The sequence below is a fragment of the Janthinobacterium sp. C22 genome (assembly GCF_057919405.1).
In genome coordinates, this window is record NZ_CP193659.1 from 2,296,250 (window position 1) to 2,411,592 (window position 115,343).

Annotated in this window: 94 protein-coding genes and 4 pseudogenes (2 of these 98 running past the window's edge); 63 read left to right on the forward strand and 35 right to left on the reverse strand. The window is 64.2% G+C overall.

The genetic code is table 11. The annotated features are described in order from the left end of the window. Nucleotides 1–22: the final stretch of a hypothetical protein gene (locus tag ACRHIG_RS10635; RefSeq protein ID WP_489630144.1), read on the forward strand. It extends 440 nt beyond the left edge of the window; the window shows 22 of its 462 coding nt (coding positions 441–462); its start codon lies beyond the left edge, outside the window; its stop codon occupies nt 20–22. A 28-nt stretch (nt 23–50) separates the two neighbouring features. Beyond that, a complete protein-coding gene (locus ACRHIG_RS10640) occupies nt 51–314 on the forward strand; it encodes a PAAR domain-containing protein (RefSeq protein ID WP_133989897.1) in 264 nt (87 codons plus the stop codon). Here the strand turns inward: ACRHIG_RS10640 and ACRHIG_RS10645 are convergent. From ACRHIG_RS10645 to ACRHIG_RS10680, 8 genes and pseudogenes are all read right to left on the reverse strand, one after another. After that, on the reverse strand, nt 311–1,633 hold the full coding sequence (locus tag ACRHIG_RS10645) for an aspartate aminotransferase family protein (protein WP_489630145.1): 1,323 nt from the start codon (nt 1,631–1,633) through the stop codon (nt 311–313). The two genes, ACRHIG_RS10640 and ACRHIG_RS10645, sit on opposite strands and share 4 nt — an antisense overlap. Before the next feature lie 83 nt (nt 1,634–1,716). Beyond that, nucleotides 1,717–2,612, reverse strand: a pseudogene (locus ACRHIG_RS10650) (MurR/RpiR family transcriptional regulator). Nucleotides 2,613–2,656: 44 nt separating this feature from the next. Further along, a complete protein-coding gene (locus ACRHIG_RS10655) occupies nt 2,657–2,941 on the reverse strand; it encodes a hypothetical protein (RefSeq protein WP_489630146.1) in 285 nt (94 codons plus the stop codon). A 167-nt stretch (nt 2,942–3,108) separates the two neighbouring features. After that, nucleotides 3,109–5,766, reverse strand: coding sequence for a TonB-dependent receptor (locus ACRHIG_RS10660; RefSeq protein WP_489630147.1), 2,658 nt, complete (start codon nt 5,764–5,766; stop codon nt 3,109–3,111). 228 nt (nt 5,767–5,994) lie between these two features. Further along, on the reverse strand, nt 5,995–6,726 hold the full coding sequence (locus ACRHIG_RS10665) for a putative bifunctional diguanylate cyclase/phosphodiesterase (RefSeq protein WP_489630148.1): 732 nt from the start codon (nt 6,724–6,726) through the stop codon (nt 5,995–5,997). Continuing rightward, nucleotides 6,681–9,140: a diguanylate cyclase domain-containing protein gene (locus tag ACRHIG_RS10670; protein ID WP_489630149.1), complete on the reverse strand. Its 2,460-nt coding sequence runs from the start codon at nt 9,138–9,140 to the stop codon at nt 6,681–6,683. The genes ACRHIG_RS10665 and ACRHIG_RS10670 overlap by 46 nt, the downstream gene beginning before the upstream one ends. Nucleotides 9,141–9,317: 177 nt before the next feature. Then, complete coding sequence (gene cphA / locus ACRHIG_RS10675; protein WP_489630150.1) at nt 9,318–11,888, reverse strand: cyanophycin synthetase; 2,571 nt, start codon at nt 11,886–11,888, stop codon at nt 9,318–9,320. 57 nt (nt 11,889–11,945) lie between these two features. After that, on the reverse strand, nt 11,946–14,123 hold the full coding sequence (locus tag ACRHIG_RS10680) for a cyanophycin synthetase (RefSeq protein ID WP_475415616.1): 2,178 nt from the start codon (nt 14,121–14,123) through the stop codon (nt 11,946–11,948). Nucleotides 14,124–14,590: 467 nt separating this feature from the next. On the opposite strand from ACRHIG_RS10680, the gene ACRHIG_RS10685 reads away from it, so the two are divergent. Next, nucleotides 14,591–16,873, forward strand: coding sequence for a cyanophycin metabolism-associated ABC transporter (locus ACRHIG_RS10685; RefSeq protein WP_489630151.1), 2,283 nt, complete (start codon nt 14,591–14,593; stop codon nt 16,871–16,873). A 2-nt stretch (nt 16,874–16,875) separates the two neighbouring features. Next, nucleotides 16,876–17,346, forward strand: coding sequence for a cyanophycin metabolism-associated DUF1854 family protein (locus tag ACRHIG_RS10690; RefSeq protein ID WP_475415614.1), 471 nt, complete (start codon nt 16,876–16,878; stop codon nt 17,344–17,346). A 134-nt stretch (nt 17,347–17,480) separates the two neighbouring features. On the opposite strand, the gene ACRHIG_RS10695 is transcribed toward ACRHIG_RS10690, so the two are convergent. After that, complete coding sequence (locus ACRHIG_RS10695; protein ID WP_489630152.1) at nt 17,481–20,003, reverse strand: TonB-dependent receptor; 2,523 nt, start codon at nt 20,001–20,003, stop codon at nt 17,481–17,483. A gap of 430 nt (nt 20,004–20,433) precedes the next feature. Beyond that, nucleotides 20,434–21,981: an AMP nucleosidase gene (locus ACRHIG_RS10700; RefSeq protein WP_489630153.1), complete on the reverse strand. Its 1,548-nt coding sequence runs from the start codon at nt 21,979–21,981 to the stop codon at nt 20,434–20,436. A 79-nt stretch (nt 21,982–22,060) separates the two neighbouring features. On the opposite strand from ACRHIG_RS10700, the gene ACRHIG_RS10705 reads away from it, so the two are divergent. From ACRHIG_RS10705 to ACRHIG_RS10720, 4 genes are read left to right on the forward strand one after another with little or no spacing between them, the layout of a single operon-like run. Next, nucleotides 22,061–22,660 carry a TetR/AcrR family transcriptional regulator gene (locus ACRHIG_RS10705; RefSeq protein WP_489630154.1) on the forward strand — a complete coding sequence of 200 codons (600 nt, stop codon included), beginning with the start codon at nt 22,061–22,063 and terminating at the stop codon, nt 22,658–22,660. 17 nt (nt 22,661–22,677) lie between these two features. Then, complete coding sequence (gene map, locus ACRHIG_RS10710; RefSeq protein ID WP_100874007.1) at nt 22,678–23,481, forward strand: type I methionyl aminopeptidase; 804 nt, start codon at nt 22,678–22,680, stop codon at nt 23,479–23,481. Nucleotides 23,482–23,483: 2 nt separating this feature from the next. Beyond that, complete coding sequence (locus ACRHIG_RS10715; RefSeq protein ID WP_489630155.1) at nt 23,484–24,008, forward strand: hypothetical protein; 525 nt, start codon at nt 23,484–23,486, stop codon at nt 24,006–24,008. Between the two features lie 59 nt (nt 24,009–24,067). Continuing rightward, on the forward strand, nt 24,068–24,715 hold the full coding sequence (locus ACRHIG_RS10720) for an FABP family protein (RefSeq protein ID WP_070221060.1): 648 nt from the start codon (nt 24,068–24,070) through the stop codon (nt 24,713–24,715). On the opposite strand, the gene ACRHIG_RS10725 is transcribed toward ACRHIG_RS10720, so the two are convergent. Both ACRHIG_RS10725 and ACRHIG_RS10730 read right to left on the reverse strand, forming a co-directional pair. Continuing rightward, entirely contained in the window at nt 24,712–27,174 is a 2,463-nt protein-coding gene (locus tag ACRHIG_RS10725; RefSeq protein ID WP_489630156.1) for a tetratricopeptide repeat protein, read from the reverse strand. The genes ACRHIG_RS10720 and ACRHIG_RS10725 overlap by 4 nt on opposite strands. 81 nt (nt 27,175–27,255) lie before the next feature. Beyond that, on the reverse strand, nt 27,256–28,035 hold the full coding sequence (locus tag ACRHIG_RS10730; protein WP_475415609.1) for an AraC family transcriptional regulator: 780 nt from the start codon (nt 28,033–28,035) through the stop codon (nt 27,256–27,258). A gap of 107 nt (nt 28,036–28,142) precedes the next feature. Between ACRHIG_RS10730 and ACRHIG_RS10735 the strand changes: the two genes are divergently transcribed. Both ACRHIG_RS10735 and ACRHIG_RS10740 read left to right on the forward strand, forming a co-directional pair. Next, nucleotides 28,143–29,033: a DMT family transporter gene (locus ACRHIG_RS10735; RefSeq protein ID WP_489630157.1), complete on the forward strand. Its 891-nt coding sequence runs from the start codon at nt 28,143–28,145 to the stop codon at nt 29,031–29,033. Nucleotides 29,034–29,071: 38 nt separating this feature from the next. Continuing rightward, entirely contained in the window at nt 29,072–29,659 is a 588-nt protein-coding gene (locus ACRHIG_RS10740; protein ID WP_475415607.1) for an O-methyltransferase, read from the forward strand. Here ACRHIG_RS10740 and ACRHIG_RS10745 read toward each other — a convergent pair whose 3' ends face one another. Together ACRHIG_RS10745 and ACRHIG_RS10750 are read right to left on the reverse strand one after the other, a co-directional pair. Then, nucleotides 29,660–30,169: a GAF domain-containing protein gene (locus tag ACRHIG_RS10745; RefSeq protein ID WP_475415606.1), complete on the reverse strand. Its 510-nt coding sequence runs from the start codon at nt 30,167–30,169 to the stop codon at nt 29,660–29,662. A 67-nt stretch (nt 30,170–30,236) separates the two neighbouring features. Continuing rightward, the gene (locus tag ACRHIG_RS10750) at nt 30,237–31,127 is read right to left on the reverse strand and encodes a LysR family transcriptional regulator (protein WP_489630158.1); all 891 of its coding nucleotides are present in this window, start codon (nt 31,125–31,127) and stop codon (nt 30,237–30,239) included. 89 nt (nt 31,128–31,216) lie between these two features. Here ACRHIG_RS10750 and ACRHIG_RS10755 point away from each other — a divergent pair, with 89 nt between their 5' ends. The 13 genes and pseudogenes from ACRHIG_RS10755 (at nt 31,217) to ACRHIG_RS10815 (ending at nt 47,591) form a co-directional block, all read left to right on the forward strand. Then, nucleotides 31,217–32,203: an aldo/keto reductase gene (locus tag ACRHIG_RS10755; RefSeq protein ID WP_489630159.1), complete on the forward strand. Its 987-nt coding sequence runs from the start codon at nt 31,217–31,219 to the stop codon at nt 32,201–32,203. A gap of 124 nt (nt 32,204–32,327) precedes the next feature. Then, nucleotides 32,328–33,152, forward strand: coding sequence for a CheR family methyltransferase (locus tag ACRHIG_RS10760; RefSeq protein ID WP_475415603.1), 825 nt, complete (start codon nt 32,328–32,330; stop codon nt 33,150–33,152). A gap of 1 nt (nt 33,153) precedes the next feature. After that, on the forward strand, nt 33,154–33,762 hold the full coding sequence (locus ACRHIG_RS10765) for a chemotaxis protein CheB (RefSeq protein WP_489630789.1): 609 nt from the start codon (nt 33,154–33,156) through the stop codon (nt 33,760–33,762). A 105-nt stretch (nt 33,763–33,867) separates the two neighbouring features. After that, complete coding sequence (locus ACRHIG_RS10770; protein WP_489630160.1) at nt 33,868–34,992, forward strand: hybrid sensor histidine kinase/response regulator; 1,125 nt, start codon at nt 33,868–33,870, stop codon at nt 34,990–34,992. Continuing rightward, entirely contained in the window at nt 34,989–38,387 is a 3,399-nt protein-coding gene (locus tag ACRHIG_RS10775) for a hybrid sensor histidine kinase/response regulator (RefSeq protein WP_489630161.1), read from the forward strand. The genes ACRHIG_RS10770 and ACRHIG_RS10775 overlap by 4 nt, the downstream gene beginning before the upstream one ends. Nucleotides 38,388–38,435: 48 nt before the next feature. After that, a complete protein-coding gene (locus tag ACRHIG_RS10780) occupies nt 38,436–38,834 on the forward strand; it encodes an MAPEG family protein (RefSeq protein WP_489630162.1) in 399 nt (132 codons plus the stop codon). 106 nt (nt 38,835–38,940) lie between these two features. Next, nucleotides 38,941–40,620 (forward strand): RecQ family ATP-dependent DNA helicase, encoded by a 1,680-nt coding sequence (locus tag ACRHIG_RS10785; protein ID WP_489630163.1) that lies wholly within the window; start codon nt 38,941–38,943, stop codon nt 40,618–40,620. Between the two features lie 86 nt (nt 40,621–40,706). Then, on the forward strand, nt 40,707–41,747 hold the full coding sequence (locus tag ACRHIG_RS10790; protein WP_489630164.1) for a ligase-associated DNA damage response exonuclease: 1,041 nt from the start codon (nt 40,707–40,709) through the stop codon (nt 41,745–41,747). After that, a pseudogene (locus ACRHIG_RS10795) lies at nt 41,740–43,378 on the forward strand (ATP-dependent DNA ligase). The gene ACRHIG_RS10790 and the pseudogene ACRHIG_RS10795 overlap by 8 nt, the downstream one beginning before the upstream one ends. 7 nt (nt 43,379–43,385) lie before the next feature. Then, the gene (locus ACRHIG_RS10800) at nt 43,386–45,845 is read left to right on the forward strand and encodes a ligase-associated DNA damage response DEXH box helicase (RefSeq protein WP_489630165.1); all 2,460 of its coding nucleotides are present in this window, start codon (nt 43,386–43,388) and stop codon (nt 45,843–45,845) included. Next, nucleotides 45,842–46,516 carry a ligase-associated DNA damage response endonuclease PdeM gene (gene pdeM, locus ACRHIG_RS10805; protein WP_489630166.1) on the forward strand — a complete coding sequence of 225 codons (675 nt, stop codon included), beginning with the start codon at nt 45,842–45,844 and terminating at the stop codon, nt 46,514–46,516. The genes ACRHIG_RS10800 and pdeM overlap by 4 nt, the downstream gene beginning before the upstream one ends. Before the next feature lie 193 nt (nt 46,517–46,709). Beyond that, nucleotides 46,710–47,102 (forward strand): KGG domain-containing protein, encoded by a 393-nt coding sequence (locus ACRHIG_RS10810; RefSeq protein ID WP_489630167.1) that lies wholly within the window; start codon nt 46,710–46,712, stop codon nt 47,100–47,102. A gap of 222 nt (nt 47,103–47,324) precedes the next feature. Then, nucleotides 47,325–47,591, forward strand: a complete 267-nt coding sequence (locus ACRHIG_RS10815) for a hypothetical protein (RefSeq protein ID WP_489630168.1) — start codon at nt 47,325–47,327, stop codon at nt 47,589–47,591. A 9-nt stretch (nt 47,592–47,600) separates the two neighbouring features. Here ACRHIG_RS10815 and ACRHIG_RS10820 read toward each other — a convergent pair whose 3' ends face one another. Together ACRHIG_RS10820 and ACRHIG_RS10825 are read right to left on the reverse strand one after the other, a co-directional pair. Next, nucleotides 47,601–48,200, reverse strand: a complete 600-nt coding sequence (locus tag ACRHIG_RS10820) for a DUF2239 family protein (RefSeq protein WP_489630169.1) — start codon at nt 48,198–48,200, stop codon at nt 47,601–47,603. 85 nt (nt 48,201–48,285) lie between these two features. Then, nucleotides 48,286–48,783 (reverse strand): pyridoxamine 5'-phosphate oxidase family protein, encoded by a 498-nt coding sequence (locus ACRHIG_RS10825; protein WP_475415592.1) that lies wholly within the window; start codon nt 48,781–48,783, stop codon nt 48,286–48,288. Between the two features lie 218 nt (nt 48,784–49,001). On the opposite strand from ACRHIG_RS10825, the gene ACRHIG_RS10830 reads away from it, so the two are divergent. From ACRHIG_RS10830 to ACRHIG_RS10850, 5 genes are read left to right on the forward strand one after another with little or no spacing between them, the layout of a single operon-like run. Beyond that, a complete protein-coding gene (locus ACRHIG_RS10830; protein ID WP_489630790.1) occupies nt 49,002–49,700 on the forward strand; it encodes a PepSY-associated TM helix domain-containing protein in 699 nt (232 codons plus the stop codon). A gap of 32 nt (nt 49,701–49,732) precedes the next feature. After that, on the forward strand, nt 49,733–50,248 hold the full coding sequence (locus ACRHIG_RS10835) for a DUF2271 domain-containing protein (protein WP_475415591.1): 516 nt from the start codon (nt 49,733–49,735) through the stop codon (nt 50,246–50,248). Nucleotides 50,249–50,258: 10 nt separating this feature from the next. Then, entirely contained in the window at nt 50,259–51,083 is an 825-nt protein-coding gene (locus tag ACRHIG_RS10840) for a DUF4198 domain-containing protein (RefSeq protein ID WP_489630170.1), read from the forward strand. Between the two features lie 26 nt (nt 51,084–51,109). Then, the gene (locus tag ACRHIG_RS10845) at nt 51,110–52,150 is read left to right on the forward strand and encodes an FAD:protein FMN transferase (RefSeq protein WP_489630171.1); all 1,041 of its coding nucleotides are present in this window, start codon (nt 51,110–51,112) and stop codon (nt 52,148–52,150) included. Between the two features lie 12 nt (nt 52,151–52,162). After that, nucleotides 52,163–53,527, forward strand: a complete 1,365-nt coding sequence (locus ACRHIG_RS10850; RefSeq protein WP_489630172.1) for a sulfite reductase subunit alpha — start codon at nt 52,163–52,165, stop codon at nt 53,525–53,527. A 12-nt stretch (nt 53,528–53,539) separates the two neighbouring features. Here the strand turns inward: ACRHIG_RS10850 and ACRHIG_RS10855 are convergent, their stop codons facing one another. The 6 genes from ACRHIG_RS10855 to ACRHIG_RS10880 all read right to left on the reverse strand — a co-directional run bounded on the left by ACRHIG_RS10855 (nt 53,540) and on the right by ACRHIG_RS10880 (nt 58,063). Then, on the reverse strand, nt 53,540–54,769 hold the full coding sequence (locus tag ACRHIG_RS10855) for a DUF2325 domain-containing protein (protein ID WP_489630173.1): 1,230 nt from the start codon (nt 54,767–54,769) through the stop codon (nt 53,540–53,542). A 48-nt stretch (nt 54,770–54,817) separates the two neighbouring features. Beyond that, nucleotides 54,818–55,144, reverse strand: a complete 327-nt coding sequence (locus ACRHIG_RS10860) for a hypothetical protein (protein ID WP_489630174.1) — start codon at nt 55,142–55,144, stop codon at nt 54,818–54,820. Nucleotides 55,145–55,229: 85 nt separating this feature from the next. After that, a complete protein-coding gene (gene hemP / locus ACRHIG_RS10865) occupies nt 55,230–55,427 on the reverse strand; it encodes a hemin uptake protein HemP (protein ID WP_489630175.1) in 198 nt (65 codons plus the stop codon). A 238-nt stretch (nt 55,428–55,665) separates the two neighbouring features. After that, nucleotides 55,666–56,472: a Crp/Fnr family transcriptional regulator gene (locus ACRHIG_RS10870; RefSeq protein ID WP_475415638.1), complete on the reverse strand. Its 807-nt coding sequence runs from the start codon at nt 56,470–56,472 to the stop codon at nt 55,666–55,668. Nucleotides 56,473–56,809: 337 nt separating this feature from the next. Further along, on the reverse strand, nt 56,810–57,454 hold the full coding sequence (locus tag ACRHIG_RS10875; RefSeq protein WP_034750556.1) for a response regulator: 645 nt from the start codon (nt 57,452–57,454) through the stop codon (nt 56,810–56,812). A gap of 141 nt (nt 57,455–57,595) precedes the next feature. Beyond that, nucleotides 57,596–58,063 (reverse strand): universal stress protein, encoded by a 468-nt coding sequence (locus ACRHIG_RS10880; protein WP_326457199.1) that lies wholly within the window; start codon nt 58,061–58,063, stop codon nt 57,596–57,598. Nucleotides 58,064–58,529: 466 nt separating this feature from the next. Between ACRHIG_RS10880 and ACRHIG_RS10885 the strand changes: the two genes are divergently transcribed. Both ACRHIG_RS10885 and ACRHIG_RS10890 read left to right on the forward strand, forming a co-directional pair. After that, nucleotides 58,530–59,390 (forward strand): protein phosphatase CheZ, encoded by an 861-nt coding sequence (locus ACRHIG_RS10885; RefSeq protein ID WP_489630176.1) that lies wholly within the window; start codon nt 58,530–58,532, stop codon nt 59,388–59,390. Next, entirely contained in the window at nt 59,390–61,270 is a 1,881-nt protein-coding gene (locus tag ACRHIG_RS10890) for a chemotaxis protein CheA (RefSeq protein ID WP_489630177.1), read from the forward strand. Before ACRHIG_RS10885 ends, ACRHIG_RS10890 begins: the two co-directional genes overlap by 1 nt. A gap of 51 nt (nt 61,271–61,321) precedes the next feature. Here the strand turns inward: ACRHIG_RS10890 and ACRHIG_RS10895 are convergent, their stop codons facing one another. Continuing rightward, the gene (locus tag ACRHIG_RS10895; RefSeq protein WP_489630178.1) at nt 61,322–62,419 is read right to left on the reverse strand and encodes a S41 family peptidase; all 1,098 of its coding nucleotides are present in this window, start codon (nt 62,417–62,419) and stop codon (nt 61,322–61,324) included. Nucleotides 62,420–62,770: 351 nt separating this feature from the next. Between ACRHIG_RS10895 and leuC the strand changes: the two genes are divergently transcribed. From leuC to ACRHIG_RS10975, 16 genes and pseudogenes are all read left to right on the forward strand, one after another. After that, entirely contained in the window at nt 62,771–64,174 is a 1,404-nt protein-coding gene (leuC, locus tag ACRHIG_RS10900; protein ID WP_475415581.1) for a 3-isopropylmalate dehydratase large subunit, read from the forward strand. A gap of 163 nt (nt 64,175–64,337) precedes the next feature. After that, nucleotides 64,338–64,460, forward strand: a complete 123-nt coding sequence (locus ACRHIG_RS10905) for an entericidin A/B family lipoprotein (RefSeq protein WP_010400408.1) — start codon at nt 64,338–64,340, stop codon at nt 64,458–64,460. A gap of 51 nt (nt 64,461–64,511) precedes the next feature. Next, entirely contained in the window at nt 64,512–65,159 is a 648-nt protein-coding gene (leuD, locus tag ACRHIG_RS10910; RefSeq protein WP_489630179.1) for a 3-isopropylmalate dehydratase small subunit, read from the forward strand. A 10-nt stretch (nt 65,160–65,169) separates the two neighbouring features. Next, the gene (leuB, locus tag ACRHIG_RS10915; protein WP_489630180.1) at nt 65,170–66,240 is read left to right on the forward strand and encodes a 3-isopropylmalate dehydrogenase; all 1,071 of its coding nucleotides are present in this window, start codon (nt 65,170–65,172) and stop codon (nt 66,238–66,240) included. 45 nt (nt 66,241–66,285) lie between these two features. Next, the gene (asd, locus tag ACRHIG_RS10920) at nt 66,286–67,413 is read left to right on the forward strand and encodes an aspartate-semialdehyde dehydrogenase (protein WP_475415579.1); all 1,128 of its coding nucleotides are present in this window, start codon (nt 66,286–66,288) and stop codon (nt 67,411–67,413) included. 253 nt (nt 67,414–67,666) lie between these two features. After that, on the forward strand, nt 67,667–70,150 hold the full coding sequence (locus ACRHIG_RS10925) for a motility hub landmark protein FimV (RefSeq protein ID WP_489630181.1): 2,484 nt from the start codon (nt 67,667–67,669) through the stop codon (nt 70,148–70,150). 146 nt (nt 70,151–70,296) lie between these two features. After that, nucleotides 70,297–71,127: a tRNA pseudouridine(38-40) synthase TruA gene (truA, locus tag ACRHIG_RS10930; protein WP_071076099.1), complete on the forward strand. Its 831-nt coding sequence runs from the start codon at nt 70,297–70,299 to the stop codon at nt 71,125–71,127. Nucleotides 71,128–71,149: 22 nt separating this feature from the next. Beyond that, complete coding sequence (locus ACRHIG_RS10935; RefSeq protein ID WP_475415576.1) at nt 71,150–71,833, forward strand: phosphoribosylanthranilate isomerase; 684 nt, start codon at nt 71,150–71,152, stop codon at nt 71,831–71,833. Next, the gene (gene trpB, locus ACRHIG_RS10940) at nt 71,826–73,076 is read left to right on the forward strand and encodes a tryptophan synthase subunit beta (RefSeq protein WP_475415575.1); all 1,251 of its coding nucleotides are present in this window, start codon (nt 71,826–71,828) and stop codon (nt 73,074–73,076) included. Before ACRHIG_RS10935 ends, trpB begins: the two co-directional genes overlap by 8 nt. Before the next feature lie 86 nt (nt 73,077–73,162). After that, nucleotides 73,163–73,959: pseudogene (trpA, locus tag ACRHIG_RS10945) on the forward strand (tryptophan synthase subunit alpha). Nucleotides 73,960–74,156: 197 nt separating this feature from the next. After that, on the forward strand, nt 74,157–75,029 hold the full coding sequence (gene accD / locus ACRHIG_RS10950) for an acetyl-CoA carboxylase, carboxyltransferase subunit beta (RefSeq protein ID WP_010400390.1): 873 nt from the start codon (nt 74,157–74,159) through the stop codon (nt 75,027–75,029). Between the two features lie 101 nt (nt 75,030–75,130). Next, on the forward strand, nt 75,131–76,429 hold the full coding sequence (gene folC, locus ACRHIG_RS10955; protein ID WP_489630182.1) for a bifunctional tetrahydrofolate synthase/dihydrofolate synthase: 1,299 nt from the start codon (nt 75,131–75,133) through the stop codon (nt 76,427–76,429). A 248-nt stretch (nt 76,430–76,677) separates the two neighbouring features. Continuing rightward, a complete protein-coding gene (locus ACRHIG_RS10960; RefSeq protein ID WP_489630183.1) occupies nt 76,678–77,445 on the forward strand; it encodes an SPOR domain-containing protein in 768 nt (255 codons plus the stop codon). Between the two features lie 20 nt (nt 77,446–77,465). Then, the gene (locus ACRHIG_RS10965) at nt 77,466–77,954 is read left to right on the forward strand and encodes a CvpA family protein (protein WP_077407525.1); all 489 of its coding nucleotides are present in this window, start codon (nt 77,466–77,468) and stop codon (nt 77,952–77,954) included. Between the two features lie 38 nt (nt 77,955–77,992). Continuing rightward, the gene (purF, locus tag ACRHIG_RS10970) at nt 77,993–79,516 is read left to right on the forward strand and encodes an amidophosphoribosyltransferase (RefSeq protein WP_475415570.1); all 1,524 of its coding nucleotides are present in this window, start codon (nt 77,993–77,995) and stop codon (nt 79,514–79,516) included. A 42-nt stretch (nt 79,517–79,558) separates the two neighbouring features. Beyond that, on the forward strand, nt 79,559–80,800 hold the full coding sequence (locus ACRHIG_RS10975) for a cystathionine gamma-synthase family protein (protein ID WP_489630184.1): 1,242 nt from the start codon (nt 79,559–79,561) through the stop codon (nt 80,798–80,800). 64 nt (nt 80,801–80,864) lie between these two features. On the opposite strand, the gene lexA is transcribed toward ACRHIG_RS10975, so the two are convergent. Then, nucleotides 80,865–81,500 (reverse strand): transcriptional repressor LexA, encoded by a 636-nt coding sequence (gene lexA, locus ACRHIG_RS10980; RefSeq protein ID WP_475415637.1) that lies wholly within the window; start codon nt 81,498–81,500, stop codon nt 80,865–80,867. A gap of 275 nt (nt 81,501–81,775) precedes the next feature. Here lexA and rpsF point away from each other — a divergent pair, with 275 nt between their 5' ends. From rpsF to ACRHIG_RS11015, 7 genes are all read left to right on the forward strand, one after another. Continuing rightward, nucleotides 81,776–82,162, forward strand: a complete 387-nt coding sequence (gene rpsF, locus ACRHIG_RS10985) for a 30S ribosomal protein S6 (protein WP_010400028.1) — start codon at nt 81,776–81,778, stop codon at nt 82,160–82,162. Between the two features lie 20 nt (nt 82,163–82,182). Then, nucleotides 82,183–82,482 (forward strand): primosomal replication protein N, encoded by a 300-nt coding sequence (gene priB, locus ACRHIG_RS10990; RefSeq protein WP_086144118.1) that lies wholly within the window; start codon nt 82,183–82,185, stop codon nt 82,480–82,482. A 25-nt stretch (nt 82,483–82,507) separates the two neighbouring features. Next, nucleotides 82,508–82,798 carry a 30S ribosomal protein S18 gene (gene rpsR / locus ACRHIG_RS10995; protein WP_010400024.1) on the forward strand — a complete coding sequence of 97 codons (291 nt, stop codon included), beginning with the start codon at nt 82,508–82,510 and terminating at the stop codon, nt 82,796–82,798. A gap of 27 nt (nt 82,799–82,825) precedes the next feature. Next, nucleotides 82,826–83,281 carry a 50S ribosomal protein L9 gene (gene rplI / locus ACRHIG_RS11000; protein WP_034783456.1) on the forward strand — a complete coding sequence of 152 codons (456 nt, stop codon included), beginning with the start codon at nt 82,826–82,828 and terminating at the stop codon, nt 83,279–83,281. A gap of 134 nt (nt 83,282–83,415) precedes the next feature. Further along, complete coding sequence (locus tag ACRHIG_RS11005) at nt 83,416–84,801, forward strand: replicative DNA helicase (RefSeq protein WP_071322553.1); 1,386 nt, start codon at nt 83,416–83,418, stop codon at nt 84,799–84,801. Between the two features lie 94 nt (nt 84,802–84,895). Further along, the gene (locus ACRHIG_RS11010) at nt 84,896–85,522 is read left to right on the forward strand and encodes a DUF47 domain-containing protein (protein WP_010400015.1); all 627 of its coding nucleotides are present in this window, start codon (nt 84,896–84,898) and stop codon (nt 85,520–85,522) included. Between the two features lie 39 nt (nt 85,523–85,561). Next, nucleotides 85,562–86,575 (forward strand): inorganic phosphate transporter, encoded by a 1,014-nt coding sequence (locus tag ACRHIG_RS11015; RefSeq protein ID WP_072452470.1) that lies wholly within the window; start codon nt 85,562–85,564, stop codon nt 86,573–86,575. Between the two features lie 167 nt (nt 86,576–86,742). Here the strand turns inward: ACRHIG_RS11015 and ACRHIG_RS11020 are convergent, their stop codons facing one another. Further along, a complete protein-coding gene (locus tag ACRHIG_RS11020; protein ID WP_475415568.1) occupies nt 86,743–87,639 on the reverse strand; it encodes an MBL fold metallo-hydrolase in 897 nt (298 codons plus the stop codon). A gap of 197 nt (nt 87,640–87,836) precedes the next feature. Here ACRHIG_RS11020 and ACRHIG_RS11025 point away from each other — a divergent pair, with 197 nt between their 5' ends. The 10 genes and pseudogenes from ACRHIG_RS11025 (at nt 87,837) to ACRHIG_RS11070 (ending at nt 106,078) form a co-directional block, all read left to right on the forward strand. Then, nucleotides 87,837–89,459, forward strand: a complete 1,623-nt coding sequence (locus ACRHIG_RS11025) for a GAF and HD-GYP domain-containing protein (RefSeq protein WP_475415567.1) — start codon at nt 87,837–87,839, stop codon at nt 89,457–89,459. 8 nt (nt 89,460–89,467) lie between these two features. Continuing rightward, nucleotides 89,468–91,710, forward strand: a pseudogene (locus ACRHIG_RS11030) (CHASE2 domain-containing protein). Nucleotides 91,711–91,920: 210 nt separating this feature from the next. Then, complete coding sequence (locus ACRHIG_RS11035) at nt 91,921–93,531, forward strand: ShlB/FhaC/HecB family hemolysin secretion/activation protein (protein WP_489630185.1); 1,611 nt, start codon at nt 91,921–91,923, stop codon at nt 93,529–93,531. 16 nt (nt 93,532–93,547) lie between these two features. Further along, the gene (locus ACRHIG_RS11040; protein ID WP_489630186.1) at nt 93,548–96,058 is read left to right on the forward strand and encodes a two-partner secretion domain-containing protein; all 2,511 of its coding nucleotides are present in this window, start codon (nt 93,548–93,550) and stop codon (nt 96,056–96,058) included. Then, the gene (locus ACRHIG_RS11045; protein WP_489630187.1) at nt 96,055–101,655 is read left to right on the forward strand and encodes a beta strand repeat-containing protein; all 5,601 of its coding nucleotides are present in this window, start codon (nt 96,055–96,057) and stop codon (nt 101,653–101,655) included. The genes ACRHIG_RS11040 and ACRHIG_RS11045 overlap by 4 nt, the downstream gene beginning before the upstream one ends. 7 nt (nt 101,656–101,662) lie before the next feature. Beyond that, the gene (locus ACRHIG_RS11050) at nt 101,663–102,025 is read left to right on the forward strand and encodes a FecR family protein (protein WP_489630188.1); all 363 of its coding nucleotides are present in this window, start codon (nt 101,663–101,665) and stop codon (nt 102,023–102,025) included. Next, the gene (locus tag ACRHIG_RS11055) at nt 101,971–102,381 is read left to right on the forward strand and encodes a FecR family protein (RefSeq protein ID WP_489630189.1); all 411 of its coding nucleotides are present in this window, start codon (nt 101,971–101,973) and stop codon (nt 102,379–102,381) included. Before ACRHIG_RS11050 ends, ACRHIG_RS11055 begins: the two co-directional genes overlap by 55 nt. A 91-nt stretch (nt 102,382–102,472) precedes the next feature. Next, nucleotides 102,473–104,908 (forward strand): heavy metal translocating P-type ATPase, encoded by a 2,436-nt coding sequence (locus ACRHIG_RS11060; protein ID WP_475415562.1) that lies wholly within the window; start codon nt 102,473–102,475, stop codon nt 104,906–104,908. A gap of 1 nt (nt 104,909) precedes the next feature. Then, complete coding sequence (gene cueR, locus ACRHIG_RS11065) at nt 104,910–105,329, forward strand: Cu(I)-responsive transcriptional regulator (protein WP_475415561.1); 420 nt, start codon at nt 104,910–104,912, stop codon at nt 105,327–105,329. Nucleotides 105,330–105,349: 20 nt separating this feature from the next. Then, on the forward strand, nt 105,350–106,078 hold the full coding sequence (locus ACRHIG_RS11070) for a glutathione S-transferase (protein WP_489630190.1): 729 nt from the start codon (nt 105,350–105,352) through the stop codon (nt 106,076–106,078). 52 nt (nt 106,079–106,130) lie between these two features. Here the strand turns inward: ACRHIG_RS11070 and ACRHIG_RS11075 are convergent, their stop codons facing one another. The 10 genes from ACRHIG_RS11075 to ACRHIG_RS11120 all read right to left on the reverse strand — a co-directional run. Continuing rightward, nucleotides 106,131–106,331: a heavy-metal-associated domain-containing protein gene (locus tag ACRHIG_RS11075; protein ID WP_070219128.1), complete on the reverse strand. Its 201-nt coding sequence runs from the start codon at nt 106,329–106,331 to the stop codon at nt 106,131–106,133. Nucleotides 106,332–106,414: 83 nt separating this feature from the next. After that, nucleotides 106,415–107,356 carry a bestrophin family protein gene (locus ACRHIG_RS11080; RefSeq protein ID WP_489630191.1) on the reverse strand — a complete coding sequence of 314 codons (942 nt, stop codon included), beginning with the start codon at nt 107,354–107,356 and terminating at the stop codon, nt 106,415–106,417. A 255-nt stretch (nt 107,357–107,611) separates the two neighbouring features. Beyond that, nucleotides 107,612–108,118: a membrane protein insertion efficiency factor YidD gene (yidD, locus tag ACRHIG_RS11085; RefSeq protein WP_489630192.1), complete on the reverse strand. Its 507-nt coding sequence runs from the start codon at nt 108,116–108,118 to the stop codon at nt 107,612–107,614. Between the two features lie 60 nt (nt 108,119–108,178). Next, nucleotides 108,179–108,841: a site-2 protease family protein gene (locus tag ACRHIG_RS11090; RefSeq protein ID WP_489630193.1), complete on the reverse strand. Its 663-nt coding sequence runs from the start codon at nt 108,839–108,841 to the stop codon at nt 108,179–108,181. Between the two features lie 151 nt (nt 108,842–108,992). Beyond that, a complete protein-coding gene (locus ACRHIG_RS11095; RefSeq protein ID WP_489630194.1) occupies nt 108,993–110,804 on the reverse strand; it encodes a PhoH family protein in 1,812 nt (603 codons plus the stop codon). 289 nt (nt 110,805–111,093) lie between these two features. Beyond that, nucleotides 111,094–111,537: a peroxiredoxin gene (locus ACRHIG_RS11100; protein ID WP_489630791.1), complete on the reverse strand. Its 444-nt coding sequence runs from the start codon at nt 111,535–111,537 to the stop codon at nt 111,094–111,096. 102 nt (nt 111,538–111,639) lie between these two features. Next, complete coding sequence (locus tag ACRHIG_RS11105) at nt 111,640–112,599, reverse strand: polysaccharide deacetylase family protein (RefSeq protein WP_489630195.1); 960 nt, start codon at nt 112,597–112,599, stop codon at nt 111,640–111,642. Next, complete coding sequence (locus ACRHIG_RS11110; RefSeq protein WP_070290550.1) at nt 112,599–113,651, reverse strand: bifunctional UDP-4-keto-pentose/UDP-xylose synthase; 1,053 nt, start codon at nt 113,649–113,651, stop codon at nt 112,599–112,601. The genes ACRHIG_RS11105 and ACRHIG_RS11110 overlap by 1 nt, the downstream gene beginning before the upstream one ends. A gap of 21 nt (nt 113,652–113,672) precedes the next feature. Further along, nucleotides 113,673–114,551 carry a formyltransferase gene (locus ACRHIG_RS11115; RefSeq protein WP_489630196.1) on the reverse strand — a complete coding sequence of 293 codons (879 nt, stop codon included), beginning with the start codon at nt 114,549–114,551 and terminating at the stop codon, nt 113,673–113,675. Between the two features lie 37 nt (nt 114,552–114,588). Further along, nucleotides 114,589–115,343, reverse strand: the 3' portion of a protein-coding gene (locus ACRHIG_RS11120; RefSeq protein ID WP_326456826.1) for a glycosyltransferase. The gene runs 241 nt beyond the window's last position; 755 of the gene's 996 nt are visible here — the last part of the coding sequence; its start codon lies beyond the right edge, outside the window — the gene reads right to left on this strand; it ends in the stop codon at nt 114,589–114,591.

Genomic DNA, 115,343 nt, shown 5'->3' on the forward strand with positions numbered 1-115,343 from the left:
TTACCAAGGGTTTTCGCAATGAAGCGTTTTACCTATTCAAGGAGAAGAGCATGCGTGGCGTGATCCGCTTGAACGATCCCACCAGCCATGGCGGCAAGGTGGTGGGCGCGGCACCGAACAGTACCGTGCTGGGCGTGGCCGTGGCGCGCAAGGGCGACCCTTGCGTGTGTCCGATCAAGGGCCACGTGCGCTGCGTGATCGCCGAGGGCGATCCGCAGGTGCTGATCGACGGCGTGCCCGTGGCCTTCGATGGCCACAAGACCAGCTGCGGCGCCAGCCTGATGTCTACCGTGGGCAACAGCGGGCGCGCTTAGGCCAGGCTCGTGTCGATGGCCGCGCCCAGCTTGTCGACGAGCTCATCGACGTGGCTGGCGTCGATGATGTAGGGCGGCGCCAGCAGGATGTGGTCGCCGTGCAGGCCGTCGATGGTGCCGCCCATGGGGTAGCACATCAGTCCATTCTGCATGGCTTGCGCCTTGATGCGCGCGTGCAGGCGGCGGGCCGGGTCGAACGGCTGCTTGCCGGCGCGCTCCTGCACCAGTTCCAGGCCCAGGAACAGGCCGCGGCCGCGGATGTCGCCCACGTGCGGGTGCCCGCCGAAACGCTGGCGCAGCCGCTCCTGCAGCAAGCCGCCCATGGCGCGCACGTTGGCCAATAAATCGCGCTCCTCGATCTGCCGCTGCACGGCCAGGGCGGCGGCGCACGCCGTGGCGTGGCCGATATACGTGTGGCCGTGCTGGAAGAAGCCCGTGCCGGCGCGGATGGTCTCGCGGACGTCCTGCGACACCATCACGGCGCCGATGGGCTGGTAGCCGGCGCCCAGGCCCTTGGCGATGCAGATCAGGTCGGCCGTGATGGCTTCCTGCTCGCAGGCGAACAGGCTGCCCGTGCGCCCCATGCCGCACATGACTTCGTCGAGGATCAGGAGGATGCCGTGGCGCTGGCAGATGGCGCGCATGCGCGCAAAATAGCCGTTTACTGCGGGCAGGGCACCGGCCGTGGCGCCGACGACGGGTTCGGCGATGAAGGCCATGACGTTCTCCGCGCCCAGTGCGGCGATATGGTCTTCCAGCTCCTGGCCCAGGCGCGCCACGTAGGCGGCATCCGTTTCATGCGCCTGCTGGTCGCGCCAGGCATAGCAGGGCGACACATGGGTCACGCCAATCAGCAATGGCTCGAACTGCTGGCGGCGCCAGGCGTTGCCGCCCGTGGCCAGCGCGCCCAGGGTATTGCCGTGATAGCTCTGGCGGCGGGCGATGACGTGGCGGCGCTGCGGCTGGCCCCGCTCGACGAAATACTGGCGCGCCAGCTTGAGCGCGCTTTCCACCGCTTCCGAGCCGCCGGAGACGAAATACACGCTGTCGATGCCGGCTGGTGCCCTGGCGACGAGGAAATCGGCCAGCTGCTCCATCGGCTCGCTGGTGAAAAACGAGCTGTGTGCATACGCCATCGTCGCAATCTGCCGCTGCACGGCGGAAATCACGGCCGTATCCGAATGGCCGAGGCAAGAGACGGCCGCGCCGCCGCAGGCGTCCAGGTAGCGCTTGCCGTCCGCGTCGATCAGGTAAGGGCCGTCGCCGCCTGTGGCGACAGGGTAGGTGGCGGTCAGGCTGCGGTGGAAGACATGGCTCATGGCATCGCTTTCTTATCGGCAAAGGGGGAATGGCCGATTATAGGAGGCGTTGCGCCGCATTGCAACGATTGATGTATTTGTTTTTAATTTACATCATTCGATGTTTTTGCGTAGGCGCCCAGCGCCCGCAGCTGGCTTTCCGCCGCGCCGATGGCCGTGACGGCATCCGGTCCCGCGCGTGCCACCAGCAATTCCACCAGGCTTTCCACGGCCGCGACGCCGGCCACGATGGAAGGGAAGAACGAGGGGCTGTCGACGGCGATGACGATGCTGGCGTCGGCCTGCAGGGCCAGCGGCGACATGGCGCTGTCGCTGATGGCGACCACCTGGCAGCCGGCCTGGCGCGCCGTTTGCGCCACCAGCAGCGCTTCGCTCGAATACGGCGCGAAGCTGACGACGACGACGGCTTCGCCCGCCTGCAGGGCGCGCAAGTCCATTTCCAGGGTGCCGCCCTGACCGCTCAGCAGCTGCACGCTGGGCGCAGCAGCCGGTACAGGTAGTGCAGGGTGTAGGCGATCGGGTGGGCGGCGCGAAAGCCGGCCACGTGCACGCGGGGCGCCGCCTGCAGCAGGCTGGCGGCCGCGTCCAGGGCGGCGTGGTTGGCGCTTTCCGTAGCGGCCAGGTTGCGCTGCTGCACAGTGAACACTTCGGTGACCAGGTCGCGCTCTGTCCCCTCCTTGCCGGCCAGCGCGCCCGCCTTGGCCGCGTAGCCGGCAGGTCCCGCGCGCAGGCGTTCGACGAAGATGGCTTTCAGTTCGGGCCAGCCGGCAAAGCCCAGCTGCTGCGCCAGGCGCACCAGGGCGGCCGACTGGACTTGCGCGCGCGCAGCGATGCTGCGCATCGAGGACACGGCAACTTCGTCCGGATGGTCGGCCAGGTAGCGGGCGCCGGCCTGGAATTGCGGGCTCAGTTCCGCATGGCGCGCCTTGATCAGGTCCATCAGTGCCGCATAGGTGTCGTGGGGTGTCGCTGCCTGCATCGCCGTGCCTCATGTAGTAGGTTGCGGCGATGGTACAGGATTCGTCAGCGCACCGGTAGCGGCGTGCCTTGCGCACGGGCGGCCGTGCGCGGACGCAGGCGGGCAAACAGGTGCGGCCCGGCCGGTTTGCGGCGCGGTCCCGTCGTCAGCACGCGCAAGGCGGTGGGCAGCGGCACGTCGTGGCAATGCAAAAACAGGGCGGCGGCGCCCGTGCCGGCCATTTCCTGCAAGGCCAGCGCATGTTCGACCAGCGCCGCCGTGCGCATGTCGAGCCGTACGGGGATGTCGGGCTGGAATAACTGTGTATCGATGGGCCGTGCATTGCGCATGCTGTCCCCCGCCGGGTTCGCTAGTCAAGCTGCCAGCATAAAAGCGCCCCGGCGCCATCGCTTTGCGCCACATCAATTCCTATGTCGGATAGATTCCACAAGGCAAAAAAACGCCAACCGTTGCCGGCTGGCGCTGAAAACCCTCGAAGGAAGAAAGGGGGAATGAGTTAGTAGCTCCAGCGTATCGATAAACCGACGACCTTGTCATAGCGCCGCACATCGCGCACATACTCCGGCGTGTCGTGGTAGTCGCGGTAGGTCGAGTCGAGCAGGTTGTTCGCGTCCAGCGTCACCGTGGTGTGCGGGTTGAGCTTGTACGAGACCGACGCGTCCAGGGTCTTGGTCGGCGCCACGGTCAGGTGGATGCCCTTGCCGCGGTAGTTGTAGTCGTCGACGTACTTGTCGCGCCAGCTGTAGGCCAGGCGCGCCGACCACGGTCCCTGTTCGTACAGGCCGACGATATTGGCCGACCACTTCGACATGCCCGTGAACGGGTGCGCGCTGCCATTGAGTTCTTCCAGCTCGCCCGTCATGTAGGTGGCGTTGGCCTGCAGGCCCAGGCCGCCAAGCCAGCCGGGCAGCTTGTCGTAGAACTGCTGGTAGGCCATCTCCATGCCCTGCAGATGGCCCTTCGAGGTGTTGCGCGGACGCGTGATGTCGTACTCGATGCCGTTGTACGTTTCCTTGGCCGAACCGGACAGGATGTAATTCTTGAAGTTGTGGCGGAACACGGTGGCCGTGACGGAACCCGTCTGGGCGAAATACCATTCCAGCGCCAGGTCCAGGTTCTTGCCTTCCACGGGCTTGAGGTCGGGATTGCCGCCGCCGCCCGTCGGGCGCACCATTTCCAGGCTCTGGCCCAGGCTTACGCCCGGGTTGAAGTCGGCGAAGTTGGGGCGCTGCACGGCCTTGCCGGCCGTCAGACGGGCGATCAGGTCCTGGCGCAGCATGGCTTTCAGGGTCAGGCTGGGCAGCACGTCCGTATCCGACGTCTTCACGCGCACGGGCGTGACGATGCCGTTTTGCGAGGAATTGCCTTGCAAGTCCTGCTTCGTCTGCACCACGCGCACGCCCAAGGTGCCATCGACCGGTACCTGCGCCAGGTCAAAGCCGATGCGCGCCTTGCCGTACACGGCGTTGGTTTTTTCCACATCCTTGTAATGGGTCATCGGATCGTCCGGGCTGCGTTCGCTGCTGCCCGTAAACAGCTGGCGCAGCACGGCCGTGTTGTTGAGCATGAAGTCGCGACATGGCGTGAGCCAGCTTTGCAGGCCGAAGTTGCCCGTGTTGTCGTGCGAGGCGCACGCCAGGCCGGGAATCGCGTCCGCATACATGGTCGAAGACAAGCCTCCCTGGCCATTTTTTTCGCGGATCGATTCGGCCTTGCGCTTGGCCAGGCGCACGCCGCCCGAAAATTCGCGGAAGAAGCCCGTGCTGTCCATGTCGTAGGTAAGGTCGCCGCGCCAGTCGGTGGAGCTGCCTTCGTCGTGGCTATGATTGTCGTAGAAACCGAGCAGCGTGTAGTTCTTCGGATCGGTCATGTTGTAGCCGGGGTAGCTGATCTGCGCGCCGCCGTTGACGTTCGTGCTGCCGATCACGCTGGTCGGATGGGCGAGGAAGTCGAGGATGGGGAATTCGCGTTCGAAGTTGCTGACCGTGCGCGCCAGTTCCGTCGTGGCGCGCAGCTGCGGCGTGATGTCCCAGCGCGCGCCGATGGCGCCTTGCGAACCGATCGAGCGGTCGCGCCGCGCCTGGGTCGAACCGAGGGTGAACGGCGACCACGGGCCGTCGATCTTGCCCACCGTGGCCGCCTGGCTGGTGCCGGGGATCAGCGTGATGTCCGGGTTCTGGCCCCAGGGCAGCGAACCGACGAAGAATTGGCTGTCGAACGCATGCTTGATCAGGGTCGACATGCCTTCCGCATACACTTCCACCTGCGAGTTCGGCCGCCACTGGAAGGCGGCATTTGCCGCGTAGCGCTTGCGGTCGCCCACGGTCGGGATCATGCCGACGGAGTCGGGACCCGTGATATTGCCCGCTTCGGAGCGCTTGACGGGTTCGGCGTTCCAGATCGTCTCGTCATAGTATTTGCTGCGCTGGTAGGACAGGCCGAGCAGGGCGCCGAATTCGCCGTATGGGGTCTTCCAGCGGTTCGAGAGCATGCCGCTGACGTTCGGGTCCGTCGAGCCGGACTTGTCGCGGTGCTCGGCGCGCACGTTGCCCGATGCCGTAAAGCCCTTGAAATCGAAGGGGCGGTTGGTGCGCACGTCGACCACGCCGGCCGTGCCGCCTTCGACCATGTCGGCCCCCTGCGACTTATATACGTCCACGCGCTGCAGCATGGCCGTCGGAATGTCGGCCAGGTACAGGCTGCGGCCCACCGAGGTAAACATCTCGCGGCCGTTCAGCAGGGTCACCACGCCGGGCAAGCCGCGGATGATGACGGAGCCGGCCTCGCCGCCTTCGCGGCGGATCTGCACGCCCGTCACGCGGCCGAGGATTTCGGCCACGTTCTTGTCGGGGAATTTGCCGATTTCATCGGCGACGATGGAATCGACCACCTGGTCGTTGTTCTTCTTGATCGTCTGCGCGCTTTGCGCTGCCCGGCGCACGCCCGTGACGGCGACGACGGCGATGCCGCTGTCGGCTGGCGTTGCCGCTGGTGCCGTTTCTTCCACTGGTGTTTCCGCGGCGGGCGCCTGTTGCGCCCAGACGGAAGCGCTGCTCAGCAGGCCTGCGCCGGCCAGCGCGGCCACCGTGGCCTTCAAGGTCAGCCGTGTGTTGTGCCGGGACGTGCGGGTGCCCGTTGCCATCGATTGCATCATCTTGTCTCCACCTGTATTTTAGTTATGTTGAGAACGCTGCGGCAGTCGCCGCCAGAGCTGGAACATGCTCAAGAAACATGGTAGGTGGGAATGACTTTGCCCCACAAATGACTTCTTTTGCGATGTCCATATCAATTCCGGTATCCCTGCTGCATTCATGCGCCCTGGCGGCGCACCGCGCGTTGTCGAAGCTGGCGCATGCGCGTTGCGGGCGCTCCACAGCAGGCGTCAGGCGGCGCAGGGCGCGGCGCTTTGCGCCAGCCAGGCCATGAAGTGCGCCTGCGGCATGGGGCGGGCGAAGTAAAAGCCCTGCAATTCATCGCAGCCGGCGTGGCGCAGCACGTCGGCATCGGCCGCGCTTTCCACGCCCTCGGCGGTGACCGTCAAGCCCAGGGTATGGCCAAGGCCGATGATGGTTTTCGTCACGGCCAGGTTTTGCGGCGAACCGTGGATGTCCTGCACGAAGCTCATGTCGATCTTCAGCTTGTCGAGCGGGAAGCGGCACAGGTAGTTCAGGCTCGAATAGCCGGTGCCGAAGTCGTCGATCGACAGCGCAAATCCCAGCGCCTTGATGGCGTGCAGGGTGGCGATGGTGTCGTCCACGTTGTCCATCAGGATCGATTCGGTCAGTTCGAATTCGATCCGTCCGGGCGTGACGGGAAACTCGCGCAGCACCTCGCGCAAGGTGGCCACCAGGCCGCCGCTTTTCAGCTGGATGGCCGACAGGTTGATCGACACGGCGATGTCGCCCGCGCCCGCTTCGCGCCAGGCCACCTGCTGGCGGCACGCTTCGCGGATGACCCACGCGCCGATGGGAACGATCAGGCCCGATTCCTCGGCGGCGGGAATGAAGCTGTCGGGCGCGATCAGGCCATGCTGCGGATGCTGCCAGCGGATCAGGCTTTCCACGCCATTCAGGCGGCTGCTCCTGGCATCGATGCGCGGCTGGTAGTACAGCACCAGTTCCTGCCGCTCGATGGCGTGCCGCAGATCGCTTTCCGGTGCAGCTGCTGCAACTGCTGCTCCTGCATCTGCGGCGTGAACATGCGCGCATGATCGCGTCCGCCGCTCTTGGCCTGGTACATGGCCGCATCGGCGTGGCGCATCAGGGTATCCATGTCGTCGCCGTGGTCCGGATAGATGGCCACGCCCACGCTGCACGAGACATACAGCTCGTTGCCTGCCACCTGGTGCGGCTCGCGCATGGCCGGTATCAATCGCGTGTCGAGCAGGGCGCCGATGGCATCTGCGTCGCCGGCGCCGTTGAGGATGACGACGAATTCATCGCCGCCCAGGCGGCTGACGGTATCACCTTCGCGCACCAGCTGCAGCAGGCGCTTAGAGACCGATTGCAGCAGGGCGTCGCCCACGTGGTGGCCCAGCGCGTCGTTGACGTGCTTGAAGCGGTCCAGGTCGATGAACAGCACCCCCACCTTTTCGCCGCTGCGGCGCGCCTGCGCGATGGCGGCCGCCAGGCGCAGTTTCGACACGTGGCGGTTGGCCAGTCCCGTGAGCGCGTCGTGGTGGGCCATGTGCTCGATCTGCCGCTCGCTGGCCTTGCGTTCGCTGATGTCGAGCGAACTGGCGATGAAATGCGTGGTGACGCCATCGAGGCCGCGCACGGCGTTCATCACCAGCCAGGCCGGATAGCTTTCCATCGACTTGCGCTGCACCGAGATTTCGCCCTGCCAGTAGCCGCGCCGCGCCAGGGTCCGGCGCAGGCTGTCGAGCTGCCCGGGAGGGTTGTCGGGCGCGAGCAGGAAGGCGGGGCGCTTGCCGATCAGCTCCACCATGTCGTACAGCGAATGGCGGCGGAAGGCCTGGTTGACGGTGATGATGCGCATGCCGGCGTCCATCACGATCAGGCTTTCGGCCGAGGCCTCGAAGACCTTGGCCCACAGTTCCAGGCGCGACTCCATCAGCTTCATCTTGTTGATCGGCGTGAAGGTCGACAGCACGGCGCGCTGGCCCTGGTAGTCGATCAGGCGCGCGGAAATCAGGGCCCAGGTGGGCGTGCCGCCGCCGCTCCAGCACACCTCGAATTCGTCGACGGCGCCCAGGTCGCTCAAGCGCTGGAAGAAGCGCGAACGGGCTTGCGGGTGCATGCCGCCCACCCACGGATCGAGTTCCAGGCCTCCCTGCCACGCGTGCGCGGCCTGGTTCGCGTGCAGCACCTGGTGATGGGGGATCGAGGTGACCATCAGCGGGATGGGAATGGCGTCGACCAGCTGGCGCTGCGCATCGGCCGCGCTGGCGCGCGCCACCAGGTCCTGCTGCGCCATGCGCTGGAAGTCGAGCTGCTGCAGCATGGTGTTGAAGGCGCGCACCAGGCGCCCCGTTTCATCCTCGCTGTCCCAGACGGCGCGCAGGCTATGGTCGCCCGTTTCGCGCACTTCCTGCGCCACGCGCGCCAGGCGCCGGATGGGCAGGGCGATCTGGCGCGCGACGAAAAACACCAGGCCCAGTATCATCGCCAGCAGCAGCACGGCCGTGCCCAGGTGCAGCCACATGCGCGTGAAAAAGCCATCCACGCGCAGCTGGATCAGGCGCTGCAATTCGTTGCCGGCATCGCGCCATGCCAGGCGCAGCGCGGCGAGGACCACCGTGTCGCGGCGCAGCAGTTCCCGCGCGCCGGCGGGGCTGGCTTGCACGCCTGCCAGCGCCTGGCTACTGGCGCGCAACTGCGCCACGGCGTGCTGCAGGCCCGCGCGAGAACCGTCGAGATGCTGGCGCAGCAGCGGCGTGCTGGCCGCGAACGCCTCCGTGTAGTCGCTGCCGATGCCGCCCATGGTGGCATCCATGCGCCCTTCGAGGATCAGGAACTGGGTCTGCAGGCGCTGGCGCTGCGCGCCTTCGGCCGTCGCCAGTTGCAGGGCCAGGGCGCGCGTGCTGTTGATCAATTCCAACAGTTCGGGAAAGCGCAGGATCACCAGCGACATCGTGTAGTAGCTGTCCAGGTCCGGGTCGAGGATCAGGTTCGACTGGTTGCCCACGCGCGTGAGCAGCGCGCGCCCGGCCACAAAGGCGGGCGAGGGCGCGATGCCGGCGTCCGGCGCGGCGGAAGTATGGCCGGCCTGGCGCAGCAGGGCGGCAAATTGCGCATTCAGTTCGGCGCTGTGCATGCCTGCGCCGAAGCGGCGTTCGGCCTGTTCCACGGCCGCGGCTTGCGCGCCCGGCGGCAGCAGGGCATCGCGGATGGCGGCGATGTAGTCATTGCCTGCCATCTCCTTGCGCGAGAAATCGATGGCGAGGTATTTTTCGTTGATGAGGATGCCGGAAATGAAGATGACGGCGGACAGGTCGAGCAAATAGATCAGCGCCAGTTTGCGCCCCACCGTCAATTTTCCGATCATGCGCGAGATTTTGCCCAGCATGCGTTCCCCACCTTTTGTCAGCCCATTTATGTTTTCTTATGTGCAATTTCCATGCCTGAATTTACAAGCTTGCAAGGGGGCTTTTGCACCATGCCGGTGCGCGCAGGGAGGCGGCGCGCGCCAATAAAAAGGGCGGCCCGCAGGCCGCCCTCGTATGCCGTCAGGCTGCGCTTAGGCTTAGGCTTCGGCGACGCGCTTGGCGATGTGCGCCAGCGCTTCTTCCACCTGGTCGATCAGGATCAGGCACAGGTCGCCTTCACCGAGGCGCGCCAGGGCCTTGTCGATGGCGACGAATTCGCCGTTGATTTCATCGATATGGCTGGTGCGCTTGGCGCCGTCCAGGCCCTGGCGCAGCAATGCCACCACTTCGCCGTCGGCGCGGCCGCGCTGGCATTGGTCCTGGTACAGCAGCACGTCGTCGAAGGCGGCGCCGAGGATTTCCGTCTGCTGGCGGATGTCTTCGTCGCGGCGGTCGCCGGCGCCGCTGATGACCACCGAGCGACGCTTGGCCGGCATGCTTTCGACGGCCTGCACCAGCGCCAGGATGGCATCCGGATTGTGGCCGTAGTCGGCGATCAGGGTGGCTCCACGATAGTCGAAGACGTTGAAGCGGCCCGGCGCATTGTCGGCTTCATTGGCAAAGGTTTTCAGGCCCAGCGCGATGGTTTTCCAGTCCAGGCCCACGGCCCAGGCGGCGGCCAGCGAGGCCATGACGTTGTCGACCTGGAAGCCGATGGTGCCGTTGCGCGTGATCGGTACCTGCGACAGGGCGATTTCGTGGCGTTCCTTGCCTTGCGCGGCGACCAGCTTGCCGTCTTCCACGTAGACCACGCGGTTGCCCTGCGCGCGGTGCGTGGCCATCACCGGATGCGTCTTGTCGGCGGCGAAGAAGGTCACCGTGCCGCTGCAATTCTTGGCCATGCGCGCCACGGCCGGGTCGGTGGCGTTCAGCACGGCCACGCCGCTGTCGGCCACGTTCTGCACGATCACGCGCTTCAATACCGCCAGGTCTTCCACGGTGGTGATGTAGTTCAGGCCCAGGTGGTCGCCCGCGCCGATATTCGTCACCACGGCGACCTGGCAGCGATCAAAAGCCAGGCCTTCGCGCAGCATGCCGCCGCGCGCCGTCTCGAACACGGCCGCGTCCACGTCCGGGTGCAGCAGCACGTTGCGCGCGCTGCGCGGACCGCTGCAGTCGCCGCTGTCGATCTGGCGTCCTTCGATGTACACGCCATCCGTGTTCGTCATGCCCGTGCGCAGGCCGGATGCCGTCAGCAGGTGGGCGATCAGGCGCACGGTGGTGGTCTTGCCGTTGGTGCCCGTGACGGCGACGACGGGAATGCGGCCATCGTCGCCTTCGGCGAACATGGCGGCGATGATGGCTTCGCCGACGGGACGCGGCTTGCCGAACGACGGCGCCAGGTGCATGCGCAAACCCGGTGCGGCGTTGACTTCGACGATGCCGGCGTTCTGCTCTTCCAGCGGTTTCAGGATGCTGTCGGAAACCACGTCCACGCCGCAGATGTCCAGGCCCACCATGTGCGCGGCGGCGACGGCGCGCGCCGCCACTTCCGGATGCACGTCGACGGTGACGTCGGTGGCCGAGCCGCCCGTCGACAGGTTGGCGTTATTGCGCAAGATCACGCGCTGGCCCACGGGCGGCACGGATTCGGCCACGTAGCCCTGCTTGGCCAGGCTGGCCAGGGCGATGTCGTCGAAGCGGATTTTCGTCAGCGAGGTGGCGTGGCCGCTGCCGCGGCGCGGGTCCAGGTTGACCTGGTCGACCAGTTCGCGCACCGTGTGCTGGCCGTCGCCCACCACTTGCGGCGGGTCGCGGCGGGCCGCTGCCACCATCTTGTTGCCGATGACGAGCAAGCGGAAATCGTGGCCCGGTAGATAGCGTTCGACGAGGATGTCGTCGCGGAATTCCTGCGCCGCGAGGAAGCCGGCCGTCAGCTGTTCGCGCGTGGTGACATTGACGGTGACGCCCTTGCCCTGGTTGCCATCCTTCGGTTTCACGACGACGGGCAGGCCGATTTCGCAGGCGGCGGCCCAGGCGTCGTCCACGTCGATGGCGACGCGGCCTTGCGGCACGGGCACGCCGGCCGAGTCGAGCAGCTTCTTCGTCAGTTCCTTGTCCTGCGCGATGGCTTCGGCGATGGCGCTGGTGCCGTCCATTTCGGCGGCCTGGATCTTGCGCTGCTTGCTGCCCCAGCCGAACGTCACCAGGCTGCCTTCGGTCAGGCGGCGGAACGGGATGTTGCGCGCCACGGCGGCGTTGACGATGGCGCCCGTCGAAGGGCCCAGGCGCACGTCTTCATCGAGTTCCTGCAGCTGGTGCAGGGCGCCGGCCAGGTCGAACGGCGCATCGTCGAGCGCGGCGCGGCACAGCTGCTGCGCCAGTTCCAGGGCCAGGCGGCCGACGGCTTCTTCCGAATATTCGACGACGACCTGGAAGATGCCCGTTTCCAGGGTCGGCGTGGTGCGGCTGAAGGTGACGGGGCAGCCGGCTTGCGCCTGCAGTCCCAGCGCCGCCAGTTCCAGCACCTGCGCCATCGGCGCGGCGTTGTAATTGCCCAGCGGTTGCAGCGGGCTCAGTTGCGGAAAGCGCGCGCGCAGGCGGGCTTCGAAGCCGGGCAGCTGGGCGATGTCGAGTTCCTGCGTGGTGCAGGAAACAATGGCTTCCACGGCGGTGTCGTGGCTCCAGAGGTTAGGGCCCCGCAAGGCCCGTACGCGAGATACTTCCATAATTAAACCGTAATCCTGTTGTGTTCTTGTGGGCCCGGCCGCAGCCGGACTTGAGTCTTAATTCCCGATGCAGCCGGGGGCCGCGTCGAAGGTGCGCAGGCCGGCGCAAATCAAATCGACGGGCAGGTTCATGGCCCAGGCGGCGGCCGCGACGGCCAGCACGCTGTCGACATTGCCGGCCGTGGCCGGTTTCAGCAGGTCCAGGCACAGCAAGACCGTTTCGATGCCGCCTTCGGCCAGCACGATATGGTTGCCGCGCACGAATACGGCGCGCTGGCCGGCGGCCAGTTGCGCCGCGATGGCGGGCAGGCTGCCATCCTGGGCATACAGGGTCACCGTGCCGTCGCACAGCTCGGCCAGTTCCAGCACGTGCGCGTTGGCGGCATTGAGCACGGCCACGCCCGTTGGCACGACCACGTCAACCTGGCTGCGCACGGCCTTGTACAGGCCCGCTTCGTCCAGCACGTCGAAATCCTTGACGCTATCGAGGCTGCCCATGTCCGTGACGATGCCGACCTGGCACTTGTCGTAGGCCAGGCCTTCGGCCAGGATCATGCGGGGATTGCTCTCGAACAGGGCCGTCTGCACGGTGCGGTTGAGCAGCAGGCGCTGGCCCGCGTCCCAGTTCACGCAATCGCTGCTGACGACGCGGCGCTGGTCCAGATACATGCCTTCGCTGCAGACGGCGCCCGTGTGCAGGCCCGACAGATTGAGCAGTTTGCACAGCATGCGCACGATCAGGCTGGCACCGCGCGTGCCCGTCACGCCGATCAGCGGAATGCGGCCCGTTTCCTCTGGCGCGAACAGGTGGTCGACGATGGCCGCACCGACAGGGCGGGGCTGGCCCACGCCCGGCTTGATGTGCGCCAGCAAGCCTGGGCTGGCATTGACTTCGATGATGGCGCCGCGCTGCTCTTCCAGCGGACGCGTGATGTCGGTGGTGACCAGGTCGATGCCGGCGATGTCGAGGCCCACCACGCGCGCGGCCAGCAGGGCCGCATGCACGACGGACGGGTGCACATCGTCCGTGACGTCGATGGCCACGTTGCCGTTCGGCTGAATCAGCACTTTCTGGCCCGCCTGCGGCACGGACAGGGCGGTCATGCCCTGGCGCTGCAGTTCCAGCACGATTTCGCCCGATTCATGCGGCTTGACGGTGCCCAGCGGGAAATCCTCGCCTTCGCCGCGGCGCGGATCGGTATTGATCTGCGTGTTCACCAGTTCCAGCACGCTGGAAGTGCCGTCGCCGTCGACCCACAGGGATTCACCCTTGGCGGCCGCGATCAGTTTGTTGCCGACGACGAGCAGGCGGTGCTCATCGCCCGTGATGAAGCTTTCCACCAGCACGGCCGAGCTGTCGCCCTTGCGCGCAGCCAGTTCGTAGGCGGCCTTCACGTCGCTTTCGGTCATCAGGTTCAGCGATACGCCGCGGCCGTGGTTGCCGTCATATGGCTTGACGACGACGGGCACGCCGATGTCCTGCGCCTCTTCCCAGGCCGCTTCCGCGCTGCGCACCAGGCTGCCTTCAGGCACGCGCACGCCGCACGATTTGAGCAGGAATTTGGTCAGATCCTTGTCGCTGGCGATGCCTTCGGCAATCGCGCTGGTGCGGTCCGTTTCGGCCGTCCAGATGCGGCGCTGCGCGGCGCCGTGGCCCAGTTGCACCAGGTTGCCGTCGTTCAGGCGCAGCGACGGGATGCGGCGCTCGGTGGCGGCGTCGACGATGCTGGCCGTGCTCGGGCCCAGGCAGCGCGAGTCGACCATGTCGCGCAGGGGCGCCAGGGCCGCTTCCAGATCGTAGGCTTCATCGTTGATGGCGGCCATCAGCAGTTCGCGCGCGGCGGCCAGGGCGGCGCGGCCCACGTGCTCTTCGCGCGTGCGGAAGGCCATCTTGTAGACGCCGCGCTGGCTCGTCGAGCGCGTCTGGCCGAAGCCCGTGCGCATGCCGGCCAGGTTTTGCAGTTCCAGCACCACGTGCTCGAGGATGTGGGCCGACCACGTGCCTTCGCGCAGGCGCTCGAAAAAGCCGCCCCGTTCGCCCACGCCGCAGCGGTGTTCGATCATGCCTGGCAGCCACGCCACCAGGCGCTCGTACAGGCCGGGCAGGGTATTCGATGGATAGTCTTCCAGTTCGCCGATGTCGACCCAGGCTTCAATCACCGGGCGGTAAGTCCAGATGTTGGGGCCGCGCAAGTGGGTGACGCGGGCAAATTCGATGTTCTTCTTCTTAATCATGTAAGTGGTTTCTTGATAACAAGCCAGGCGTCTGGGCGCCAGATACTTTATGTTGGCTTTACAGAGTCTTTTCAGGCTCGTGCTTGGTTCTTTATCCCGGGTATGCGCAGTGTGCCACTTTTAGCGGCCTCTTGTCGCGTTTGCTTCTCGTATTCTGCTGGTGTTGTCATTCTAATTGTTACTAATTGTTGCCATACTTGTTATAAAGTTACCGACTCCGGGCCAAGCTGGAGCATTTGCGCAACAGCGGGCTGTTGTATACTTGCCTCGGTACCATGGCTGCGCATTTTTTTGCTCCGTTTTGCCATCATTCCTTACCGGCAGGCATCCATTCGATACAATACAGGAAATTGCCACTGGTGCATCTACCTCGCCATCGCGCAGTACACAAACATTGATCGGGCGTCTGCCCCATCCCCCAAATCCCGCCCTGAAGGGCTTGGCCTCGAGCCGGAGTATGCTTTACGATGACAACTGAACTGAGTGTTCCTGCAACAACTATTCCCCTCACATCGCTGCCGGCGCCTGTCGCAGAAGCCTGGCTGGCGGAAGTGGAGAGCAACCTTTCTCCAGGGGAGAACGTTTTAAGTAGCGTTGAGGTTGACCTCGATGCGCGATTACGTTTCACAAAAGGCATAATTGTTGTCACCGAGAAGCGTTTACTGGCCCGTTCACCGGGCGATACCACTTGGAAAAGTTGGTCTTTCCGCCACGGACTGCGCCTGACGCACCATGACCACGCCGGTGTCGGCCACCTGGAATTGTTCGACGACCACGGCCGCCTGGCTTCGTGGCGCTTCACCCTGGGACAGAACCTGCATGCGATCCGCGTGCTGGAACAGTTCGTCGAGCGCCTCGACAGCCACCTGACGGGCCAGCCCGTGCTGGAAGCGGAGCAGGAAGTGTGTCCGAGCTGCAAGGCGCCCTTGGAGCCGGAACAGGAAGAATGCCCGATCTGCGCCAAGGTGCTGCATACGCCGCCATCGACCTGGACCCTGTTCCGCCTGTGGCGCTTCGCCCACCCCTACCGTGGCCAGCTGGCGCTGGGCTTCATGCTGATGCTGCTCTCCACGGCAGCGCACATGATTCCGCCCTACCTGACGGCGCCGCTGATGGACAATGTGCTGATCCCGTATCAGAACGGCAAGCACATCGATCCTTGGCTGGTGGTGTACTACATGAGCGGCTTGCTCGGTTCGGCCCTGCTGGCCTGGCTGCTGGGCTGGGGCAAGACCTATGTGCTGGCCCTGGTGTCCGAACGCATGGGCGCCGACTTGCGCTCGGCCACGTATGAACACCTGATGAAGCTGTCGCTGGAATTCTTTGGCGGCAAGCGCACGGGCGACCTGATGGCGCGCATCGGCAGCGGCAGCGACCGCATCTGCGTCTTCCTCTCGCTGCACCTGCTCGATTTCGCTTCCGACGTGCTGATGATCATCATGACGGGCGTGATCCTGTGGTCGATGAACCCGTGGCTGGCCATCATGACCCTGGCGCCGCTGCCGTTCATCGCCTGGATGATCCACCTGGTGCGCGACCGCCTGCGCACGGGTTTTGAAAAGATCGACCGCGTGTGGAGCGAAGTGACCAACGTGCTGGCCGATACCATCCCCGGCATTCGCGTAGTCAAAGCGTTTGCGCAGGAAAAGCGCGAAGCGGCCCGCTTCCGCGACGCCAATGCGCACAACCTGGCCGTCAACGACAAGTTGAACAAGGTCTGGTCGCTGTTCTCGCCGACCGTTTCCTTCCTGACGGAGATGGGCTTGCTGGTCATCTGGTGCTTCGGCATCTGGCAATTGTCGCGCGGCGAAATCACCGTCGGCGTGCTGACCGCCTTCATCGCCTACAGCACGCGTTTCTATGGCCGTCTCGATTCGATGAGCCGCATCGTTTCCGTGACGCAGAAATCGGCTTCCGCCGCCAAGCGCATCTTCGATATCCTCGACCACGTGTCGAGCGTGCCGGAACCGGCGCAGCCTGTGAGGCTGGAGAAGGTCGAAGGCAGGATCGATTTGCGCGAAGTCGGTTTCCGTTATGGCAACCGGGCCGTCAACCGCGGCATCACCCTGAACATCAAGGCGGGCGAGATGATCGGCCTGGTGGGCCACAGCGGTTCGGGCAAGAGCACCCTGGTCAACCTGATCTGCCGTTTCTATGACGTGTCGGAAGGGGCGATCCTGCTCGACGGCGTCGACATCCGCTCGTTCGCCGTGTCCGACTACCGCCGCAATATCGGTCTGGTGCTGCAGGAGCCGTTCCTGTTCTTCGGCACCATTGCGGAAAATATCGCCTACGGCAAGCCGCACGCGACGCGCCAGGAAATCATCGCCGCCGCGCGCGCCGCGCATGCGCACGAATTCATCCTGCGCCTGCCGCAAGGCTACGATTCGATGGTGGGCGAGCGCGGTCAGGGGCTGTCCGGCGGCGAACGCCAGCGCATCTCGATCGCCCGCGCCCTGCTGATCGATCCGCGCATCCTGATCATGGATGAAGCGACATCGTCGGTGGACTCGGAAACGGAAAAAGAGATCCAGAAGGCGCTCGACAACCTGGTGCAGGGGCGCACGACGATCGCCATCGCGCACAGGCTGTCGACCCTGCACCGGGCCGACCGCCTGGTGGTGCTGGACCGGGGCCAGGTCGTCGAAGTGGGCAGTCACGATGAACTGATGGCGAAGGAGGGCGCCTATTTCCGCCTCTACGAAGCACAGGCGCGCAACAACGAACTCGCCCTGGATGACAAGGAATAAGCATGGCCAGTACAACTTTTACATTAAGCCGCGACCCCTTCGGCAAGCTGGTGATGACGGACGCGGACGGCCAGGTCTTTGAAGGCGTGGCACCCGTGCGCGCCTTCCCCATCCAGTCGCCGGACGAGGGTATTTCTCTGGTGCTGGGCAACGGCAAGGAGGTGGCGTGGATCGACCGCCTCGACGCCTTGCCGGAACCGGCGCGCAGCCTGCTGCAGGAAGAGCTGGAAGGGCGCGAATTCATGCCCGAGATCGCGCGCGTGAAAAGCGTCTCCAGCTTCGCCACGCCCTGCACCTGGTACGTCGACACGGACCGGGGCGAGACGCAGTTCGTGCTGAAAGGCGAGGAAGACATCCGCCGCATCGGCGCCGCGTCGCTGCTGATCGCCGACAACCACGGCATCCATTTCTTGATCCGCGATATGTTTAATATCGACAAGACGACGCGCAAGATTTTGGATCGATTCCTGTAAGCGTCGGACTTAGCTGAAAACCGCTGCCAGCAGCGGTTTTTTTCGTCTGCCGGGCATGAAAAAAGCCGCACAGGCGTGCGGCTTTCGAGGGTAACGCCGGCAACCCTTTTCAGGCCGCCGGCGATTGCGCTGCATTACATGAACTTATAGCCTGCGCCGATGTAGAAGTAGCGGCCGCGCACGTTGTACAGCTGGGCAAAGCCCAGGGTGCCGTACTGGTTGCCCGCGCCCATCGCGCTAAACGGTGGCATCTTGTCGAACAGGTTCTTGATGCCGGCCGTGAAGGTCAGGTTTTGCATCGCCACGTACTGGCCCGTCAGATCCACTTCCGTATGCGAAGGAATCGTGCGGGTACCCGGCTTGATTTCGTCGCGGCGCAAGTCCGAGTCGATCATGTCGCCCGTCGTGCGGATGACCAGGGAGCCGGACATATTATCCTTTTCCAGGCTGGCCGTGAACGTGTTGCGGTACTTCGGATTCATGAACGTCTTCAGCGTGCTTTGCACCGGATCGGTTTCCGTATCCTGCGTTTCCATGCGGGTGTAGACGGTGGATGCATTACGCAGCGTGAACTTGCCGAACATCGTTTGCGGCGAGGTGTAGCGCAGGTCCGTATCGAAACCGCGCACTTCGGTGGTGGCCAGGTTCTGGTTGTTCAGCAGGATGCGCGCATCGCCATTCTTGATTTCCACATTGCCGCGCTCGATCGCCTTGGTTTCCGTCAGGGTGCCGATCTCGTTCTTCTTGTCGATCTTGAAGTAATCGATGCTGACCGTCAGCGAGTTCACTGGCGAGAACACCATGCCCAGGTTGTAGGTCTTGCCCGTTTCAGGTTTCAAGTCCTTGTTGGAGCCGGAGACCTGGTAGTAGGAGAAGTTGGTGCAATTGCCGGAAATCGAAGGGAAGGCATTGCAGATTTCCTTGTCGTTCGTCGTATAGGCACCCGCATCGACGCCGCCATACATCTGTTTCAGCGATGGCGCCAGGTAGCTGCCCGCATACGAACCGCGGAACATCAGGTTGTTCAGCGGCTGATAGCGCAAGGCCAGTTTCGGGCTGGTCTTGCTGCCGACATTCGAGATGTCGTCATAGCGCAGGGCGACCTGCGCTTCGACGTTTTTCAGGAAGGGAATCGACAGTTCGCCGAAGATGCCCTTGGAATTGCGGTCCGCCTTCACGGAGGCTTGCTGGATGCTGCCGAAGACCAGGCCATCGATCTGGTTCTGGTCGGGTTGGTCGCTCAGCGTTTCCTTGTTGTACGACACGCCGACGGCGTAGGCCATCGCACCGCCTGCCAGGTCCATGATCGGCGCCGATGCCTTGGCGTTGAAGAAGGTCAGTTCCGACTTGCCGGCGCGCGTAGGCGTGAGGCGAATCTTGTCGACGGCGGCCTGCGGGTTGTCGGTGCGGGTCGGGTTGATCGAACCATTGGCGATCGCTTCGTTGAACAGGTCGTAGTGTGCGTAGTTCGAATCGCGGTTGGTGGCCTTGCTCACGCCCTTGCCGATGGCGACGTCCCAGTCGATGCCGCGCGTCGTGCCTTCCAGCCCCGTCGAGAACTGGGTCATCGTGCCCTTGCGGTTGGTCTGGCGCGGACCCATTTGCATGAAGCGGCCGGCGACGGTCTGGTTGCCGACCTTGAAGTTGCCTGGCGCAGGCTGGGACGAAAAGTCGTCCTTGCTTTCGGAATAGGTAAATTCCGCGAATGCGCGGATGCTGTCGCTGATCTTCAGGCTGCCGATCAACATGCCACTGGCGCGGTCGGCGCCGTTGGTGGAGGTCAGCAAGGTCTTGTTGACGTCGAAACGGCAGGAGCCGTCGCTCAAATCGTCCGGTGGGCATGGCACCAGAGTGCCGCCGCCGGCGATATTGCCGCTAGGATGGAAGCCGCTGCGGCCATCCGGACCGCCAAAGCGGCGGAAGTCGGCCGAACGGGTCAGCTCGCGGTCCTTGCGGTAGATCGGATCGCGCTTGAATACGTCGACCGTGGCCAGCACGTTGAAGCCCTGGGTGTCATAGTCGCCAAAACCGTACACGAGGTTGGCGGTCTTTTCCTTGGCATCCGAGCGCGAGCTTTGGCCATAGCTGGCTTTCGCTTCCAGGCCCTGGTAGTTCTTTTTGGTGATGAAGTTCATCACGCCGGCAACCGCATCGGCGCCATAAATGGCCGAACCGCCATCCTTCAGGATTTCGATGCGTTCCAGCGCGCTCAGCGGGATGGCGTTGACGTCGACCGCGGCGCCCGCGCCCGAACCGTCAGCCAGCGCATTGGTCGGCAGGCGGCGGCCGTTCAAGAGGATCAGCACGTTGCGTTCGCTCAAGCCGCGCATCTTGATGTTGGTGGTGCCGGAGCCGGAAGGCGAGCTGGCGCTCAGTTCACCCTGGTCATTGATGTCGATGGAGGCCAGATTCTTGATCAATTCGGCAACGCTGGTGGCACCCGTGCGTTCGATATCTTTCTTGCTGTAAATTTCCACCGGCGCGGCCGTTTCGGCATCCACGCGCTTGATGGCGGAACCGGTGACGACCACGCGCTGCAATTTCTCGTCAGCCTTGGCATCCTGCGCTTGGGCGGCCTGGTGCATGAAGCCGGCGCCCATCATCAAGGTGCCCGCAAACATCATGCGCAAGGATTTGCTTAATTTCTTTTCGATCATTGTCTATCCTCCAACTAGGAAACTTTAGTTTCCTTAGGGTTTTATTTAGCTATTTGAAATTATTTTCAAAATGACCATGTTTTCAAATTTAATATTTTAAATTTGCAATTCATCAGACCATTTTTTGAACTTGACTGTCAAGAACTGCCGAGTATTTGTGCGTGTGCACAGCGAAAGTCAGAATGATCGTGGATGAATTTTATTTATGGTTGGCAGTAAAGCATTAAATTTCAATTGTTAAATAAATTAAATTTGCCATCTGGGAAAATGATCGTTGAAAGTTTGGTATTCGCCGCTTGCCTGTCTAGACAGCTGTTGTTTTTTTGTGACGACATTTGCGCCGGTTTAAGCAGGGGCGCGGCAGGGCAGGGACGGGGCGGCGGGCCAAAAAAGCCGCCCGGGGGGCGGCTGGCTTAGGGGGCGGCGCAGTTTACTGAAACGCCACTTCCGCAAAGCTGCGCAATTTGCGGCTGTGCAGCCGGTCCACGCCCTGGCGGCGCAGCAGTTCCACGGCGCGGATGCCGATGCGCAGATGCTGGTCGACCCGTTCGCGGTAGAAGTGGTTCGCCATGCCGGGCAGCTTGATTTCGCCGTGCAGCGGCTTGTCGCTCACGCACAGCAGGGTGCCGTACGGGACGCGGAAACGGAAGCCGTTGGCGGCGATCGTCGCGCTCTCCATGTCCAGCGCGATGGCGCGGCTCTGGCTGAAGCGGCGCTCCGGCGTACGCTGCGGCAGCAGTTCCCAGTTGCGGTTGTCCGTGCTGGCCACGGTCCCCGTGCGCATGATGTGTTTCAGGTCGTGTCCCGTGAGCTGGGTGATTTCCGCCACGGCCGTTTGCAGCGCCTGCTGGATTTCCGCCAGCGGCGGGATCGGCACCCACAGCGGCAAATCCTCGTCGAGCACGTGGTCTTCGCGCACATACGCATGCGCCAGCACGTAGTCGCCCAGGCTTTGCGTGGTGCGCAAGCCGGCGCAATGACCGAGCATCAGCCAGGCATGCGGGCGCAGCACGGCGATATGGTCGGTGATGGTCTTGGCATTGGCCGGTCCCACGCCGATATTGACCATGGTGATGCCGCTGCCGTCCGCGCGCAGCAGGTGGTAGGCGGGCATCTGCGGCAAACGCGGCGGCGCGGCGCCCAGCGCATCTTCGCTTTCCACCGTCTGGCCGACCCGGCGCGTGACCACGTTGCCCGGTTCGACAAAGGCGACGTAGCCGTCGTCGTCCGATGGCGCGGCGGCGTCGGGCGCGCGGTCCATCATGGCGTGGCCCAGGCGGATGAATTCGTCGATGTAGAACTGGTAATTGGTAAACAGGACGAAGTTCTGGAAGTGCTGCGGCGACGTGCCGCTGTAATGGCGCAGGCGCTGCAGCGAGTAGTCGACGCGCGGTCCCGTGAACAGGGCCAGCGGCTGCGCTTCGCCGTGCGCCGGTTCGTGCGTGCCGTTGGCGATGCCGTCGTCCATGGCCGACAGGTCGGGCAGGTCGAACAGGTCGCGCATGGCCAGGCGGCGGCCCGCATCCATATTGCCTTCGATATGGTCATGCTCGGCGAACGAGAAATGCACGGGGATGGGCTGGGCGCTCACGCCCACTTCCAGGTGGACCTTCTGGCCGCTGTTATGGTTTTTCAGCAGCAGCGTGAACTGGTCCAGGTAGTAATCGCCGAACAGGTCGGGGCGCGTCAGCGTGGTTTCAAACACGCCGGGGCCGGCGACGAAGCCGTAGGCCAGCGGCGAATCGGCGCGCGCCACGGTGTCGGTCTGGATGCGCACGAAGGGGTAGCAGGCGCGCACCCGCTCGTGCATGTCTTCGCCGGCGACAAAGCGCTGCAGCGCGTCGCGCAGGTGTTCGATGCTGCTGCGGTAAATGGCTTGCACCTGTTCCAACGCCAGGCGCGGATCGTCGAAGCGGGAGGAGGCGATGAAGGGGGCGTAAGCAAGCGGATTCTCCTTGTGGCGGTTCGTGCATACCATTGTAAGGCAGCAAGGCAACTCATGTTGGCGCATGTCGGGGGCGCTTGACGGATTCAAATAGAATCTGTATTCTATTTGAATGGTCAGACTCGCCAAATTCAACGAAAACAACTTCATCGACAGCGCGATCGCCGTCGCCGCCCAGTGCGGCGTGGGCGCCGTGTCGATGGCCGCCATCGCCGTCAAGGCCGGCGCGCCCATCGGCTCCGTGTATCACCGCTTCGATTCGCGCAACGCGATTCTGGCGCGCGCCTGGCTGCGCGTGAAGAGCGACTTCCGCGAGGAGGTCGCCAGCCGCTGGCTCGGCGGCGACACCTGGGCTGGCGTGCACGGCCTGCTGGACTGGTGCCGGCGCAAGCCCGTGTATGCGCGCTTCCTGCTGCAATGCGCGGACAGCCCCGATTTCTGCAGTGGCCTTGGCGAGCAATTGCTGGCCGCCGTGGAAGAGGAACAGGCGGCGCTCGACGCCTGCTTTGCCCGCTGCGCCGAAGCCATGCCCGCCACCAAGGAGCTTGATCTCGATCACATGCTGCTCAAATTCGTGCTGATCGACGCGCCCGTGGCCGTCGTCAAGCCTTACCTGACCCAGGAGCGGCCGATACCGGCCAGCGTCGACGCCATGCTGCGCGCCTCGCACGACGCCGTGCGCGGCTGGGCGACCCAAACCATCACACACTGACAAAGAAAAGAATCCCCATGCGCTATTCCACCCAGCTTGAACACGGCAAGAAAATCCCCCTGCACGACGAAGAAGGTTTCATCGGCATGCGCGCGGCCGGCCGCATCGCCGCCGACACGCTCGACTACATCGCACCCTTCGTCAAACCTGGCGTGTCGACGGCCAAGCTCGACGCCCTGTGCGAGGAATTCATGCGCGCCGCCGGCGCCATCCCCGGCACCATCGACTACCACGGCTACAAGCACGCCAGCTGCATCTCCGTCAATCATGTGGTCACGCACGGCATCCCGTCCGAAACGAAGATCCTCAAAGTGGGCGACATCCTGAACATCGACGTGACGCCGAAGTTCCAGGGCTGGTTCGGCGACACCAGCCGCACCTTCAAGGTGGGCGCCGTGTCCATCCTGGCCAACCGCCTCGTCAACACGGCGTATGACGCCATGATGGCCGGCATCCACACCGTGCGCCCGGGCGCGACCCTGGGCGACGTGGGCGCCGCCATCGAGGCGGTGGCCAAGGCGCAGGGCTTTTCCTCCGTGCGCGACTTCTGCGGCCATGGCGTGGGCCAGGTCTTCCACGACACGCCGCAAGTGCTGCACTATGGCCGCGCAGGCACGGGCATCGTGCTCGAACCGGGCATGATCTTTACGATCGAGCCGATGCTCAACGTGGGCAGCTACCAGGTCAAGGTCTTGCCCGACAAATGGACGACGGTGACGAAGGACCGTTCGCTGTCGGCGCAGTTCGAGCACTCGCTGGCCGTGACGGAAACGGGCTTTGAAATCTTCACCCTGACCGGTTCGACCGAGCCGCTGGTGTAAGCATGGATGACGCGCGCCGGCAGCAGCTCACCGATATCGTCGCCGCGAAAGCCGGCGTGGATGCTGCCTGCGCGGCGCGCCACCTGGCGCTGCATGACGGCGACGTGGCGGCCGCCCTGCGCGGCATCGACGCCGAGCGCTACACGCTGACGCAGCGCCTGCTGAACAAATACCGGCACGATCCGGAAGACGCGCTGCAGCACGTGGCGCTGGCCGTGCAGCAGCAGGAGCAGATCGGCACGGACAGCGTACTGCGCGCCGCGCGCATCGCGGCCCTGGCGCCGCCCGTCGCCGGCGTGGTGCTGCTGGCCGAGTGGCTGGCCTATGTGGACTGGGAAGGCTTCGACAGCGCCCTGTACGTCAATATCGATACGGTGGCGGCGTTCATTGCCGATGAATTGCTGCTGCCCGAGGCGGCCGCCAATCTGCTGCAGGCGCGCGACGAAACGGTGTTCGAGGCGCAGCGCCCTTCGCTGGCGGCAGCGGCCTTGTTGTTCATCGAACGCCACATCGCGCTCTTTCCCTGATAGCGGCCTGCGTCTTACAATGGCGGCAAGCACTGTTGCCCCATTTTGAAGACTTCCGCATGAGCGATTTTCCCGAAGATATCTACACCGAGCCGTCCGCCGACGTGCATACCCTGAACAACCTGGGCCCGTTGACCGGCATGGCCGGCATCTGGACGGGCACGCGCGGCCTGGACGTCAAGCCGAAAGCCGACGGTCCGCGCAAGCAGGCCTTCGTCGAGCGCATCGAACTGCAGCCGATCGACCCCGTCACCAACGGTCCGCAACTGTTCTACGGCTTGCGCTACTACATCCACATCACCAAGCCGGATCAAGTGAAAACCTATCATGAGCAGGTGGGCTACTGGCTGTGGGAGCCGGCCACGGGCGCCGTGATCCAGACCCTGGCCATCCCGCGCGGCCAGATCGCCATGGCGTCCGGCACGACGACGGCGGATGCCACCAGTTTCGAACTGGTGGCCAAGCGCGACTCGACGGCCTACGGCATCTGTTCGAACCCCTTCCTCGAACACGCGTTCACCACCGTCGAATACCGCATCAAGGTCGATATCCACGCCGACGGCACCTGGGGCTACGATGAAGACACGGTCATGCTGATCCGCGGCAAGGATGAACCGTTCCACCACACGGACCGCAACCTGCTGACGAAAATCGGCGAGCCGACGCCGAATCCGATGGCCTTGCAGGCGCTGGCGGCGGCCGCTTAAGGCTGTCTCTGGGCGACGGCCTTGATCGCGCGCTCTTCTCCCATGGCGGCGGCGATCTTCCAGCGCTGCATGGCGCTGGCGCGGTCGGGGCGTTTCAAGCCCGCGCCTTCCCAGTCCATCAGGCCCAGGTTGTAGATGTCGCCCGCGCTGCCCTTGTCGGCGGCCAGGGTGAACCATTTGCGCGCTTCCTTGTGGTTGACGGGAATCTGGTAGCCGCGCACGTGGTACAGGCCCAGCAAGTGCATGGCTTGCGCATTGCCCTTGTTCGCCGCCTGTTTCAGCAGGTCGAGGCCGCGCGCCATGTTGCGCGGCTCCTGCCAGCCTTCGGCCAGCATCACGCCCTTCGCCGTCAGCGCATAACTGTCGTTCTTCACCAGGCCCTTGCCGATCAGGGGCTTGGCGGCCACCTGGCGCGCTGCGCGCTGCTGCGCCGTCGGCGCCGTGACGGGGCCGGGTTTTCCTTCGCCCATCAGCAGCATCCAGCCATACAGCCCATACGCGCCCGCATCGCCCTTGCCGACCAGGCTTTCCAGCATGGCCAGCGCCTGCGCCTTGTCGCCATTTTCGTACAGCTTGACGGCCTTGGCGGCACTTGCGTCCTGCGGCACGGCGGCCGGCGCATGGGGCGCGACGGGTGCCGAGGCCATGGCCGCCTCCTGCGGCGGCGCAGCGGGACGCACGCGCACGGGCAAGCCGTAGCTGGCGGCCAGCACGGCCAGGCTGGCGGGGGCGAGGATCAGCACTTGCGCCAGCTGGTTGCGGCGTCCCTTGCCGGCGATGCCCATGGCGCGCTCGGCCTGCTGCTCGCCGCCCAGCGCCTCGCTCAGCACGGCTTTGACCTTGCGGTTGAACAGCCAGTAGCCAGCGCCCGTGACGAGCAGGCCGGCGACGGCGGCCGTGCCGCGCCCGGCGAAGAACCAGGCGGCGATGGCGGCGGCCAGGGCGGCCAGCGCGCTTTTCCACCAGAATTGCTTGGCCAGCCGCGTGTAGACCTGGCGCAGGGCGCCCAGCACGCAGGTACGCACATTGTTGGCATAGTCGGCGGAGACGACATCGACGTGGGCGTGGTCCGCGTCGCCGCTGAGGACAGACTCGATCACGTCCGCATTCAGCTCCGACGCGGCCACGTCGCGCAGCGGCGTGAGCAAACCTTGCACGTGGGCCGAGAACAGGCCGTCGTCGGCGCTGCCTGCCAGCGCGTCGCTGAGCGCTTTGAGGTCCCCGCGCAGCAGTTTTTCCACGATGTCGTCCAGGGTCAGCCAGCGCAAGTCCGTGCCGTACGCCACCAGGTGGTGTTTTTCTGCGTTGCACGAGGCATCCAGGCGCACGATGCGCAGCTTGGCCGCATACAGGGCGTCGACTTCCTGCGGCTGGTCTTCATTGTAAATGCTCACTTTCGCCAGGGCCAGGCTGCTGCCAATGGCCGCCAGTGAGTGCACGCTCTCCTTGTCGCGGATGCGGCGCGCGTCGTCGGGCGCCTGTTTGGGCAGGCTGACGCTGTAGCCGGGCGTCACGTGCACGTCGACCCAGGCCGCCTTGCCCACCTTGCCGGACCCGTCGCACGGGTTGCAGCGCAAGTCGCCCGCGCCGCTGCAGGTGCGGCACGTGACCTTGCCGCTGGCGCGGCAGGTGCCGCAATTGATGTTGCCGGAACCGTGGCAGGTATTGCAGCTGACCTTGCCGTAGCTGCAATGGTAGCAAGAGCGGTATTCGGTGCGGTACTGGGGCCGCGTTTCGCTGTGGTAGCTCGTATGCGAGCTGCCGTTGCTGTAGGTGGTAGTGGGCACTTGCACCGTGATGTAGTCGGTGACTTGTTCGGCCACCGTGCCGCTGCCGCTGCAATACGAGCACGACACCTTGCCGCTGCCGTAGCAGCCGTAACCGTCGCAGCTGACGGTGCGTCCGCCGTGGCAATTCCAGCACGTTTCCGTCGTCGCGCCGTGGCAGGTGTGGCAGCCGATGCGGCCTTTGCCGGAACAGGGGCTGCAGGTATCGAGGTGCCAGTACTTGACGGCGTGCGGCAGATACACGCCCGCTTCGATGGCGTTGTAGGCCTGGCCCGCTTGGCGCAGGGCAGCGTCGAGCTTGCCCGCCGCGCGGCGCAGCCGCTCCTTTTCCTGCGCGTGAGCGAGTGCTCCCACCTCGTGGGAGCCACAGCGGCAGTCATTGCCCGAGGGCGTGAAATAGCCATTGATGACGCGCTGCTCGAAGCGCGCCTCCAGCGCGTAATTGGCCTGCAGGGAAAAATCCTGCAGCACGTCTTCCTCGCCCAGCGGCGTGATGTCGTGCGGTTCGAAGCGCGTCTTGTCCTGCACCAGGGTGCGCAGCTTGCCCAATACGGTGGGTAGGTCTTCCTTGCCGGGCTTGATGGGCGCTGGCGCCGTCACGGCCGTCTCTGTCACCTGCGGCGTATCCTCGCTGCCTGGGGTGTCATGCGCCGTTTCAGTGCTGGAATTCATGCGCGTCCTTTTGCTCTCTGGAAAGATGTTTGAATTTTAGCATCCCCATATGACAAACCATGACAAAGCGGACCCGCTTTTTCAGCGCAGGCCGCGGCGGAACTGGTCCGGCGTGCCGCCGCTCTGGCGGCGGAACATGGCGATGAAGGCGGAGGCCGTGCTGTAGCCCAGTTCCAGCGCGATCGCCTGCACGGTTTCTCCCTGTTCCAGCAGGGGCAGGGCGGCCAGGAAGCGCTGGCGCTGGCGCCATTCGCCGAACGGCATGCCCAGCTCGCGCTGACAGCGGCGCGCCAGGGTGCGCTCGGTAACATGCAATTGCGCGGCCCACTCGGCCAGTGAGCGGTTACTTCCCGGCTCCGCCTGCAGGGCGGCCAGCAAGGCCGCGATCACGGGTTCGTCGCTGCCGGGCAGGTAGTTGCGGCTGCACGGCGCCAGCTGCAGCTGGTCGACCAGCACCTGCGCCAGGCGCTGGTCGGCCTCGGTGGCGGGCGTGGTGACGCCCCTTTCGGCGAAGTCGCCGAGTATGGCTTTGAGCAAGGGACTCAGGACCAGGGCGCACGGCTGCGCCGGCAGCTGCGCGCACAGGCTGGCATCGATGTAGGCAGAGTGAAACACGACATCCTGGCGGATATAGCCGTCGTGCAAGGTCTCGGGCGGTATCCACACGGCGTACTGGGGCGGCGACAGATAGCGCTGGCCCGCCACCATGATTTCCATCACGCCCGTGGAGCAATACGTGAGCTGACCCCACGGATGGCTCTGGTAATCGAACTGCTGGTGCGCGTGATAATCGTCGAGGCGAAAGTACACGGGATAGGGCAGGGCGTCGGAAACGGCGGGGAAATGCTGGTTGCTGGCCATGGTGTGTCCTGTTTTGTCCTGTTCTTCGCATCGTTTGTCCGGTTTTCATTATATCCATGGAATCGGACCATGCGAAAATGGCGCTCATTGAATCGTGGAGTCTTTGCATGAACCCCAAGCATTATCTGTTTCCCGTGATCGCCGTGCTGATCTGGGCCATCAATACCATCGTCAGCAAGCTTGCCGTGGGCGTGATCGATCCGGCTGCCATCTCGTTTTACCGCTGGCTGCTGGCCGGCGTGCTGCTGGCGTTCGTGTTTGCCCGCCCCGTGTGGAAGCAGCGCTCCGTGGTGAAACCGTATCTGGGGAAACTGTTTGTGCTGGGTATGTTGGGCATGGTCATGTACCAGTGCCTCGCCTACATCGCCGCACAGACGACAACGGCCACCAACATGGGCATTTTGGCGTCGATGATGCCGCTGCTGGCCGTGGGCCTGTCCGTGCTGGTGCTGAAGGAGGCGCCTACCGTGGGCGGTGTGTTCGGCGGCATCGTGTCCTTGCTGGGACTCGGCTATTTGCTCAGCCATGGCGACCCGGCCGCCCTGCTCGCCCATGGCGCGGCCGTCGGCGACGCGCTGATGCTGCTGGCCTGCCTGTCGTATGCGGGCTACGGCGTGCTGCTCAAGCGCTGGAAGATTCCCCTGAATAACTGGCATTCCTTGTTGATCCAGGTCTGGTGCGCCGTGCCCGTGCTGTTCGTGTATTACCTGAGCCAGTCCGCGCCGCCCGTCACCAGCGCCGGCTTGCCGCTGGTACTGTTCGCCGGCATCCCCGCCTCCATCATCGCGCCGTTTTTGTGGATGCATGGCCTGGCCAAGCTGGGGCCCAGCCGCGCCACCACCTTGATGAACCTGCTGCCCGTGTTTACCGTCATCATCGCCATGCTGTTCCTCGGTGAAACCTTGCACAGCTACGATGTGATCGGCGGCGGCGTGACCCTGCTGGGCGTGGTGATGGTGCAAACGCTGAAGCGCCCCCTGCGCCGCGCCAGCGCCTAGTTTTTTTGCTATGCTGATGTTTTTCACAAGGAGCCATCATGCCGGACATTGATACCCTGTTGAGCGAACTCGAAGCCTTCGGCAGCAGCAACGATGCGGCGCACACGGAACGCGCCAGCCGCATGCTCAATATCACGCGCGACACGGGCGAATTGCTGGCCGTGCTCGTGCACGCGCGCGGCGCGCGCCGGCTGCTGGAAATCGGCACCTCGAACGGTTACTCGACCCTGTGGCTGGCGCGCGCGGCGCAGGCGCTGGGCGGCAGCGTGGTGACGGTGGAAAAGGCGCAGGACAAGTTCGACATGGCGCATGACAACTTTGTGCGCGCCCAACTGCAAGGCGTGATCGGCCAGCTGCTGGCGGACGCGGGCGACGTGCTGCGCGATGCGGCGGACGGCGCCTACGATTTCATCTTCCTCGATTCCGCGCGCCAGCAGTATGAACAATGGTGGCCGCAGCTGGACCGCGCACTGGCGGCCGGCGGCGTGCTGGTGGTCGACAACGCCAGCTCGCACTACGCGGACATGGCGGGCTTTATCGACGCCATCCGCGCCGACAGCCGCTACACGACGTGCCTGGCGACTGTCGGCAAGGGCGAATTCATCGCCGTCAAGTCGGGCAATTGATTACGCTGCGACGATAGCCGCTTCCAGCACGCGCACCAGCGATTCGACGCCTTGCGCGTCGACCTCGTCGAAGCGGCCGGCCAATGGGCTGTCGAGGTCGAACACGCCGATGATCTGGCCGTGCGCAAACACGGGCACCACCAGTTCCGAACGGGAATTGACGTCGCAGGCGATGTGGCCGGGAAAGGCGTGCACGTCCTGCACGACGATGGACTTGCCTTCGACCACCGTGGTGCCGCATACGCCGCGGCCTTTCTTGATGCGGATGCAGGCCGGCTTGCCCTGGAACGGCCCCAGTACCAGTTCCTCGCCCTTCAGAAAGTAGAAGCCGGCCCAGTTCAGGCCCGGCATGGTGTGGAAGACGAGCGAGCTGAAGTTGGCCGTGTTGGCGATGAAGTCGGTTTCGCCCGACAGCAGGCCTTGCAGCTGCGAACGCAGGTCCGCATACATGGCTTGCTTGGCGGCGGGGGTGTCGGTGCCGTAGGCGGCGTCGCTGAGGGTAAACGTCATGGTCGTGGTGGGGCGAAAAATGGGGAAGGCGTTATGGTAGCGCGTCCGGCGCATCCGCGCGCGGCCCTCACTTGTGCAGGTGTTCCCGCGCCAGCCGGCGCAGCAGGGGCAGGGCCGCATGGCCGTGTTCCTCCCGCCAGGCCAGGCCGATGCCGGCCGCCAGTTCCTCGCCCTCGACCAATGGCCGGTAGGCCACGCCAGCCAGGCGCAGCGCGCGGAACGAGTCGGCCAGCAGCGCCATGCCCTTGCCGGCCGCCACGTCGCCGAGCAGCACATGGTGGTCGGGCGCTTCGCGCAGGAAAACGGGCGCGAAGCCATGGCGGCGAAACACCTGCCGGCAATGGTCGAAGAAGGCGGGCTGGCGCGCCCGCTCGAACCAGTAGACGGATTCCTGCGCGATATCAGACAGGCTGAGCTTGCGCTTCTTCGCCAGCCGGTGCCCGGCGGGCAGGGCCAGCATCATGGGCTGGCGCGCCAGCGGCTGCACGGCCAGATCGAACGTGGCGCTGGGTAAGGCCAGCAAGGCGGCGTCGAGCTGGCCCTTGCGTACGGCCGCCACCAGGCGCGGCGAGGGCGCCGCCGTCAGTTCCAGGCGGACATTGCCCAGTTGCGCCTCCAGCGCCGCCAGCAGGGGGCGGAACAGGCCGGCCGCCACGGAGCTGGTCAGGCCCAGGCGCAGGCGTGCCGGGACGGCATCGCGCTGCAGCGACGTTTGCGCCATCTCCAGCAAATCGAGGATGTGCAGCGCCTGCGGCAGCAGGGTGCGGCCCGCTTGCGTCAGGGCGACGCCCTGCGTGTCGCGCTCGAACAGGCGCGCGCCCAGTTTTTCTTCCAGTGTCTTGATGGCGCGCGACAATGGCGGCTGGGTCATGTGCAATTGCTCGGCCGCCTGGCGGAAGTTCAGGCAGCGGGCGACGGCGCAAAACAGGGTCAGGGCGTGGGTATCGAGGGCTCTCATACCAGAAAGGTATCACGAAATCGCGCATTCCCCCGCCAGCCGGCACGGCCTAGACTGGCTGCATCGAGTCAACACATGAGGAGAGCAGCATGCAACAACGACGCATCGGCCATAGCGGCTTGAACAGTTCGGCACTGGGTCTGGGCTGCATGGGCATGTCGGAATTCTATGGCGCCACGGACGAGGCGCAATCGCTGGCCACGCTGGAAGCGGCCCTGGCGGCGGGCGTGACCCTGTTCGATACGGCCGACGCCTACGGTTTCGGCCACAACGAGCAATTGCTGGGACGTTTCCTGGCGCGCCACCCAGGGCAAGCGCTGGTCGCCACCAAGTGCGGCCTGGCGCGCGAGGCGGGCAGCTATGCGCGCCGCGTCGACAATGCCCCCGCCTACATCCGCCAGGCGTGCGAGGCGTCGCTGGCGCGCCTGGGCGTGGACACCATCGACCTGTTCTATCTGCACCGGCTGAACCTCGATACCCCGCTGGCAGACTCGATGGGAGCGCTGGCGCAATTGCGGCAAGAAGGAAAGATTCGCGCCGTGGGCCTGTGCGAAGTGAGCGCCGCCACCTTGCGGCGCGCGGCGGCGCTCTGCCCCGTGGCGGCCGTGCAGAGCGAATACTCGCTGTGGACGCGCGAGCCGGAGCAGGGCGTGCTGGCCGCCTGCCGCGACGTGGGCGCCAGTTTCTTTGCCTACAGTCCGCTGGGGCGCGGTTTCCTGACGGGCGCCATTGCCGATGCGGCCAGTCTCGACGCAGGCGACTTTCGCCACTTCAATCCCCGTTTCACGGCCGAGAACCTGGCGCGCAACCAGGCCATCGTCGCGCAGGTCAGGGAGATTGCGCGCGCAAAAGGCTGCACGCCGGCCCAGCTGGCGCTGGCCTGGCTGCTGGCGCAAGGCGACGACATCATTCCCATCCCCGGCACCAAGCGCATCGCGTATTTGCACGACAACCTCGGCGCGCTGGCCGTGCGTCTGGACGGGAGCGAACTGGCGGCGATGAACGCGGCCTTTCCCTTGGGCATGGCGGCGGGTGCGCGCTACACGGAGGAAGGCATGAAGGGCGTGGATGCGTGAAAAAAGTGGGTCTAGCGTACGCCAGCGTACCTAACTGACGCTTTTCCTGCGGGATAATCCACGACGATCTGCTAGCATCTGGCAGGTTGCACCGTGTTCAACGGTCAGGTATCCGATGAGGTGAATGTTGTTAGATGACGATATTTTCGATATAGAACTGAAGTTATTGCTTGAGGGAATACTGCTGCGCTATCAGCACGACTTCCGCGATTATTCCGTGGCGTCCCTGCGCCGGCGCATGCGCCAGGCCATGGAGCGTTTCGGCTGCGCCAGCCTGTCGCAATTGCAGGACCGCATCTTGCACGAGCCGGCCATGTTCGCGCAGATGCTGCAATTCTTTACGGTGCAAGTGAGCGAGATGTTCCGCGATCCCGCGTATTTCCGCGCCTTGCGCGAAAAAGTCGTGCCCATCCTGCACACCTATCCCTCGATCAAGATCTGGGTGGCCGGCTGCAGCAGCGGCGAAGAGGTCTGGTCGCTGGCCATCTTGCTGGACGAGGAAGGCTTGCTCGAGCGCAGCATGATTTATGCGACCGACATCAATGTCGAGGCGCTGGCCGCCGCCGAAGCGGGCATCTATCCGGTCGAGCGCATCGCCCAGTTCAGCGAGAATTACCAGCTGGCGGGCGGCAGGCGCTCGCTGTCCGACTATTACACGGCCGCCTACAAGGGCGCCATCTTTGACCGGCGCCTGCGGCGCCAGTTCGTCTTTGCCGACCACAGCCTGGCGACGGACAGCGTGTTTTCGGAGGTCCATATGGTTTCCTGCCGTAACGTCATGATTTACTTCAATAAAGACTTGCAAGACCGCAGCCTGGGCCTGTTCCATGAAGCGCTGGTGAACCGGGGCTTCCTGGGCCTGGGCATGAAGGAAAGCCTGCATTTCAGCCGCCACGCAGCCAGCTTCAACGAGCTGAGCCCGGCCGAACGGATCTTCCAGCGTGCCTGACATGTTGCCGACCTGCGACGTGGCGCCGCCGCCAGCGGGCCTGCGCCTGATCGCCATCGGCGCTTCGGCCGGCGGTGTGGAAGCGCTGGGCATCGTGCTGCGCGCCTTGCCCGCCACCTGCCGCGCCACCGTGGTGGTGGTGCTGCACCTGGCGCCGGGCCGCTCGAGCCAGTTGCCGCAGCTGTATGCGGAACGCTGCCAGCTGCCCTTGCGCGAAGCGCAGGACAAGGAGCCGCTGCAGGCGGGCACCGTGTATTTCGCGCCGCCCGATTACCACCTGCAAGTCGAACCCGATGGCTGTTTTTCCCTGTCGCAGGAAGAACCCGTGTATTTTTCGCGTCCTTCCATCGATGTCTTGCTGGAAACGGCTGCGTATGCCTACCGGCGCGCCATGCTGGCCATCATCCTGACGGGCGCGTCGGCCGATGGCGCGGCGGGCCTGGCGCGCGTGCGGCAGCTGGGCGGCAGCGCCTGGGTGCAAGACCCGCAGCGGGCCAGTTGTGGCATCATGCCGGCCGCCGCGCTCAAGCGCGCCGGCGCCGACCGCGTGCTCGATTTGCCGCAAATGGCCGCCAGCCTGGCCCTGCTGGATGACACGGGGGACAAGTGAATGGGGGCATGACAGTGCGTGTAATATATGCAAAGACTGAAACAATATTAATTTCCATATCAAAATATTATGGCACTTGCCGTGACGATGCCTGAAGACTGATCCGTGACCGCCCCTATTCATATCCTCGTCGTTGACGACATCGCGCAAAACCTGGTCGCCGCCGAAGCCGTGCTGGCACGGCCCGGCATTGTCATCCTGAAAGCCAGCTCGGGCGCGCAAGCGCTGGAATTGCTGTTGACGCATGAAGTGGCACTAGCCCTGATCGACGTGCAAATGCCGCAGATGGATGGTTTCGAGCTGGCCGAGCTGATACGCGGCAGCGAACGCACGCGCAGCATTCCCTTGATTTTTCTCACGGCTGCGTCGCGCGAACCGAGCTACAGTTTCCGCGGCTACGAGGCGGGCGCCGTCGATTTCCTGTACAAGCCCATCGACGTGAAAGCCTTGCAAAGCAAGGTGGCCGTGCTGGTCCAGCTGTACCAGCAAAAACGCGAATTGTCGGCCCAGCTCGACGAGCTCAAGCATGCGCTGCATTTGAACGAACTGTTCACGGCCGTGCTGGGCCACGACTTGCGCACGCCCTTGTCGGTGGTCATGAACGGCGCCATGCTGTTGCCGATGATGAGCGACCACCCGAAGGTGATCGTCACGGCGCAGCGCATCGAAAGCAGCGCCAAGCGCATGGCGCGCATGGTCGACCAGCTGCTGGACCTGGCGCGCATCCGTTCCGGCACGATGGAATTGCGCAGCAGCACGCACGATTACCTGGCGCTGGCGCGCGCCATCGTCGAGGAGTTCGAGACGGCCGGCCAGGCGCCGCTGGTCGAGGTCAGCAGCGTGGGCGAGCTGCACGGACAATGCGATGCGGGCTTGCTGTCGCAAGTCATCTCGAATCTGTTGAACAATGCCATCACGCATGGCGAGGCGGGCACACCGGTGCAGCTGGCCCTCGACGGGCGCGCCGCCGACAGCATTGAGTTGCGCGTCGCTAATCGTGGCGTCATCCCCGCCACCTTGCTGCCGACCCTGTTCGAACCGTTCCAGCAGGCGGGCGAGAAGCGCAGGACGGGGCAGGGCCTGGGGCTGGGCCTGTACACGGTGAACATGTTCGTCAAGGCCCACGGCGGCACGGTCGAGATCAGTTCGACGGCCGCGCAGGGTACGCTGGCGACGGTGCGCATCCCGCGCCAATGCCAGGTGTGCGTGCAAGCGGGACTGACCACATGAGCGCGCCGGCCTTGCCGCGCGGCGGCGGCAGCATGGGCGAACTGGTGCGCCAGTTCGACTGGTCCGCCACCAGCCTGGGCGCCCTTGATGGCTGGCCCGCCCATCTGCGCACCAGCGTCGACATCGTGCTCAATTCGCCGATGGCGATGGTGCTGATGTGGGGGCCGCAGCACGTCATGATTTACAACGACGACTACATCCAGATCGCCGGGGCGCGCCATCCGGCGGCGCTGGGCGGCACGGTGCCGGCCATCTGGCCCGAAATCTGGGACTGGAACGCGCGCATCCTCGAAGCGGGATTGCGCGGCGAGACGCAGGTGCACCGCGAATGCTGTTTGCCGCTGTTGCGCGGCGGACAGCGCACGGACGTCTGTTTCGATCTGTTTTACACGCCCGTGCATGGCGCCGACGGCCAGGTGGACGGCGTGCTGTGCACGGCGCTGGAATTGACGGCGCGCATGGAAGAGGGGCGCCAGCTGAAGCTGGCCACGGCCGAGCTGGGCGAACTCAACACCACCTTGCAGCTGGAGAGCGAGGCCGTGCGCGCGGCCAACCGCCGCCTGGGCGAGGAGCGGGCGCTGCTGCGCGCCCTGTTCCAGCAGGCGCCGAGCTTCATGGCCCTGCTGCGCGGGCCGCGGCACGTGTTCGAGTTGGCGAACGAGCATTATCTGCGCCTGGTGGGGCACCGCGATCTGCTGGGCAAGACCGTCGAAGAGGCCTTGCCTGAAGTCAAGGCGCAAGGTTTCATCGACTTGCTCGACCAGGTCTACCGCACGGGCGTGCCCTTCGAAGGGCGCCAGGTGAAGGTTGACTTGCAGACGGCGGACGGGCAGACGGGCCAGCGCCAGATCGATTTCGTCTATCAGCCCATCAAGGATGACGAGGGCGCGGTGACGGGCATCCTCGTCGAAGGCATTGACGTGACCGAGCGCATGGAAGGCGAGGAGCGCTTGCGCCTGGCCCAGCAGGCGGGCGGCATCGGCACCTTCGAATGGTTCCCCGAGACGGGCGCGATGGTGGTGTCGCCCACCTTCCGCCGCCTGTGGGGCATTGCCGACGAAGAAGAAGTGACGGAGCGCCTGCTGGTGAGCCTGGTCGATGCGCGCGACCAGCAAAAGGTCGGCCCCAGCAAGCTTGACGTGGCGCCCAATCCCCTCGAATACGTCGAGTACCGCATCCGCCGCCCCGCCGATGGCGCGCTGCGCTGGATCGCGCGCCAGGGCGAGGTGGTGGCCGGCCGCGTGCCGGGCCAGCGCCGCTACGTGGGCGTGTCGTTCGACGTGACGGAGCGGCGCCAGATCGAGGATGAACTCAATGCCAGCCAGGAGCGCATGGCGGCCATTTTCGGCCAGGCCTCCGTGGGCTTGTCGGAACTGGGCCTCGATGGCCGTTTCCAGCGGGTCAACGGCGCCCTGTGCTGCATGCTGGGGCGTTCCGCCGAAGAGCTGCTGAGCCTGAACATGAACGACATCATGCATCCGGCCGACGTGCCAGGCAACAACGTGCTGTTCCGGCGCCTGGTGGAAACGGGCGAATCGTTCTCGCTGGAAAAGCGCTACCTGAAGCCCGACGGCTCGCAAGTGTGGGTGTCGAGCAATGTCAGCCGCCTGGTCGATGAGCAGGGACAGACGCGTTCCCTGATCGCCGTCAAGACGGACATCACGGACCGGCGCCGCGTGGAAAAAGCGCTGCATGAATTGAACGAAACGCTCGAGCACCGGGTCGAACAGGAAGTGAGCGAGCGCACCAAGGCCGAAGATGCCTTGCGCCAGGCGCAAAAGATGGAAGCCGTGGGCCAGCTGACGGGCGGCATCGCGCACGATTTCAATAACGTGCTGCAAATCATTTCCGGCAATTTGCATTTGCTGCAGCACCTGGCGGGCACGGATGGCCTCATGCGCCAGCGCCTGGACACGGCGATTGCCGCCGTCGAGCGGGGCGCCAAGCTGTCGTCGCACCTGCTGGCGTTTGCGCGGCGTCAACCGTTGAAACCCGTGGTGGCCGACCTGGCCCGCGTGGTGCGCAACATGGATGCGCTGCTGCGGCGCGCGCTGGGCGAAGCGATCGACATCGTGCTGGTGGGTGGCGGCGGGCTGTGGAATACCCTGGTCGACCGCAGCCAGATCGAGAACGTCATCCTCAACCTGGCCATCAATGCGCGCGACGCCATGGATGGCGTGGGCAAGCTGACGATCGAGCTGGGCAACGTCGTGCTCGACGAACAGTATGTGCACAACCTGGTCGACGTGCCGGCGGGCCAGTACGTGATGCTGTCGGTGACGGACACGGGCCGCGGCATGAGCGGCGCCGTGCTGCAGCGCGCGTTCGAGCCGTTCTTCACCACCAAGCCGGAAGGCGCGGGCACGGGCCTGGGCTTGTCGATGGCGTATGGCTTCGTCACGCAAAGCCGCGGCCATATCCGCATTTACAGTGAACCTGGCGTGGGCACGGGAGTCAAAATCTATTTGCCCCGTTCCTTGATGGCCGAAGCGGACGAGGAACTGGAATTGAGCGGCGTCGTCACGGGCGGCACGGAAACCGTGCTGGTGGTGGAAGACGATGTGGGCGTGCGCACCACCGTCGTCGATATGCTGGGCGCGCTGGGCTATACGGTGCTCAAGGCCGAGGATGGCGAAAGCGCGCTGGCCGTGCTGCACAGCGGCGCGCAGATCGACTTGCTATTTACGGACGTGATCATGCCCGGTCCCGTCAGCAGCACGGAGATGGCGCGCCAGGCGCGCGAGTTGCAGCCCGATATCGCCGTCTTGTTTACGTCGGGCTACGCGCAGGATGTCATCGTGCACGAAGGGCGTCTCGACGCGGGCGTGGAATTGCTCAGCAAGCCATACCGGCGCGAAGAGCTGGCGCGCAAGCTGCGCCATGTGCTGGCCAACCGCCAGCAGCAAATGCGTGCGCGCCAGTTTGAACGGTCCGGCGCGCCCGTGGCCGGCACACTGGCGACAGGCAGCCTGGCGGCCGGCGTGCGGGGAGGCGGCACGCCGGGGCTGGACTTGACGGGCCATGCGCCGGAACCGCAGGGGGACATGCCGACATCGATGAAGATACTCGTGGTGGAAGACAACCTCGATTCGCAGCTGATGGTGTGCGAACTGGTGGGCATGCTGGGCCATACGGTCAGCGGCGTGTCCGATGGCGAGGCGGCGTGGAAATTGCTCAACGAGCAAGACTTCGATATCCTGTTTACGGATGTCAGCCTGCCCGGCATGTCCGGCATCGCGCTGGCGCGCATGGTGCTGCGCGATAAACCGGGCATGCGCATCATCTTTTCCACCGGCTATGGCAAGGAATCGATGGATGAGCTGGGCTTTTCCGCCAGCGTCCTGCGCAAGCCCTATGATTTGATGGAGTTGCAAGCGGCACTCGACCAACCCTGACGGGCGCGCGCCGCTTCGGCCAGCCCGTCTCACCTGCAGAGGTAAGGCATGACCCCTGAACTGACGATGCTGGCCTGTACCCTGGTGCTGGCGCTGGTGCAAATCCTGCTGCCCGCACTGTTCCGCACGCGCGAAACGGGCACGGCCTATAACGTGAGCGCGCGCGACGGCGACGGGCCGCCCGTGGGCAAGATCACGGGCCGTTTGCAGCGTGCCCAGACGAACCTGTTCGAAACTCTGCCCCTGTTTGCCGCCGCCGTGCTGATCGCCCACGTGACGGCGCAGGAAAGCGCGCTCACGCTCTATGGCGCGGCCCTGTACCTGGCCGCCCGGGTGCTGTATCTGCCCCTGTACGCGTTCGGCGTGCCCGTCGTGCGCACGCTCGTGTGGTGCGTGTCGATTGCCGGGCTGCTGATGCTGTTCTGGGCCATCCTGTTCGCTTCCTGAATTCCTACGCCAGCTGTGGTGCCCGTCCTATGGCGGTGCGCCAGGCCCGGCCGTAAAGTGGCGGCAAGCTGGCGATTGGCGCCGGCATGTCAGGGACCGGACGACGATGGCGATTACTACCTCTGCAGTGAAAGATACGGGCCGCGCCCGCCAGCGCAAGATCCAGCGCCTGCTGCGCGCCGTATTTGGCGTGGCGCGGCTGCGCGCGGGCCAGCAGGACGTCATCGACAGCGTGCTGGCCGGACGCGACACCCTGGCCATCATGCCCACCGGCAGCGGCAAGTCGCTGTGCTACCAGCTGCCCGCCGCGCTGTTGCCCGGCGCCACCCTGGTGGTGTCGCCGCTGATTTCGCTGATGAAAGACCAGCTGGAAAAGCTGCACGCACTGGGTATCACGGCCGTACAGCTCAACAGCAGCCTGTCGCGCGCCGACGAGGACGCCGCCATCGCCCGCATCGCCGAGGGCGGCAGGATCATCATCTTTTGCACGCCGGAACGCCTCGCCAATGCCGCCTTCCTGTCTCTGCTGGCCAGCGCGCCGCCCAGCCTGGTCGTCATCGATGAAGCCCATTGCATTTCCCAGTGGGGCCACGACTTCCGTCCCGCCTACCTGGAAATCGCGGCCGCCCTGCGCGCGTTGGGCCGCCCGCCCGTGCTGGCCTTGACGGCCACGGCCACCGGGGAAGTGGTGGCCGATATCGACACGCAACTGGAAGCGCGCAAGCTGAACGTCATCAATACCGGCATCTACCGCGCCAATTTGCGCTACCGCGTGATCCAGGTCACGAATGCGGGAGAAAAACAGGATGCAGTCCTGCGCCTGCTGCGCGAAACGCCGGGCGTGGGCATCGTGTACGCGGCCACCGTCAAGGCCGTCGAAGACCTGGCGGCGCGGCTGGAGGAATTGGGCGAGAGCGTCACCTGCTACCACGGCAAGCTGGCGGCGCGCGAGCGCAAGCACAACCAGGACTTGTTCATGGGCGGCGAGCGCCGCATCATGGTGGCCACCAACGCGTTTGGCATGGGCATCGACAAGCCCGACACGCGCTTCGTCATCCACCTGCAGGTGCCGGCCAACCTGGAAGCGTATTACCAGGAATCGGGCCGGGCGGGGCGCGACGGCTTGCCCGCCGACTGCACCTTGCTGTACTTCCAGGAAGACAAGCGGGTGCAGCAGTTTTTCCTGGCGAAGCATTACCCGACGGCGGAAGAACTGGCTGCCATCGTCGTCGCCGCGCAAGAGTTACCGGCCACGTTTACTTTCGCTGCGCTGGCGTCCAGCCTGCCCGAGTTTTTCGACGGCCACCTGAAGGTGTGCCTGAAACTGCTCAAGGATGGCAAGCTGCTGCGCCAGGACCGCAAGCTGGGCTACGGTCTGAAAGCGCCCTCGGCCAGCTCGCCCGCGTATGCGCAGCTGGCGCAGATCTATGTCGACAAGCAGGAGCGCGACAAGCAGGCGCTCGAGCAGATGGTGGCGTATGCGCAAAGCGGCTTGTGCCGCTGGAAACTGCTGCTCGATTACTTTGGCGACGCCGGCGATTTCGAGCGTTGCTGCACCTGCGACAATTGCCAGTCGCCGCCCGCGCTGGCCATGCCCATTTCCCTGGACGAGCTTCCGCCAGCACCCGCCGAGCCGCCGGCGCCGCAGATCGCCGTCGGCAGCCGCGTGCGCGTGCCCCGTTACCAGATCGGCACCGTGCTGTCGGTGGCGGGCGACCAGGTCACGATCGCCTTTCCGGAAAACACCACGCGCACCTTCATGGCCGAGTTTGTCGCTCCGGCGTGAACCCAGTGTGCGCTGTCTGACAGATGATCTGGCGCAAGAGCGCTAGAATCAGCCCATTCCAACGCGTGTTAACGTAGGAGCAGGGCATGGCGGACATGGTGGTGGTGCGCAAGGAAGGCTTGTACTGTGTGCCGGGTCAGTTCTACATCGACCCGTGGCGCCCCGTCGAGCGCGCCATCATCACGCATGCGCACGCCGACCATGCGCGCGTCGGGCACCGGCATTATCTGTGCGCCGCTCCCGGCGAGCAAGTGCTGCGCGCCCGCCTGGGCCCCGTGTCCATCCAGGGCCTCGCGTATGGCGACACCATCGAACACCACGGCGTGCAGGTCTCGCTGCATCCGGCCGGCCACGTGCTCGGCTCGGCCCAGGTGCGCATGGCGCACGGCGGCGAAGTGTGGGTGGCATCCGGCGACTACAAGCTGCAGCCCGACCCCACCTGCGCGCCATTCGACCCCGTGCGCTGCGACACCTTCATCACGGAGTCGACCTTCGGCCTGCCCATCTACCGCTGGCAGGCGCCGCAGGAAATCTACGACGACATCAATCAGTGGTGGCGCAGGAATGCGGCCGAAGGGCGCACCAGCGTGCTGTTCTGCTATGCCTTCGGCAAGGCGCAGCGCATCCTGGCCGGCCTCGACGCCAGCATCGGCCCCCTCATCTGCCATGGCGCGGCGCAAGCCCTGACGCAGGTCTACCGCGAATCGGGCGTGGCCTTGCCCGCCACCGTGATGGTGGGCGAGGTGACGGACAAGGCCGCATTGAAAACGGCGCTGGTGATCGCGCCCCCGTCGGCTGCCGGTTCGCCGTGGATGAAGCGTTTCGGCGACTACAGCGATGCGTTTGCCAGCGGCTGGATGCTGCTGCGCGGCGCGCGCCGGCGGCGTGGCGTGGACCGGGGTTTTGTCCTGTCCGACCATGCCGACTGGCCCGGCCTGATGCAGGCGATCACGGCCACGCAGGCCGAACGCATCATCGTCACGCATGGCTCGATCCCCGTGATGGTGCGCTGGCTCCAGCAGAACGGCTGGCAGGCGGGCGGTTTCGAGACGGAATACGGCGACGACGAGGCCGATGACGGTGCGCCTGGTGCGCCCACGGCGGCGGAGGACGTCAGCCATGCGTGACTTTGCCCGGCTGTACGCGGAAGTCGACGAAACGACCTCCACCAGCCGCAAGCTGGCGGCGCTGCAGGCCTATTTTCGCGGCGCCTCGCCCGAGAACGCGGCCTGGGCCGTGTATTTCCTGGCCGGCGGCAAGCCGCGCCAGGCCGTGCCCACCAAATTGCTGCGCGAGTACGCGACCGAACGGGCGGGCCTCGATGCCTGGCTGTTTGACGAGGCCTATCACGCCGTGGGCGACCTGGCCGAAACCATCGCCCTGATCCTGCCCGCGCCCGCAAAACGCAGCGACGTCGGCCTGGCCGAGTGGGTCGAGCAGCGCATCGCACCGTTGCGCGGCGCGGCGCCCGACGCCATCCGCGCCGCCCTGCTGGCGTACTGGGACGAGCTGGAAACGCGCGAACGCTTTCTGTTGATCAAGCTGATCGGCGGCGGCTTTCGCGTGGGCGTGTCGAAACTGCTGGTGACGCGCGCGCTGGCCTCCATCGCCGCCGTCGACAGCAAGCTGATCGCCCAGCGCCTGATGGGCTGGACCGATGGCAAGGTCAGCCCCACGGGCGCGGGATTCTTGAAACTGATCGCCGCGCAGTCGGAGGGCGAACATGCGCTGCGCGGCGGCCAGCCGTATCCGTTTTCCTCGCGCACCCCTTGCAGGCGGCGCCGGAAACCTTGGGCGACGTCGGCGGCTGGCTGGCCGAGTGGAAATACGACGGCATGCGCGCCCAGCTGCTGCGCCGCGATGGCGTGAACTGGCTGTGGTCGCGCGGCGAGGAATTGATCACGGAGCGCTTTCCCGAACTGGCGCAGCTGGCCTTGCCCGAGGGTACCGTGCTCGATGGCGAAATCCTCATCTGGCAGCCGGGCGACGTGCCGGCGCCATTTGCCGATTTGCAGCAACGGATGGGCCGCAAGACGGTCTCGTCCAAACTGCTGGCCGAGCTGCCCGCCGTGCTGGTGGCCTACGATGTGCTGGAACTCGATGGCGTGGACGTGCGCCAGCTGCCCCAGCTGGAACGGCGCGCGCTGCTGGAAAGCGTGGTGGCCGGCGTGCGCTCTCCCGCGCTGCGCCTGTCGCCGCGTGTTGACGCGGCAAGCTGGGACGCCCTGGCCGCCATCCGCGAGGAATCGCGCGCGCGCGGCGTGGAAGGCTTGATGCTCAAGGCCGTGTCGGCCGCATATGGCGTGGGCCGCACGAAAGACGTGGGCACGTGGTGGAAGTGGAAGATCGATCCGTATGTCATCGACGCCGTGCTGATCTACGCCCAGGCGGGCCACGGCCGGCGCGCGTCGCTGTACACGGACTACACGTTCGCCGTGTGGGATGAAGTGGAGGAGGGCGAGCGGGGGAGCGCAAGCTGGTGCCGTTCGCCAAGGCGTATTCGGGCTTGACGGATGCGGAGATCGCGCAGGTCGACGCGGCCATCCGCAAGACGACGATAGAAAAATTCGGCCCCGTGCGCAGCGTGCAGCCGACGATGGTGTTCGAGATCGGCTTCGAGGGCATCGCCGCGTCCAGCCGCCACAAGGCAGGCATCGCCGTGCGCTTTCCCCGCATCCTGCGCCGCCGACAAGACAAGACAGTCGCCGACGCCGATACCCTGGCCACCCTGAAGGCCATGCTGGCGACCGCCGCATGAGCAGGCGATGAGCACGCTGGCGCAGCGCATCGATGCGTGGTTCGCGGGGCGCGGCTGGACGGTCTTTCCCTTCCAGCGCGCCGTCTGGCGGGCTGGCGCACAGGGCCAGTCCGGCCTGCTGCATGCGAGCACGGGGTCCGGCAAGACGTATGCCGTCTGGTTCGGCGCCTTGCTGCGCGCCGAGCGGCTACAACGCAAGGGCAGGAAGCAGGGCTTGCGCGTGCTGTGGATCACGCCCATGCGGGCGCTGGCGGCCGACACCGTGCGCGCGCTGCAGGCGTCCGGCGAAACGCTGGCGCCCGGCTGGCGCGTCGAGGCGCGCACGGGAGATACCAGCGCCGCGCAGCGGGCGCGGCAGGCGAAAGCGTGGCCCGAGGTGCTCGTCACGACGCCGGAAAGCCTGTCCCTGATGCTGAGCCAGGCGGACGCGCAGGAACGCTTCAGCCTGCTGGAAACGGTGATCGTCGACGAGTGGCATGAATTGATGGGCAGCAAGCGCGGCGTGCAGGTGCAGCTGGCGCTGGCCCGCCTGCGCCGCTGGAATGCAACTTTGATGACGTGGGGCCTGTCGGCCACCCTGGGCAATCTGCGCCAGGCGCAGGACGTCTTGCTGGGAGAGCAAAGCGATGGCGTGTTGGTCGAAGGCAAAATCAAGAAGCGCATCCTCGTCGACAGTTTGATTCCCGTGAACCCCACGCGCTTTCCCTGGGGCGGGCATTTGGGCATCCAGATGCTGCAGCCGCTGATCGCCGAGATCGAGGGCAGCGCCACCACCCTGGTGTTCACCAACACGCGTTCGCAGGCCGAGCTGTGGTACCAGCACCTGCTCGATGCGCGCCCCGACTGGGCGGGCCTGATCGCCCTGCACCACGGTTCGCTGGACCGCGCAGTGCGCGAGTGGGTCGAGCAGCACCTGAAGACGGGCGAGCTGAAAGCCGTCGTGTGCACATCCAGCCTGGACCTGGGCGTCGATTTCCTGCCCGTCGAGCGGGTGCTGCAGGTGGGCAGCGCGAAAGGCATCGCGCGCCTGGTGCAGCGGGCGGGGCGCAGCGGCCACGCGCCGGGGCGCATTTCGCGCGTCACCCTGGTGCCCACCAACAGCCTGGAATTGCTGGAAGCGGCGGCCGCCCGCGCCGCCCTGGCGCAGGGCCACCTGGAAGCGCGGCCCGTGCCGGACAAGCCGCTCGACGTGCTGGTGCAGCACCTGGTGACGATCGCGCTGGGCGGCGGCTTCGATTCGCCGGCGCTGTACGCGGAAGTGCGCGCTGCCTGGTCGTATCGCCACCTGACGTCCGACGAGTGGCAATGGGCGCTCGATTTCGTCGCGCGCGGCGGGCAAAGCCTGACCGTGTACCCGGAATACCGCAGAGTGCTGCCGGACGATGCAGGCATCTACCGCGTGCCGGACGTGGCGCTGGCGCGGCGCCACCGCATGAGCATCGGCACCATCGTCTCGGAAGCGGCGATCCAGGTCAAATTCCTCGCCGGGGGACGGATCGGCAGCATCGAGGAATCGTTCATCGCGCGCCTGAAGCAGGGCGACCATTTTCTGTTTGGCGGGCGCATCCTGGAATTCGTGCGCGTGCACGAGATGACGGCCTACGTGCGGCGCGCTACGGGAAGCCGGGGCGCCGTGCCGCGCTGGCAGGGCGGCAAGATGCCGCTGTCGTCGGAACTGGCGCACGCCGTGCTGGACCAGTTGCAGCTGGCGCAGGAGGGCAAGGCCAGCGGGCCGGAAATGCGCGCGCTGGCGCCCCTGCTGGCCATCCAGCAGAAATGGTCGTGCCTGCCCACGCGCGCCAGCCTCTTGCTGGAAACCTTGTCCAGCCGCGAAGGCCATCACCTGTTCGTGTATCCGTTCGCGGGCCGCTCCGTGCATCTGGGCCTGGCGTCCCTGCTGGCTTACCGCATCGCGCGCGTGCAGCCGGCCACCTTGTCGATCGCCGTCAACGATTACGGCTTTGAATTGCTGGGCGCGGACGATATCGATTTCGCCCCGCTGTTGACGGCCGCCAGCGGCGCCGATCTTCCCCTGTTCAGCACGGACAACCTGCTGGAAGACGTGCTGGCCAGCCTGAACGCGACGGAACTGTCGCAGCGGCGCTTCCGCGAGATCGCCCGCATCGCCGGCCTCGTGTTCCAGGGTTATCCGGGCCAGCCGAAAAGCGCGCGCCAGCTGCAGGCGTCGTCCTCGCTGTTCTTTGAAGTGTTCCGCAAGCACGACGCGGCCAATTTGCTGCTCACGCAGGCGCAGCGCGAAGTGCTGGAGCAGGAACTGGAACTGACGCGCCTGCGCGCCACCTTGCGCGAACTGCATGGACGCAGCCTCAGTCTGCAAGCGCTGGAGCGCGCCTCGCCATTTGCCTTCGGCCTGATGGTCGAGCGCTTCCGCGAACAGCTGACGACGGAAAAACTGTCGGACCGGGTGGCGCGGCTGGTGCTGGCGCTGGAAAAGGCGGCCGCATGACGGGACAGGAGCAAGCGCACTGCGCGGTGGAACTGGCTGGCGAGCTGGTCTGGCTGCTGGCGCACAAGGCCGTGTACTGGCCGGCGCGCAGGATGCTGATCATCGCCGACATCCATTTCGGCAAGGCGGCCGCGTTCCGCGCGCTGGGCGTGCCCGTGCCGCGCGGCACCACCACGCAAAACCTGCTGGCGCTCGACGCCTTGCTGGCCAGCTACGCCTGCGAGGAAATCGTCTTTCTCGGCGATTTTCTGCATGCGCGCGCCGCCCATGCGGCCGCCACGGTGGCGGCCATGCTGGCCTGGCGCATGCGCCATCCCGACGTGCGCCTGACGGTGGTGCGCGGCAACCACGACGCGCATGCGGGCGATCCGGCCGCCGCGCTGGGCATCCGCATGGTCGATGAACCGCACGAGGTGGGCAAGCTGTCGTTCTGCCATCACCCGGACACCGTGGCGCCCGGCTATGTGCTGGCGGGCCACGTGCATCCCGTGTTTCACTTGCGCGCAGAGCGTGGAGGCCTGCGCCTGCCGTGTTTCCTGCTGGGCGGGCAGCGCGCCATCCTGCCCTCGTTTGGGGCCTTTACGGGCGGCCATGCGGTGCGGCCAGCCGCTGGCGAGCGCGTCTACGTGACGGCGGACGCGGCGATTTTTCCGCTGCCCGCCAACTGCTGAGTGTCAGATACTTTTGGTGGAAAACTGAAAGTGACTGCGCCACCGTGGGCGGGACTCATCCTACATGCGCTCTTGCCATCCTCCTATTTCTTGCGCCCCATGCGCGCACTAAGATGACTGTTCCCTTGCCATGCGAGGGGGAAGAATTGCATGGTTTGCACTGTTTTCGATTCTATGGATCAAGGAGATCATCATGGCCACATCGAGCGACAATAAACAGCAAGGTAGTAAAGCCAGCAGCGGCACCGCCAGCAGCGGCACCGCCAGCAGCGGCACCGCCAGCAGCGGCAGCAAGCAAAGCGATACCAGCAAACGGGGTTTCGCTTCCATGGATCCCGCCCAGCAGCGCGAAATCGCCAGCGAAGGCGGACGTGCCGCGCATGAAAAGGGCACGGCGCATGAGTTCACGTCGGAAGAGGCACGCCGCGCAGGCAGCCAAAGCCACAAGAACGATGCGAACCGGCAAAGCGCCGCCAGCTCCGGCGCTTCGCGCGACAATGCCAGCATGAACCAGGAGGGCAACCGCGACAGTGGCAACAAGCAAAGCGGCGGTTCCGGTTCCAGCTCCGGGTCGCGCAACAAGTAGCTGAGTAGCAAGCCGCAAGTCGCCCTGGCCAGCGGGAAGCAGGCACGCCGCTGGCCAGGGCCACGCCATGCTTATTCGGCTACCGCCAGCTACCGCCGGCCAGCGCAAAATTTTGATGCAATGCAGCAGGCATGGACTATGATGAAATAGCTGCGCCGGCCACGGCCCACGCGCAGTCAACGCAGTCAAATCGCACTCACGCACTCACGATCAGGGAGAAGAATGATGGGCAACTCCACCACGCCGCAAGCCGGCAACAGCCAGGGCGGCACGCCGTCCACGGCGGGCAACAAGCAAAGTACGGCCGAGTCGGGCGAGAACTTTGTGCTGGTCGATAGCGAGCAGGGGCTCGATATCGGCGACGATCTGTTTTCCATCGGCGAAGTGCGGCGCGCCGACCGCTTGCCCCATCACCAGTCCGGCTCCGCCGGGCAGAGCCGGCAGAGCGCCGACGATGCGCCCGACACCACGGGCAGTACGGGCGTCTGAGCTGGCCGCCTAACTTTCTTCACTCCCGGACCACCCGCGCTGGGCCAGCTGCAAGACGTGTTCGCGCACGTCGGCTGGCCATGCCGGCACGCACGCCAGGAACGCTGGCTGCTTGCCGGCGAACAGGGCGCGGCTGGCTTCCTCGAAGCCGGGCGCATCGCCGGCCAGCGCACTCATGACTTTATACGCCGCTTCGCGCGCCTGGCGCTGTTCATCGTGCGCCTTGTTGCCGCGCTGCGCCTGCTCCACCAGCTTGCGCAAGGCCACGGAAGCGCCGCCCGGCTGCGTCGCCAGCCATTCCCAGTGACGGGGCAGCAAGGTGATTTCGCGCGCCACCACGCCCAGCTTCGGCCGGCCTGCCGTGCGTATGGCCGGGGGCGCGTCGTCGTCCTGGGAGGGCGGTACGCGAGGCAGGCGCTGCAGCACGTCGGCCAGGCTGCCGTGCAGGTTCAGGTCCACCTGGCTGCCGCTGGCATCGTCGAAGATCAGGATCTGCGCATCGGGATCGCGCGTCACCAGTTCCTTCAGTGTTTGTGCCACGGCATGCAATGTGCCGGCGGCCACTTTGTGTGGCCCGGCAAAGGCCGTCAGTTGGGTGGGGGTGTGCATGGCTTGCTCCAATGAGTCCGTATGCGGCAAATTTTACCCGGGTAAAATTAAAAGTCAATAACACCCGGGTAAAATAGGGGGCGTGCTACAGGTCGACCCGGCCGTGTTCGCCCATGTCCTTCGGCGGTTCGCCCGTGATGGCGGCCTTGGCCATTTCATAGAATTGCATCATCTTGCTGGCGCTGCTATCCCAGTACTCGGCCGACTGGATCGTCACCTTGATCAGCGACAGCTTCGGATCGTCGAGTCCGCCCGGGAACCAGGCTTTCACCAGCGGATTCCACAATTCCTCCGCCTTGGCGCGGTCCTTCAGCAGCTGCGCGTGGCCGCAGACGGATACATACAGGCTGTCGCCCGTGTCGACAAAGCTGACGTTGACTTGCGGATTGTTCAGCAAGTCGCGCGTATAGCTGGCCTCGTCGGAAACAAAGAACCAGATCTGCCCCTCGCTGTCGACCTGCTGCTGCGTCAACGGCCGGCTGGTGAGGGTGCGCATGTCGTCGCTGGTGGTCAGCATGCCGAATTTGACGTCCTTGATCCTGGCTGCGATGCTGGCCAGTTGTTCGCTGGAATACGATTGCATGGGTGCTCCCTTGTTGGTTGTCCTGAACAACCAGCATAGGTGCTTGCTGCATGCGGCTCTGTACGGCAGCTTACGTAGCAGGGGAGCTTTGTTTCAACGCTGTTACAAAACGCTGGCCTGGCAGTGCCTCCCATGTATTGACTTAATAAATGATAATCATTATCATTTGTTTGAAAATATCAGCAGGCACTTGGATTGAAGGATGGGAATGAAGCACACTGACTTGTCGCGCCACCTGGCTCGCCTCTCGCCGGGAGCGGGCCATGAGTAATGCGGGCGCCGCCGACAAGGCCAGGAACAATGCCCGCCGCGCCGTGTGGCTGAAGAATCTGCATCAATGGCACTGGATCAGTTCGGCACTTTGTTTGCTGGGCATGTTTTTGTTCGCCATCACGGGCATCACCCTGAACCACGCCAGCCAGATCGAGTCGAAACCGTCGATCACGCGCCAGCAGGCGACCCTGCCGGCCCCTTTGCTCACGGAACTGGCCGCCTACGCCGCCCGGTACGACGGCGCCAATGCGCCCATGCCGGCCGCCGCCGAAGCCTGGCTCAAGCGGCAGTGGTCGCTCAACGCGGGCGGGCGTGCCGCCGAATGGAGCGCCGACGAAGTCTACCTGCCGTTGCCCAAGGCAGGCGGCGACGCCTGGGTGCGCATCGGCCTGGAAGACGGCGCCGCCGAATATGAATTGACGGACCGGGGCTGGGTGTCCTGGCTCAACGACGTGCACAAGGGCCGCAACACGGGCGTGGCCTGGAACTGGTTCATCGACATCTTTGCCGGCGCCTGCATCGTGTTTTGCCTGACGGGGCTATTGATTTTGAAGTTCCACGCGGCCAACCGGCCATTTACCTGGCCGATGGTTGGCCTCGGCATCTTGATACCTTGCGCGATCGCCTTGCTGTTTATCCACTGATCGTTTTTATTTTTCCTTTTTACAGGCACACCATGAAATTACGCTACTCCCTGGCGCTTGGCCTTCCCCTGATCGGTACGTCGGCGATGGCGGCCGACCTGGCCCTGAAGCTTGAAATCCCGCAATTGAACGTGGCGGAATACCATCGTCCCTACGTGGCGGCATGGCTGGAAACGGCCGATCAAAAGGTCGTCGGCAACCTGGCCGTGCTGTATGACGTGAAAAAGAAGGACAAGGCCGGCGAAAAATGGCTGAAGGACATGCGCCAATGGTGGCGCAAGAGCGGCCGCGACCTGGCCATGCCGGTGGACGGCGTCAGCGGCGCCACGCGCGCCCCGGGCGAACATACCTTGACCTTCCCCGGCGCCAAGGCCTTGCTCGACAAGCTGCCGGCCGGCGAATACCAGGTGGTGGTGGAAGCGGCGCGCGAAGCGGGCGGACGCGAACTGGTGCGCGTGCCGTTCCAGTGGCCGCTGAAATCGGCCCAGTCCGTGCCTGCCAAAGGCAAGGAAGAACTCGGTAATGTCGTCGTCCAACTCAAGCCATAAGGCGCACATCATGTTCAATCGCTACAACAAATCCCTGATCGCCCTGGCCCTGGCCGGCCTGGCCATGAACGCCCACGCCCACCGCGGCTGGATGGTGCCGTCGAGCACGATGGTGGAAAGCAAGGACGCCTGGGTGACGGTGGACGCCGCCGTCTCCGATGGCCTGTTCGAGATCGACCACCAGCCGCTGCGCCTGGATGCGCTGCAAGTGACGGGTCCGGATGGCGCGAAAGTGGCGCCCGCGAACACCGTCACGGGCCGGCTGCGCAGCGTCTTCGACGTCAAGATGGAAAAGCCTGGCACGTACAAGGCGGCCATCGTGTCGCAGAACGTCATGGCCAGCTACAAGCTCAACGGCGAGCAAAAGCGTTTCCGCGGCAACGAAGAGACGTTCAAGAAGGACGTGCCGGCCGACGCGCAAGAGTTGAAAATCACGCGCACGGCCAGCCGTCTGGAAACCTTCTTCAGCAATGGCGAAACCAGCACGGAAGTATTCAAGCCGACGGGCGTGGGCCTGGAATTCGTGCCGGTGACCCATCCGAACGACTTGCGCGCGGGCGAAAAAGCCACGTGGCGCTTCCTGGTCGACGGCAAGCCGGCGGCGAACCAGGCCTTCAGCCTGGTGCCGGGCGGCGTGCGCTACCGTGGCGTGCTGGGGGAAATCCGCCAGAGCACCGATGCCAAGGGCGAGATCACGTTCACCGTGCCGGCGGCCGGCATGTATTACCTGAGCAGCACCTGGCCGGCGGCCGCCCCTGCCGTGGCCGGCCAGCCGCCAGCCATGCCCGAGCGCCGCATGACGTACGCGGCCACCGTGGAAGTGCTGCCGCAGTAAGCGGCGGCATCGTCACGAGAGCGCCGATGCGCCGGGTCCTGCTGCCGCAGCATATTTCCGATCAGGCCGCGCCGCCCGGCGCCGCGATCCGGGACTTGCGCGGCCTGTCCATGGGCACCAGCTGGTCGGTGCGCCTGCTCGAGTCCGCCATGCCGGGACGCGCTGGCAGCGCCGATTTGCAGCAGGGCTTGCAGCAACAGCTGGACCTGGTCGTGGCGCAAATGAGCCACTGGAGCGAGGAGTCCGACCTGGGCCGCTTCAACCGGGCCGAGCCCGGCAGCTGGCACAGCCTGCCCGCCGCCTTTTGCGAGGTGCTGGGCTTTGCCATGCATGTGTCGCAGGCGTCCGGCGGCGCGTACGACCCGTGCGCGGGCGCCCTCGTCAACCTGTGGGGCTTTGGCCCCCGCAATCGCTACGATGAGCCCGGCTTCCTGCCGCCGAAGGATGACACGGTGGCCCTGCTGCTGTCGCAGCGCCAGCGCCGCCGCCTGGAGCTGGACTTGCCGGCCCGCCGCGTCCGCCAGCCTGGCGGCTTGCAGCTCGATCTATCGGCCATCGCCAAGGGTTATGGCGTGGACCGCCTGGCGCGCTATCTGGATAGCCAGGGCATTCACCATTACCTGGTCGAAGTGGGCGGCGAGCTGCGCGGCGCCGGCAGCAAGCCCGACGGCCAGCCGTGGTGGGTCATGCTGGAACAGGTCGATGGCGCCGCCGATGGTGCCGATAATGCGCAGCATCCGCCGGAAATGCTGCTGGCGCTGCACGGCTTGTCCGTCGCCACGTCGGGCGACTACCGGCGTTTCTTCCAGGATGGCACGGTGCGTTTCTCACACACCATCGATCCCCGCAGCGGCATGCCGATCGCCAATCAACTCGCTTCCGTCACCGTCGTGCATGAGCAATGCATGGCGGCCGACGCCTGGTCGACGGCCCTGACCGTGCTCGGTGTCGAGGCCGGCATGGCGCTGGCCGAAGAGCAGGGCCTAGCCGCGCGCTTCCTGCAACGCGACGGCGCTGGCTTTCACGAAACGCTGAGCAGCCAGATGCTGGCCATGCTCGACGAATGAACGATTAATTCCATGATTTTTACGCACGATACGACGCGGCTGGCCCTGCTGGCCGCTCTGTCCCTCAGCTACGCGGGCGTGTGCCTGGCGCCCTGGCTGCGCGCGCGCGCCAGGCGCCGCGCGTCGGACGCCGCCAAGGCGGCGCTGGCCAACAGTCCCGCCTGGCTGGTGGCGTATGCGAGCCAGACGGGCAATGCGGAAGAGCTGGCCACGCAAACGGCGCAGAGCCTGCAACTGGCCGGCATCCCCGTGCGCCTGTGCGCGCTGGCCGAACTGACGGCCGTCGATCTGCAACAAGCGGAACGGGCCCTGTTCCTGGTCAGTACCTATGGCGAAGGCGACGCGCCCGATAATGCGGCCGCCTTCATGGGCCGGCTGATGACGGGCGAGCTGGCGCTGCCGCAATTGCATTACGCGGTGCTGGCCCTGGGCGACCGCAGCTATGGCCAGTTCTGCGGCTTCGGCCGCGCGCTCGATGCCTGGCTGGCGGGGCAGGGCGCGTCGCGCCTGTTCGAACGCATCGAAGTGGACCGCAGCGCGAATGCCGCCATCGAACAGTGGTTCCAGCATCTGAGCCACCTGGCCGGCACCAGCGACGCGCCCGACTGGAGCGCCCCCGCCTTCGGCGACTGGCGCCTGACGCACAGGCAGCTGCTCAACCCGGGCAGCGCGGGCGGCGCCATCTATCACGTGGAACTGGCGCCCGTGGCCGGCAGCTTTCCCGACTGGCAGTCGGGCGACCTGGTGCAGGTGACGGCGCCCGCCGATCCATCCCAGCCGCGCGAATATTCGATCGCATCGATCCCGCGCGATGGCGGCGTGCACTTGCTGGTGCGCCAGCATGCGCATCCCGACGGCAGCCTGGGCCTGGCCTCGGGCTGGCTCACGGCGCAGGCCAAGGTGGGCGACGTGGTGCAGCTGCGTTTGCGCCAGCATAAACGCTTCCGCCTGGAAGACAATGCCCAGCGGCCATTGATTTTGATCGGCAACGGCAGCGGCATCGCCGGCTTGCGCGGCCACCTGAAGAGCCGCGTGCTGGCAGGGCAGCGGCGCAACTGGCTGATCTTTGGCGAGCGCAATGCGGCCCACGATTTCCATTACCGCGAAGAGATTGAAGGCTGGCATGCCAGCGGCGACTTGCCGCGCCTGGACCTGGCGTTTTCGCGCGACCAGGCCGGGCGCACCTACGTGCAGGACCGTCTGCGCGGCAATGCCGATGAAGTCAAATTGTGGCTGGAGCAGGGCGCGGCCATCTATATTTGCGGCAGCCTGGCCGGCATGGCGGGCGGCGTCGACCAGGCCCTGCAGGAGATACTGGGCCGGCCCGCGCTCGACGCGCTGGCGGCCGAAGGGCGCTACCGGCGCGACGTGTATTAAAGAAAGAATTGTTTAGGGCTGGGGCACGGCCAGCGGCGCCGCTTCCATCTCGCCGCTCACTTCCTGCAAGCCGCGCGCCAGGCTGGAGATGCTGGGGTTGTCAATGAAGACGCAGCGCTTGCCCGTGCGCTTGCAATAATCCTTCACGCGCCAGTAGGCGCTGTGGCTGATGCAGCCCGTCTGGCATATCACCAGGTCGGCGGCCGCCAGGCTCGAGTCGAGCAGGTTGGCATTGTCTTCCAGGCCGCCGTCGTGGTGGGCGAACTGCGCGCCCACGCGCTCGATCAGGGCGCGGTAGGTGGCGACGTTGCCGCTGCGCCCGCCCACGCACAAGACGCTTTGATCGACGAGGCGGATCGGCATTTTCAGCTTGCCGCCCGTCGGCACTTCCAGCTTCGGCGCCGGTGGCGGCACGGCGGCGGCCGGGCGCGGCTGGGCCTGTTTCAATTCGGCGATTTGCTGGCGCAATTCCTTTTCGCGCTCATCCATTTGCGCCAAGCGTTCGACCAGGCGCGTGCGCGATTCCAGCGCGGGAATCGCGGCCTGTAATTGCGCCAGCTCAAAGCGCAAGCCGTCGATCACGCTATCCTTGCCGATCGATTCGGCACGCGTGCGCAGCAGCACGGCTTCCTGGCGTTCCAGCTCGCCCGTCTTTTCCATCAGCGCGGCCTGGCTGCGTTGTTGCAGCTTGGCCAGTTCCTGCATCAGGCGCGTGTTTTCTTCCTGCAAGGCCGTAAATTTGCCCATGTCGGCGCGCACGCAGGCGCCGGCCTGGTGCTGGATCATGTGCAAGTCGCGGCACATCTGCTCTTCCAGCTCGGCGTCGCAGCGCGGGTGGGTCAGGCCGGCCCAGAAGGCGCCCGACACGTCGCCGTTGGCGACGGCCGTGCGCCACAGTTGCGCTACCTGTTCCGTGGTCTTGGCGCCGCGAAAGCGCAGGATCACGGGGGCGTAGCGGCGTTCGAGTTCCTTTTGCAGCGCCTCGGACAGGCGGTTGCGCGCGCCGCATTCCGTCACGGCGCCCACGTGCACTTCGTAGTCGTCGGCCAGCACGCGCCCGCCCGTCATCTTGCCCACCAGCTTGCGCAGATAGCCCAAGGGCAAGCCCACGCCGACCAGCGGACAATGGCAGGTATGCGACAGTTCCCACAGCCGGCGGCGGCGAGAAGCGAGCGCGGCCGTTTCCGTGCCGGCGTGGGCGCAATTGCTGATGACGGGCAGGGACTGGTCTTTGTCACACATGGCGGTATCCTGTTGGGCGGTGGGGCGGCGGTGGAAGATAAATCGAAATTATTGCGGCAGGGGCGAGGCAGGCGGCCTGGTGCGCAGCATGCGCGCCAGGCGCTCGAGCAAGGTGGCCTTCGGCGGCGCGGGGCGGTGCAGCGCCACCAGGGCGGCCCATTGCTGCGACAGTTGCTGGCAAGTAGCTTGCAGCACGGGGCCCAGGCCGGGCGAATTCGATAGCACATGCAGATGGCGTTCGATGACACCGGCCAGTTTCTCGCAGGGACTGCCCGCATGGTAGTGCGACATCAGGTGCAGCACGGCCGACAGCAGCAATTCAGGCTGTTGGCCTTGCGGGGAGGGAAACATCGGGGAAGGTCGGTCGTTCGCCATCAAACACTCCTGTGCGGTGGTTTGGCTGGCTGCGCGCACGGGGCGCGACTGGCTGGCGAGTGTGGTGACTGGCTGCCGTGCTGCTTCAGGCAGTCAGGATCAGCTTGTTCAATTGGGTGACGCGCAGACGATAGATCTTGCCGCTGTGCTCAATTTCCACTTCGCGGCCCTGCTGCAGCAGCGCTTCGCTGGTGATGCGGCGCGCCGGCTGGGCCATGCTGACGGGAGGACGGACGTGGGCAGTAGCGACATCCTGGATCAAGGCTGGTTTTGAGCTTTGCATGTTGGGCTTTCTTTATCTCAGTTGAGAATGATTCGTATTTGCATTATTGTTGAATGTGGCCCGAAAAGCAAGGCTTATTTGTGCGGAATCCGCGCTTTTTTGCGATGGGATGGCAGCGTCGAGGATGGCGCTGCACAAAGGCGGCCGCGGGCGCGGCGCGGCAGCAAAAGACCCGGCCAAGGCGGTGCGCGCCTCGGCCGGGTCAAGCCTGTGCCAAGCTGGAAGAAATCGGGCGTACTTAGATGGTGGCCAGCAATTGCGCCGAGGCGGTGGCGGCCGCGGTGCTGTCGGCCTTGAGCTTGGCGGCGGCCAGCTGCTTGGCGCGCGAGCGCGAAGGCGGCAGGCGGCGCAGGGTTTTCAGGGCGTCCGGATCCTTGATGCCGATGGTGCGCTGGTCAACCGTGATCAGGCCGATTTCATTGAAGGCGGACAAGGTGCGGCTGACCGTTTCCAGGGTCAGGCCCAGGTAGCTGCCGATTTCATGGCGCGTCATGCGTAGATTGAACAGCTTGCTCGAGTAGCCCATCTGCGCGAAGCGGTCGGCCAGCGAGACGAGGAAGCGCGCCACGCGGGCTTCGGCGCTGAGGGCGCCCAGCATGCCGATCATCGCCTGTTCGCGCACCAGTTCGCGGCTCATCACGCCGTACATGACGTTTTCCAGTTCCAGGTGGACACGTCCCAGCGCCGTCAGCTTCTTGAACGGCAGCAGGATCAGGTCGCAGTCGGACAGGGCTACCGCTTCCGAGGAGTAATGGCGCGAGTGGATGCCGTCCACGCCCAGCATGTCGCCCTTCATGGGAAAGCTGAGTACCTGTTCATTGCCGAATTCGTCGATGAGCACGGTTTTCAGGAAGCCCGAATTGACGATGTACAGGGTGTCGAACGGCTGGCCGATGGTGTGCACGCGCTGGCCCGTCTTGAATTGCACGTGCTGGAACAGCAGTTCGTCGGCGGCGATGGTGCAGGCGCTGGAGATATGCAGCAGATCGCACACCTCCTTCAGGTTCGACCATAGCCGCCCCTGGCGCTGGCGCCCGGCTTCCATCGGAGAGGAGGGGGCCAGCGATGGGGCGGCGGCGCGGGTTTCAGGCGTTTGCGTGGACAGCATGTTCATCTCCTGGTGACAGGTAGTTCAGAGTTGAATAACAGGGTGCGCAGGACGGCGGGCGGTGAAGGGGCGGCGCGCGTCCAGGCAGGTAAAGCTCAATTCGCTGACGACTTGCTGTGTGATGAAATAACTTCCCAGCAACTTGATTACTGGTTTCAGTATGCCAACAACCGTATGCAATTAATATCAGCAGTGGCTGAATATGGGAGTAAGAGCTACGGTAGGGAGGGTAGGATTGTTCCTACAGAGGACGCGCGGGCGCGCGTCGCGGGGCTTACGTCTTGAAGGGGGAGAGCAGGCGGTGCGCCACGGCATACTGCACCATTTCCGACAGCGAACTCATGCCCATTTTTTGCATGATGCGCGTCTTGTGCGTACTCACCGTCTTGACGCTCAGATGCAGGTTGTTGGCGATTTCCGTGATCGACTTGCCCGCCACCAGCAGGGAAAACACTTCGAACTCGCGGTCCGACAACTGTTTGTGCAGCAAGCTTTCATTCGGCATCATGATGTTGAGCACGAGCTGCTCGGCCACCTCGGCGCTGATGTAGGGGCGCCCCGACGCCACCTTGTGGATGGCGCCCACGAGCTGGGTACCCGCGCTTTCCTTGGTCAGATAGCCTTGCGCCCCGGCGCGGATGGCGCGCACCGCATATTGCTCTTCCTCGTGCATGGTGAGGATCAGGATGGCCAGCTTGGGCGCCTCGCTGCGGATTTGCCGGATCAGGTCGACACCGCTGCGGCCCGGCATCGACAGGTCGAGCAGCAACAGGTCGAAGCCGCCCTGGCGTACGTGGTTGAGCACTTCAAAGCCGTCGATGGCCTCACCCACGATATCGATGTCCGGCGCGCCGTCAAGGATGCGCTTCAATCCTTCTCGCATGATGGTGTGGTCGTCGGCAATCACAATACGTATCATAGGCGGGCAATCTGGAGGGTGTCCGTCGCCGGACAATCATATGTTGAGAAACGAGAAATGTTGTCATTTTAACTGAAATGGCCGCAAGTTTGCCTTTTACTTCATGTGCCGGCAGCGGCGGCCCCGTGGCCATGTGACCGTTTATTTCGTTGCGGGTTCCTTGATCAGCCTATGCACGAGCACCGGCAATTTCGAGTGCGACAGCACTTTATTGGTGACGCTGCCCAGCAGCAACTGCCCCCAGCCGCTGCGGCCGTGCGAGCCCATGAAAATCAGGTCGCAATGCTGCAATTGCGCCACTTCCACGATTTTCAGGGCCGGGCTGTCGGAAAAGGCCGTCAAGCCCGTCGCTTCCAGGCCCCGCTTGGCGGCGGCGTCGAGGATGGGCTGCCAGTGGTCGGCGCCCGCCTTGCGCATGGCGATGCGGTATTCCTCTTCGCTGGGATAGCTTGGCGGAATGATCTCGATGTACACCGGGTACTGGTATTCGGGCGCCACGTACAAGGCAAGGATGTCGGCGTGCATCTGTTCGGCAAAGGCAACGCCGGCACAGGCCGTCAAGTTGGAGACGGTGGAGCCGTCCGTGGCGATCAGAATTTTCTTATACATGGCAGCTCCTTTGGCGGTGACTCGGCGCGCGCAACGCCTCTTATTGTAGACGCGGCGGCAGCATTGTATTCATGTAAAGACTTGATAATTATCAACACAACTGCACCTTCAGTATAGACAACATTGGCAGAAAGATCGTATTTGGCTGCAACGATATCGATGCGGCGCTGTTGCGCAGGCGCCCGCAGGCAGGATTTCTTGTGCGGCGCGTGGTCTTGCACGCACGCCAATGGTAGTATTTCAAAATACAACAGCAGGAACAGTTATTTCCTGGTGGAAAAGCTCTTATGCAGCAGCTTTGCACCAGGAAGCGCGTTTTGAGATTTACCAACAGGGCGGCGCCCTGCTACACTCGCACCATCGCAGCGGTATTGCCTCAAATCATCTTAATCGAGAAATTGCGGGTATCAGTCTGTAAAACGCACAGTTCAGGCGGAATTTTGACAAATTATGGAGAAGCAGGGATATGACCAACGCCGCTGATGATTTCGATGCATTATTCGATGAAGTATCTGCGCAAAGTGCGGCCGCGGCTCAGCCCGCACCTGCCGCCGCGCCCGCTCCCGCCGTGATTGCGGACGACGATTTCGACGCGCTGTTCGACTCCGTGTCGGCCAGCGCCGCCGTGCCGGCAGCCGCAGCGGCGCCCGTGGTGGCCGCGCCGGAAGCGGCGCCCGCCGCCAGCGCCGACGCGCCCGGCGACGCGGCCGATCCCGTCGACCAGTCCGACAAGCCGATGTTCGAGCGCCTGGGCGGCATTGTGCGCCTGCTGCACGATTCGCTGCGCGAACTGGGCTACGACAAGGCACTGACGGAAGCGTCGTCGCAGATCGTCGACGCCCAGGACCGCCTGGAGTATGTCGCCACCCTGACGGAGCAGGCCGCCAACAAGGTCTTGAACACGCTCGACGAAGGCATGCCGGCGCAGGATGTGCTGTCGAAGAAAGCCAAGGACATGGATGGCCGCTGGACGGCCCTGTTCGACGGCAAGCTGAGCCTGGAAGAATTCAAGGCCCTGGCCGGCGATTCGCGCCAGTTCGCGCAAGCCGTTGCCGAAGCGACGGAAGCGGAAAAAGCGCGCTTGCTGGAAATCATGATGGCGCAGGACTTCCAGGACATCACGGGCCAGCTGATCAAAAAAGTAGTCAACATCACCAAGACGGTAGAGCACGAGTTGGCTCAGCTGCTGCGCGACAACGCGCCGGCCGAGGTGCGCGAAAAGCTGGCACAGAAGCAGGATGCGCCGCTGATGCAGGGCCCCTCCGTGCCGTCGGTGGCGCTGGACCAGGATAATGTAGACGACCTTCTTGCGGATTTGGGATTCTAATGGACGATATGCTCAAGGATTTCGTCGTTGAGGCGATGGATCTTGCGGTTAATGTTGAAGAGCACTTATTGCGCCTCGAGCGCGATCCTGACAACAAGGAAACACTGAATGCCGTGTTTCGTTCCTTCCACACCATCAAGGGCGGCGCCGGCTTCATGGGTCTGCCCGCGCTGGTGGCGGCCTGCCATCTGACGGAAAACCTGTTCGACGCCTTGCGCACGGGCGCCGCGCCCGTGACCCCGATCGCCATCGAGGCGGCGCTGCAAGCGTCCGGTTTCGTGGCCGACCAGCTGACGGAACTGGCCAATGGCGCCGCGCCGGAAAGCTTGCCGGCCATGCCGGAAGAGCTGGAACACATCCTGACGAACGCCATCGAAGGCAAGGGCATGGATGCGCCTGCGCCGGCCGCCGCCGTGGTGGCGGAAGCGGCCGTGGCCGTTGCCGAGGTCGCCGAAGTCGTTGTCGCCGCGCCGGCCGCTGCCGCCGCCGTTTCCACGGCCAGCGCCGATGGCCTGGACTGGGAGGCGATGTACAACGCCGTCGTGCCGGCCGCCAGCCAGATCGCTGCGGCACCCGTGTCCGCCGTCGCTGCTGCGCCAGCCGCCGCGCCTGCCGCTGCCGCCAAGCCGGCCGCCAAGGCCTGGGATGGCGCGGAACGCCGCGAAGAACGTCCGGAAGTGCGCCATGCCGCGCCCGTCAAGGAAGACAGCATCCGCGTCGACGCCGTCAAGCTCGACGCCCTGCTGGAAGTGGCCGGCGAATCCGTGCAGGCCGCCAACCAGGCTGCCGTGCTGCTCGAGCGCCTGCTGCAATTCAAATTCGAAGGCCAGGCCGCCACCCTGATGGCGACCCTGGCGGAAACCCTGGAACGCGCCTCGCGCTACTCGACGGAACTGCAGCGGGCCACCCTGGCCACGCGCATGCAGCCAGTGGGCCGTTTGTTCCAGAAATTCCCGCGCCTGGTGCGCGAACTGGCGAAAGACCTGGGCAAGGACGTCGAGCTGACCATCGAGGGCGCGGAGACGGAAGTCGACCGCGTCGTGGTGGACAGCCTGTACGATCCGCTCGTGCACATGCTGCGCAACTCGCTCGACCATGGCGTCGAATCGCCGGAAGCGCGCCTGGCCGCCGGCAAGCCCGCCAAATCGTATATTTCGCTGAAAGCCTGGCAAGAGGCCAACAGCGTCATGATCGTGCTGCAGGATGACGGCAAGGGCATGGACCCGGTCTTCTTGCGCAGCAAGGCCCAGCAAAAGGGCTTGATCAGCGAAAACGCCCAGTTGAGCAACGACGAATGCTTCCAGCTGGTATTCCTGCCGGGCTTCTCGACCAAGGAAGTCGCGTCCAGCGTTTCCGGACGCGGCGTGGGCATGGACGTGGTGAAAACGGCCGTGGAGAAAAACCGCGGCGCCATCCACATCGAATCCATGCTGGGCAAGGGCACCAAGTTTGCCATCCGCCTGCCGATCGAACTGTCGATCGTGCCGACCATGCTGGTGTCGACCTCGGGCGCCGCGCTGGCGCTGCCGATGGCCGTGGTGCAGCGCGTCGTCGAATTGCCGGAAACCTTCATGGAAGTGGGCGGCGCGCCCGTGCTGAAAGACCAGGGCCGTCCATTGCCCGTGCGGTCGCTGGCCGGCGCCCTGGGCTACGAATCGTGCAGCGAGCGCGTCGGCATCGTCGTCGCCGCGCCACAGCCGTATATCCTGGCCGTCGCAGCCGTCGATGGCACGGCCGACCTGGTGATCAAGCCGATGACGGCCATCACCGTGGAAGGCATCACGGGCACGGCCCGTTCGGCAGAAGGCGAACTGGTGCTGGTGGTGGGACTGTCCTTCCTGATGGACGGCTGCCGCGGCACGGTACGCATGGCGGCGTAAGCTCTGCTTGGAAAAATCAAGCCCGCTGCGGAGATTGCGCAGCGGGCTTTTTTATGCGCCGTCCGGCCGCAGCGTGCCGCCTTCCAGCCAGCGCTGCACGCGCACGATTTCCTGGGCGCGCTCCGCCTCGTCTTTCGGCGGCGGCAGGTAGATGTCGGGCATGATGCCGCCCAGGTCCACCTGCAGCTGCGGCAGGCGGGCCGAGCGCGAGGTGGCGTAGGCCAACTGGCGCAGGCCTGAAGGCAGGGATTGCATGCGCAGGTTCGAATAATCGAGCGCGCCACCGCTGTTGCGCCCGATCAATTTCACATGAAAGCTTTGCCGCGCCGCCAGCAGGAATTCTTCGCAGGAGCTGGCGCAGTCGCGGTCGACCAATACCGCCACCCTGGACGGCTGTACTGCCTGGCCAGACACACTCGCATAGCTGACAGGCCCGTTGGTGCTTTGCGCCACGAACTGGCCGGGCTGCACGCTGCGCATGCGGGTGACGGCCAGTGCCATATATTTCGTGCAGGTGGCATCGCCGGGAGCGTATAGCGCGCAGATGTTTTCCTGGCTGGCGATATTGGCCGGCGTGGACAGCCATTCACCACCGATATTGACGCTCTCGCCTGAAGCTAGCCATGGCAGCAAGGGCGCATATGTGCTGTCGCTGCCGCCGTTGTTGCGCCGCACATCGATAATCCAGTTTCGACGGCTGGCCAGTTCGTCGCGCTTGCTTTCCAGTAAATCAGTGATGAGCCCGGCGTACCCCGGGAAAAAACTCGGTAAGGTCAGCAGCGCCGTGTGCGGCGACAGCAGCTGCAGCGATGGCGCCCTGTCATCGGTGGTGGCCGTTGGCGCGGCGGTTGAGGATGGTGCTGCAACTGGTGTCTCATGCTTCAGCGCACCGGTCGGCATGATCTGCAGGTGGCCTTTGCGCCACTGGCTCAGGTAACCGGACAGTACCGTATTGCAGGCAGCATCATCGTTCACCCTGGCCGCCGCGGTGCTGGCGCTGGCCAATGCCTGATCGAAATACGCTTGACCTTTTTGTGCCAGATGCTGGCGCGCGCCAGTATCGTTTTCCAGCAAAAAGGCGGGAAGGACGCGCAAGTCCTGCAGGCAGGTCTCGCCCGGTGTGGCCGCTTGCGTACGGCTGACTGTCAAAGTAGCCAGGAGCGTGGCGGCGAAAAAACACAGTCTCATCAGCACAGTCTTTCCTGAAATTGTTGTCGAAATACAATACACGAAAAATTAAAGAAAAAGTATCGATTCCTGGCCGCGCCGTGGCTCGTTCGGCGGCCTGCACGCAGATGTGGCCGCCATGTCGCCGATATGCCGATATCGGCAATTTACAGCTCATATCCAACAATGTGGCCAAACTTTGTATCGCCAATCCCACGCTTTTGCCTGTTTCGGTTCTGTGTCGTTCAATATATGGCATAATCCTTGTGGATCACCGTATGACCTGGTATCACTTGATCACTTACTACAGGCTGTGGCAACGCTGCATAAATCATGATGAAGACGCTTTACGACAAACTCTGGGAATCCCACGTTGTTCGGGCCGAAGATGATGGCACGACAATTTTGTACATCGACCGGCACTTGCTGCACGAAGTCACCAGCCCGCAAGCCTTCGATGGCCTCAGCGTGGCGGGTCGCCAGCCGTGGCGCATTTCCGCCAACCTGGCCGTGGCCGACCATAACGTGCCCACCACCAGCCGGGTCGACGGCATTCTTGATCCCGTCTCGCGCCTGCAGGTGGAAACCTTGGACAAGAACGCCAAACACTACGGCTTGACCTACTTCAATATGAACGACAAGCGCCAGGGTATCGTGCACGTGATCGGCCCCGAACAGGGTGCGACCCTGCCCGGCATGACGGTCGTCTGCGGCGATTCGCACACATCCACGCACGGCGCGTTCGGCGCGCTGGCGCACGGCATCGGCACGTCCGAAGTGGAACACGTGCTGGCCACGCAGACCTTGCTGCAAAAGAAATCGAAGTCCATGCTGGTGCAGGTCGACGGCGCCTTGCCGGCGGGCGTGACGGCGAAGGACATCGTGCTGGCCATCATCGGCAAGATCGGCACGGCCGGCGGCACCGGTTACTGTATCGAGTTCGGCGGCTCGGCCATCCGCGCCCTGTCGATGGAAGGCCGCATGACGGTGTGCAACATGGCCATCGAGGCGGGCGCGCGCGCCGGCATCATCGGCGTCGATGACACCACCATCAATTACGTCAAGGGCCGTCCGTTTTCGCCGGCCGGCCCGCATTGGGAACGCGCCGTCGCCTACTGGCGCACCCTGCATTCGGACCCGGGCGCCCGCTTCGACCTCGTCGTCACGCTCAACGCACAAGAGATCGAACCGCAAGTGACCTGGGGCACCTCGCCCGAGATGGTGGTCGGCATCGATGGCCGCGTGCCGGATCCGGACAATGAGAAAGACAGCGTCAAGCGCGACGCCATCGAAAAGGCGCTCGTCTACATGGCGCTGAAGCCGAACACGCCGATCTCGGACATCCGCATCGACAAGGTCTTCATCGGTTCCTGCACCAATTCGCGCATCGAGGATCTGCGCGCGGCCGCCGCCGTGGTACGCGGCAAGTACCGCGCCTCGAATGTCACCCTGGCGCTGGTGGTGCCCGGTTCCGGCCTGGTGAAAGACCAGGCCGAGCGCGAAGGCCTGGACCGCATCTTCAAGGATGCCGGCTTCGAGTGGCGCGAGCCGGGCTGTTCCATGTGCCTGGCCATGAATGCGGATCGCCTGGAACCGGGCGAGCGCTGCGCGTCCACGTCGAACCGCAACTTCGAAGGCCGGCAAGGGCAGGGCGGTCGTACCCACCTGGTGTCGCCCGCGATGGCGGCGGCGGCCGGTATCGCGGGCCACTTTGTCGACGTGCGGGGATTGCGATAAGCTGAAGATCTGCGTGGCAACGCAGCGGAAATCAGGGGTCAGACTTGCCGGGGGAATTTTTTCAGTGAGAAAAATTCCGATCCGTAAGGACTGACCTCAGCTTTAAGCCGCTGGGTTACACTGACGCTTCCGGCTTTCTCAAACATACGCATACGAACTCATCATGAAAAAACTCTTCGCCCTCCTCATCGCCACCGTCATCTTGTCCGGCTGCAACACCGTCTCCGGCATCGGCCGCGATGTGCAGAAAGTCGGCCAGGTCGTCACTGGCGCCGGCGGAAAATAAACCGTGACGTGGCGGCGCCCCGCGCCGCGCGTCTTACCGAGTAGAAACAGCATGGATAAATTTACGATTTACGAAGGCCTGGTCGCCCCGCTGGACCGCGCCAACGTCGACACCGACGCGATTATCCCGAAGCAATTCCTGAAATCGATCCACCGCAGCGGCTTCGGCCCCAACCTGTTCGACGAATGGCGCTACCTCGACCATGGCGAACCGGGCCAGGACAACAGCCGCCGCCCGCTGAACCCCGAGTTCGTGCTCAACGAGCCGCGCTACCAGGGCGCCTCGATCTTGCTCACGCGCAAGAATTTCGGCTGCGGCTCCTCGCGCGAACACGCGCCGTGGGCGCTGGACCAGTATGGCTTCCGCGCCATCATCGCGCCCTCGTTTGCCGACATCTTCTTCAATAACTGCTACAAGAACGGCTTGCTGCCCATCGTGCTGTCGGAAAGCCAGGTCGAGCACCTGTTCAATGAAGTCAAGGCCTTCCCCGGCTACAAGCTGGTGGTGGACCTGGAACAGCAGTGCGTGCGCACCAGCAACGGTTCCGTCTCGTATCCATTCGAGATCGATGCCTTCCGCAAATATTGCCTGATGAATGGCCTCGACGATATCGGCCTGACCCTGCGCCACGCCGACGATATCCGCGCCTTCGAAGAACGGCATTTGACCAATCAGCCTTGGCTGGCCAACGTTATCTAAAGATCATTCCATGAAAATTGCAATCTTACCCGGCGACGGCATCGGTCCTGAAATCGTCGCGCAAGCCGTCAAGGTCTTGAATGTGCTGGGCGAATCGTTCGAGCTGGAAACGGCGCCCGTGGGCGGCGCCGGCTATGCGGCCCATGGCCACCCCTTGCCGGAAGGCACCCTGGCCCTGGCGAAAGCGGCCGATGCCGTGCTGTTCGGCGCCGTGGGCGACTACCAGTACGACAAGCTGGAGCGCCAGTTCCGCCCGGAACAGGCGATCCTGGGCCTGCGCAAGAACCTGGGCCTGTTCGCCAACCTGCGTCCGGCCATCTTGTATCCGGAACTGGCGGGCGCCTCGACCCTGAAGCCGGAAGTGGTGTCCGGCCTGGATATTTTGATCATCCGCGAATTGACGGGCGACATCTATTTCGGCCAGCCCCGCGGCGTGCGCGAGTGCCCGGACGGTCCGTTCAAGGGCCAGCGCGAAGGCTACGACACCATGCGCTATGCGGAAGGCGAAATCCGCCGCATCGCCCACGTGGCGTTCCAGGCCGCGCAAAAGCGCGACAAGCGCCTGACCAGCGTGGACAAGGCGAACGTGCTGGAAACCTTCCAGTTCTGGAAAGACATCGTCATCGACGTGCACAAGGAATACCCGGATGTGGCGCTCGATCATATGTACGTCGATAACGCGGCCATGCAGCTGGTGCGGGCGCCGAAGAAATTCGACGTCATGGTGACCGGCAACATGTTCGGCGACATCCTGTCGGACGCGGCCGCCATGCTGACGGGCTCGATCGGCATGCTGCCGTCCGCTTCGCTGGACGCCAACAACAAGGGCCTGTACGAGCCGTCGCACGGTTCGGCGCCCGATATCGCGGGCAAGGGCATCGCCAATCCGCTGGCGACGATCTTGTCGGCCGCCATGATGCTGCGCTATTCGCTGAATCGCGAAGAACAGGCAAACCGCATCGAGGGTGCCGTCAAGCAGGTGCTGGCGCAGGGGTTGCGCACGGCAGACATCCACGAAGCGGGCACGACGTTGGTCGGTACCGAGGCCATGGGCGATGCCGTAGTACGTGCATTAGGATAAAATATTTCAATGACGGCAGTCGCCGTCTCATCTTGAGGAATGGTAATGAAATTAGTTGGCTTGGTAGGTTGGCGCGGTATGGTCGGTTCGGTCCTGATGCAGCGCATGCAGGAAGAGGGCGATTTCGCCCACATCGAACCGGTGTTTTTCACCACTTCGAACACGGGCGGCGCCGCGCCGGCCATGGCGAAGAATGAAACCATCCTCAAGGATGCCAACAACATCGCCGAACTGTCCAAGTGCGACATCATCATTTCCTGCCAGGGCGGCGACTACACGAGCGCCGTTTTCCCGCAGCTGCGCGCTAGCGGCTGGAACGGCTACTGGATCGATGCGGCCTCGACCTTGCGCATGGAAAAAGACGCCGTCATCGTGCTCGACCCCGTCAACCTGCACGTCATCAAGGATGCGCTGGGCAAGGGCGTCAAGAACTACATCGGCGGCAATTGCACCGTGTCGTGCATGATGATGGGCCTGGGCGGCCTGTTCCAGCACGACCTGATCGACTGGATGACGTCGATGACGTACCAGGCGGCTTCGGGCGGCGGCGCGCAGCACATGCGCGAACTGCTGACGCAATTTGGCACCATCAACAGCTCCGTCAAGGCCTTGCTGGAAAACCCCGCTTCCGCCATCCTGGAAATCGACCGCCAGGTGCTGGCCACCCAGCACGGCTATTCCCCGGACGAAATCAAGCAATTCGGCGCGCCGCTGGCCGGCAACCTGATTCCATGGATCGACAAGGACCTGGGCAACGGCCAGTCGAAGGAAGAGTGGAAGGCGGGCGCGGAAACGAACAAGATCCTGGGCCGCGGCATCGACTTTGGCACCAAGGAAATTCCCGTCGACGGCCTGTGCGTGCGCATCGGCGCCATGCGCTGCCATTCGCAGGCGCTGACCATCAAGCTGAAGAAAGACGTGCCGCTCGATGAAATCAACGACATCATCGCCAGCAACAATGAATGGGTGAAATTCGTGCCGAACACGCGCGAAGCGTCCGTGCGCGACCTGTCGCCGGCGGCTGTCACGGGCAGCCTGACGATTCCCGTCGGCCGCGTGCGCAAGATGAGCATGGGCGGTGAATACCTGTCCGCGTTCACCGTGGGCGACCAGTTGCTGTGGGGCGCGGCCGAGCCGCTGCGCCGCATGCTGCGTATTTTGTTGGATGCGTAACAGCCATAAATCAGCAATCAATTGCTGATGCAGATCAAGCCGGGGCTGTTTTCCCGGCTTTTTTCGTGCCGAACCCGTCAAGGCTCAACCATGCGGAGCTTGCATAGCTCTGGGCATGATGATATGTTGATACCTCTGGAAAAGTAACAGTTTTCCCATGTCAACTAAGATGCCGCCAACTATGCCTGTACACACTCGTCCCCGGGTCGCCTCCCTTGCCATTAAAACACTCAGCAGCGCTGTCGCCTGTGCCGTGTTGTTGTCACCGGCGGTATCCGCAGCCGAGCTGGGCAAGATCACGGTGCTGTCCGCCGCTGGCCAGCCGCTGCGCGCCGAGGTCGAATTATCGGCCGTCAAGCCAGGCGAGGCAGCCAGCCTGCTGGCCAAGCTGGCGCCGCCGGAGGCCTACCGCCAGGCCAACGTGGAATTCAATCCCGCGCTGAACGCCTTGACGTTTGCCGTGGAAAACCGCAATGGCAAGCCCTTCATCCGCATCAGCTCGGCGCAGCCGGTGGCCGAGCCCATGGTGGATCTCTTGCTGGAACTGAGCGGCAAGAGCGGTCGCCAGGTGCGCGAATACGCATTCGTGCTCGACACGCCGGAAGCGCGCCAGACGCGCGGCGCGCAAGTGACGGCGCCAGTCGAGCCGGGCAAGGCCAAGCCGGCCGCCGCCGCTGCCGACACCGCGCCGCCGGCGAACAAGGCGGCGGGCGAGTACAAGGTCAAGGCGGGTGACACCCTGAGCCGCATCGCCAGCGAACTGAAGCCTTCGGGCGTGTCGCTCGACATGATGCTCGTCGCCCTGTACCGCGCCAATCCCGATGCCTTCAAGGGCGAGAACATGAACCGCATGCAGGCCGGGCGCATCCTCGCCGTGCCGGGCGCGGACGCCGCGCGCGCCACGGGGGCGGCCGAAGCGAAGGGCATCGTGACGGCGCACGCCATCGATTTCGAAGCCTACCGCAACAAGCTGGCGGGCCAGGTGTCGCAAAGCAAACCGGCCAAGGCGGCAGAGGCGGCGCAAAGCACGGCCGGCAAGATCGGGCCTACCCGCGTGCAGGAAAAGCCGACGGCCGTGAGCGAGTCGCAAGACAAGCTGAAACTGTCGAAGGCGGAGCCGGCGGCCAAGGCGGCCGGCAAGAGCGCCGTCGCCAGCGAGGAAGACAAGATCGCCAAGGCGAAACAGGTCGATGAAGCGGCCGCGCGCGTCAAGGAACTGGAAAAGAACGTCAGCGACCTGGAAAAGCTGATGGCCGTCAAGAGCAAGGCCATGGCCGACAAGAGCGCCCCGGCGCCGGCCAAACCGGCCGAGGCCGCCGCCAGCGCAGCGGCCAGCGCGCCGGCCGAGGCGCAGCCGCCCGTGCCCAAGGCGAAACCGGTGCCGCTGGTGAAGAAACCGTCGCCGCTGGAACCGACGATTACCGACAAGATCAATGACCACCTGGGCGCCATCGGCATCGGCCTCGCCGCGCTGCTGGCAGCCGTGGCGGCGCTGGTGGTCGCGCGCCGCCGCAAGGATGCGCCGCCCGCGCCGGAGAGCGTGGCTCCCGTGTTCGAGCCGGAGCCACCCGTCGCGCCGCCGTCCGGCCTGGCGCCGGAAGACCAGCAGTCCGAAGCGAGCAACCATCTGTTCGGTACGGGCGCCGCCGCTGCCGGCGTGGCCGCGGCGGCGGGCGCCAGCATGCTCGACGCGAATGAAACCGACCCGGTCGCCGAAGCGGACGTGTATATCGCCTATGGCCGCGATGGCCAGGCGGAAGATATCCTCAAGGAAGCCTTGCGCATCCACCCGGAGCGCCATGCGGCCCGCCTGAAGCTGCTGGAAATCTATTCGGCCCGCAACGACGTGCGCGCGTTTGAAGACCAGGCCAGCGAGCTGTACAGCCTGACGCGGGGCCAGGGCGAAGAGTGGCCGCAGGCGGCCGCGCTGGGCCTGGCGCTCGATCCCACCAACCCCCTGTATGGCGATACGGAAGACGACGCCGTGGTCAGCCTGAGCAAGGGTGCCGGTGGCGACGTGCATGGCCAGAGCATGGACTTGCCCGACGATTTGCCGGTTCCTGCGCCGCTGGCCGACCTGGCGCCGGCCGAGCCGGTGGCCTCCGTGGCGGCCCGCGATGCGCGCGATCCCCTCGATTTTGACCTCGACAGCCTCGATTTCGAGCCCGTTTCCACCAGCGACCCGATCGTCATGCCGGGGCCGGACAGCAAGCCGCAGCCGGCCGCGCACGATACGCACGATGCGCACGATGTGCAGTATGACGCCAGCATGGATTTCGGCCTGGACCTGGAGCCGCCTGCCGGCCCCGTCAATGGCGTGGGCGCCGGCTTGACGCCATTGCCTGATCCGTTGAAAGACGTGGACCTGGCCCATTTCGACCTCGACGAACCCGTGGCGCCGGCTGCCGCTCCCGTCGCGGCGGCCGAACCGTCGATCGACAGCCTGTTCGACGATGCGCAGGCGCCGGCCACCTTGCCGGAGGCCATCCCGCCTGCGCAAGAGTTCGATCTGTCCGGCATCGACCTGGACCTCAACGACGGCAAGACGGCCAGCGTGGGCGTGGACGACCCGCTGTCGGCCATCCACATGGAAATGGATACCAAGCTGGACCTGGCGATCGCTTACCAGGAAATCGGCGACAAGGAAGGCGCGCGCGAGCTGATCGATGAGGTCATCAAGGGCGGCAGCGAAGAGCAGGTTGCCAAGGCGAATACCATGCGAGCTTTGCTGAGCTAAGCACCTGATACGACGTCCATGGCGGCGTTGCACGGTCTCGCCGTACTATTCGTACTGTCTTCGACCGCGCGCCTGGCCCTGAATGCCGTCTCAGGCGCTTGTGTGGCCGGGAGGCGGGGCCGCCTTTGCGCCGGTATAATGCTTCGATGCAAAATATTACGACAGCAACGCCATTCAAGCGTATCGTCCTCGGCCTGCAGTACGATGGCACGGCCTGGCACGGATACCAGAAACAGGAAGATGGGCAGACGGTGCAGGACCAGCTGGAAAACGCGCTGGAGCAGTTTGCCCGCGTGCGCCTAGCCACCACCTGCGCCGGCCGCACGGACACGGGCGTGCATGCGCTTGAGCAAGTGGTGCATTTCGATACGGAACTGAACCGCGACGTGCACTCCTGGGTGCGCGGCGTCAACGCCTTCCTGCCGAAATCGATCGCCGTGCGCTGGGCCAAGGAACTCGAAGGCGATCCGACGGTCAATGACTTTTTCCACGCCCGTTTCAGCGCCCGCGCGCGTACTTATCATTATGTGTTGTATAACAACGCCACCCGTTCGCCGCTGGTGGAAGGGCGCGCCGGTTTCTTTTTCCGTCCGCTGGACGTGGAACTGATGCGGCAAGCCGTGCAGCCGCTCTTGGGCTGGCACGATTTCACGGCCTTCCGCGCCGCCCAATGCCAGGCCAAGTCGCCTGTCAAGCTGATGCACGACATCCGCATCGAGCGGCGCGGTGATTGTGTGATTTTCACCATTACGGCCAATGCCTTCCTGCACCACATGGTGCGCAACCTGGTCGGTTCGCTCGTGTATATCGGCACGGGACGGGAAAAGCCGGACTGGCTCGGGCACTTGCTTGAAAGTAAGGATCGCCACGCGGCGGCGCCCACCTTCATGCCGGACGGCTTGTATCTGGCGCAGATCGATTACGATCCGAAATGGGAATTACCGCAAGACAGCAGCAGCGCCTTGCCCTGGTTTTGATCTGCATCAATAAAGGATAGCCATGCCACGCACACGCATCAAGATCTGCGGCCTGACCCGCGTCGAAGACATCCAGGCTGTCGTGGCGGCGGGTGCCGACGCCATCGGCTTCGTGTTTTATCCGAAAAGCCCCCGTTACGTGACGCCCGGGCAGGCCGCCAGCCTGATCGCCGCCGTTCCCCCGTATGTGACGACGGTGGGCCTGTTCGTCAATGCATCCGTGGAAGAAGTGCGGGCGACCCGGGCCGTGGCGCCCTTGTCGCTGCTGCAATTTCACGGCGACGAGACGCCCGAGCACAGCGCGGCGCTCGCCGGCGCCGTGCAGACGCCGTTTACGCAAGTGTTCCGCGTCAAACCCGACACCAGCTTTGAAGATTTGCTAGAATACGAACAGCGCTATCGCGCCGCCAGCCCCTTGTTCTCGAGCCTCTTGCTCGATACCTATGTGGATGCGTATGGCGGTGCAGGAAAGGTATTCGATTGGTCCCTCATTCCAGAAGAACTCGCGCCTCGGGTCGTTTTAAGTGGTGGCTTGAGCGTACAAAACGCGACTGACGCAGTGGTGCGCGTGCGCCCTTACGCCGTCGACATCAGCAGTGGTGTCGAAGCGTCCAAGGGCATCAAGGACGCATCCCGAGTCCGCGCGTTCATCGCCGCGGTGGGGGATGCCGATGCCATCATTGCCAGAGGAAACCACCATGAATGACCATACCACAGCGCCCGGCGCAGCCGCCGCATTGTTCCACGCCACCGATTACCCGTTTCCCGACCTGCGCGGCCATTTCGGCCCGTACGGCGGCTCCTTCGTGGCCGAAACGCTCACGCATGCGCTGGCCGAGCTGAAGGACGCCTATGCGCGCTACAGCGCCGATCCGGAATTCCTGGAAGAATTCCGCTACGAGCTGAAGCACTTCGTCGGCCGCCCGTCGCCCATCTACCACGCCAAGCGCTGGTCCCAGATGGCGGGCGGCGCGCAAATCTATTTCAAGCGCGAAGACTTGAACCACACGGGCGCGCACAAGATTAACAACGTGATCGGCCAGGCCCTGCTGGCCAAGCGCATGGGCAAGCCGCGCATCATCGCCGAGACGGGCGCCGGCCAGCACGGCGTGGCCACGGCCACCATCTGCGCCCGCTTCGGCCTCGAATGCGTGGTCTACATGGGCAGCGAAGACGTCAAGCGCCAGGCGCAGAACGTGTACCGCATGAAATTGCTGGGCGCGACCGTCGTGCCCGTCGAATCGGGTTCGAAGACCCTCAAGGACGCGCTGAACGAAGCCATGCGCGACTGGGTCACCAACATCGAAAACACCTTTTATATCATCGGCACCGTGGCCGGCCCCCATCCGTATCCGATGATGGTGCGCGACTTCCAGTCCGTGATCGGCGAGGAATGCCTGGTGCAGATGCCGGAAATGACGGGCCGCCAGCCCGACTACGTGCTGGCCTGCATCGGCGGCGGCTCGAATGCCATGGGCATCTTTTACCCGTACATCGACCAGAAAGAGGTCAAACTGATCGGCGTGGAAGCGGCCGGCGAAGGGCTGGACACGGGCAAGCATTCGGCATCGCTGACGGCCGGCTTCCCGGGCGTGCTGCACGGCAACCGCACCTATCTGCTGCAGGATGACAACGGCCAGATCATCGAGACGCATTCCGTCTCGGCCGGCCTGGACTATCCGGGCGTCGGTCCGGAACACGCGTGGCTGAAAGATTCCGGCCGCGCGCAATACGTGTCGATCACGGATGACGAGGCGCTGCAGGCTTTCCACGACTGCTGCCATATCGAAGGCATCATCCCGGCCCTGGAATCGTCGCACGCGCTGGCCTACGCGGCCAAGCTGGCGGCTACCTTGCCGAAAGACCAGATCGTGCTGGCCAACCTGTCGGGCCGTGGCGACAAGGACATGCATACCGTGGCGGAGCGCATGGGATTGAATTTCAGTTAAACAACTGTCAATTCTCAATAACGCGTAGGTCGGATTAGCGCGCAAGCGCGTAATCCGACATCCTCCACCGATAAAGAAAGCTCACCATGTCCCGTATCGCCACCACCTTCGCCAATTTAAAATCCAACAACAAGACCGCCCTGGTCACCTTCATCACCGCCGGTGACCCCGGCCCCGACGCCACCGTGCCCCTCATGCACGCGCTCGTCGAGGGCGGCGCCGATGTGCTGGAACTGGGCGTGCCGTTTTCCGACCCCATGGCCGAAGGCCCCGTCATCCAGCGCGCCTGCGAACGGGCCTTGAAATTCAATGTCGGCATCCACGACGTGTTCGGCTATGTGCGCCAGTTCCGTGAAACGAACCAGACGACGCCCGTGGTGCTGATGGGCTATGCCAATCCCATCGAACGCATCGGCAGTGCCGCGTTTATTGATGCAGCGCAAGCGGCCGGCGCCGATGGCGCCATCGTCGTCGACTATCCCCCGGAAGAGTGCGAGGAATTTGCCGGCGCCATGCGCGCGGCGGGCCTCGACCTGATTTTCCTCTTGGCGCCCACCTCGACGGAAGAGCGCATCGCGCAAGTGGCCAAGGTTGGCGGCGGCTTCAGCTATTATGTGTCGCTGAAAGGCGTCACGGGCGCCGGCAACATTGATACGGAACAGGTGGCAGAGCGCCTCGCGGCCATCCGCCAGCATGTAAAATTACCCATCGGCGTGGGCTTCGGCATCCGCGATGGCGCCACGGCCAAGGCCGTTGCCAAGGTGGCCGACGCCGTCGTGATCGGCAGCCGCATCATCCAGGAGATAGAAAATGCGCCGGAAGGGGGGCCGTCGATGCCGTGCGCAGCTTTACGGCAAGCATCCGCGCCGCACTGGACGCCTGAGCAAGCTTGCCGTTTACGCAAGATGCGTTGGCGGCAAAGTTCGACAGCCCGGCGATAAACGGCTACACTTCGGCCACTGATTTGCCTGTTATTGTGCAATAGATAAAATTTTGGGCGGCGCCCCGCGGGGCGTCGCCGTTGACCGTCTGCCGGGGGCGTCCACCGACGCTACCCCTACAAGGGCCCAAGGAGAAAATATGAGTTGGTTGGAAAAACTGCTGCCACCGCGCATCCAGCGTTCAGATGCCGCCGCGCGCAAGACCATGCCGGAAGGCCTGTGGGTCAAGTGCCCGTCGTGCGAAGCCGTGCTGTACCGTACGGATCTGGAATCGAATTTGCACGTCTGCCCGAAATGCGACCACCACATGCGCATCCGCGCGCGCGAACGCCTCGACAGCCTGCTCGACGCGGGCGGCCGCTATGAAATCGGCCAGGAAATCCTGCCCGTCGATACATTGAAGTTCAAGGACAGCAAGAAATACCCGGACCGCCTGAAGTCCGCCATGGAAGCGACGGGCGAGACGGATGCGATGGTCGTCATGGGCGGCGCCATCATGAGCCTGCCAGTGGTCGTGGCGTGCTTCGAATTCGAATTCATGGGCGGTTCCATGGGCTCCGTCGTGGGCGAGCGCTTCGTGCGCGGCGCGCAGATCGCGCTGGAGCAGAAAGTGCCTTTCATTTGCATCACCGCCACCGGTGGCGCGCGCATGCAGGAAGGCTTGCTGTCGCTGATGCAGATGGCGAAAACCACGGCCATGCTGACCAAGCTGTCCGAAAAGAAATTGCCATTCATCAGCGTGCTGACCGACCCGACCATGGGCGGCGTGTCCGCTTCGTTCGCCTTCATGGGCGACGTGGTCATCGCCGAACCGAAAGCCCTGATCGGCTTTGCCGGCCCGCGCGTGATTGAAAACACCGTGCGCGAAAAACTGCCGGAAGGCTTCCAGCGCGCCGAGTTCCTCGTCACCAAGGGCGCCGTCGACATGATCGTCGACCGCCGCAAGATGCGCGAAGAAATCGCCCGTCTGCTGGCCTTGCTGCAAAACCAGGCTGTGGAAGTCTTGGCGTAACGCCAACGTAACAGGCCGGGCGGTGTCCTGCGGATCCGCCCGGTTGCCACGCAACACCGTCTCCGCGCCTCGCGCACTGTCTCCTCATCAAGAAGTCTCCCATGCAAAACCTCCCCACCACCTTGCCGGACTGGCTCGCCCTGCTGGAAAACCGCCATTCGGAAACCCAGATCAATATGGGCCTGGACCGCGTGCAAGCCGTCAAGGCCCGCATGCAGCTCGCTTTTACCTGTCCCGTGATCATGGTGGCGGGCACGAATGGCAAGGGGTCCACCTGCGCCATGCTGGAATCCGTGCTGTTGCGTGCCGGCTACAAAGTGGGGCTGTACATCAAGCCGCATTTTCTCGATTTCAACGAGCGCGCCCGCGTGCTGGGCGAGATGGCCAGCGACGAGCAAATCGTCGCCAGCTTCCAGGCGGTTGAGGCCGTGCGCGGCGACACGCCGCTCACGTATTTCGAATTCACCACCCTGGCCATCCTGCACCTGCTGTCGCAGGCCAAGCTCGACGTGGCCATCCTCGAAGTGGGCCTGGGCGGGCGCCTGGACGCCGTCAACGTGATCGACGCCGACGTGGCCATCGTCACCAGCGTCGATATCGACCACACGGATTATCTGGGCGACACGCGCGAAGCGATCGGCTTTGAAAAGGCCGGCATCTTCCGTCCGGGCAAGGCGGCCATCTGCAGCGATCCCGTGCCGCCGCAGTCGCTGATCGACCATGCCGAGGCCATCGGCGCCGACCTGTGGCTGATGGGCCGCGATTTCAACTATTCGGGCGACAAGCAGCAGTGGAACTACGGCGGGCGCGAGCAGCGCCGCAATTCGCTGGCCTATCCGAGCTTGCGCGGCGCCAACCAGATCCTCAATGCGACGGCCGTGCTGGCCGCGCTGGAAGTGCTGAAGCTGAAACTGCCCGTGGGCGCGCAGGAAGTGCGCACGGGCCTCGTGACGGTGGAGTTGCCGGGCCGTTTCCAGGTCTTGCCTGGCCGCCCCAGCGTGATCCTCGACGTGGCGCACAACCCGCACGCGGCGTCGGCCCTGAATCAGAACCTGGGCAATATGGGTTTCCACCCGTACACCTATGCCGTGTTCGGCTCCATGCAGGACAAGGATATCGATGGCGTGCTGGCCGCGATGAGCGAGCACGTCGACCACTGGTGCCTGGCGGGCCTGCCTTCGCCGCGCGCGGCCACGGCTTCCGAACTGGCCGCCAAGGTGCAGATCATGCTCGAAGATAAGCCCGACAGCAGCGAGCATACTGTGTCTATTTTCGATGATCCGGCACAAGCTTTTGCAAATGCAATGAGCCGGGCCGGTGAGAATGATAGAATTGTGGTCTTTGGTTCTTTCCTCACCGTTGCCGGCGTGATGAAGGCCCGAAAATCCTCACTTCACTGAAACGCACTCGACTGAAAATCACGCATGGGCTTGTTCTCGAAACTGTTTAAAAACAAGCAAGAATCCTCTGGCGAAGACAGCGGCTTTTATGTCCCTGGCGAAGCGCAGTCGCCGACCCGCAAGCGCGCCGCCAACACTTCCGGTGGCGGCGGATCGCGCCGTGGCGGCAAGGAAGCGCCGGACCCGGTCTTGCCTGAAAAAAGCGCGCACGCCGCCGCCTGGTCGGGGCCATCGCCCTGGCCCTGGGCGTGGCCGTCGGCTTGCCGATGCTGCTCGATTCCGAGCCGAAAGCCCCGTTCAACGATATCGCCATCGACATTCCGTCGAAGGAAAAGGCTGCGCCTGCACCGGCGCCCGTGCCGGCCGTGCCGGCCCGGGCGGCAGCGGATGGCCTGGACCAGTCCGAGGAAATCGTCGACGCGCCGCTGCCGCCCGCGGCCAAGCCGGCAGCGGCGCCGGCGCCCGTGCTGGCCGCCGCCCAGCCTGCGCCGGTCAAACCGGCCTACGTGGAACCGAAACCCGAGCCCAAGCCCGAACCGAAACCTGTCAAGGTGGAGCCGAAACCGGAACCGAAATCCGAGCCGAAGCACGAAGCCAAGCCGGAGCCGAAACACGAGCCCAAGCCCGAGTCCAAGCCGGAACCCAAGCATGAGGTAAAACCGGAAGCCAAGCCCGAAGCGAAGCCTGCCAAGCCGGCGCAATCGGCCGACGATGCCGCGCGCGCGCTGGCTATCCTGGAAGGCAAGCCGCAAGAAAAAGCGCAAGACAAGCCCCACGACGCCGGCAGCGGCAAGTTCGTGGTGCAGGTGGCGGCGCTGGCGACGCAGGACAAGGTCGATGAATTGCAGGACAAGCTGCGCGAAGCGGGCATCAAGTCGTACACGCAGAAAGTCTCCAGTCCGGCGGGCGAGCGCATCCGTGTACGGGTTGGCCCGTTCGGCAGCCGCGAAGATGCGGAAAAGACGCGCGCCAAGCTGCAAAAGCTGGGTCTGGGCGGCTCGCTGGTGCCGGCGTGACGATACAAGGCTGAACGCGCGTGACGATCTTCGATTACCTGGTGCTGTTCGTACTGGTGACGTCCGTGCTGATCAGCATGATGCGCGGCCTGGTCAAGGAAATACTGTCATTGGTCAGCTGGATCGTGGCATTCGTCATCGCCAACGCCTATGGCGCCACCCTGGCGAAATTCCTGCCGGAAGCCGTGCCGGGCGAAGCCATCCGTTTGCTGCTGGCCTTCGTGGTGCTGTTCATCGGCGTGCGCATTTTGATGGGATTGCTGTCCATGACGGTCGACGCCCTCGTCAAGGTGACGGGCCTGAGCCTGGCCGACCGCACCCTGGGCAGCCTGTTCGGCGTGGCGCGGGGCCTTGTGATCGTGCTGACCGCCGTCATCTTGTGTGGCATGACGTCCATACCGCAGCAGCCATTCTGGAAAAACGCGCAGCTCAGCCCGCTCGCGGAGCAGGGCGCGCGCGCCATCAAGCCTTATCTGCCTGCCGCTTACGCGCAGCATGTGAAATTTTGAATTTTTTTAAAATCAGTAGCACAGTTTAGGAGCACACCATGTGTGGCATCGTCGGCGTCGTTTCCCATCAACCTGTCAATCAATTGCTCTATGATGCATTGTTGCTCCTGCAACATCGCGGTCAGGATGCGGCAGGGATTGCGACCAATCACAGCAGTATGTTTTCCATGCACAAGGCCAACGGCCTCGTACGTGACGTCTTCCGTACGCGCAACATGCGTTCGCTGCAAGGCAATTCGGGCATCGGTCATTGCCGCTATCCGACGGCCGGTTCGTCGAGCGAAGAGGAAGCGCAGCCGTTCTATGTGAATGCGCCGTTCGGCATCACCCTGGCGCACAACGGCAACCTGACCAACTGGGAACAGTTGAAGCTGGAAATGTTCAAGAACGACCGCCGCCACATCAATACCGATTCCGATTCGGAAGTGCTGCTCAACGTGCTGGCGCATGAAATCCAGGAAGCGACGACGGGCCTGAACCTGGACCCGGAAGCCATCTTCAAGGCCGTTACCGTACTGAACCGCCGCGTCAAGGGCGGCTACGCCGCCGTCGCGCAAATCGCCGGCGTGGGCTTGCTGGCCTTCCGCGACCCGCACGGCATCCGCCCGCTGTGCCTGGGCATCAATGAAACGGAGCAGGGACCCGAATACCTGATCGCTTCCGAATCCGTGGCCCTGGAAGGCATGGGCTTCCGCTTCGTGCGCGACATCGGTCCCGGCGAAGCCGTCTTTATCGACGCCGACAAGCAATTGCATAGCGCCCAGTGCGCCGACAACGCCAGCCTGAACCCATGCGTGTTCGAGTTCGTCTACCTGGCCCGTCCCGATTCCGTCATCGACGGCGCCTCCGTATACGCCACGCGCCTGAAAATGGGCGAATACCTGGCCGAGAAGATCCGCACCGAACTGCCCGGCGTGCATATCGACGTGGTCATGCCGATTCCCGATTCCTCGCGTCCGGCCGCCATCCAGCTGGCCATGGCGCTGAACATCGAGTACCGCGAAGGTTTCATCAAGAACCGCTACATCGGCCGTACCTTCATCATGCCGGGCCAGGCGGCGCGCAAGAAATCCGTGCGCCAGAAGCTCAACGCGATCCCGTCCGAGTTCAAGGATAAAGTCGTGTTGCTGGTCGACGATTCCATCGTGCGCGGCACCACCAGCCGTGAAATCGTGCAGATGGCGCGTGAAGCGGGCGCGACGAAAGTCATCTTCGCCTCGGCCGCGCCGCCGGTCATCTACCCGAACGTGTACGGCATCGACATGCCGACGCGCGACGAGCTGATCGCCTACGGCCGCACGACGGAAGAAGTGTGCCGCGAAATCACGGCCGATTACCTGGTCTACCAGGATATCGGCGCCCTGAAGCAGGCGATCGCCGACGTCAACCCGGCCCTGGTCAACTTCGAGGCTTCGTGTTTCGACGGCGTCTACGTGACGGGCGACGTGTCGCAGGAATACCTGGACCGCCTGGAATATGCGCGCCACCATCCGAAGGCGGCGGCGCCCGAAGATACGCCGCGTTCCCAGCTGAACCTGAACCTGGCCACGACAGAAGCGTAATTATCTTGCCCGGCTAGCGCCGGGCTTTTTTGCTCCGCGATCATGAACGATAAAAAAAACTACGGCTTTACCACCACCATCCTGCATAACGACCGCCGCAAGGGCATCGAGCACGGCTCCCTGCACAAGCCCGTGCACACTTCCGTCGCGTTCGGCTATGGCGATGCGCGCCAGCTCGCTTCCGTGTTCCAGGGCAAGGAGCCGGGCTTCCGCTATGGCCGCCAGGGCAACCCGACCGTGTCCGCGCTGGAAGACAAGGTCAACCAGATGGAAGATGGCGTGGCCACCCTGTGCTTCGCCACCGGCATGGGCGCCATCGGCGCCGTGGTGCAGTCGCTGCTGCGCGCGGGCGACCATGTGGTGTCGTCGGCCTTTTTGTTTGGCAACACCAACAGCCTGTGGCAAACGGTGACGGGGCAGGGCATCGATGTATCGTTCGTCGACGCCACCGAGGTGGCCAACGTGGCGGCCGCCATCACGCCGGCCACGCGCATCGTGTTCGTGGAAACCATCGCCAATCCGCGCACGCAGATCGCCGACCTGGCAAAGATCGGCGAGTTGTGCCGCGAGAAGGGCATCTTGTACATCGTCGACAACACCATGACGACGCCGTATCTGTTCCGCCCGAAAGCCGTGGGCGCGGGCCTGGTGGTCAATGCCTTGACGAAATCCATCGGCGGCCACGGCAATGCCCTGGGCGGCAGCTTGACGGACACGGGCGTGTTCGACTGGACGCAGTATCCGAACATCTTTGAGAACTACAAGAAGGCGGCGCCGGCGCAATGGGGTATCGCGCAAATCCGCGCCAAGGCCTTGCGCGACTTCGGCGCCTCGCTGGGGCCGGAAGCGGCGCACCATATCGCCGTCGGCGCGGAAACCATGGCCTTGCGCATGGACCGCACCTGCTCGAACGCCCTGGCCCTGGCCACCATGCTGGCCGCCGATCCGCGCGTGGCGGCCGTGCATTACCCGGGTCTGGCGTCGCACCCGCAGCATGCGCTGGCGAGCGACCTGTTCCGCAGCTATGGCTCCCTGTTCAGCTTTGAACTCAAGGATGGCATCGACTGCTTCGATTTCCTCAATCGTTTGAATTTGGCCATTCCCGCGAGCAACCTCGGCGACACGCGCACCCTGGTCATTCCCGTCGCCCACACGATCTTCTATGAGATGGGTGCCGAGCGGCGTGCCAGCATGGGTATCGCCGAATCGCTGATCCGCGTCTCCGTCGGCATCGAGGACGAGGTGGATCTGCTCGAGGATTTCCGCCAGGCACTCGATGTATAAGTCGCCGGATAAATGAAAAGGGCCGCAACAGTCATGCTGTTGCGGCCCTTTTTCGTGCAGTCGTTTAATGCCAGCTGCGCATGAGTCCGACGGCCAGCCCTTCCAGGGCGAATTCATCTTCCGGCGATACGGTGATGACCTTGAAGTCGGGATTTTCCGGGAACAGTTCGATCACGGAACCCGTCTTCTTGTAGCGCTTGACGGTGACTTCGTCGCCGATGCGGGCGACGACGATCTGGCCGTTCTTGGCGCTGTCGACCTTCTTGACGGCCAGTAAATCGCCATCCATGATGCCGGCGTCGCGCATGGACCAGCCGCGCACCTTCAGCAGGAAGTCGGGCTTGGCCGAAAACAGGGCCGGGTCCACGTTGTAGCTCGCTTCCAGGTTTTCCTGTGCCAGGATGGGCGAGCCTGCCGCCACGCGGCCGATCAGGGGCAGCGACATCAGCAGCGCTGCCGGCACTTTCGATGGCAGGGCTTCAGCGGCCGCGCCGATCAGGCGGATGCCGCGCGAGGTGCCGGGCGAAATCTCGATGGCGCCCTTGCGGGCCAGGGCCTGCAAATGCTCTTCGGCCGCGTTGGCCGATTTGAAACCCAGTTCATTGGCGATTTCGGCACGGGTGGGAGGAAAGCCCGTGTTTTCAATCGCGTCCTTGATCAGGTTCAGGATTTGTTCTTGTCGTGCTGTCAGCTTGATCATGAGCGGTGGGTGCATACTGAAATGCTGTCTATATGAACAGACTGTATTTTTGTACAGTATCGCCCACTATGCAAGGGGATTTGCGTGTTTTCGGCGAATTTCGCAAGAAATACTTGTCCATGGGCGGAAAGCGCGTTTGCGCGCGGTCTTTTCGGGCGCTGGCGCAAGCAATGATTGAAACGTTTGCAAAAGGCGGTTATAATCTTCGGCTGACCTTCCCACACCCGTCTTGACGCCGGGGTGGGCGATTATCAATCCGACCTGAAGGAGTTTGCATGCGTCATTATGAAATAGTCTTTATCGTCCATCCGGACCAAAGCGAGCAAGTGCCCGCGATGATCGAACGCTACAAAGCCAGCGTAACCACCCGCGGCGGTTCGGTTCACCGCGTGGAAGATTGGGGCCGCCGTCAAATGGCTTACTCGATCCAAAAGCTGCCTAAAGCACACTACATCTGCCTGAACATCGAATGCGACAACGAGACCCTGGTCGAGTTGGAAACAGCATTCAAATTCAATGATGCCGTGTTGCGTCACCTGACCGTTAAAATGAAGAAAGCTGAAACAGCTCCTTCGCCGATGATGAAATCGGTACAACGCGAAGACGCGGCCAAAAGCCACCGCACCGAAGCACCAGCAGCCGCTCCAGCCGCAGCCGCTTAATTTTTGACCAGGATCGTGCGCTGAACCAGCTACAAGTCACCGCCATCATTGCCGAGCGCGAAATATTGCGCTATACCCCGGCAGGGCTGCCGATTGTGAATGCAGTATTGCAACACAGTTCGCAGCAGATGGAAGCAGGGATTGCCCGTTTGACCGAGTTTGATGTTGCCGCGCTAGCCGCTGGCGAAATTTCAGGCCGGTTCAGCCAGGCAAGCTTGGGCGGGGTGTATCAGTTCACGGGTTTCCTGGCCAGGAAGAGCCGCAACAGCAAGAGTTTGGTGTTTCACATCATTGATTTTAGTGCAGTCATTCCCGACTAGCGCATTTTAGATACAGGAGCCTGACATGGCATTCGGTAAAAAGTTCGACAAAAATAAGCTCAAGCTTAAAGAAAAACGCAAACAGCAAAACCCTTTGTTCAAACGTAAGAAGTTCTGCCGCTTCACGGCAGCTCACGTTGAGCAAGTCGACTACAAAGACGTCGACACGCTGAAAGACTTCGTCCAGGAAAACGGCAAGATCATGCCAGCACGCCTGACCGGTACCAAAGCGCACTACCAGCGCCAAGTCGACACCGCAATCAAGCGCGCTCGCTTCCTCGCGCTGCTGCCATACACCGATCTGCACCACGCTTAATCGGTCAGATATTCCTGGAGAAGAACTATGCAAATCATTCTGTTAGAAAAAGTTGTAAACGTCGGTAACCTCGGCGAAGTCGTCAAAGTCAAAGACGGTTACGCACGTAACTTCCTGATCCCGCAACGCCTGGCACGTCGTGCTACGGCAACCGCTGTGGCTGAATTCGAAGTCAAGCGCGCCGAACTGGAAAAAGCTGCTGCCGCCAAACTGGCCGCATCGCAAGCCCAGGGCGAAAAACTGAGCGGCCTGACCGTTCAAGTTGCTCAAAAAGCTGGCGTCGATGGCCGTCTGTTCGGTTCCGTCACCAACTTCGACATCGCTGAAGCGCTGACCAAGCAAGGTTTTGCTGTTGAAAAAGCACAAATCCGCATGCCTACCGGCCCGCTGAAGATCGTTGGCGAGCACAACGTTTCGGTTGCTCTGCACACCGACGTGGTCGTGGAAGTGGTGATCGCTGTCGTTCCAGACGCGAACGCGTAATCGTCTGCGGGCCTGGCCCGCAAGCGCTGCCGCACTATGAAAAGCCGGGTTCGCCCGGCTTTTTTGTGGCCTTTTTTCGCTCATTTTCAGCCCTTTATTTTTGCCGGCACGCCGAAGCGGGTATAATTCGCGCCATGAACGCCCCCTCTGATCCGCAACTGGATTCCCTCCGTATTCCGCCGCATTCGATCGAAGCAGAACAATCCGTCATCGGTGGTCTGCTGCGCGACAATGCCGCCTATGACCGCATCGCCGACTTCATGCATGCGGAGGATTTCTATCGCTATGACCATCGCATCATCTTCGAGCAAATCGTCAAGATGGTTAACGCTTCCAAGCCAGCCGATGTCATTACTGTTTTTGAAACCCTGACCCAGCTCGGCAAGGCCGAGGACGTGGGCGGACTCGCTTACCTGAACGCCATGGCGCAGAACACGCCATCGGCCGCGAACATCCGGCGCTACGCCGAGATCGTGCGCGACCGCGGCGTGCTGCGTAAACTCATCACCGTCGCCGACGATATCTCCGGCACGGCCTTCAGCCCGCAAGGCAAGGAAGTCAAGCAGATGCTTGACGAGGCCGAATCGAAGATTTTCGCCATCGCCGAAGAAGGCGCGCGCGGCGCCCAGGGCTGGACCGCCATCCAGCCCCTGCTGACGCAGGTGGTCGAGCGCATCGACGAGCTGTACAGCCGCGACAACCAGAGTGAAATCACGGGCGTGCCCACCGGTTTCATCGACCTCGACCGCATGACCTCGGGTCTGCAGCCGGGCGACCTGGTGATCGTGGCGGGCCGTCCGTCGATGGGCAAGACGGCGTTTTCCGTCAACATCGGCGAGAACGTGGCCATCGACAGCGGCTTGCCCGTGGCCGTGTTCTCGATGGAGATGGGCGGCGCCCAGCTGGCCATGCGTATGCTCGGCTCCGTCGGACAGCTGGACCAGCACCGCCTGCGCACGGGCCGCCTGAACGACGAGGACTGGCCGCGCCTGACGAATGCGATCCAGAAGATGAACGACGCGCAGTTGTACATCGATGAAACGCCGGCGCTCAACTCGATCGAATTGCGCGCCCGCTCGCGCCGCCTGTCGCGCCAGTGCGGCAAGCTGGGCCTGATCATCGTCGACTACTTGCAGCTGATGTCGGCCAATACCCCGGGCGACAACCGCGCCACGGAGATTTCCGAGATTTCGCGGGGCTTGAAAGGCCTGGCGAAGGAACTCGGTTGTCCCGTGATCGCGCTGTCCCAGCTGAACCGCTCGCTGGAACAACGTCCCAATAAACGTCCTGTCATGTCCGACTTGCGCGAATCGGGCGCTATCGAGCAGGATGCCGACGTGATCCTGTTCATTTACCGCGACGAGGTGTATAACCCCGACTCGCCGGACAAGGGAACGGCCGAAATCATCATCGGTAAACAGCGTAACGGCCCAATCGGCAGCATCCGCCTCACCTTCATGGGGCAGTACACCAAATTTGGCAATTACAGTGGTGGCCTGGCGCTTTACCAAGGCGACTAAGACTCAGCAGCACTGGCAATTCCATTGGCCGCCCCCTCATACGGGGCGGCTTTCTGTAGTAAATAACACGACTCAATGCTTAACGGAGAATGACATGTTTGGACGCTTGATGCCCACTGAGGGCAAGTTTTTTGAATTGTTTAACCAGCACGCGGAACTGTGCGTCAAGGGCGCGAAAGAGATGCTCGGCCTGATGACCAATTTCGACGACCTGGAAAACCGCGTGCATGCGATCGAAAGCATCGAGAAACAGGCGGACAAGGTCACCTACGCCACCGTGGAAATGCTGCACAAGACCTTCATCACGCCGATCGACCGCGATGACATCCATCAGCTGATCACGCGCCAGGACGACATCCTCGACCTGCTGGAAGATGCGGCGCAAACCGTCTCGCTGTACGACCTGAAGGCCGTCACGCCGGAAGCCAAGCGCCTGGCCGAACTGGTGCTGGCCTGTACCGAGAAAGTGCGCGACGCCGTCGCCATGCTGCACAACATGGACAACTCGCGCAAGATCGTCGCCATCTGCGAAGAGATCGACCGCCTGGAATCGGACGCCGACCACGTGATGCGCGCCGCGATGTCCAAGCTGTTCCGCGACGAGCCGGACGTGCGCAACCTGATCAAGCTGAAAGCGATCTACGAAATTCTGGAAACCGTGACCGACCGTTGCGAAGATGTGTCCAATATTATCGAAGGCATCATCGTCGAAAACGCGTAAGCGTTGGGCCTGTCCTGAACCAGAATCAGAAAAGAAACTATAATGACCATACAAATCAGCATCTACGTGCTAGGCCTGTTGATCGTCCTGGCGCTGCTGTTTGACTTCATGAACGGCTTCCACGATGCCGCCAACGCGATCGCCACGGTGGTCTCGACGGGCGTATTGAAACCGCAGACCGCGGTTGCCATGGCCGCCACATTCAACTTCGTCGCCATCTTCGTGTTCCACCAGCTGACCGTGGCCGCCACGGTGGGCAAGGGCACCATCGACCCGGCCGTGATCGACCAGTACGTGATCTTCGGCGCGCTGATGGGCGCCATCTTCTGGAATTTGTTTACCTGGTACTACGGCATTCCATCGTCGTCCTCGCACGCCCTGATCGGCGGCCTGGTGGGCGCCGCCGTCGCCAAGTCGGGCACGGGCGCGCTGGTCGCGGCCGGCCTGTGGAAAACCGTGGCCTTCATCGTCATCGCGCCCGTGCTGGGCTTCGTGTTCGGTTCCATCATGATGCTGCTCGTGTCGTGGATCTTCGTGCGCTCGACGCCGCGCAAGGTCGACAAGTGGTTCCGCCGTTTGCAACTGGTATCGGCCGCCGCCTACAGCCTGGGCCACGGCGGCAACGACGCGCAAAAAACCATCGGCATCATCTGGATGCTGCTGATCGCTGCCGGCTACTCCAGCGCGGCCGATGCCATGCCGCCGATGTGGGTCATCATCTCGTGCTACACGGCGATCAGCTTCGGTACCCTGTTCGGCGGCTGGCGCATCGTCAAGACCATGGGCCAGAAGATCACCAAGCTCAAACCGGTCGGCGGCTTCTGCGCCGAAACGGGCGGCGCCATCACCCTGTTCGTCTCGACGGCGCTGGGCATTCCCGTGTCGACCACGCACACGATCACGGGCGCCATCGTCGGCGTCGGCTCGTCGCAGAAAATGTCGGCCGTGCGCTGGGGCGTGGCGGGCAACATCGTCTGGGCCTGGATCTTCACGATTCCCGCTTCCGCGTTTGTTGCCGCAGTCGCCTGGTGGATTGGCCACCACATCATGTAAGGCACCTCTGCAAACCTACTGCGCAGCCCACTATCGAATCTCCGTTGCTCACTGTACTAAAGTACAGCTCCGCTACTCAATCCGATATCGGGCTTGCTCGCTACGGTTTTCAGAGGGCCTCGGGCCAACTGGGCGCATGTATAAAAAAGGAACCGTAAGGTTCCTTTTTATGCGCCGGCCAGTTCCACCGTCAGCCCCTCGCTGGCGAGGAACACCTGCAGGCCGGCCAGGCGGCTGGCATAGCGGCCCATCACGTCGGCAAACACGGCTTCGAGCTGCTCGTCGCTGCGCGTCGGTTCGTGGTGGGTGCAGTACAGGCGCCGCGCGCCGCAGCGCAGGGCCAGGTCGAAGGCGGCGTCGAAGGTGCCGTGGCCCCAGCCCTGCTTGCCCGGGTATTCCTCGCGCGTGTACGAGCAATCCATGATCAGCGCGTCGACGCCGGCGACCAGCGCATCGATGCCGGCCTGGCGCTGCGCATTGCGCGCCGCGCAGGCCGCGTGGTCGGCGTGGCCGGGCGGATGCAGGTTGTAGAACGGTTCATGGTCGCCGCTGAAAAACAACGAGGCGCCGCCGCAGTCGATGCGGTAGCCGAGGTTGACCACCGGATGGTTCATTTCCGCGCCGCGCACGCGCGCGCCGCCCACGTCGACGATGTCGCCCGGCGCCAGGGTGCGGTACTCGATGCTGGCCGCCATGGCCGCTTCGCTGACGGGAAAATAGCTGCCCTGCAGCTGCACCGCCATCACGTGCTCGATGCCGCGCCCGCTGGTGCCGTCCAGGGCGCCATGCAGGCGCATGCGGTTGCCGGCCACGAACAGGGGCGAGAACATGGGCAAGCCGTGGATGTGGTCCCAGTGGCTGTGCGTGATGAAGACGTGCGCGTCGACGGGCTGGCCCGGCGGCAGCTGCTGCGCCAGTGAAAAGATGCCGCTGCCCGCATCGAGAATGATCAGGCTATCGTTGTCGGTGCGCACCTCGATGCACGTGGTGTTGCCGCCATAGCGCGCCGTGCGCGGGCCGGGGGAGGGGATGGAGCCGCGCACGCCCCTGAACGTGAATTTCATTCAGTACCTTGTTACGGTGTAATTATTGTTGATTCTATTCTAATTAATGAGATTGGCGGCAACATTTATGTGTGTTGCAATACGGAAAGTTATTTCATTTTGTTGTGACTAAGTAATGTACAGTGCGCAGGGTGGCCGTTACACTGGCGCTTGCCGACTTCCCCTTTTTGCTTGCCCATTACCTGATTGCCGCCAACATGCCTCAGTTGCACCCTGAGAAAATCGCCCACAGACTGGAGCAATTGACCGAACTCAGTGTCGCGCTCGGCCATGGCCTGGGCGGCGAAGGGCACGATATCGGCGCGCTGTTGCAGCGCATCGTGCTGCTGGCAAAAAGCATGAGCGGCGCCGACGGCGCGACCCTGTACCGGCCCGCGCTTGAGGGGCGCCAGCTGGCGTTTGACATCAGCGTCAACGACAGCCTGGGCATCGCGCAGGGGGCGGACATGGGTTTGCCCGGCGTGCCCCTGTTCGATGGCGCGGGCCAGCCCAACCTGGCCTCGGTGGCGGCGTATGCGGCGAACCTGCGCCGCAGCGTGAATATCGCCGACGTCTACCGCGACGAGGGCTTCAATTTTTCCGGCATGCGCGATTTCGACCGCCACCACGGCTACCACACGCAATCGATCCTGACGGTGCCCATGAGCGACCACGAGGGCGACTTGATCGGCGTGCTGCAGCTGGTCAATGCCAAGGATGGCGAGACGGGCCAGGTGCGCGCCTTTTCCTCCACCGACCAGCGCTTCATCGAGGCGCTGGCCGCGCAGGCTGGGGTGGCGCTGACCAATCAGCTGCTCATTTCGCAGCTGGAAGAGCTGCTCGAATCGCTGGTCACCCTGATCAATATCGGCATCGACGAAAAGTCGCCCTACACGGGGCGGCACTGCCAGTTCGTGCCCGAGCTGACGATGCTGCTGGCCGATGCCGCACACGCGACGCAAACGGGGCCGCTGGCCGATTTCCGGCTCAGCGACAACGAGCGCAAGCAGCTGTGGCTGGCCGGCCTGCTGCACGATTGCGGCAAGATCACCACGCCCGTGCACGTGGTCGACAAGGCCACCAAGCTGGAAACGATTTTCGACCGCATCGCCCTGATCGACACGCGCTACGAAGTGCTGCTGCGCGACGCCGAGATCGCGGCCCTGCGCCAGCAGGCGGCGCAGCCGCAGCAGAAAGATGCCATCGCCCGCGCGCTGGAACTGGAACAGGCGGCGCTGCGCGAGGAGCGCGACTTCATCCGCAGGGTCAACATCGGCGGCGAAAGCATGGCGCAGGCCGATCAGGAAAGAGTGCGGCAGATCGCCCGTCGCCGCTGGCGCGCGGCCGACGGCGAACTGCGCGATTTCCTCGATGCCGACGAGACGGAAAACCTGACCATCCGCGCCGGCACCCTGACGGCGGCCGAGCGGGCCATCGTCAATAACCACATCAGCGTGTCGATCCGCATGCTCGAAGCGCTGCCGTGGCCCAAGCACCTGCAAAAGGTGCCGGAATACGCGGGCGGCCACCACGAGCGCATGGATGGCAAGGGCTATCCGCGGGGATTGACGAAAGAGCAGATGTCGGTGCCGGCGCGGCTGATGGCGATTGCCGACATCTTCGAAGCGCTGACGGCGCGCGACCGGCCGTATAAAAAGGGCAAGTCGCTGTCCGAATCGCTGCGCATCCTCGGCAATTTCAGTTTGAACGGGCATATCGACCCGGAGCTGTTCGACGTGTTCATCCGCAGCAAGGTCTATCTGACCTTCGCTGAAAAGCACATGCATCCGAGCCAGATCGATGCCGTCGACGAGGCGGCCATTCCGGGCTATACCCCGTGAAGCTGCCGCTGGCCTGGCGCAAGCATGGCGCGCGTTTCGCGCTGGGCCTGCTCCTCAGCGTGGCGGCCGCCGTGCTGTGCCTGGCCGGCAACGACACCATCACACGGTTCGATGCCATGCTGGGCGACTGGCGCATGCGCCTGGATGCGCCGCAGCTGGACCGCCGCATCGTCATCGTCGACATCGACGAGCAAAGCCTGGCCCGCGTGGGCCGCTTTCCCTGGAGCCGCGACATCCAGGCGCGCCTGGTGCGCCAGCTCACGGGCCATTACGGCGTGGCCGCGCTGGGCTTCGATATCTCGTTTCCCGAAGCCGATACCAGTTCCGGCTACGCCGTGCTGCAAGGCCTGGCGCGCGGCGCACTGGCCGACGTGGCCGGCCTGCCGGCGCAGCTGGAAAAACTGCGCCCGGCCATGGACTACGACGGCCTGTTTGCCGAGGCCATGCGCGGCCAGCCCGTGGTGCTGGGCTACAGCGTCTCGGAGCAGCAAAGGAAGGGCGTGCTGCCCAAACCCGCTTTCACCGTCGCCGACTTGAACGGGCGCACGGTCACGGCCTATGTGGCGCGCGGCTATGAAGCCAATATCGCGCCCCTGCAGGCGGCCGCGCAGGGCGCCGGCATCTTCACGGCGCTGACCGATGCCGACGGCGTCGTGCGTTCCTCGACCCTGTTGCAGCGTATCGGCGACGGCTATTACCCTTCGCTGTCGCTGGCCACCGTCGCCGTCTACCTGCAGGCGCGCGCCATCGCCCCCGTTTCACGGGCACGGCCGATACCCTGTCGGCGCGCGAACTGGCCAGCGGCGGCCTCGAACACATCATGCTGTTCACGCCGCGCGGCGCGCTGGCGATTCCTGTCGGCGAAGCCTTGACGACCACGGTGCAGTACCGCGGCGCGGGCGGCCCCGATGGCGGCGCCTTCCGCTACGTGTCGGCTGCCGACGTGCTGGCCGGCACGGTGCCGCCCGCGCTGCTCAAGGGCGCCATCGTCCTGGTGGGCACCACGGCGCCCGGCTTGAACGATATCCGCGCCACGCCCGTGAATGCCGAATATCCGGGAGTGGAGGTGCACGCCAACCTGATCAAGTCCATGCTCGACGGGCGCTTCAAGGCGCGGCCCGACTACGCGCTGGCGTTGGAACTGGTGCAGATCGTGCTGTGTGGCCTGCTGCTGGCGGGCGCCCTGGCCGTGCTGCCGCCGGCTGGCGTGATGCTGGCCACCGTGGCCGCGCTGGCCGCCGCCATCGGCATCAACCTGTACCTGTACGCCGTGCACGACCTGGTGCTGGGCGGCGCCGTGCTGCTGTTGCTGATCCTTGCGCTGTTCGTCGCCAATCTGGCGTGGGGCTACTTTTTCGAGGTGCGCAAGGGGCGCGCGCTGGTGGCGCGCTTCGGCGAATACGTGGCGCCCGAGCTGGTGGCCGAGATGGCCGACGATCCGCGCCGCTACACCATGGAGGGCGAGAACCGCGAACTGACGGTGCTGTTTGCCGACGTGCGCGGTTTCACGGCCATCTCCGAGCAGCTGGCGCCGGCCGCGCTGCGCGAATACATCAACGCATACTTGACGGCCATGTCGGAAGATATCCGCGACAGCCATGGCGGCACGCTGGACAAATACATCGGCGACGCCGTGATGGCGTTCTGGGGCGCGCCCGTCGCCTTTGGCGACCACGCCAGCCGGGCCGTGGCCAGCGCCCTGCTGATGCAGCAAAGCGCGGCGCGGCTGAACCAGCGGTTTTGCGCGCGCGGCTGGCCGGCGCTGCGCATCGGCATCGGCCTCAATACGGGCCCCATGCATGTGGGCGACATGGGCTCGCGCATCCGCCGCGCCTATACCGTGATGGGCGACAGCGTCAACCTGGCCGCGCGCCTGGAAGGCGCCAGCAAGCTGTATGGCGTGGGCATCGTGGTGGGCGGGGCCACGCGCGCGGCCGCCCCGGAATTCCTGTACCGCGAACTCGATCGCATACGCGTGCTGGGCAAGCAGGAAGCGGTGGCCATCTTCGAGCCGCGCTGCCTGCTGGCCGGTGCCGCAGCGGCCGAGCTGGCGCAGATCGAGCGCTGGCATGCGGTGCTGGCCCGGCTGCGCGCGCGCGACTGGGCGGCGGCTGGCGCGCAGCTGGCCGGCCTGCAGGCGGACTTTCCCGATGATGGCCTGTACCGGCTCTACGCGACGCGTCTGGCGCAATACCGCAACGCGCCACCGCCGGCCGGCTGGGATGGCGTGACAGAATTGCACAGCAAATAGCCTGTCATCGCGCCGGAAAAGGCTGGCCATGCCGGCATTTTTCAGCATGCCCGGCGCGCTGTTTGTTGCGTTGCGATAAAAATCAGGGAGAAATGTTAGAAATTTCTGACTGGAAACTAAAAGCCGTCTAAAATTTGTCTTCAATCCATTGCCGGACACGCTGGCGCCTGCGGGCCGCGCGCTTGTCCGGTTACACAAGAAATCCTTCACATGACATATCGTTTGGTGCACCTGCTTGCGGGTTCCGCGCTGCTGTTCGCCGTCGGCGCCGCCGGCGCCGCCGTTTCCATGGATGAAGCCGCTCCTGCCACGCAGGACGATGGCGTGCCGCGCTTCGAGATCCGCCGCTTCGACGTCCAGGGTAATACCCTGCTCACGTCCGCGCAGGTGCAAGCCTTGCTGGCGCCCTTTACGGGAGCACAGCGCGATTTTTCCGACATCGCCCGCGCCGTCGAGGCGCTGGAAGGGGCTTACCGCGAGCGCGGCTACAGCGCCGTGCAGGTGCAACTGCCCGAGCAGGAACTGGAGCGTGGCGTGGTGCGTCTGAGCGTGCTGCAAACGCCGCTGGGCAAGCTTGTTATCAGCGGCAACGCCTGGGTCGACGAGGCCAACGTGCGGCGCGCCTTGCCATCCCTGCGCGAAGGCGGGACGCCGAACGTGCCGGCCCTGTCGCAAAGCCTGAAGCTGGCCAATGAAAACCCGGCGCGCAAGATCGAAGTGCGGCTGCAGGCCGACGAGCCGGCGGGCGCCATCGATGCCATCGTCACGGTGGCCGATGAAAAGCCCTGGAAGGTCATGCTCAACGTGGACAACACGGGCAATGCGCAAACGGGCAAGACGCACGTGGGCGTGGTGCTGCAGCATGCCAACCTGTTCGGCCGCGACCACGTCGCCAGCCTGCAATACACGAGCAGCCTGGAAAAGCCGGACAAGGTGGGCGTGTATGGCGCCGGCTACCACTTGCCGCTGTATGCGCTGGGCGACTCGATGGACTTTTTCGCCAGCTATTCGAACGTCGATTCGGGTAGCGTCTCGGCCGGCATTTTCGACCTGGCCGTCAGCGGCCAGGGCAGCATGGCCGGCATCCGCTACAACCAGAACTTTGCCCGCAGCGGCGATTTCGAACCCAAGCTCGTGTACGGCGTCGATTACAAGGCTTACCGCAACAGCGTGCAGCTGTTCGGCATGGAACTGGGTGCCGACGTCACCGTGCATCCGCTCAGCATCAGCTATATCGGCAACTGGACCTTGCCCGAGGGCGAGACCAGCGTGGCGGTCACCTTCGCGCATAACATTCCTGGCGGCAAGCATGGCGCGCAAGCCGATTTCGACCGCGTGCGCGCGCATGCCAAGGCGGCCTACAACACGCTGCGCCTGAGCGCCAGCACGGGCCGCGTGCTGGCCGGCGACTGGCAATGGCGCGCGCTGGCCAACGCGCAGGTGACGCCCGACGCGCTGGTGCCGGGCGAGCAGTTCGGCGCCGGCGGCGCCGCGTCCGTGCGCGGCTTTGCCGAGCGCGAAGTATCGAACGATTCGGGCGTCAACCTGAACCTGGAACTGTACACGCCGAACTGGTGCGGCCAGGCGCTCGCTTACCAGTGCCGCGCGCTGGCGTTCTATGACACGGCCTGGCTGCGCCGCAACCATGCGCTGCCCGGCGAAAGCGCGTCGCAAGGCATCAGCAGCGGCGGCCTCGGCCTGCGTTTGCTGCTGAGCCGCTACGCCAATCTGCAACTCGATTACGCCCATGTCGTCAATGGCGGCGACACGGGACAGCGGGGCGCCAACCGCCTGCATTTCCGCCTCGCCTTGGCCTACTAGCATCAGGATGAACACCATGCACAACCACGTCCAGCACGCCTCCATTTTCATCCTGACGCCTTCATTTGCTCCACTCCTTGCGCCGCCCTTGCGCCGCACGGCACTGGCGCTGCTGCTGGCCGGCTGTTTCGGCGCCGCGCAGGCCAACCCCGCCTTGCCACAGGTGGTCCATGGACAGGCGACGTTCAACCAACAGGGCAACGTCTTCTCGATCACGAACACGCCCAACACCATCATCAACTGGCAGAGCTTTTCCATCCATGCGGGCGAAATCACGCGCTTCATCCAGCAGAACGGCAATAGCGCCGTACTGAACCGCATCACGGGACAAGACCCCAGCAAGATACTGGGCGCGCTCGAATCGAACGGCAAGGTCTTCCTGATCAACCCGAACGGCATCGTCTTCGGCCAGGGCGCGAAAGTGGACGTGAACGGCCTGGTCGCTTCCAGCCTGGGCATGTCGAATGAGGACTTCCTGGCAGGCAAGCGCCAGTTCACGGCCGGCGGCGTGGCCGGCGCCGTCGGCAATGCGGGCACCATCAACGCTGGCAAGGGCGGGCAAGTGCTGCTGATCGCGCCGAACGTGGAAAACACGGGCATCATCACGGCGCCGAATGGCGAAGTGATCCTGGCGGCCGGGCGCAGCGTGCAGCTGGCCGACCCCGGCAATCCGCAATTGCGCGTGCTGGTCTCGGCGCCGGCCGACCAGGCCCTGAACCTGGGGCAGATCATCGCCCAGGGCGGCAGCATCGGCATGGCCGGCGCACTGGTCAGCCAGCGCGGCGTGCTCAACGCCAACAGCGCCGTCGTCGGCGAGAACGGCAGGATCGTGCTCAAGGCCAGCGGCAAGGCGCTGCTCGAAGCGGGCAGCGTCACCAGCGCCACGGGCGCGGCCGGCACGGGCGGCCAGATCCAGGTGCTCGGCGAGCAGGTGGGTTTGCTGGGCAATGCGAAGGTCGACGCCAGCGGTGCCACGGGCGGCGGCACGGTCTTGCTGGGCGGCGACTACCAGGGCAAGAACGCGGCCGTGCAGAATGCGCGGCAAGTGCTGGTTGGCAAGGATGCCAGCGTGACCGCCGATGCCATCGTCAGCGGCAACGGCGGCAAGGTCATCGCCTGGGGCGACGAATCGGCGCAGGTGCACGGCAGCATGTCCGCGCGCGGCGGCGCGCAGGGCGGCGACGGCGGCTTTGTGGAAACGTCGGGCCATTACCTGGCCGTCGACGGCATCCGCGTCGATACCAGTGCGGCGCATGGCAAGCGCGGCAACTGGCTGCTCGATCCTTACGATATCACCGTGGTCGCCGGTTCGGGCGGTCAGTTGAGCAGCTTCGACCAGTTCGCCGACGCGCCATCCACCGGCAACGCCAGCATCGGCGCCGACCTGATTTCCGGGGCCAGCAGCAACGTCACCTTGCAGGCCCTGCATCGCATCAATTTCAACAGCGCCATCAACATCGCGCAGCAAGGCGTGGGCTTGACGGCGCAGGCGGGCGAGATCATCAATGTCAATGCGCCCATCACCACCAATGGCGGCCATATCACGCTGTCGGCCAACGATGCGGCCGCCGGCCTGGCCTATGGCGCCGGCTCGAACGTGAACCTGAACGCGGCGCTTGGCAGCGGCAATGGCGAGGTACGGCTGTCCGGCGCCGGCATCACTTTCGGCGTCGGCTCGGTCAATGTCGGCAACGGCAACCTGACCTTGCGCGCGAATGTCGCCGGTGGTTCCATCGACCTGACGGGCAGCGGCGATCAGCTGCTGGGCAGCGGCGTCGCCGGCCAGACGGTGCTGCTGGAGGCGGACAACATCAGCATCAACGGCGCCATCAATGTTGGCGGCGCCGCCGGCAATGCCGGGGTGACCATGCAGGCGTTCAGCGCGGGACGAGAGATCGTGCTGGGCGACAAGCCCGGTAACGGCCTGCGCCTGACCAATGCCGAACTGAACCGTATCGCCGCCGGCAGCGTGCATATCGGCAGTGCCGCCGGCGGCGACCTGACGGTGGAGCAGGCGATCGACCTGGCGATTGTCGCGGCGGGCGGCGGCGTGAAAAACCTCGTGCTCGAAAGCGGCGGCAATGTGCTCGTAGCGAACACCTTGGCGCTGCGCCAGGACGGCGGCAGCATCGCCGCCACGGCCGCCGGCCTGCTGTCGGTCGCCAGCGGCGGCGGCTTGTCCGCAGGAGCGCTCCATCTGGTTGCCGACAATATGAGCCTCGGCGGCGGTGCGCAATCGGTAGCGGCCACGGCGGGCGGCACCGTCAGTCTGAACCGCCGTTCCAGCGTGGGCACCATTACCCTGGGCACGGGGGCGGCGGACAATGCCAGCAGCCTGGGCCTGAGCGAAGCGGAATTGAAGACCATCAGCGCCGGTACCGTGCTGGTGGGCGGCGACAGTTTTAGCGGGGTCGTCAATCTCATGGGCGCGCTGGACCTGGCGTCGCAAGGCGAGCTGAACCAACTTGTGCTGCGCACGGGCGGGAATATCAACCTGAACGGTCCCCTCAGCGTGGCCAGGGCTTGACCCTGGCTTCCGGCGGCAACATCAGCGCCAGCGGCGCCGTCAGCGTGGGTGGCGATTTCCTGCTCGATGGCGGCCGCTGGGTGCAAAACAGTGCCAGCCTGCCCGGGTTTTCCGCGCGCGGCTTCAGCATTGCGCAGGGGAGTTTCCTGCGCGCGAGCGGCGGCGACGGCGGCACGTCCTCGCCCTATCTGATCGCCGATATCTATGGCGTGCAAGGCATCGCCAGCCTGGGTCTGGGCAACAGCTATCGCCTGGCCGGCAATATCGACGCCAGCGGCACGACGAACTGGAACGATGGCCAGGGCTTCGTGCCGATCGCCGGCGGCGGCAGCGGTTTTTCCGGCGTGTTCGATGGCGGCGGATTTACGCTCAGCAATTTGAAGATCGACCGCAGCCTGGTCCCAGGTTCGGCCGCGGGCCTGTTTGGCGCCGTGCAGGGCGGCACCTTGCGCAACCTGACCCTGAGCGGCGGCAGCGTCACCGGCACGGCGAACGTGGGCGCGCTGGCGGGCGAGGTCGTCAGCGGCACTATCGACGGCGTGAACAGCAGCGTGGCCGTCAGCGGCCAGCGCAATGTCGGCGGCCTGGTGGGCAGCAACGGCGGCGCCATCACGCTGTCGGCCAGCAGCGGCGCCGTCACCGGCGTGAATGCCGATGGCGGCGGCGCCATCGGCGGCCTGGCGGGATCGAATGCGTCCGGCGCCAGCATCGCGACCTCGTACGCCACCGGCGCGGTGACGGGCGCGCGCGAGATGATCGGCGGCCTGGTCGGCAACAACCAGGGGGCGCTGAGCCAGTCTTATGCCACCGGCAAGGTCAGCGGCGCGCGCAGCATCGGCGGCCTGGTGGGCTTGAACGGCGGCAGCATCGACGATGCGTATGCCAGCGGCGCCGTGGGCCGGGCCGGCATTGCCGATTCCATCTTACCCTGGGAAAACATGGGCGGGCTGGTCGGTGAAAGCACGGGCAGCGTCAGCCATGTCTTCAGCAGCGGCGCCGTGACCGGCGACGGCTATGCGGCGGTGGGCGCGGTGGCCGGCCGCGTGGCTACCGGTTCGCCGTTCGCCTATGGTTTTTTCAATTATGAAACGTCGCTGGTGCAGATGGATGGCGGCGGCTCCAGCGGCCGCAGCACGGCGCAGATGCGGCAGCAAGGCAGTTTCAACGATTACAATTTCAGCAGCGTGTGGCGCATCTACGAAGGCTACACGACGCCGATGCTGAAGGCTTTCCTCAAGCCGCTGCAGGTGAATCTCTCGGGCAATGCCACGGGCAAGGTCTACGATGGCCAGCTGGCCGCCTTCCTCGGCTCGATCGGCTACGTGGGACTGCTCGACGGTGATGTGGGCGTGAATGGCAGCCTCGGCTACGGCAACGCGCGCAACGTGGGCAGCTACGAAGCGACGGGCCTGTGGTCGACCAAGTACGACATCACCATGGGCGGCACGACCACCTTCGCCATCACGCCGCGCGCGCTGACGGTGAGCCTCGGCGGCAATGGCAAGGTCTATGACGGCACCCTGGGCTACGATGGCGTCAGTTTCCTGCTGGGCAACGTGGTCACTGGCGACAACATCAGCGTCAGCGGCAGCGCCGCCTTCCTCGACAAGAATGTGGGCGCCAGCAAGGCCGTGCACGCCAGCGGCCTGGCCCTGGGCGGCAATGAACTGGGCAACTACAGCCTGGCCGCGACGACGGCCGATGGCACGGCGGCCATCACGGCGCGCGTCCTGAACTATGGCGTTTCGGGCGCGCAGAGCCGCGTCTACGACGGCACCTTGCTGGCGGCCCTGAATGGCTACTTCGAAGGCCTGGTAACGGGCGACCAGGTCGCCATGGCGGATTTGCAGGGCAGCTTCCGCGACAAGCATGTCGGCACTGGCAAAGTGGTCGATTATCAGGTGGCGACGGGTCACCTGACGGGCGCCGATGCGGGCAACTATGTACTCAATGGAAATGCGGGTAGTACCACGGCCGACATCGCGGCGCGCACCCTGAACGTGAGCTTTACTGGCGTCAACAAGACCTACGACGGCACGACGGGCGCGCAAGTGGGCTTTGGCGACGACCGCGTCCAGGGCGATGCCTTGACGGTGGCGGGCACTGCCGCGTTTGGCAACAAGAACGCCGGTGCGGGCAAAACCGTCACGGTGACGAACGTGGGCGTGAACGGTACCGACGCCGGCAACTATGTGCTGGGTTCCAACTCTGGCAGCACCACGGCCGACATCGCGGCGCGCACCTTGAACGTGAGTTTTACTGGCATCAACAAGACCTACGACGGCACGACGGGCGCGCAAGTGGGCTTTGGCGACGACCGCGTCCAGGGCGATGCCTTGACGGTGGCGGGCACTGCCGCGTTTGGCAACAAGAACGCCGGTGCGCGCAAAACCGTTACGGTGACCAATGTGGGCGTGAGCGGCGGCGACGCCGGCAACTATGTGCTGGGTTCCAACTCTGGCAGCACCACGGCCGACATCGCGGCACGCACCCTGAACGTGAGCTTTACTGGCGTCAACAAGACGTATGACGGCACGACGGGCGCGCAAGTGGACTTTGGCGACGACCGCGTCCAGGGCGATGCCTTGACGGTGGCGGGCACTGCCGCGTTTGGCAACAAGAACGCAGGTATTGGCAAGGCTGTCACGGTGACCAATGTGGGCGTGAGTGGCGGCGACGCCGGCAACTATGTGCTGGGCGCCAACTCTGGCAGCACCACGGCCGACATCGCGGCGCGCACCTTGAACGTGAGTTTTACTGGCATCAACAAGACCTACGACGGCACGACGGGCGCGCAAGTGGGCTTTGGCGACGACCGCGTCCAGGGCGATAGCCTGACGGTGGCGGGCACTGCCGCGTTTGGCAACAAGAGCGCCGGTGCGGGCAAAACCGTTACGGTGACCAATGTGGGCCTGAACGGTGCCGACGCCGGCAACTATGTGCTGGGCAGCAATGCCGGCAGCACCACGGCCGACATCGCGGCGCGCACCCTGAACGTGAGTTTTACTGGCATCAACAAGACCTACGACGGCACGACGGGCGCGCAAGTGGACTTTGGCGACGACCGCGTCCAGGGCGATGCCTTGACGGTGGCGGGCACTGCCGCGTTTGGCAACAAGAACGCCGGTGCGGGCAAAACCGTTACGGTGACCAATGTGGGCCTGAACGGTGCCGACGCCGGCAACTATGTGCTGGGCAGCAATGCTGGCAGCACCACGGCCGACATCGCGGCGCGCACCTTGAACGTGAGTTTTACTGGCGTCAACAAGACGTATGACGGCACGACGGGCGCGCAAGTGGGCTTTGGCGACGACCGCGTCCAGGGCGATGCCTTGACGGTGGCGGGTACTGCCGCGTTTGGCAACAAGAGCGCCGGTGCGGGCAAAACCGTCACGGTGACCAACGTGGGCGTGAGCGGCGGCGACGCCGGCAACTACGTGCTGAGCAGCAATGCTGGCAGCACCACGGCCGACATCGCGGCGCGCACCCTGAACGTGAGCTTTACTGGCGTCAACAAGACGTATGACGGCACGACGGGCGCGCAAGTGGGCTTTGGCGACGACCGCGTCCAGGGCGATGCCTTGACGGTGGCGGGTAATGCCGCGTTTGGCAACAAGAGCGCCGGTGCGGGCAAAACCGTCACGGTGACCAACGTGGGCGTGAGCGGCGACGACGCCGGCAACTATGTGCTGGGCAGCAATGTCGGTAGCACCACGGCCGATATCGGCGCGCGCGCGCTGAACCTGTCCGGCGTGGCGGGCAGCAAGGTCTACGATGGCACGACGGGCGCGCAACTGACCCTGGGCGATGACCGTGTCGCCGGCGACAGCTTGACAACCTCGGCAGTGGCCAACTTCGCGGACAAGAACGTGGGCGTAGGCAAGGCTGTGCAGCTGAGCGGCGTTGCGCTGACGGGTGCCGATGCGGTTAATTATTTCATCGTCTTGCCGACGGGCTTGCTGGCCAGCATCACGCCCGCCAGCCTGACCCTGGCGGGCCTGAATGCGGCCGGCAAGGTGTATGACGGCACGACCAGCGCCGTCGTCAGCGCCACGGCAAGCGGCGTGCTGGGCCAGGACGTGGTCGCCGTGGTGGGCGGCAGCGGCAGTTTTGCCGACAAGAACGCCGGCGCGGGCAAGCTGGTGACGGCCAGCGGCTTCCGCCTGGCGGGCGCCGATGCGGGCAACTACACGCTGGAGACGACGGGCGGCACGGCGCAGGCTACGATCGCGCAAAAACAATTGTCGACCTGGGTAGCCAGCGGCAACGGCTTATGGAGCGATGCCGCCAACTGGGACGGCGGCGTAGTGCCGGAAGGCGCGAACGTGCTGGCTGTCGACTTTAGCAACAGCAAGGGCATCGTCACCTACAGCGCGGCGGCCGGCAATACCATCCTGAAAAACCTGACTTCCGCGACGGGCTTGCTGCTGACGGGCGGCAGCCTGACCCTCGGTGAAAGCGCGCTGGATCGTTCCGTGCTGGGCGGCCTGGCCGGCCTGGAAATCAACGGCGGCAACCTGCTGCTGAACGGCAGCCTGTCGGCGGACCGTTACGCGCAAGGCGGCGGCGTGTTGAGCGGCAATGGCAACTTGCTCGTCGCCAACAGTTTTAATCAGACTGCCGGCGCCATCCGGCTGGCGGGCCAGCTGGCCATCACGCAAGCGGCTGGCGACTTGCGCTTCGCCAGCCTGGCGGCCAACGATGTGCAGCTGAGCGCCTTGAACGGCGCCATCGGCCAGGACGGTGCGCTGCTCGCCAGCAGCCTGACGGCACGGGCGCAAAACGGCATCGTGCTGGGCAATCCGGGCAACCAGGTGGGCAGTTTTAGTGCCAGCAATAGTGCCGGCGGCGGCATTACGCTCAACAATACCTCGGCGCCGGGCACCTTGATTCTGGGAACGCTCTTCACGGGCGCGGGCAATATCGCCATCGACAACACGGGCGGCATCGCGGCCGGCAACATCAATGCGAATGGCGGCAACGTCAGCGTGACGGCGCACAGCCCCGTCGCCGTCAACGGCAGGATCGCGGGCAATGATATCGCGCTCAATGCCAGTACGGACGTGGTGCTGGGCGATGGCGCGCAGCTGGCGGCGGCGCACGACATCAGCCTGGTGGCAGGCGGCGACGTCCGTGTCGAAGGCAATGCGAATATCGTTAGCGGCGGCCATTTCAGCGCCAGCGCGGGCGCCAACGTGCGCTTTGCGGACATGGCCAGCTTCGTCTTGCCGGCAGCGGCCAGCATGAGCGTGCTGGCGAAAACGGGCAGCATCACGGGCGACGCGGGTGTGCGCATCAACCGCCAGCGCAGCGGCGTGACCCTGCTGGCGCCGACCGGCACGGTAAATATGGCGGACGCCATTTTCCTGCCAGCGACCACCGTCGACAGGCCCGTGATCGACTCCGCCACGAGCGCGGCCATCGACGATGCCTTGCGCATCATCAAGCAGGCCGACCGTGCCAACGATACGCTCGTGTCCACGACGCCAGCCAAGCTGGATGACAAGAAGAAAGACAGCAAGGATGTTGTCGATGCCACCGATAAACCGACAGGATACAAATACGATGATGCCGCTAAAAAAATGTACTGCAATTAAGGCTTTCTTGTGGCTGGCCCTGATGTGCGTGGGCGCGCACGCCTGGGCAGGGCAGGTGGCCGGTACCGTCATGCAATTGAGTGGTCCGCTGATGGCGAAAAAGGCCGATGGCAAGGTGAAAATCCTGGCCATCAAGTCCGAAGTGGAGCAGGGCGACACCTTGCTGACGGAAAAGGAGACCTATGCCTTGATCAAGCTGATCGACAATAGCGAAATCACCTTGAAACCGAATACCAGTTTCGTGATCGAGCAATTCAGCTACACGGCCGAACAGCCCGATGGCGACCACGCCATCTTCAGTTTGCTCAAGGGGGCTTGCGTTCCGTCACGGGCCTGCTGGGCAAGCGCAACAAGGAGCGCTTCGAGATGAAGACGCCGGCCGCCACCATCGGCATTCGCGGCACGACTTTCATTGCCACCGTCATCCCGCCTGGGACGCCGTCGTTGCCGGCACCGGCACCGGGACCGGCAAGCCAGCTGCGGGCGCCGGGCCTGTATGTGCAGGTACTCGATGGCCTGATTCATGTGACGAATCCAGCGGGTACGAGTAATTTTTCTGCCGGGCAATTTGGCTATACGCCCAACTTCAGGCAGCCGCCCGCCCCCTTGCCCGTCAACCCCGGCATCCCGTTCACGCCGCCGCCGGTCTTTTCATCGTCGTCACCAAGCCCGGGCAGCGCGGCAGGCAGCAGCAAGCCTGCCACCATCGACTGCGTGGTGCGCTAAGGTGTGCTGCAGGCTGAAATAGGGCTTGACCTTCCCATCATGGGATAGCAGATCCTGTACATATCAGTTAATCTTTCGTACAGGATCTGCCATGAATCAGAGTGCACTCGCTCCCGCCGCTTCCCCTCCCGCCGCCGCGCACGCGCAGGCGCTGGCCATCGAAGGCATGAGCTGCGCCTCGTGCGTGGGCCGCGTGGAAAAGGCCCTGGCCGCCGTGCCGGGCGTGACCCAGGCCAGCGTCAACCTTGCCACGGAAGTGGCCAAAATCAGTTCCGATACGCCGATTCCCCTGGCCACCTTGCAGGCAGCCGTGGAAAAGGCCGGCTACACGGTGGCGCAGCGCGAGATCGACCTGAACATCGCCGGCATGACGTGCGCCTCTTGCGTGGGGCGGGTGGAAAAAGCCCTGCTGAAGGTGCCCGGCGTGCTGGCCGCCAGCGTCAACCTGGCCACGGAAAGCGCGCGCATCAAGGTCACGGGCGGCGCGGATGCCGCCACCCTGATCGCCGCCATCGACAAGGCCGGCTACGAGGCCAAGGCTCCTGCCGCCAGCCAGGCCAGCGCGCCCGTTGTGGCGCCCAACCGCGACGGCATGAAAGTGGCGTTCGCGGCCGTGCTGGCTTTCCCATTGATGCTGCCCATGCTGCTCGAGTGGGCCGGCATCCATCTGATGCTGCCCGGCGCTGTGCAATTCGCGCTGGCCACGCCCGTGCAGTTTTATTTTGGCGCCCGGTTCTACAAGGCGGGCTGGAAGGCGGCCCGTGCCGGCAGCGGCAATATGGACTTGCTGGTGGCGCTGGGCACGAGCGCCGCGTATGGTTTGTCCGTCTATCAATGGCTGACGGCAGGCGAGATGTTGCCGCATTTGTACTTCGAGGCATCGGCCGTTGTTATTACGCTGGTGCTGCTGGGCAAATGGCTGGAAAGCCGCGCCAAGCGGCAGACGGCCTCGGCCATCCGCGCGCTGCAGGTCTTGCGTCCGGAATCGGCCCGCGTGCGCCGCGACGGCGTCGAGATCGACTTGCCCGTGGCACAGGTAAACGTGGGCGACCTGGTGGTGATCCGCCCCGGCGAGCGGGTGGCCGTCGATGGCGTGGTGGTGGAAGGCGCAAGCCAGGTCAACGAATCGCTGATCACGGGTGAAAGCTTGCCGGTCGATAAGCATCCGGGCGACAAGGTGACGGGCGGCGCCATCAATGCGGATGGCTTGTTGCTGGTGCGCACGCAAGCGGTGGGCGGCGAGACGACCCTGTCGCGCATCATCCGCCTGGTCGAAGATGCGCAGGCGGCCAAGGCGCCGATCCAGCATCTGGTCGACAAGGTCAGCGCGATCTTTGTTCCCGTGGTGCTGTTGCTGGCGCTGCTGACCATGCTGGGCTGGTGGTTCGCCACAGGCGAGCTGGAAAACGCCATCATCAATGCCGTGGCCGTGCTGGTCATCGCCTGCCCCTGCGCGCTGGGCCTGGCTACGCCGACGGCCATCATGGCCGGCACGGGCGTGGCCGCCCGCTACGGCATCCTGATCAAGGATGCGGAAGCGCTGGAAGTGGCGCACGCCGTCAATACCGTCGTGTTCGACAAAACGGGCACCCTGACGGTGGGTAAGCCTGCCCTGGCGGCCCTGCATGCGCACGGCATCGACGATGCACGGCTGTTGCAGCTGGCGGCCAGTATCCAGCGTGGCAGCGAGCACAGCCTGGCTACGGCCGTGCTGGATGCGGCAGGCGCGCGCCACATCGAGCCCTTGCCCGCCACGGCCCTGTCGGCCTTGCCGGGCCGCGGGCTGGCGGCGAATGTCGACGGCCTGGACCTGAAACTGGGCAGCACGCGGCTGATGCAGGAGTTAAACGTGGACATGACGCCGCTGGCGGCACAGGCCTTGTCGCTGGAAAACACGGGCAACACGATCTCGTGGCTGGCTTCGGGATCGGAGCTGCTGGGCCTGTTCGCCTTCAGCGACCAGGTCAAGCCGAACGCGCAGGCGGCCATTGCCCATCTGCACAGCCTGGGCATCCGCACGGTGATGCTGACCGGGGACAACCAAGGCAGCGCCGACGCCGTCGGCAAGCTGCTGGGCATCGACACGGTGGCGGCGAAAATGCTGCCGGCCGATAAAACCGCTAAAATCACGGCACTGAAAGGCGAGGGCGCGAAAGTGGCCATGGTGGGCGACGGCATCAACGATGCGCCCGCGCTGGCTGCCGCGGACGTGGGCATCGCCATGTCGACGGGCACGGACGTGGCCATGCATGCGGCCGGCATCACGCTGATGCGCGGCGATCCGGCCCTGGTGGCGGACGCCATCGATATCTCGCGCCGCACCTACAGTAAGATACGGCAGAATCTGTTCTGGGCCTTCATTTATAACCTGATCGGCATTCCGCTGGCCGCCTTCGGCTTGCTCAACCCCATGGTGGCGGGCGCGGCGATGGCCTTCAGTTCCGTCAGCGTGATCAGCAATGCCCTGTTGCTGCGCCGCTGGACAGCCCGCAGTCATGCAGGCAGCGCGCATATCAAGGAGTCATAGGATGAATATCGGCCAGGCGGCAAGCGAGACGGGCGTATCGGCAAAAATGATACGCTACTACGAGAGTATTTCATTGCTAAAACCCAGCGCGCGCAGCGACGCCGGCTACCGCATCTACACGCCGAACGACTTGCACGCCCTGCGTTTTATCAAGCGCGGGCGGGGGCTGGGTTTTTCGCTGGAACAGATCCGCGAGTTGCTGTCGCTGTGGCAAAACGACCAGCGCGCCAGCGCGGACGTGAAAGGCATCGCCCTGGCCCACGTCGCCGAGCTCAACAAGCGCATCGCCGAATTGACGGAAATGCGCGATACCCTGGCCCACCTGGCGCAATCGTGCCACGGTGACGACAAACCCGATTGCCCCATCCTGCAAAGCCTGGGGCTGGCCGGCGACACGGAAGCGAAGGCTTGCTGCCATTGAGGTAAATCAACGGAGGCTCTATGGCGTATGAACTGTATTATTGGCCCACGATACAGGGACGGGGCGAATTCATCCGCCTGGCCCTGGAAGAGGCGGGCGCCGACTACCGCGATATCGCCCGCTTGCCTGAGCGCCAGGGACAGGGACTATCCGCCATGCTGGCCTGCCTCGACGGCGGCAGCACGCCGCATGCGGCCTATGCGCCGCCCGTGCTGCGCGACGGCGACTTGCTGATCGGCCAGACCACGAATATCCTGCTCTACCTGGGCCGCCGCCTGGGCCTGGCGCCGCGCGCGGAAAGCGGCCGTTTGTGGCTGAACCAGCTGCAACTGACCATGGCCGACTGGCTGACGGAAGTGCACGACACGCACCATCCGCTGTCGATGAATCAATATTATGAGGAACAAAAAGAGGCGGCCCTGCTGCGCAGCGCGGATTTCCGCGAAACACGGTTGCCAAAATTTCTCGATTATTTCACCCAGGTCCTGCTGAATAATCGCAGCCGCCGTCATTATCTGGTGGGCGCAAGGCTCACGTATGGCGACCTGTCGCTGTTCCAGATGCTGGCCGGCTTGCGTTATGCGTTTCCGCAAGCCATGGCGCGCCTTGCGCCCGGCTATCCCTTCCTGTCCGAGTTGCACGATACGGTGGCGGCGCGGCCGAACATCGCCCGCTACTTGCAATCGAAGCGCAGGATCGCGTTCAATCAGGAAGGCATCTTCCGCCATTACCCGGAACTGGACGGATAAGAAAACAGCCGGCGCAATGGCCGGCTGTTGTGCATGTCGCTTTGCGTGCCGTTTATTGCGCGCTGGTAACGGGGTAGCCCGCCTCGACGATGGCGGCGCTGATGGCGCCCAGTTCTGCTGGCGATTCCACCGTGACGCGCTTGCTGGCCAGGTCGATCTGCACCTGGGCTTGCGGATCGATGGCTTGCACCGCTTTCGTGACCGAGCCGACGCAATGGCCGCAGCTCATGTTTTCAACTTGTAACTGATACATGACAAGCACTCCTTGAATGATTAGGTGCGTCCACTGTAAGCCTTCCCCCGATGGTAAGGTCAAGGGGAAAGCTGGCGTGCGCATCAATTCAGCAGGAAATCGTCCGCTTGCATGGGCGGCGGCACGTTCTCATCCTGCAAGGATTCGCGCAAGCTGATTTCGATGGCGCGGCACATGGCCGACAGCGGCAGATCGTTGGCATCTTCGCCGAACGGCTCCTCGATCTCGTCGCCCAAGGCATCGAGGCCGAAGAAGGTGTAGGCGACGATGGCGACGACGAATGGCGTCATGAAGCCGAGCGAGTCGACCAGGCCGAAGGGCAGCAGGAAGCAGTACAGATAGGCTGTCCGGTGCAGCAGCAGCGAGTACGAAAACGGAATCGGCGTGCTGCGGATGCGTTCGCACGAAGCGCCTGCCGCCACCATGGCCGAGACCGTGCTATCGATCTGTGCGGTGAGGATGCTGTCGATGCGGCCCTGCCGGACGCAGTCGGCCAGGTCGTGGCCCATCTGCAGCATCAGGTAGTCGGATGGATTCGATGCCTGGCAAGCCGCTTCCCATTCTGCCGGGCGCAGCAGCGGCTGCAAGTCGGCCGGCCCGCGCGTGTCGCGCAACTGGTGACGCAGGGCGTGGCAAAAGGCGATGGCGCGGTAAATCATGCGCACGCGCACATCTTCCAGGCCCAGCCTGGCGTGGGCCGGCGTGTCGCCGCGTATCATCGTCTGGCACTGGCGCGAGAAATTACGGCTGCGCAACACCAGTTCGCCCCACAGCTTGCGCGCTTCCCAGTAGCGGTCGTAGGCGGCCGTGTTGCGAAAGCCCAGGAAGATGGCCAACGGCAAGCCGATCAGGGTAAACGGGATGGTGGTGAGGATCACCTTGTGGTCGAACAAGGTGCCGTGGCACCACGTGACGAGGGAGGCGATCAGGGTATTGACGATGAGCGTGGTGCGGATGCGCGGCAGGACGGAGCCGCGCACGACGAGGAACAGCCGTAGAGCCGAAGGGCGCTCGCGCACGATCATGCTGGTCTCCCTGCCGGGAGCTGGGCTGGCGGGGAACGGCGCGCCCGGTGATGGGTAAAAGAGGAAAGACGCAGTGGCAAGTGCCGGGAACAAAAAGCCCGCGGTGCGTGCGGGCTGAGCTGGGTGTGCATGGGAAACAGTGTAGGGAAGACGCTTTAAGTATAGGCCGCCGATCCGTTTCCAGCCAATTCACAGTGATAATGGGTATTATTCATTTCATGAATGAATATTTCATTTGTAATTTATTGTGTGAATTTAACTATCCGTATCCTGTCGCTGCTTGATCTTCTTGCGGTGTTCTTCCTGCTGCCGTTTCAGTGCGGCACTGGCCGTATAGTCGTTGCGGAACCACGTCGGGTTCTTGCCGCGGCGCGGCCGGGAGCAATCAGCCAGGCTGGCCACGTCGGCGCAGTCGCAAGCGCAGTCCAGCAAAGGCACGTCGCAATCGCAAAATCCCGCCTGTGCCTGGTGGCGCGCGCTGCGCCGCGCCTGCGGATGCAGCTCCCGGTACCGGCGATGGCGTTCGCCGCAGGCGCGCAGGCGGCGTTGCAGCAGCGCCAGTCCCGGGCGCAAGCCGTGGCGCGCGATGACCTTGCAGCCATAGGCGGAGCAGCTGTCGCGCCCCGTCAGCACGCGGTAGGCGCAGGAGTAGCCTTTCCAGGGCGACAGATGGCGCTGGTAGGCACGGATCGCCCACAGGGCCAGATGCTTGCCGCAGGTGTCGAGTGAAAAAATGCGGGTTCCTTGGGCGGTCGCGTTCATTAGAGTAATGCAATGTTGCGAGCATACAATAGGGCTGCAAATAAGAATAGCGCCAGGGGCCTAGGCGCCCATGCTTTTCCAGCCGTGCCAGCCGAACGCCGCCAGCCACGCCACCATGATCGCCAGCCCCGGCAGCAACAGCCATTTTGCTGCCGTTTCTTCCCACGCCACATACGGCTTGCCGCCGCGTGCGATGGCCAGCAGCGCCTGACCGCCATTCAGGCCGGCGAACGGCAGCAGATTAAAGGCGCACAGTTTCAATGCGAACAGGGCGAACACCGGCGCAAAGCCGTGCGTGCGGGCAAACGTTTCCCCTTCACTCAGCAATTCCTGCGCCGTCGACAACGGCGCCAGCGCGCCAGCGACGATTTGCCAGAAGGCGGCGATAAAGCGCTCCCAGCCTGATGTTCCCATGATGCCCAGCGCCAAGGCCAGCAGCACGGCCACGCCGCTCAATGGCAGCAGCGCCTGCTTCCACAGTGGCTGGAAGTTGTAGGCGTCAAGGCAGGGGTCGTCGTCATACAAAGTTTCCTCGCGCGTATCCTTCAGCACCAGATTGCCGGCCAGCGGCAGCAGCTTGAGGTGGACTTTGCCCCAGGTCAGCAGGGTGGGGCCCACGCCGTAGCGGATGCTGCGCACCGTGATGCCGAACAGCCTGGCGCAGATGGCCATGACGGAAATGTGGATGAGCATGAAGACAATAAGGCAGAGCAGCAATTGCATGGCGGGAGGCATCGGATAGCGTGTCATGAAGGAAAGGAGCGGTATTAAAGCATGACGCATAGAAAATGATGCGCACATGAAAAAGCCCCGCCTGCATCGCTGCAGCCGGGGCTTTTGTATGACTGGGGCAGCTGGCGCCGCCCGCTACGATTTACAGCACTTCGCTGGCGTGGTCGGCCAGGCGCGAGCGCTCGCCGCGGGCCAGGGTGACGTGGCCGCTGTGGGTCCAGCCCTTGAAGCGGTCGACCACATAGGTCAGGCCGCTCGAGCCTTCCGTCAGGTACGGCGTGTCGATCTGTGCGATGTTGCCCAAACACAGGATCTTCGTGCCGGGACCGGCACGCGTGACGAGGGTCTTGACTTGTTTTGGCGTCAGGTTTTGCGCTTCATCGATGATGAGGAACTTGTTGACGAAGGTGCGGCCGCGCATGAAGTTGAGCGACTTGATCTTGATGCGCGAGCGGATCAGGTCTTGCGTTGCCGCACGGCCCCATTCGCCGCCATCGGAGTCGGACTTGTTCAGCACTTCCAGGTTGTCGTCGAAGGCGCCCATCCATGGCGACATCTTTTCTTCTTCCGTGCCCGGCAGGAAACCGATATCTTCGCCGACGGGCACCGTCACGCGGGTGACGATGATCTCATTGTAGAGCTTGGTTTCCAGCACTTGCGCCAGGCCGGCGGCCAGGGCCAGCAGGGTCTTGCCGGTACCGGCCTGGCCCAGCAGGGTGACGAAATCGCATTCCGGATTCATCAGCAGGTTCAACGCGAAGTTCTGCTCGCGGTTGCGCGCCGTCACGCCCCACACATTGTTCTTCGTGTGGCTGAAGTCGCGCAGGGTTTGCAGTACGGCCGTCTTGCCGTTGATCTGCTTCACCTGGCCGTAGAACGGCGTTTCGCCGTTTTTCGGTTCCAGGTAGATGAACTGGTTGACCAGCAGCGATGGAATGAACGGGCCCGTTACGCGGTAGAAGGTGGAGCTGTAGCCATTCTTGCTTTCCTGCCACGATTCCATGTCCTTGCCGTGCTTGTTCCAGAAGTCGTCCGGCAATTGCACGATGCCCGAGTACAGCAAGTCCGTGTCTTCCAGCACATGGTCGTTGAAGTAATCTTCGGCCGGCAAGCCCAGGGCGCGCGCCTTGATGCGCATGTTGATGTCTTTCGACACCAGCACCACGGGACGGCCATCCTGTTCCGACTCGAGCGAGCGCACGACGGCCAGGATCTGGTTGTCGGCCTTGCCCACTGGCAAGCCTGCCGGCAGGTCGGCGCTTTGCAGGCGCGTCTGGAAGAACAGACGGCCCTTGGCATCCTTGTTGCCCAGCTTGGACAGCAGGATGCCGTGCTCGATGGCGTCGTCATCCGTGTTGCTGATCAGGGCGTCGAGCGTGCGCGACACCTGGCGCGCATTGCGCGCCACTTCCGTCATGCCCTTTTTGTGGTTGTCCAGCTCTTCCAAGGTCATCATCGGCAGGTACACATCGTGTTCCTCGAAGCGGAACAGCGACGATGGATCGTGCATCAGCACGTTGGTGTCGAGCACGAACAGTTTCGACAGGCCGCGCTGGTCGGCGGCGCGGCTGGCGGACGACTTGAGCTGCACTTCGACGGGCTTGTGCTTGGCCGGATGCGGTTGCTCGGCTTGCTTGACGGGCTTGATCGGCGTGACCTTGCCTTTTGCCGCCGGTTTGGCTTTCGCCCCAGGCGCGGCAACGACGGCAGGCGCGGCCGCAACCGGCGCGGGCGCAGGCACCGGCTTGGCGACCATCAGGGCCGCCACTTGCTTGATCTTCGTGGCCGCATTGCGGACCGGCTTGGCAACTTCGGCGATCGCCGCTTCAATGACAGGTGCAGCCACTTTCTTGGCTGCCGGGGTTTTGGTGGCCGGGCGCGCTGCGCCTGCGCTTGGGTAATCTTGGGTGGCCAGGATGGTGGCTGGCTTGCTCGGTAATTTTGGCAGTGGCATCAGGATCTCAATCAAAAAATTTCTGGAATGAATCGCCCATGGGCAGCCAGCTTCTGGCGGCACTTCTCATGGGGTGGATGCGGGGGAACAACAATGCTACAGGACGAGTAACTGCCGGAAGGCCGGCAGCATGGCCGGTCATGGACGCCATCGGCGGGCTGCAGGCCCGCCTGGCGCAGTGGATGGAGGCGCTTCGTTGACTCAAAATGGCGATAGGTACCGTGAACTGAACTGCGGTTGAACCAGGCTCGCTGGAAGCCGACAACGCGCATTGGATCAAAATGGACGATCAATTCAGATGCGCTACGAATTCCAGCACTTCTTCCACGTGAGTTGCGACCTTCACGCCTCTCCATTCTTTCACCAATCGGCCCTGGGCGTCAATCACAAACGTACTGCGCTCGACGCCGCGTACCGTCTTGCCGTACATCTGTTTCATCTTCATGACGTTAAACAGCAGGCAAACGGCTTCGTCGGGGTCGGAAATGAGCTCGAACGGCAGCTCCAGCTTGGCTTTGAAGCTTTCGTGCGAGCGCAGGGAATCGCGGCTGATGCCGTAGATTTCCACACCGGCGGCGGCAAATTGCGCATACGCGTCACGGAAAGCGATGTTTTCCGTGGTGCAACCAGGGGTGTTGTCCTTCGGATAGAAAAACAGCACCGTGGCCTTGGCCGGGCGGCCCAGCAACTGAAAGGTCTTGCCGCTGGTCATGGCGGCGCTAAAGTCGGGTATGCTAACGAGGGATTGGCTATCAGCCACAGGTTCTCTCCTGAACGGTGATCATCAGCGCTGGTTTTTAATCTGGCAACGCATCCAGGTGCAACAATACAGCATTCAGGCCGCTTTGCCCTGCACAATCAGGCGTCCCGAACGCCCGGGCAACTCATCCCAGGTGATGGGGCAAACGGGCAAGTCCGTATTTTTTATCTTTTCATAATAATCGCCCATCGCTGCAAACTGGTAGCCCTGGGCTTTCCAGCCAGCCAGCAGCTGTTCGAAAATGGGGGCGAGTTTCTGTCCTTCAAGTTCCGCGTGCAAGGTATATACGTGGTCGCGGGGATTGTCCGCCGTCAGCGACAATATATGCGCGGCAACATTGCCGGTCGTGATCAGCTTGCCGTCGATTTCGCAGCCCAGCAATTCATCCAGGGTGGGCAGGGTGGTGGGCAATTGCACGCATTGCAGGATGGTGTTGCCATTGCGCACGCGGTGCGGGCCATTGCCCGGATGCACCATGGCGCCGCGCGCGTCGAGCATGGCACGGCCGTCGGAGGCAAAGCGGTAGCCGGCCGTGTCGTGCTCGACAAAGGCGCTGACATTCATTTGCCAGCCGGCCGCGCCGTGCGTATGCGGCTTGCTACCGAACACCTGCTCGTAGCGGTTGGCGGCCTTGCGCATCATGTTGATGGTCCAGGCGGCGTTGCGCTTGGCCACATTGTCTTGCCACAGGGTGTGATCCCAGGTGTGGATGCCGCACTCGAAACCGGCATCGCGCACGGCGCGCAATTGCGCCGCGCACTGCTTGCCGATATCGGGTCCCGGCAGCAAGGTGCCGTACATCAATGTTTTCAAGCCGTAGTGCTCGACCACCGACGTGCGCGAGACCTTGCTGAAAAAGCCGGGCTTCAAGGCGCGCCGCAGGGCCCAGCCCGTGTGGTCGGGGCCCAGCGAGAACAGAAAGGTGGCCTTGGCCTGGTGCGCGGCCAGCATGCGCACCAGATTGCCCATGCCTTCACGGGTGCCGCGATAGGTATCGACGTCGATTTTCAGGGTCAGGAACGGCTTGCTCAACATTAATCCATCAGGGCTTTGGCTTGGGCTACCTGGCTGCGGTAGGCGTCGAAAATATTGCGCAGGGAATCGGCCATGGTGGTGGTCGGCGCCCAGCCCAGCTCTTCGCAGGTGTTGGTGATTTTCGGCACGCGGTTCTGCACGTCCTGGTAGCCGGCACCGTAGTAGGCGCCCGAGGTCGTTTCGACGATTTTCACGTGTTTCGCGCCTTCCGCGTATTCCGGGTATTCGGCGGCCAGCGTCAGCATCATGCCGGCCAGGTCGCGGATCGAATAGTTATTGGTCGGATTGCCAATGTTGTAGATCTTGCCGCTGGCGATGCCGTTCTTGTTGGCGATGATGCGGATCAGCGCATCGATGCCGTCGTCGATGTAGGTGAACGCGCGTTTCTGCGCGCCGCCGTCCACCAGCGAGATGTTCTCGCCGCGCACGATGTGGCCGAAGAATTGCGTCACCACGCGCGAGGAACCTTCCTTCGGCGTGTGGATCGAATCGAGTCCGGCGCCGATCCAGTTGAATGGACGGAACAGGGTGAAGTTCAGGCCTTCCATGCCGTAGCCCCAGATCACGCGGTCCATCAGCTGCTTGGCGTTCGAATAGATCCAGCGCGGCTTGTTGATGGGGCCGCAGATCAGTTCCGAGTTTTCCGGATCGAATTCCTCGTCATGGCACATGCCGTACACTTCGGAGGTCGACGGGAAGACCAGGTGCTTGCCGTACTTGGCGGCCGAGCGCACGATGGGCAGGTTGGCTTCGAAGTCCAGTTCGAAGACGCGCAGCGGCTGCTTGACGTAGGTCGATGGCGTGGCGATGGCCACCAGCGGCAGGATCACGTCGCATTTCTTGACGTGGTACTCGACCCATTCCTTGTTGATCGTGATGTCGCCTTCGAAGAAGTGCATGCGCGACTTGTAGTTATCATCTTCCAGCAATTCCGTGATGCGGTCCGTGTTCATGTCCATGCCGTAGACATGCCAGTCGGTGGTCTCCAGGATGCGCTTGGACAGGTGGTGGCCGATGAAGCCGTTGACGCCTAAGATGAGGACTTTTTTCATGTGAGATTCTCTTGTGTGATATCAGTGTGTGCTGACGCGGGTGGTCAGACTTGCTTGCAATTGCTGAGCCGAAATCGGCTCCCCGGCAGCCCTCAGCGCGGAAATGGCCAGCATGCGGCCGTCTCCGCAGACGCCAAAGATGCAATTATCCACTACCGCCAAGCCCGGTGGCAAACTTCCTGCGGAATGCTTGCTCAAACGGGCTTTTTCGATGGTGTAAATAACATTGTTGACTTCGGTGAAGGCGCCGGGATACGGAGGCGCGACGGCCCGGTGCAGGTTGTACACCTGCTGCGCGGGTAACTTCCAGTCGATGCGGCCGTCTTCCGGCGTGCGGCCGCCAAAATAGCCGCCCTGGCGCAAATCGTTGAGTTGGCGCGGCGCCGTGCCGTCCAGCAAGGCCGGCAGCACGCCCCACAGCGTTTGTTCCGCCGCCACGGTGACCTTGCCGAAGACTTCGAATGCCGTGTCGTCGGGCAGGATGGGCACGGCCGTTTGCGCCACGATGGCACCGGCGTCCGGCTTGACCGTCATTTCATGCAGGGTGGCGCCCGTCTCCGTGGCGCCATGCAGCACGGCCCAGTTGACGGGCGCGCGGCCGCGGAACTGCGGCAGCAGCGAACCGTGCATATTGTAGGCGGGCGCGACTTCCAGAATGCTGGCGGGCAACATGTGGCGGTAGTAAAAGCTGAACAGCATGTCCGGTCTGGCCGCCTGCACCCGCGCCAGCAGGTCGGGCGCGCGCGCGTCCGAAGGCGTGATGTACGGGATGCCTTCGGCCTGGCACAGGCTGGCGACGGATTCGAACCACAGGTTTTCCGTGGGACTGTCTTCGTGCGTGACGACCAGGGCGATATCGACGCCGCCGGCCAGCAGCACCTTGATGCAGCGCACGCCCACGTTGTGGTAGCCGAAGACGACGGCGCGGGGGCGCCCATCAGCGGCCCACCTGGCGCTTTTCCAGGCGCACGTACGATGGCGCCTCGGCTTCCGCCTGGGTCATGCCGTCCTGCAAGATGGTTTGCACCACGTAGCGGGGCCGTGCACGCACTTGCTGGAAGATGCGTCCCACGTATTCGCCCACCAGGCCGATGCCGAACAGGATCACGCCCATCAGGAAGAAGGCGATGGCGAACAGGGTGAACACGCCTTGCGCCTCGGCGCCCAGCAGGAAGCGGCGCACCAGCAAATAGATCACCAGCAGGGCGGAGCTGACCGACAGCAGCATGCCCAGCATCGAAAAGATTTGCAGGGGAATCAGCGAAAAGCCCGTGACCAGGTCGAAATTGAGGCGGATCAGGCTGTACAGCGAGTATTTCGACTCGCCGGCGGCCCGTTCCTCGTGTTCGACGGTGATTTCCGTCGGCTTGCGGGCAAACGTGTAGGCCAGGGCGGGGACGAAGGTGTTGACCTCGGCGCACTGGTTGACCAGGTCGATCACATTGCGGCCATACGCGCGCAGCATGTTGCCCTGGTCCGTGATCTTGATGTTGGTGATGCGCTCGCGCAGGCGGTTCATCATCTTCGATGCCAGGGTGCGCCAGGCGGAATCTTGCCGCTTGCGCCGGATCGAGCCCACGTAATCGTAGCCTTCGCGCATCTTCGCCACCAGGTTGCCGATTTCTTCGGGCGGGTTCTGCAGGTCGGCGTCGAGCGTGACCATGATCTGCCCGCGCGAAGCTTCAAAGCCGG

Coding starts and splice junctions, on each gene's coding strand:
- ACRHIG_RS10825 (WP_475415592.1), bottom strand. CDS start 48,783: ATGCAATCGTATTCCAGCGAACAACTGGCCAGCATCGCAGCCAGGATC.
- leuC (WP_475415581.1), top strand. CDS start 62,771: ATGATGAAGACGCTTTACGACAAACTCTGGGAATCCCACGTTGTTCGG.
- ACRHIG_RS10655 (WP_489630146.1), bottom strand. CDS start 2,941: ATGCGCAATGCACGGCCCATCGATACACAGTTATTCCAGCCCGACATC.
- ACRHIG_RS10850 (WP_489630172.1), top strand. CDS start 52,163: ATGATTTTTACGCACGATACGACGCGGCTGGCCCTGCTGGCCGCTCTG.
- ACRHIG_RS11025 (WP_475415567.1), top strand. CDS start 87,837: ATGCCTCAGTTGCACCCTGAGAAAATCGCCCACAGACTGGAGCAATTG.
- ACRHIG_RS10835 (WP_475415591.1), top strand. CDS start 49,733: ATGAAATTACGCTACTCCCTGGCGCTTGGCCTTCCCCTGATCGGTACG.
- trpB (WP_475415575.1), top strand. CDS start 71,826: ATGAATGACCATACCACAGCGCCCGGCGCAGCCGCCGCATTGTTCCAC.
- ACRHIG_RS11080 (WP_489630191.1), bottom strand. CDS start 107,356: ATGATCGTGCGCGAGCGCCCTTCGGCTCTACGGCTGTTCCTCGTCGTG.
- ACRHIG_RS10740 (WP_475415607.1), top strand. CDS start 29,072: ATGCCGGACATTGATACCCTGTTGAGCGAACTCGAAGCCTTCGGCAGC.
- ACRHIG_RS10870 (WP_475415638.1), bottom strand. CDS start 56,472: ATGGAAGCCGGGCGCCAGCGCCAGGGGCGGCTATGGTCGAACCTGAAG.
- hemP (WP_489630175.1), bottom strand. CDS start 55,427: ATGCAAAGCTCAAAACCAGCCTTGATCCAGGATGTCGCTACTGCCCAC.
- ACRHIG_RS10735 (WP_489630157.1), top strand. CDS start 28,143: ATGAACCCCAAGCATTATCTGTTTCCCGTGATCGCCGTGCTGATCTGG.
- ACRHIG_RS11090 (WP_489630193.1), bottom strand. CDS start 108,841: ATGCAATTGCTGCTCTGCCTTATTGTCTTCATGCTCATCCACATTTCC.
- ACRHIG_RS10760 (WP_475415603.1), top strand. CDS start 32,328: ATGTTGTTAGATGACGATATTTTCGATATAGAACTGAAGTTATTGCTT.
- ACRHIG_RS10720 (WP_070221060.1), top strand. CDS start 24,068: ATGAGCGATTTTCCCGAAGATATCTACACCGAGCCGTCCGCCGACGTG.
- ACRHIG_RS11075 (WP_070219128.1), bottom strand. CDS start 106,331: ATGTATCAGTTACAAGTTGAAAACATGAGCTGCGGCCATTGCGTCGGC.
- ACRHIG_RS10715 (WP_489630155.1), top strand. CDS start 23,484: ATGGATGACGCGCGCCGGCAGCAGCTCACCGATATCGTCGCCGCGAAA.
- accD (WP_010400390.1), top strand. CDS start 74,157: ATGAGTTGGTTGGAAAAACTGCTGCCACCGCGCATCCAGCGTTCAGAT.
- ACRHIG_RS10765 (WP_489630789.1), top strand. CDS start 33,154: ATGTTGCCGACCTGCGACGTGGCGCCGCCGCCAGCGGGCCTGCGCCTG.
- ACRHIG_RS11110 (WP_070290550.1), bottom strand. CDS start 113,651: ATGAAAAAAGTCCTCATCTTAGGCGTCAACGGCTTCATCGGCCACCAC.
- ACRHIG_RS10690 (WP_475415614.1), top strand. CDS start 16,876: ATGGCCAGTACAACTTTTACATTAAGCCGCGACCCCTTCGGCAAGCTG.
- ACRHIG_RS10695 (WP_489630152.1), bottom strand. CDS start 20,003: ATGATCGAAAAGAAATTAAGCAAATCCTTGCGCATGATGTTTGCGGGC.
- map (WP_100874007.1), top strand. CDS start 22,678: ATGCGCTATTCCACCCAGCTTGAACACGGCAAGAAAATCCCCCTGCAC.
- ACRHIG_RS10820 (WP_489630169.1), bottom strand. CDS start 48,200: ATGCACACCCCCACCCAACTGACGGCCTTTGCCGGGCCACACAAAGTG.
- ACRHIG_RS10755 (WP_489630159.1), top strand. CDS start 31,217: ATGCAACAACGACGCATCGGCCATAGCGGCTTGAACAGTTCGGCACTG.
- ACRHIG_RS11040 (WP_489630186.1), top strand. CDS start 93,548: ATGCACAACCACGTCCAGCACGCCTCCATTTTCATCCTGACGCCTTCA.
- ACRHIG_RS10660 (WP_489630147.1), bottom strand. CDS start 5,766: ATGATGCAATCGATGGCAACGGGCACCCGCACGTCCCGGCACAACACA.
- cueR (WP_475415561.1), top strand. CDS start 104,910: ATGAATATCGGCCAGGCGGCAAGCGAGACGGGCGTATCGGCAAAAATG.
- purF (WP_475415570.1), top strand. CDS start 77,993: ATGTGTGGCATCGTCGGCGTCGTTTCCCATCAACCTGTCAATCAATTG.
- ACRHIG_RS10730 (WP_475415609.1), bottom strand. CDS start 28,035: ATGGCCAGCAACCAGCATTTCCCCGCCGTTTCCGACGCCCTGCCCTAT.
- ACRHIG_RS10745 (WP_475415606.1), bottom strand. CDS start 30,169: ATGACGTTTACCCTCAGCGACGCCGCCTACGGCACCGACACCCCCGCC.
- ACRHIG_RS10750 (WP_489630158.1), bottom strand. CDS start 31,127: ATGAGAGCCCTCGATACCCACGCCCTGACCCTGTTTTGCGCCGTCGCC.
- ACRHIG_RS10975 (WP_489630184.1), top strand. CDS start 79,559: ATGAACGATAAAAAAAACTACGGCTTTACCACCACCATCCTGCATAAC.
- ACRHIG_RS10860 (WP_489630174.1), bottom strand. CDS start 55,144: ATGGCGAACGACCGACCTTCCCCGATGTTTCCCTCCCCGCAAGGCCAA.
- leuB (WP_489630180.1), top strand. CDS start 65,170: ATGAAAATTGCAATCTTACCCGGCGACGGCATCGGTCCTGAAATCGTC.
- asd (WP_475415579.1), top strand. CDS start 66,286: ATGAAATTAGTTGGCTTGGTAGGTTGGCGCGGTATGGTCGGTTCGGTC.
- ACRHIG_RS10775 (WP_489630161.1), top strand. CDS start 34,989: ATGAGCGCGCCGGCCTTGCCGCGCGGCGGCGGCAGCATGGGCGAACTG.
- yidD (WP_489630192.1), bottom strand. CDS start 108,118: ATGAACGCGACCGCCCAAGGAACCCGCATTTTTTCACTCGACACCTGC.
- leuD (WP_489630179.1), top strand. CDS start 64,512: ATGGATAAATTTACGATTTACGAAGGCCTGGTCGCCCCGCTGGACCGC.
- ACRHIG_RS10725 (WP_489630156.1), bottom strand. CDS start 27,174: ATGAATTCCAGCACTGAAACGGCGCATGACACCCCAGGCAGCGAGGAT.
- ACRHIG_RS10935 (WP_475415576.1), top strand. CDS start 71,150: ATGCCACGCACACGCATCAAGATCTGCGGCCTGACCCGCGTCGAAGAC.
- ACRHIG_RS10905 (WP_010400408.1), top strand. CDS start 64,338: ATGAAAAAACTCTTCGCCCTCCTCATCGCCACCGTCATCTTGTCCGGC.
- ACRHIG_RS10845 (WP_489630171.1), top strand. CDS start 51,110: ATGCGCCGGGTCCTGCTGCCGCAGCATATTTCCGATCAGGCCGCGCCG.
- ACRHIG_RS10645 (WP_489630145.1), bottom strand. CDS start 1,633: ATGAGCCATGTCTTCCACCGCAGCCTGACCGCCACCTACCCTGTCGCC.
- ACRHIG_RS10640 (WP_133989897.1), top strand. CDS start 51: ATGCGTGGCGTGATCCGCTTGAACGATCCCACCAGCCATGGCGGCAAG.
- ACRHIG_RS10780 (WP_489630162.1), top strand. CDS start 38,436: ATGACCCCTGAACTGACGATGCTGGCCTGTACCCTGGTGCTGGCGCTG.
- ACRHIG_RS10785 (WP_489630163.1), top strand. CDS start 38,941: ATGGCGATTACTACCTCTGCAGTGAAAGATACGGGCCGCGCCCGCCAG.
- ACRHIG_RS10890 (WP_489630177.1), top strand. CDS start 59,390: ATGGACGATATGCTCAAGGATTTCGTCGTTGAGGCGATGGATCTTGCG.
- ACRHIG_RS11070 (WP_489630190.1), top strand. CDS start 105,350: ATGGCGTATGAACTGTATTATTGGCCCACGATACAGGGACGGGGCGAA.
- ACRHIG_RS11105 (WP_489630195.1), bottom strand. CDS start 112,599: ATGTTGAGCAAGCCGTTCCTGACCCTGAAAATCGACGTCGATACCTAT.
- ACRHIG_RS10670 (WP_489630149.1), bottom strand. CDS start 9,140: ATGCTGGGCAAAATCTCGCGCATGATCGGAAAATTGACGGTGGGGCGC.
- ACRHIG_RS11020 (WP_475415568.1), bottom strand. CDS start 87,639: ATGAAATTCACGTTCAGGGGCGTGCGCGGCTCCATCCCCTCCCCCGGC.
- ACRHIG_RS11095 (WP_489630194.1), bottom strand. CDS start 110,804: ATGCCACTGCCAAAATTACCGAGCAAGCCAGCCACCATCCTGGCCACC.
- ACRHIG_RS10685 (WP_489630151.1), top strand. CDS start 14,591: ATGACAACTGAACTGAGTGTTCCTGCAACAACTATTCCCCTCACATCG.
- ACRHIG_RS10680 (WP_475415616.1), bottom strand. CDS start 14,123: ATGATTAAGAAGAAGAACATCGAATTTGCCCGCGTCACCCACTTGCGC.
- ACRHIG_RS11035 (WP_489630185.1), top strand. CDS start 91,921: ATGACATATCGTTTGGTGCACCTGCTTGCGGGTTCCGCGCTGCTGTTC.
- ACRHIG_RS10700 (WP_489630153.1), bottom strand. CDS start 21,981: ATGGTATGCACGAACCGCCACAAGGAGAATCCGCTTGCTTACGCCCCC.
- ACRHIG_RS10885 (WP_489630176.1), top strand. CDS start 58,530: ATGACCAACGCCGCTGATGATTTCGATGCATTATTCGATGAAGTATCT.
- rpsF (WP_010400028.1), top strand. CDS start 81,776: ATGCGTCATTATGAAATAGTCTTTATCGTCCATCCGGACCAAAGCGAG.
- ACRHIG_RS10705 (WP_489630154.1), top strand. CDS start 22,061: ATGGTCAGACTCGCCAAATTCAACGAAAACAACTTCATCGACAGCGCG.
- cphA (WP_489630150.1), bottom strand. CDS start 11,888: ATGGAAGTATCTCGCGTACGGGCCTTGCGGGGCCCTAACCTCTGGAGC.
- ACRHIG_RS10880 (WP_326457199.1), bottom strand. CDS start 58,063: ATGTATAAGAAAATTCTGATCGCCACGGACGGCTCCACCGTCTCCAAC.
- pdeM (WP_489630166.1), top strand. CDS start 45,842: ATGACGGGACAGGAGCAAGCGCACTGCGCGGTGGAACTGGCTGGCGAG.
- ACRHIG_RS10855 (WP_489630173.1), bottom strand. CDS start 54,769: ATGTGTGACAAAGACCAGTCCCTGCCCGTCATCAGCAATTGCGCCCAC.
- rplI (WP_034783456.1), top strand. CDS start 82,826: ATGCAAATCATTCTGTTAGAAAAAGTTGTAAACGTCGGTAACCTCGGC.
- ACRHIG_RS10815 (WP_489630168.1), top strand. CDS start 47,325: ATGATGGGCAACTCCACCACGCCGCAAGCCGGCAACAGCCAGGGCGGC.
- lexA (WP_475415637.1), bottom strand. CDS start 81,500: ATGATCAAGCTGACAGCACGACAAGAACAAATCCTGAACCTGATCAAG.
- ACRHIG_RS11005 (WP_071322553.1), top strand. CDS start 83,416: ATGAACGCCCCCTCTGATCCGCAACTGGATTCCCTCCGTATTCCGCCG.
- ACRHIG_RS10875 (WP_034750556.1), bottom strand. CDS start 57,454: ATGATACGTATTGTGATTGCCGACGACCACACCATCATGCGAGAAGGA.
- folC (WP_489630182.1), top strand. CDS start 75,131: ATGCAAAACCTCCCCACCACCTTGCCGGACTGGCTCGCCCTGCTGGAA.
- ACRHIG_RS10840 (WP_489630170.1), top strand. CDS start 50,259: ATGTTCAATCGCTACAACAAATCCCTGATCGCCCTGGCCCTGGCCGGC.
- ACRHIG_RS10800 (WP_489630165.1), top strand. CDS start 43,386: ATGAGCACGCTGGCGCAGCGCATCGATGCGTGGTTCGCGGGGCGCGGC.
- truA (WP_071076099.1), top strand. CDS start 70,297: ATGCAAAATATTACGACAGCAACGCCATTCAAGCGTATCGTCCTCGGC.
- ACRHIG_RS10790 (WP_489630164.1), top strand. CDS start 40,707: ATGGCGGACATGGTGGTGGTGCGCAAGGAAGGCTTGTACTGTGTGCCG.
- ACRHIG_RS10810 (WP_489630167.1), top strand. CDS start 46,710: ATGGCCACATCGAGCGACAATAAACAGCAAGGTAGTAAAGCCAGCAGC.
- ACRHIG_RS11060 (WP_475415562.1), top strand. CDS start 102,473: ATGAATCAGAGTGCACTCGCTCCCGCCGCTTCCCCTCCCGCCGCCGCG.
- ACRHIG_RS11010 (WP_010400015.1), top strand. CDS start 84,896: ATGTTTGGACGCTTGATGCCCACTGAGGGCAAGTTTTTTGAATTGTTT.
- rpsR (WP_010400024.1), top strand. CDS start 82,508: ATGGCATTCGGTAAAAAGTTCGACAAAAATAAGCTCAAGCTTAAAGAA.